Annotated in this window: 99 protein-coding genes, 1 tRNA gene and 1 pseudogene (1 of these 101 cut by a window edge); 69 read left to right on the top strand and 32 right to left on the bottom strand. The window is 62.0% G+C overall.

Translation table 11 applies throughout. From position 1 onward, the window contains the following. From SMD31_RS18280 to SMD31_RS18215, 14 genes are all read left to right on the top strand, one after another. Positions 1–1,776, top strand: partial view of a 2Fe-2S iron-sulfur cluster-binding protein gene (locus tag SMD31_RS18280; RefSeq protein ID WP_320502366.1) — the 3' portion only. 1,143 nt of this gene lie to the left of the window's left edge; only the last 1,776 of its 2,919 coding nucleotides appear in the window; the start codon falls outside the window, past its left edge; it ends in the stop codon at positions 1,774–1,776. Position 1,777: 1 nt separating this feature from the next. Continuing rightward, a complete protein-coding gene (locus SMD31_RS18275) occupies positions 1,778–2,512 on the top strand; it encodes a hypothetical protein (RefSeq protein WP_320502365.1) in 735 nt (244 codons plus the stop codon). After that, positions 2,509–3,501, top strand: coding sequence for a GlxA family transcriptional regulator (locus SMD31_RS18270; RefSeq protein WP_320502364.1), 993 nt, complete (start codon positions 2,509–2,511; stop codon positions 3,499–3,501). Before SMD31_RS18275 ends, SMD31_RS18270 begins: the two co-directional genes overlap by 4 nt. Positions 3,502–3,607: 106 nt before the next feature. Beyond that, positions 3,608–4,357 (top strand): helix-turn-helix domain-containing protein, encoded by a 750-nt coding sequence (locus tag SMD31_RS18265; protein WP_320502363.1) that lies wholly within the window; start codon positions 3,608–3,610, stop codon positions 4,355–4,357. Between the two features lie 242 nt (positions 4,358–4,599). Further along, positions 4,600–5,499 (top strand): class II glutamine amidotransferase, encoded by a 900-nt coding sequence (locus SMD31_RS18260; protein WP_320502362.1) that lies wholly within the window; start codon positions 4,600–4,602, stop codon positions 5,497–5,499. Positions 5,500–5,501: 2 nt separating this feature from the next. Then, positions 5,502–6,185: a GltB/FmdC/FwdC-like GXGXG domain-containing protein gene (locus tag SMD31_RS18255; RefSeq protein ID WP_320502361.1), complete on the top strand. Its 684-nt coding sequence runs from the start codon at positions 5,502–5,504 to the stop codon at positions 6,183–6,185. A gap of 17 nt (positions 6,186–6,202) precedes the next feature. Next, positions 6,203–7,534, top strand: coding sequence for an FMN-binding glutamate synthase family protein (locus SMD31_RS18250; RefSeq protein WP_320502360.1), 1,332 nt, complete (start codon positions 6,203–6,205; stop codon positions 7,532–7,534). Between the two features lie 99 nt (positions 7,535–7,633). After that, positions 7,634–8,941, top strand: coding sequence for a type III glutamate--ammonia ligase (glnT, locus tag SMD31_RS18245; protein ID WP_320502359.1), 1,308 nt, complete (start codon positions 7,634–7,636; stop codon positions 8,939–8,941). Positions 8,942–9,256: 315 nt separating this feature from the next. Beyond that, complete coding sequence (locus SMD31_RS18240; RefSeq protein WP_320502358.1) at positions 9,257–9,535, top strand: hypothetical protein; 279 nt, start codon at positions 9,257–9,259, stop codon at positions 9,533–9,535. A gap of 84 nt (positions 9,536–9,619) precedes the next feature. Beyond that, positions 9,620–10,099 carry a hypothetical protein gene (locus tag SMD31_RS18235; protein ID WP_320502357.1) on the top strand — a complete coding sequence of 160 codons (480 nt, stop codon included), beginning with the start codon at positions 9,620–9,622 and terminating at the stop codon, positions 10,097–10,099. A gap of 15 nt (positions 10,100–10,114) precedes the next feature. Further along, complete coding sequence (locus SMD31_RS18230; RefSeq protein ID WP_320502356.1) at positions 10,115–10,312, top strand: hypothetical protein; 198 nt, start codon at positions 10,115–10,117, stop codon at positions 10,310–10,312. Between the two features lie 11 nt (positions 10,313–10,323). Continuing rightward, positions 10,324–11,730, top strand: a complete 1,407-nt coding sequence (locus tag SMD31_RS18225) for an APC family permease (RefSeq protein WP_320502355.1) — start codon at positions 10,324–10,326, stop codon at positions 11,728–11,730. Between the two features lie 101 nt (positions 11,731–11,831). Next, positions 11,832–12,518, top strand: coding sequence for a hypothetical protein (locus SMD31_RS18220; protein ID WP_320502354.1), 687 nt, complete (start codon positions 11,832–11,834; stop codon positions 12,516–12,518). Continuing rightward, a complete protein-coding gene (locus tag SMD31_RS18215) occupies positions 12,515–12,805 on the top strand; it encodes a hypothetical protein (RefSeq protein WP_320502353.1) in 291 nt (96 codons plus the stop codon). The genes SMD31_RS18220 and SMD31_RS18215 overlap by 4 nt, the downstream gene beginning before the upstream one ends. Positions 12,806–12,809: 4 nt before the next feature. Here SMD31_RS18215 and SMD31_RS18210 read toward each other — a convergent pair whose 3' ends face one another. Together SMD31_RS18210 and SMD31_RS18205 are read right to left on the bottom strand one after the other, a co-directional pair. Then, entirely contained in the window at positions 12,810–13,442 is a 633-nt protein-coding gene (locus SMD31_RS18210; RefSeq protein WP_320502352.1) for an FkbM family methyltransferase, read from the bottom strand. Positions 13,443–13,451: 9 nt separating this feature from the next. Next, positions 13,452–15,527: an aminotransferase class III-fold pyridoxal phosphate-dependent enzyme gene (locus SMD31_RS18205; RefSeq protein WP_320502351.1), complete on the bottom strand. Its 2,076-nt coding sequence runs from the start codon at positions 15,525–15,527 to the stop codon at positions 13,452–13,454. A gap of 136 nt (positions 15,528–15,663) precedes the next feature. Between SMD31_RS18205 and SMD31_RS18200 the strand changes: the two genes are divergently transcribed. Continuing rightward, positions 15,664–16,515 carry an LOG family protein gene (locus SMD31_RS18200; RefSeq protein WP_320502350.1) on the top strand — a complete coding sequence of 284 codons (852 nt, stop codon included), beginning with the start codon at positions 15,664–15,666 and terminating at the stop codon, positions 16,513–16,515. A gap of 7 nt (positions 16,516–16,522) precedes the next feature. On the opposite strand, the gene infA is transcribed toward SMD31_RS18200, so the two are convergent. The 10 genes from infA to rimO form a co-directional block, all read right to left on the bottom strand. Then, positions 16,523–16,798 (bottom strand): translation initiation factor IF-1, encoded by a 276-nt coding sequence (gene infA, locus SMD31_RS18195; protein ID WP_320502349.1) that lies wholly within the window; start codon positions 16,796–16,798, stop codon positions 16,523–16,525. Between the two features lie 202 nt (positions 16,799–17,000). Further along, positions 17,001–17,771, bottom strand: a complete 771-nt coding sequence (locus SMD31_RS18190; protein ID WP_320502348.1) for an ABC transporter ATP-binding protein — start codon at positions 17,769–17,771, stop codon at positions 17,001–17,003. Continuing rightward, positions 17,768–18,625, bottom strand: coding sequence for an ABC transporter ATP-binding protein (locus SMD31_RS18185; protein WP_320502347.1), 858 nt, complete (start codon positions 18,623–18,625; stop codon positions 17,768–17,770). Before SMD31_RS18185 ends, SMD31_RS18190 begins: the two co-directional genes overlap by 4 nt. A gap of 9 nt (positions 18,626–18,634) precedes the next feature. After that, positions 18,635–19,537, bottom strand: coding sequence for an ABC transporter permease (locus tag SMD31_RS18180; protein ID WP_320502346.1), 903 nt, complete (start codon positions 19,535–19,537; stop codon positions 18,635–18,637). A 12-nt stretch (positions 19,538–19,549) separates the two neighbouring features. Continuing rightward, a complete protein-coding gene (locus SMD31_RS18175) occupies positions 19,550–20,572 on the bottom strand; it encodes an ABC transporter permease (protein ID WP_320502345.1) in 1,023 nt (340 codons plus the stop codon). Positions 20,573–20,663: 91 nt separating this feature from the next. Further along, a complete protein-coding gene (locus SMD31_RS18170) occupies positions 20,664–22,223 on the bottom strand; it encodes an ABC transporter substrate-binding protein (protein WP_320502344.1) in 1,560 nt (519 codons plus the stop codon). Between the two features lie 205 nt (positions 22,224–22,428). Beyond that, entirely contained in the window at positions 22,429–23,064 is a 636-nt protein-coding gene (locus SMD31_RS18165; protein ID WP_320502343.1) for a hypothetical protein, read from the bottom strand. A 38-nt stretch (positions 23,065–23,102) separates the two neighbouring features. Further along, a complete protein-coding gene (locus tag SMD31_RS18160) occupies positions 23,103–23,753 on the bottom strand; it encodes an alanyl-tRNA editing protein (RefSeq protein ID WP_320502342.1) in 651 nt (216 codons plus the stop codon). A gap of 114 nt (positions 23,754–23,867) precedes the next feature. Continuing rightward, positions 23,868–24,872, bottom strand: a complete 1,005-nt coding sequence (locus tag SMD31_RS18155; protein ID WP_320502341.1) for an arginase family protein — start codon at positions 24,870–24,872, stop codon at positions 23,868–23,870. Between the two features lie 213 nt (positions 24,873–25,085). Then, positions 25,086–26,414, bottom strand: coding sequence for a 30S ribosomal protein S12 methylthiotransferase RimO (rimO, locus tag SMD31_RS18150; RefSeq protein ID WP_320502340.1), 1,329 nt, complete (start codon positions 26,412–26,414; stop codon positions 25,086–25,088). A gap of 238 nt (positions 26,415–26,652) precedes the next feature. Here rimO and SMD31_RS18145 point away from each other — a divergent pair, with 238 nt between their 5' ends. After that, on the top strand, positions 26,653–26,913 hold the full coding sequence (locus tag SMD31_RS18145) for a YMGG-like glycine zipper-containing protein (protein ID WP_320502339.1): 261 nt from the start codon (positions 26,653–26,655) through the stop codon (positions 26,911–26,913). Positions 26,914–27,008: 95 nt separating this feature from the next. Here SMD31_RS18145 and SMD31_RS18140 read toward each other — a convergent pair whose 3' ends face one another. After that, positions 27,009–27,197: a hypothetical protein gene (locus SMD31_RS18140; protein ID WP_320502338.1), complete on the bottom strand. Its 189-nt coding sequence runs from the start codon at positions 27,195–27,197 to the stop codon at positions 27,009–27,011. A 459-nt stretch (positions 27,198–27,656) separates the two neighbouring features. Here SMD31_RS18140 and hisD point away from each other — a divergent pair, with 459 nt between their 5' ends. The 5 genes from hisD to SMD31_RS18115 are packed head-to-tail and all read left to right on the top strand — an operon-like array spanning position 27,657 to position 34,881. Then, positions 27,657–28,994 (top strand): histidinol dehydrogenase, encoded by a 1,338-nt coding sequence (gene hisD, locus SMD31_RS18135; protein ID WP_320502337.1) that lies wholly within the window; start codon positions 27,657–27,659, stop codon positions 28,992–28,994. A 5-nt stretch (positions 28,995–28,999) separates the two neighbouring features. Continuing rightward, positions 29,000–30,637, top strand: coding sequence for an alpha-D-glucose phosphate-specific phosphoglucomutase (locus tag SMD31_RS18130; protein WP_320502336.1), 1,638 nt, complete (start codon positions 29,000–29,002; stop codon positions 30,635–30,637). Beyond that, positions 30,634–32,280, top strand: a complete 1,647-nt coding sequence (pgi, locus tag SMD31_RS18125; protein ID WP_320502335.1) for a glucose-6-phosphate isomerase — start codon at positions 30,634–30,636, stop codon at positions 32,278–32,280. The genes SMD31_RS18130 and pgi overlap by 4 nt, the downstream gene beginning before the upstream one ends. Positions 32,281–32,328: 48 nt before the next feature. Further along, complete coding sequence (locus SMD31_RS18120) at positions 32,329–32,643, top strand: hypothetical protein (protein WP_320502334.1); 315 nt, start codon at positions 32,329–32,331, stop codon at positions 32,641–32,643. Between the two features lie 33 nt (positions 32,644–32,676). Continuing rightward, a complete protein-coding gene (locus SMD31_RS18115) occupies positions 32,677–34,881 on the top strand; it encodes a N,N-dimethylformamidase beta subunit family domain-containing protein (RefSeq protein WP_320502333.1) in 2,205 nt (734 codons plus the stop codon). A gap of 132 nt (positions 34,882–35,013) precedes the next feature. Here SMD31_RS18115 and SMD31_RS18110 read toward each other — a convergent pair whose 3' ends face one another. Then, positions 35,014–36,579, bottom strand: coding sequence for an alkaline phosphatase family protein (locus tag SMD31_RS18110; protein WP_320502332.1), 1,566 nt, complete (start codon positions 36,577–36,579; stop codon positions 35,014–35,016). Between the two features lie 225 nt (positions 36,580–36,804). On the opposite strand from SMD31_RS18110, the gene SMD31_RS18105 reads away from it, so the two are divergent. From SMD31_RS18105 to SMD31_RS18085, 5 genes are all read left to right on the top strand, one after another. Further along, entirely contained in the window at positions 36,805–37,917 is a 1,113-nt protein-coding gene (locus SMD31_RS18105) for an ABC transporter substrate-binding protein (protein ID WP_320502331.1), read from the top strand. 291 nt (positions 37,918–38,208) lie between these two features. Continuing rightward, positions 38,209–39,321 carry an ABC transporter substrate-binding protein gene (locus tag SMD31_RS18100; protein WP_320502330.1) on the top strand — a complete coding sequence of 371 codons (1,113 nt, stop codon included), beginning with the start codon at positions 38,209–38,211 and terminating at the stop codon, positions 39,319–39,321. A 133-nt stretch (positions 39,322–39,454) separates the two neighbouring features. Next, entirely contained in the window at positions 39,455–40,357 is a 903-nt protein-coding gene (locus SMD31_RS18095) for an ABC transporter permease (protein ID WP_320502329.1), read from the top strand. Positions 40,358–40,379: 22 nt separating this feature from the next. After that, on the top strand, positions 40,380–41,165 hold the full coding sequence (locus SMD31_RS18090; RefSeq protein ID WP_320502328.1) for an ABC transporter permease: 786 nt from the start codon (positions 40,380–40,382) through the stop codon (positions 41,163–41,165). Between the two features lie 45 nt (positions 41,166–41,210). After that, positions 41,211–42,299, top strand: a complete 1,089-nt coding sequence (locus SMD31_RS18085) for an ABC transporter ATP-binding protein (RefSeq protein ID WP_320502327.1) — start codon at positions 41,211–41,213, stop codon at positions 42,297–42,299. Positions 42,300–42,399: 100 nt separating this feature from the next. On the opposite strand, the gene SMD31_RS18080 is transcribed toward SMD31_RS18085, so the two are convergent. Continuing rightward, the gene (locus tag SMD31_RS18080; RefSeq protein WP_320502326.1) at positions 42,400–44,190 is read right to left on the bottom strand and encodes an acyl-CoA dehydrogenase; all 1,791 of its coding nucleotides are present in this window, start codon (positions 44,188–44,190) and stop codon (positions 42,400–42,402) included. Positions 44,191–44,246: 56 nt separating this feature from the next. On the opposite strand from SMD31_RS18080, the gene SMD31_RS18075 reads away from it, so the two are divergent. Then, positions 44,247–44,924 carry a hypothetical protein gene (locus tag SMD31_RS18075; protein WP_320502325.1) on the top strand — a complete coding sequence of 226 codons (678 nt, stop codon included), beginning with the start codon at positions 44,247–44,249 and terminating at the stop codon, positions 44,922–44,924. Here the strand turns inward: SMD31_RS18075 and SMD31_RS18070 are convergent. Both SMD31_RS18070 and SMD31_RS18065 read right to left on the bottom strand, forming a co-directional pair. Then, complete coding sequence (locus tag SMD31_RS18070; protein ID WP_320502324.1) at positions 44,902–46,311, bottom strand: FAD-binding oxidoreductase; 1,410 nt, start codon at positions 46,309–46,311, stop codon at positions 44,902–44,904. The genes SMD31_RS18075 and SMD31_RS18070 overlap by 23 nt on opposite strands. Next, positions 46,312–47,175: a peptidase gene (locus tag SMD31_RS18065; RefSeq protein ID WP_320502323.1), complete on the bottom strand. Its 864-nt coding sequence runs from the start codon at positions 47,173–47,175 to the stop codon at positions 46,312–46,314. 271 nt (positions 47,176–47,446) lie between these two features. Here SMD31_RS18065 and SMD31_RS18060 point away from each other — a divergent pair, with 271 nt between their 5' ends. Continuing rightward, on the top strand, positions 47,447–47,653 hold the full coding sequence (locus SMD31_RS18060; RefSeq protein WP_320502322.1) for a hypothetical protein: 207 nt from the start codon (positions 47,447–47,449) through the stop codon (positions 47,651–47,653). Here SMD31_RS18060 and SMD31_RS18055 read toward each other — a convergent pair. From SMD31_RS18055 to SMD31_RS18045, 3 genes are read right to left on the bottom strand one after another with little or no spacing between them, the layout of a single operon-like run. Continuing rightward, positions 47,650–48,540 (bottom strand): transglutaminase family protein, encoded by an 891-nt coding sequence (locus SMD31_RS18055; protein ID WP_320502321.1) that lies wholly within the window; start codon positions 48,538–48,540, stop codon positions 47,650–47,652. The genes SMD31_RS18060 and SMD31_RS18055 overlap by 4 nt on opposite strands. A 10-nt stretch (positions 48,541–48,550) precedes the next feature. Continuing rightward, a complete protein-coding gene (locus SMD31_RS18050; protein ID WP_320502320.1) occupies positions 48,551–49,492 on the bottom strand; it encodes an alpha-E domain-containing protein in 942 nt (313 codons plus the stop codon). A 1-nt stretch (position 49,493) separates the two neighbouring features. Then, positions 49,494–50,906 carry a circularly permuted type 2 ATP-grasp protein gene (locus tag SMD31_RS18045; protein WP_320502319.1) on the bottom strand — a complete coding sequence of 471 codons (1,413 nt, stop codon included), beginning with the start codon at positions 50,904–50,906 and terminating at the stop codon, positions 49,494–49,496. 424 nt (positions 50,907–51,330) lie between these two features. Here SMD31_RS18045 and SMD31_RS18040 point away from each other — a divergent pair, with 424 nt between their 5' ends. The 5 genes from SMD31_RS18040 (at position 51,331) to SMD31_RS18020 (ending at position 55,518) form a co-directional block, all read left to right on the top strand. Further along, a complete protein-coding gene (locus SMD31_RS18040) occupies positions 51,331–52,113 on the top strand; it encodes a metal ABC transporter ATP-binding protein (protein ID WP_320502318.1) in 783 nt (260 codons plus the stop codon). A gap of 8 nt (positions 52,114–52,121) precedes the next feature. Next, on the top strand, positions 52,122–52,991 hold the full coding sequence (locus tag SMD31_RS18035) for a metal ABC transporter permease (RefSeq protein WP_320502317.1): 870 nt from the start codon (positions 52,122–52,124) through the stop codon (positions 52,989–52,991). Between the two features lie 127 nt (positions 52,992–53,118). Further along, complete coding sequence (locus tag SMD31_RS18030) at positions 53,119–53,859, top strand: type 1 glutamine amidotransferase (protein ID WP_320502316.1); 741 nt, start codon at positions 53,119–53,121, stop codon at positions 53,857–53,859. An 80-nt stretch (positions 53,860–53,939) separates the two neighbouring features. Beyond that, on the top strand, positions 53,940–54,482 hold the full coding sequence (locus SMD31_RS18025; protein ID WP_320502315.1) for a hypothetical protein: 543 nt from the start codon (positions 53,940–53,942) through the stop codon (positions 54,480–54,482). A gap of 130 nt (positions 54,483–54,612) precedes the next feature. Beyond that, positions 54,613–55,518: a DMT family transporter gene (locus tag SMD31_RS18020; protein ID WP_320502314.1), complete on the top strand. Its 906-nt coding sequence runs from the start codon at positions 54,613–54,615 to the stop codon at positions 55,516–55,518. Here SMD31_RS18020 and SMD31_RS18015 read toward each other — a convergent pair. The 5 genes from SMD31_RS18015 to SMD31_RS17995 form a co-directional block, all read right to left on the bottom strand. Beyond that, a complete protein-coding gene (locus SMD31_RS18015) occupies positions 55,471–56,832 on the bottom strand; it encodes an RsmB/NOP family class I SAM-dependent RNA methyltransferase (RefSeq protein WP_320502313.1) in 1,362 nt (453 codons plus the stop codon). The genes SMD31_RS18020 and SMD31_RS18015 overlap by 48 nt on opposite strands. A 135-nt stretch (positions 56,833–56,967) precedes the next feature. After that, positions 56,968–58,431, bottom strand: coding sequence for an IMP dehydrogenase (gene guaB, locus SMD31_RS18010; protein WP_320502312.1), 1,464 nt, complete (start codon positions 58,429–58,431; stop codon positions 56,968–56,970). 150 nt (positions 58,432–58,581) lie between these two features. Then, the gene (locus SMD31_RS18005) at positions 58,582–59,499 is read right to left on the bottom strand and encodes a nucleoside hydrolase (protein WP_320502311.1); all 918 of its coding nucleotides are present in this window, start codon (positions 59,497–59,499) and stop codon (positions 58,582–58,584) included. Between the two features lie 23 nt (positions 59,500–59,522). Beyond that, positions 59,523–60,254 (bottom strand): RlmE family RNA methyltransferase, encoded by a 732-nt coding sequence (locus tag SMD31_RS18000; RefSeq protein ID WP_320502310.1) that lies wholly within the window; start codon positions 60,252–60,254, stop codon positions 59,523–59,525. Between the two features lie 17 nt (positions 60,255–60,271). Then, positions 60,272–61,321, bottom strand: a complete 1,050-nt coding sequence (locus tag SMD31_RS17995) for a Ppx/GppA phosphatase family protein (protein ID WP_320502309.1) — start codon at positions 61,319–61,321, stop codon at positions 60,272–60,274. A gap of 329 nt (positions 61,322–61,650) precedes the next feature. Here SMD31_RS17995 and SMD31_RS17990 point away from each other — a divergent pair, with 329 nt between their 5' ends. From SMD31_RS17990 to SMD31_RS17980, 3 genes are all read left to right on the top strand, one after another. Continuing rightward, a complete protein-coding gene (locus SMD31_RS17990; RefSeq protein ID WP_320502308.1) occupies positions 61,651–62,571 on the top strand; it encodes a dihydrodipicolinate synthase family protein in 921 nt (306 codons plus the stop codon). A 28-nt stretch (positions 62,572–62,599) separates the two neighbouring features. Beyond that, on the top strand, positions 62,600–63,265 hold the full coding sequence (locus tag SMD31_RS17985; protein ID WP_320502307.1) for a GntR family transcriptional regulator: 666 nt from the start codon (positions 62,600–62,602) through the stop codon (positions 63,263–63,265). Between the two features lie 195 nt (positions 63,266–63,460). Continuing rightward, positions 63,461–63,534 (top strand) — tRNA-Gln (locus SMD31_RS17980). Positions 63,535–64,295: 761 nt separating this feature from the next. On the opposite strand, the gene SMD31_RS17975 is transcribed toward SMD31_RS17980, so the two are convergent. Next, positions 64,296–64,997 (bottom strand): GntR family transcriptional regulator, encoded by a 702-nt coding sequence (locus SMD31_RS17975; RefSeq protein ID WP_320502306.1) that lies wholly within the window; start codon positions 64,995–64,997, stop codon positions 64,296–64,298. 503 nt (positions 64,998–65,500) lie between these two features. Here SMD31_RS17975 and SMD31_RS17970 point away from each other — a divergent pair. The 23 genes and pseudogenes from SMD31_RS17970 to SMD31_RS17860 all read left to right on the top strand — a co-directional run bounded on the left by SMD31_RS17970 (position 65,501) and on the right by SMD31_RS17860 (position 92,578). Next, positions 65,501–66,586, top strand: coding sequence for a sugar ABC transporter substrate-binding protein (locus SMD31_RS17970; protein ID WP_320502484.1), 1,086 nt, complete (start codon positions 65,501–65,503; stop codon positions 66,584–66,586). Positions 66,587–66,695: 109 nt separating this feature from the next. Beyond that, entirely contained in the window at positions 66,696–67,226 is a 531-nt protein-coding gene (locus SMD31_RS17965) for a cupin domain-containing protein (RefSeq protein ID WP_320502305.1), read from the top strand. A 92-nt stretch (positions 67,227–67,318) separates the two neighbouring features. Then, entirely contained in the window at positions 67,319–68,854 is a 1,536-nt protein-coding gene (locus tag SMD31_RS17960; protein ID WP_320502304.1) for a sugar ABC transporter ATP-binding protein, read from the top strand. Between the two features lie 128 nt (positions 68,855–68,982). After that, positions 68,983–70,908: an ABC transporter permease gene (locus SMD31_RS17955; RefSeq protein WP_320502303.1), complete on the top strand. Its 1,926-nt coding sequence runs from the start codon at positions 68,983–68,985 to the stop codon at positions 70,906–70,908. A 9-nt stretch (positions 70,909–70,917) separates the two neighbouring features. Beyond that, positions 70,918–71,718, top strand: coding sequence for an SDR family oxidoreductase (locus SMD31_RS17950; RefSeq protein ID WP_320502302.1), 801 nt, complete (start codon positions 70,918–70,920; stop codon positions 71,716–71,718). 11 nt (positions 71,719–71,729) lie between these two features. Further along, entirely contained in the window at positions 71,730–72,677 is a 948-nt protein-coding gene (locus SMD31_RS17945; protein ID WP_320502301.1) for a 3-hydroxyacyl-CoA dehydrogenase, read from the top strand. A 16-nt stretch (positions 72,678–72,693) separates the two neighbouring features. Beyond that, positions 72,694–73,626, top strand: coding sequence for a BKACE family enzyme (locus tag SMD31_RS17940; protein WP_320502300.1), 933 nt, complete (start codon positions 72,694–72,696; stop codon positions 73,624–73,626). 9 nt (positions 73,627–73,635) lie between these two features. After that, positions 73,636–74,508, top strand: coding sequence for an SMP-30/gluconolactonase/LRE family protein (locus SMD31_RS17935; RefSeq protein WP_320502299.1), 873 nt, complete (start codon positions 73,636–73,638; stop codon positions 74,506–74,508). Positions 74,509–74,526: 18 nt separating this feature from the next. After that, positions 74,527–75,405: pseudogene (locus SMD31_RS17930) on the top strand (SMP-30/gluconolactonase/LRE family protein). A gap of 736 nt (positions 75,406–76,141) precedes the next feature. Next, positions 76,142–76,363, top strand: coding sequence for a hypothetical protein (locus tag SMD31_RS17925; protein ID WP_320502298.1), 222 nt, complete (start codon positions 76,142–76,144; stop codon positions 76,361–76,363). Positions 76,364–76,518: 155 nt separating this feature from the next. Further along, a complete protein-coding gene (locus tag SMD31_RS17920; RefSeq protein ID WP_320502297.1) occupies positions 76,519–77,505 on the top strand; it encodes an ABC transporter permease in 987 nt (328 codons plus the stop codon). 52 nt (positions 77,506–77,557) lie between these two features. Further along, the gene (locus SMD31_RS17915; RefSeq protein ID WP_320502296.1) at positions 77,558–78,580 is read left to right on the top strand and encodes a sugar ABC transporter substrate-binding protein; all 1,023 of its coding nucleotides are present in this window, start codon (positions 77,558–77,560) and stop codon (positions 78,578–78,580) included. Positions 78,581–78,681: 101 nt separating this feature from the next. After that, positions 78,682–80,796, top strand: coding sequence for an ABC transporter permease (locus SMD31_RS17910; protein ID WP_320502295.1), 2,115 nt, complete (start codon positions 78,682–78,684; stop codon positions 80,794–80,796). Beyond that, positions 80,793–81,848, top strand: a complete 1,056-nt coding sequence (locus SMD31_RS17905) for an SMP-30/gluconolactonase/LRE family protein (RefSeq protein ID WP_320502294.1) — start codon at positions 80,793–80,795, stop codon at positions 81,846–81,848. The genes SMD31_RS17910 and SMD31_RS17905 overlap by 4 nt, the downstream gene beginning before the upstream one ends. Then, complete coding sequence (locus SMD31_RS17900; RefSeq protein WP_320502293.1) at positions 81,845–83,374, top strand: sugar ABC transporter ATP-binding protein; 1,530 nt, start codon at positions 81,845–81,847, stop codon at positions 83,372–83,374. Before SMD31_RS17905 ends, SMD31_RS17900 begins: the two co-directional genes overlap by 4 nt. A 25-nt stretch (positions 83,375–83,399) precedes the next feature. Then, a complete protein-coding gene (locus SMD31_RS17895) occupies positions 83,400–84,530 on the top strand; it encodes a zinc-dependent alcohol dehydrogenase family protein (protein WP_320502292.1) in 1,131 nt (376 codons plus the stop codon). A 5-nt stretch (positions 84,531–84,535) separates the two neighbouring features. Then, positions 84,536–86,035 (top strand): aldehyde dehydrogenase, encoded by a 1,500-nt coding sequence (locus SMD31_RS17890; protein ID WP_320502483.1) that lies wholly within the window; start codon positions 84,536–84,538, stop codon positions 86,033–86,035. A gap of 106 nt (positions 86,036–86,141) precedes the next feature. Then, positions 86,142–87,104 (top strand): LysR family transcriptional regulator, encoded by a 963-nt coding sequence (locus SMD31_RS17885; RefSeq protein WP_320502291.1) that lies wholly within the window; start codon positions 86,142–86,144, stop codon positions 87,102–87,104. A 142-nt stretch (positions 87,105–87,246) separates the two neighbouring features. After that, on the top strand, positions 87,247–88,389 hold the full coding sequence (locus SMD31_RS17880; protein WP_320502290.1) for a CaiB/BaiF CoA transferase family protein: 1,143 nt from the start codon (positions 87,247–87,249) through the stop codon (positions 88,387–88,389). A 22-nt stretch (positions 88,390–88,411) separates the two neighbouring features. Beyond that, entirely contained in the window at positions 88,412–89,719 is a 1,308-nt protein-coding gene (locus SMD31_RS17875) for an MmgE/PrpD family protein (protein WP_320502289.1), read from the top strand. A 39-nt stretch (positions 89,720–89,758) separates the two neighbouring features. Then, a complete protein-coding gene (locus SMD31_RS17870) occupies positions 89,759–90,919 on the top strand; it encodes an acyl-CoA dehydrogenase family protein (protein ID WP_320502288.1) in 1,161 nt (386 codons plus the stop codon). Between the two features lies 1 nt (position 90,920). Beyond that, positions 90,921–91,754, top strand: a complete 834-nt coding sequence (locus SMD31_RS17865; protein ID WP_320502287.1) for an FAS1-like dehydratase domain-containing protein — start codon at positions 90,921–90,923, stop codon at positions 91,752–91,754. Next, on the top strand, positions 91,748–92,578 hold the full coding sequence (locus tag SMD31_RS17860) for an HpcH/HpaI aldolase/citrate lyase family protein (protein ID WP_320502286.1): 831 nt from the start codon (positions 91,748–91,750) through the stop codon (positions 92,576–92,578). The genes SMD31_RS17865 and SMD31_RS17860 overlap by 7 nt, the downstream gene beginning before the upstream one ends. Here the strand turns inward: SMD31_RS17860 and SMD31_RS17855 are convergent. Continuing rightward, complete coding sequence (locus SMD31_RS17855; protein ID WP_320502285.1) at positions 92,575–93,420, bottom strand: DeoR/GlpR family DNA-binding transcription regulator; 846 nt, start codon at positions 93,418–93,420, stop codon at positions 92,575–92,577. The two genes, SMD31_RS17860 and SMD31_RS17855, sit on opposite strands and share 4 nt — an antisense overlap. 140 nt (positions 93,421–93,560) lie before the next feature. On the opposite strand from SMD31_RS17855, the gene SMD31_RS17850 reads away from it, so the two are divergent. The 7 genes from SMD31_RS17850 to SMD31_RS17820 are packed head-to-tail and all read left to right on the top strand — an operon-like array spanning position 93,561 to position 100,897. After that, a complete protein-coding gene (locus SMD31_RS17850; RefSeq protein ID WP_320502284.1) occupies positions 93,561–94,346 on the top strand; it encodes an SDR family NAD(P)-dependent oxidoreductase in 786 nt (261 codons plus the stop codon). Positions 94,347–94,356: 10 nt separating this feature from the next. Beyond that, entirely contained in the window at positions 94,357–95,169 is an 813-nt protein-coding gene (locus SMD31_RS17845; protein WP_320502283.1) for a carbohydrate ABC transporter permease, read from the top strand. A gap of 45 nt (positions 95,170–95,214) precedes the next feature. Further along, positions 95,215–96,492, top strand: a complete 1,278-nt coding sequence (locus SMD31_RS17840) for an ABC transporter substrate-binding protein (RefSeq protein ID WP_320502282.1) — start codon at positions 95,215–95,217, stop codon at positions 96,490–96,492. Between the two features lie 45 nt (positions 96,493–96,537). Then, a complete protein-coding gene (locus SMD31_RS17835) occupies positions 96,538–97,425 on the top strand; it encodes a carbohydrate ABC transporter permease (RefSeq protein ID WP_320502281.1) in 888 nt (295 codons plus the stop codon). A 7-nt stretch (positions 97,426–97,432) separates the two neighbouring features. Then, positions 97,433–98,554, top strand: coding sequence for an ABC transporter ATP-binding protein (locus SMD31_RS17830; RefSeq protein WP_320502280.1), 1,122 nt, complete (start codon positions 97,433–97,435; stop codon positions 98,552–98,554). A 30-nt stretch (positions 98,555–98,584) separates the two neighbouring features. Continuing rightward, the gene (locus SMD31_RS17825; protein ID WP_320502279.1) at positions 98,585–99,382 is read left to right on the top strand and encodes a BtpA/SgcQ family protein; all 798 of its coding nucleotides are present in this window, start codon (positions 98,585–98,587) and stop codon (positions 99,380–99,382) included. A 9-nt stretch (positions 99,383–99,391) separates the two neighbouring features. Beyond that, positions 99,392–100,897 (top strand): FGGY-family carbohydrate kinase, encoded by a 1,506-nt coding sequence (locus SMD31_RS17820; RefSeq protein WP_320502278.1) that lies wholly within the window; start codon positions 99,392–99,394, stop codon positions 100,895–100,897. 47 nt (positions 100,898–100,944) lie between these two features. On the opposite strand, the gene SMD31_RS17815 is transcribed toward SMD31_RS17820, so the two are convergent. The 3 genes from SMD31_RS17815 to SMD31_RS17805 all read right to left on the bottom strand — a co-directional run bounded on the left by SMD31_RS17815 (position 100,945) and on the right by SMD31_RS17805 (position 109,144). Beyond that, the gene (locus tag SMD31_RS17815; RefSeq protein ID WP_320502277.1) at positions 100,945–106,017 is read right to left on the bottom strand and encodes a calcium-binding protein; all 5,073 of its coding nucleotides are present in this window, start codon (positions 106,015–106,017) and stop codon (positions 100,945–100,947) included. A 366-nt stretch (positions 106,018–106,383) separates the two neighbouring features. Continuing rightward, positions 106,384–108,372 carry a hybrid sensor histidine kinase/response regulator gene (locus SMD31_RS17810; protein ID WP_320502276.1) on the bottom strand — a complete coding sequence of 663 codons (1,989 nt, stop codon included), beginning with the start codon at positions 108,370–108,372 and terminating at the stop codon, positions 106,384–106,386. Position 108,373: 1 nt separating this feature from the next. After that, a complete protein-coding gene (locus SMD31_RS17805) occupies positions 108,374–109,144 on the bottom strand; it encodes a response regulator (protein ID WP_320502275.1) in 771 nt (256 codons plus the stop codon). Positions 109,145–109,436: 292 nt separating this feature from the next. Between SMD31_RS17805 and SMD31_RS17800 the strand changes: the two genes are divergently transcribed. Together SMD31_RS17800 and pgmG are read left to right on the top strand one after the other, a co-directional pair. Next, the gene (locus SMD31_RS17800; RefSeq protein ID WP_320502274.1) at positions 109,437–110,963 is read left to right on the top strand and encodes a class I SAM-dependent methyltransferase; all 1,527 of its coding nucleotides are present in this window, start codon (positions 109,437–109,439) and stop codon (positions 110,961–110,963) included. Positions 110,964–111,014: 51 nt separating this feature from the next. Next, complete coding sequence (gene pgmG / locus SMD31_RS17795) at positions 111,015–112,379, top strand: phosphoglucomutase/phosphomannomutase PgmG (protein ID WP_320502273.1); 1,365 nt, start codon at positions 111,015–111,017, stop codon at positions 112,377–112,379. Here the strand turns inward: pgmG and fcl are convergent. Beyond that, complete coding sequence (gene fcl / locus SMD31_RS17790; protein ID WP_320502272.1) at positions 112,366–113,319, bottom strand: GDP-L-fucose synthase; 954 nt, start codon at positions 113,317–113,319, stop codon at positions 112,366–112,368. The two genes, pgmG and fcl, sit on opposite strands and share 14 nt — an antisense overlap. Next, positions 113,316–114,386, bottom strand: coding sequence for a GDP-mannose 4,6-dehydratase (gmd, locus tag SMD31_RS17785; protein WP_320502271.1), 1,071 nt, complete (start codon positions 114,384–114,386; stop codon positions 113,316–113,318). The genes fcl and gmd overlap by 4 nt, the downstream gene beginning before the upstream one ends. Before the next feature lie 379 nt (positions 114,387–114,765). Here gmd and SMD31_RS17780 point away from each other — a divergent pair. After that, on the top strand, positions 114,766–115,343 hold a 578-nt coding region (locus tag SMD31_RS17780), incomplete at its 3' end, for a hypothetical protein (protein WP_320502270.1).

The following is a 115,343-nucleotide window of genomic DNA, read 5'->3' as shown; positions in this document are numbered from 1 at the left end:
CTGGCACCGGTCACGGGTGAGGGCAGGCTGGGAACGGGCGGCAAGTCGGTTGCCTGCGATCTCATCCTGATGTCGGTGGGTTTCAGCCCGGCCGGGCAACTGCTGCATCATGCCGGCGCAAAATTCGGCTATTGCCGCCAATCCGACATGTTCCAGCCGGTCGACTTGCCGGCAAAGGTCCATGCGGCGGGTTCGGTCAACAATGTCTATGACTTGGGGTCCGTCATCGCCGATGGCAAGCGGGCGGGTCTCGCGGCCGCCCGCGATGCGGGCCTCACCGTCGCTGCGGTGCCGGCACCCATCGCCGAGAGGGGCAATGTCGGCCGCACCCATCCCTGGCCGATCTTTCCGCATGATCGCGGCTTCGACTTCGTCGATTTCGACGAGGACCTTAAATATCACGATCTCATCAACGGCATTGCTGACGGCTATGACAATGTCGAATTGCTGAAGCGCTATTCCACCGTCGGCATGGGGCCGAGCCAGGGCCGCCATTCGGCCGTGACCTCGGTGCGTATCGTCTCGCGCGAGACCGGCGTCGACATTGCCGGCATGAGTGTGACGACGCAGCGCCCGCCTTATACGCCGGAGAAGTTCGGTCACTTGGCCGGCCGCGTCTTCGACCCGGAACGGCGCACGGCGATGCATCACCGCCATCTGGAACTGGGCGCGCAGATGATGCCGGCCGGTGTCTGGTGGCGCCCTGCCTATTACGGCGGCAAAGCCGACCGCGCGCAGGCGATTGAGACGGAAGTGAAGGCGGTGCGCCAGAATGTCGGCCTCATCGATGTCTCGACCCTGGGCGGTCTCGATGTGCGGGGGCCCGATGCCGCCGAATTCCTCAACCGCATGTATACGTTCAGCTACACCAAGCAGCCGATTGGCCGCTCGCGCTATGTGCTGATGACCGACAATGCCGGCGTCATTACCGATGACGGTGTTGCCTGCCGGTTCCATGACGAGCATTTCTACGTGACGGCGACGACCAGTGGTGTCGATAGCGTTTATCGCCAGATGCTGTTCTGGAACGCGCAATGGCGGCTCGATGTCGATGTCGCCAATGTCACGGCAGCGCTTTGCGGCGTCAACATCGCCGGGCCCAAATCCCGCGCCGTGCTGCAGAAGGTCTGCACGGATATCGACCTGTCGCCGGAAGGCTTTCCCTATATGGGCGTCAAGATGGGCACGGTCGCCGGCATCCCCGCGCGCCTGATGCGCGTCGGCTTCGTCGGCGAGTTGGGTTACGAAATCCACGTCCCCGCGGGCTATGGCGAAGCCTTGTGGGACGCGCTGATGGAAGCGGGGAAGCCCGAAGGCATCCGCCCGTTCGGCGTCGAGGCGCAGCGCGTGCTGCGCTTGGAGAAGGGCCACATCATCGTCAGCCAGGATACCGACGGTCTTACCAATGTCTGGGAAGCCGACATGCCCTGGGCGTTGGCCAAGACCAAGCCGTTCTTCGTCGGTGGCAAGTCGACCGAGATCATGGGCAAGATGAAACTGGCGCGCAAACTCGTCGGCTTTACATTGAAGAACGATTCCGATCCCTGTCCCGAGGAGTGCCATCTGGTGCTCAAGGGTGAGGAGATCGTGGGTCGCGTCACCTCGGCGGTGAAATCGCCCAGCGTCGGCAAGGTGGTGGGCCTTGCTTATGTGCATGGCGATGACGGGGCACCCGGCACCGAATTCACCATCAAGGTCGAGGGTGGTCGGCGCATCACCGGTGTCGTGACGAAATATCCGTTCTACGACCCCGAGAACAAGCGGCAGGAGATGTGAGATGAACGCGATCAATCCCACGAGCTTCAAGCGCCGCAGCTTCATCTACCGTGAGCTGGTCAAACTCGGCGCCGAATTCGGCGAGGTGAATGGTGCCGCCGTGGCACTCAGTTTCGGTGCCGCGCGCGAGGCGGAACTGGCGAGCGCCCGGCGTCTGGCGCTGGCGGATCTCTCGGTGATGCCGCATGCTGGTTTCAAGGGCCGCGGCACGGCCGAATGGCTGACGGCTCAGGGCCTTAATATCGGCGCTGACAGCAATGTCGCCTATACCCAGCCGGGTGGGGAAATGGCAGCGCGGCTGGCGCCGACCGAAATCTTCCTCCTGGATTCGCTTGCCGGATCGGGCGCGCTGATGCAGCGCTTGAACGCGGCCTGGCAATGGGCGGCAGCCGCACCCCGGCCGCAGCAAGGCTATCCGCTGCCCCGACAGGACAGCCATGGCTGGTTCATGCTGGCCGGCGAATTCGCGCCGGAGATGTTCTCGAAAATGTGCGGCGTCGATTTGCGCCGCGACCGCTTTGCCGATGGCCAGATCGCCCAGACCTCGGTCGCCAAGATGAGTGCCATCATCATCCGCGCCGACCGCAAGGGCAAAGACGGCCGCGCCCATGCCGCCTATCACGTGCTGGCGGATATCGCCTCGGCGGAATATCTGTGGTCCTGCCTGATGGATGCCGGCCAGGAATTCGGCATCAAGCCAGTGGGTCTCACCGCCCTCCGCGACCTGGAGCAATGAGCGAGCGGGAAATCGCTGATTTTGCGGCGGCCCGCACCATCGGGTCGGCGCCGTTTCGTCTTGCCATCATCTCGGTCCCCGGCTTTGCGCTGATGTCGTTTGCCTCGGTCATCGAGCCGGCGCGCGCCGCCAACCGCATGTCGGGCCGCAAGCTCTATGAATGGAAGCTGTTCGGCACGACCCCGGGCGGCGTCGAATCGAATAGCGGGATCGAGGTGGCGAGTAACCCCGTTGCCGAGCTCGATCCGGCCGATTTCGACATGGCGATCGTCTGTGCCGCCACCCATGCCGAGACCAAGCGCTTCATGGCAGTCGAAGCGGCGATGCGGCGCCTGCATCGCGCTGGGCTCGCCATTGCCGCAGTCTCGACCGGCAGCTTCGTCCTGGCCCGTGCCGGGCTGCTCGCCGGCAAGCGCTGCACCGTGCATTGGGATTACGCCGATTCCTTCCGCGAGGCTTTTCCCGATGTCGACCTCCTCAACGACCTTTTTGTCGTCGACGGGCGCATTCTGACTTGTGCCGGTGCCACCGCTGCCCTCGACATGATGCTGGAACTCATTCAATGCCATCACGGGCGTGAGTTGGCGCGCCAGATCGCCGACCAGTTCCTGCATGGCGGCATCCGGGGGGCGACCGAAGGCCAGCGCCAGGTCTTGCTGGGTGCCGCCGTGCGCAATACGGTGGTGCAGAAAGCCGTGCAGCGCATGGAGGCGACGGTTGAAGAGCCGGTTTCGCCGGCCAAGCTTGCCGATGAGCTGGGCGTCAGCCAGCGCCAGCTGGAGCGCCTCTCCAAGCGCTATCTCGGTTGCACGCCGGCGAAGTTTCATGCCCAACTGCGCCTGCAGCGGGCGCGCCGGATGCTGCGCCAGACCGAGCTTTCTGTGGCTGAGATCGCCATTGCCTGTGGCTTCGTCTCCCTCTCGCACTTCGCCAAGGCCTATCGGCGGCAATTCTCGGTCAGTCCGCGACAGGACCGGCAAGCCGCTTGAGTCGGCACCGCGACGTTAGGAGGCATGACGGGGGCGTTTTCTGCCGCTATGCTCCGGCATCGACTCCTTAAGTCGATCCAAGGACAATATTCAGCGGGATGGGGCCATGGCGCGGGAGCGCAGCGAGCGGGATGCCAGCAGCAAGAAGGTGGCGAAAGGCGATGCCGCGCGGCGTGGAAAGTCGACCGTCTCCATCTCCGGCGCCCCGGAAAAGCTGACCCCCAAGCAGGTCAAGCAGGCGGCGGCGCTGCAACAGGACCCGCACCATGTCAGCGGCAAGGGACGCTCGCTGGAAGCGGCGATCGGCCGTGAAGTGCGCAATTTCCGCCACCAGCTCAACATGACCGTGGCGCAGCTGTCGCAAGCCTCCGGCATGTCGGCCGGCATGCTGTCCAAGATCGAAAACGGCCAGACCTCGCCCTCGCTCGCCACCTTGCATGAGCTTTCGAAGGCCCTGCAGGTCCCGGTGACCTCGTTCTTCCGCGGCTTTGAGGAAGAACGCTCGGCGACCTTCGTCCAGGCTGGGCAGGGTTTGCCGATCGAACGCCGGGGTACGCGCGCCGGGCACCAATACCAGCTGCTCGGCCACGGTTTCAGCCGCGGCATCTCGGTCGAGCCCTATCTGGTGACGCTTACCGAGAACTCCGACGTGTTCCCCATCTTCCAGCATGATGGGGTCGAGTTTCTCTATATTTTGCAAGGGGAAGTGGGCTATCGCCACGGCGACAAGCTCTATCACATGCGACCGGGCGACAGCCTCTATTTCGATTCGGACGTGCCGCATGGGCCGGAACAGCTGATCAAGCTGCCGATCCGGTTTCTCTCCATCATCACCTATGCCCGGGACAACGAGTGATCCGGCATTTGACCTTTCGTCATGCCCGGGCTTGACCCGGGCATCCAGTATTGCCTGCTGGAACTGGATCCCCGGGTCTGCGCCCGGGGATGACGAGAAAGCGGAAAAGATCTCCCAGGAATAGAGTTTCCTCACAGTAAAAAAAGTTTCATTATCCTTGACAGGGGCTGCCTGCCGGCTATCTTTAGGCCAGCGCGGCCCGGCCCGGCCGCTTCTCGCCCTCTGACAGGGAGACATGCGCCATGTGCGGCATCGTTGGTCTATTCCTCAAAAACCCGGCGCTGAAGCCGACGCTCGGCAAGCATCTGGAAACCATGCTGATCGGCATGACCGATCGCGGCCCGGACAGTGCCGGCATCGCCGTCTATCACAGCCCGGTCAGCGGCAAGCGCAGCAAGATCACGCTGTTCAACGCCAACGAAGCCTTCCCCTGGCGCAAGCTCGCCGGCGATATGGGTGCCGATCTCGGCGTCGAGGTGGATGTCGAGCTGCGTGGGAACCATGCGCTGGTGACGGCCGACACCACCGAGGCGGCTGTCGTCGCCTGGGTCAAGGCCAAGCAGCCGGATGTGCGCATCATGGGCTATGGCAAGCTCATGGAAGTCTACAAGGACATGGGCCTGCCGGCCGATGTCGCCAGGAAGTACGGCCTGGCCGGCATGCAGGGCAGCCACGCCATCGGCCATACCCGGATGGCCACGGAAAGCGCCGTGACGACCGAGCATTCGCATCCCTTCACGCCGGCCCCGGACATGTGCCTGGTCCATAACGGCTCGCTTTCCAACCACAACAATTTGCGCAAATGGCTTCGGAAGCAGGGCCAGGAATTCGACACCGACAACGATTCGGAAGTGGCGGCGCGCTATTTCGCCCATCGCCTCGGCGAGGGCGCCACGCTGAAGGAGGCGCTCGAAGCCGGCCTTTCCGATCTCGACGGCTTCTTCACCTTCACCATGGGCACCAAGGACGGCTTCGCAGTCCTGCGCGATGGTGTCGCCTGCAAGCCGGCGGTCCTTGCCGAGAACGACGATTGGGTGGCGATGGCGTCGGAATTCCGCAGCCTCGCCTATCTCCCCAATATCGAGAAGGCCAAGATCTGGGAACCGGCCCCCGCCACCGTCTATAGCTGGAGCCTGCACTGATCATGAATGCCTTCGACTTGACCAAGACGCCGCTCCGCGACGTCAACCAGAAGCTCCAGAGCCTGCCGGCCGATACCAATGAAAAGGTCTGGCATCTGAACAATCTCCACGGCGAGCATGCCTGCGCCGTGGGCCTGACCCAGCCGATCGAGGTTCATATCAACGGCCATATCGGTTATTACGCCGCCGGCATGAACCAGAAGGCGACAGTCGTCATCCATGGCCAGTGCGGTGTTGGTGTTGCCGAAAACATGATGTCCGGTGAAGTGCGCGTCAAAGGCACCGCAAGCTCCGCTGCCGGCGCCACGGCGCAAGGCGGTCTTCTGGTCATCGAGGGCGATGCGGGTACGCGTTGCGGCATCTCCATGAAGGGCGTCGATATCGTCGTCAAAGGCTCGGTCGGTGCGATGAGCGCCTTCATGGCCCAGAGCGGTGCGCTGGTCGTGTGCGGCGATGCGGGGGCGAGCCTTGGCGATTCGATCTATGAGGCGCGGCTATACGTGCAGGGCAAGGTCGAGAGCCTCGGCTCCGATTGCATCGAGAAGAAGATGACGCCGCATCACGTCGAAAAGCTGGGCCGCTTGCTCAAGAAGGCCGGCATCGATGCCGATCCAAGCAAGTTCAAGCGCTATGGCTCCAAGCGGAGCCTCTATAATTTCCATGTCGACAATGTCGACGCGTATTGAGGGGGATGAGTAGCATTATGAGTGACCACAGCCCCTTCTATACACCGCCGCGTTTCTCTTCGACCTTCGACCAGGACGCGATCGCCCAGATCCAGCGCGCGGCGGCGACCGGCATCTACGACATCCGCGGTGGTGGCGCCAAGCGCCGGGTGCCGCATTTTGATGATCTGCTGTTTCTTGGTGCCTCTATCTCGCGCTATCCGCTGGAAGGCTACCGCGAGAAATGCGGCACCGACGTCGTGCTCGGCACACGCTTTGCCAAGAAGCCGATCGAGCTCAAGATACCGGTGACCATTGCCGGCATGAGCTTTGGCGCATTGTCGGGCAATGCCAAGGAAGCCCTGGGTCGCGGTGCCTCCGCCATGGGGACCAGCACGACCACGGGCGACGGCGGCATGACGCCGGAAGAGCGCGGTCATTCATCGAAGCTGGTCTATCAGCTCCTCCCCTCGCGCTACGGGATGAATCCGGACGACCTCCGCAAGGCCGATGCCATTGAAGTCGTCGTCGGCCAAGGGGCGAAGCCCGGCGGCGGCGGCATGCTGCTGGGGCAAAAGATCACCGAACGCGTCGCCAAGATGCGCAACCTGCCGATCGGCATCGATCAACGCTCGGCCTGCCGGCATCCGGATTGGACCGGCCCTGATGATCTTGCCATCAAGATCACCGAGCTGCGCGAGATCACCAATTGGGAAAAGCCGATCTATGTGAAGGTTGGTGCCACCCGTCCCTATTACGACACGGCCTTGGCCGTGAAGTCCGGCGCCGATGTGGTCGTGCTCGACGGCATGCAGGGCGGTACGGCGGCGACGCAGGAAGTCTTCATCGAGCATGTCGGCCTGCCGATCCTCGCCGCCATCCGTCCGGCCGTGCAGGCGCTGCAGGATCTCGACATGCACCGTAAGGTGCAGCTCGTCGTCTCCGGCGGCATTCGCAATGGTGCCGACGTGGCGAAGTGCCTCGCCATGGGCGCCGATGCGGTTGCCATCGGCACTGCGGCGCTGATTGCGCTGGGTGACAATTCGCCGAGCCTCGAGGCCGAGTATAAGAAGCTCGGCACGACGGCCGGCGCCTATGACGATTGGCACGAAGGCAAGGATCCTGCCGGCATCACGACGCAGGATCCGGCCTTGGCGGCGCGGCTCGACCCGGTAAAGGCCGGTCATCGCCTCGCCAATTATCTCGCCGTGCTCACCATGGAAACGCAGATCATCGCGCGTGCCTGCGGCAAGAGCCATGTCCACAATCTGGAACCAGACGATCTGGTGGCGCTCACCGTGGAATCGGCGGCGATGGCGGGGGTGCCGCTGGCCGGCACCAACTGGATCCCGGGCAAGGACCGTTACTGAAGACGCAAGAATACCGGCGGCGGTCGATAGGGGTCGCCCGCCGGCATAAGAACAAGACGAAACAGGTAGTTTGAGGCTTTAACCGAGAGGGGAACTAGCATGGCAACCGACCTCGCCAAGGTGGCGAAGGACCGCAAGATCAAATACTTTCTGATCTCGTACACGGATCTCTTCGGCGCGCTGCGCGCCAAACTCGTGCCCGCCGCCGCGATCGCGGAGATGCAGAAGAACGGCGCTGGTTTCGCCGGTTTCGCGACCTGGCTGGACATGACGCCGGCCCATCCCGATCTCTTCGCCAAGCCCGACCCTGAGAGCCTCATCCAGCTGCCGTGGAAACCGGAAGTGGGTTGGCTCGCTTCCGATCTCTGGATGGACGGGAAGCCCGTTGCCGATTCACCGCGCAATTTGCTGAAGCGCAAGATCGCCGAAGCGGCCAAGAAGGGTTTGCGCGCCAAGGCCGGCGTCGAATGCGAATTCTTCCTCATCACGCCCGATGGCAAGCAGATCGCCGATGACGCCGATACGGCGGATAAGCCCTGCTATGACCAGCTGGCTCTGATGCGCCGCTATGACGTCATCACCGAGATCTGCGACGCCATGCTGACCTTGGGCTGGAAGCCTTATCAGAATGACCATGAGGACGCGAATGGCCAGTTCGAGATGAACTGGGAATATGACGACGTCCTCAAGACGGCTGATCGCCACGTCTTCTTCAAATACATGGCGAAGTCGATTGCCGAGAACCACGGCCTGCGCGCCACTTTCATGCCCAAGCCCTTCAGCACGCTGACCGGCAACGGCGCCCACGCCCATATCTCGTTCTGGGATGCGTCTGGCAAGAAGAACCTCTTCAGCGATCCGAAGGGCGAGTTGGGTCTTTCCAAGCTCGCTTATCAGGTCCTGGGCGGCATTCAGCACAATGCCGATGCGCTCTGCTCGTTCTTCAACCCGACGGTCAATTCTTATAAGCGCATCAACGCGCCGCGCACCGTTTCGGGTGCCACCTGGGCACCTAATACCATCACTTGGACCGGCAACAACCGCACGCATATGATCCGCGTGCCGGACGAAGGCCGTTTCGAATTGCGCCTCGCCGACGGCTCGGCCAATCCCTATCTGCTGCAGGCGGGCATCGTCGCCTCGGGTCTCGACGGCATCGACAACAAGCGCGATCCGGGCAAGCGCCTCGACATCAACATGTATACCGAAGGCCATACCGTGAAGGGCGGGCGCAAGCTGCCGCTCAATCTTCTCGACGCGCTGCGCCTCACCGACAGCAGCAAGGTGGTGCGCGAGCAATTCGGCGACAGCTTCGTCAACGCCTATGTGCGCATGAAGACCGAGGAATGGAACAGCTACACCAAGCACCTCACCGAGTGGGAGCGGCACAACACGCTCGATTGCTGATGACAGGCGAAACGCCCGGGTCCATGTGGTCCGGGCGTTTTTCTTCCCGGTTGCGATGTTTCCGCATAGGAAAATTCATTTAAGTCTAGTAAAGTCATACATGGCGTGTTAAAAATTAATAAGTGCCATGAATGACACGTCCGAATCGGCTTGAGGGCCGATAACGGATCCAAGTCGCTCCTCAAGGAAGGGAGCGCCACGAAGACCCCAAAGGGGCGCGTGCAATGGGAGTGCCGTCCCGAAAAAAGAACGGGACGTTTCAGTCAGGATGAAGCGGCCGCAAGGAAGTCGGTCGCCGTCTCAGGGGAGAGTGATATGGCGAACGACCTTCAGTCGCGCGTTGATTCCATGTTCAATAAAGATCGCTTATGGGCCTGGGCCTTTGTCGTGGTCCTGTGGGCGACACTGCTTTTCGTCTATTTCGCGGTCAGCGGTTACATCCAGGACGGCAGTGCCCGCATCCTGCTGGCGGTCGCCGGCCTCCTGGTCGGCATCTTCAATACCGCTTCCATCGCCGCAATGATCTCGCATTACGGCCATGACAAGAAGTTCATTTACGAACTCGACATCAAGCATCTGGACGCGAACCGTTAAGGCTGCCCGCGTGACGATAATCGCGGCCGCACCATAAGCGGCTGGGGCAGCGCTATCGGCCGAGCCGAGTAGGGGAGGAAGGCAATGGCAAAATATCAACCACCAAAGCAAAGCGGGTTCGGGCAGGCATTCGACGCCGTGTTCCTGCTGGTGCTCGTGTTCCTGGCACTGCTGGTGCCGCTGGAAATGGAATTGGCCGGTGCAGCGAAGGGCGATTGGCTGCCGGGGCAAATGACCGTCGAGACCGCGACCGACGGCACCACCGTGGTCAGCAACGACAAGGGCCTGATCAAGCGCACCGCGCCGGATGGCACGATCAGCTTCGAGAATCTCACCTGGGAAGCGCTGGAGCAGACCCCGGTGATGCAGGCGCAGTGGGGCAAGCTCGGGATGGATCTCGAAACTGCCGCCGCGGCGATCACGCTGCGCTACGACTATTCCTTCAGTTGGGGTGGCCTCATCGCGACGCTCGCCGCGATCGCTGGCTATTTCATCTTCCTGGTCTGGCAATCGGACCGCGAATATCGCCAGGTCATCGCCGAGAAGTTCGGCAACGGTTCTTAAGGGACGGGGGAAACCATGCTTGATTTTCTGCAATTCCGCGGGCCCTGGGACCTTATCCAGGCAGGCGCGTGGCTCGTTTCCATCCTGCTGCTGCTTTGGATGATCTGGGATGCGATCCGCGTCAGCCAGCAATACAGCGAAGACATCCTGACCAGTTCTCAGGAAGGCGTCGACGAGCTTGCCATGCAGCAAGACGGCCATAAGAGGGGTTGAGGGGCACCGCCATGACAGACATGACTGCGAACGGCGAAAAGCCATCCTCCATCAACCTCGTGAAGGTGCTGGGTCCGACCCATGTTTGGGCGTTGGGCGTCGGCATCGTGCTCGTCGGCGAGTTCATGGGTTGGAATTATTCGGTCGAGAAAGGCGGCGCGCTGGGTTCCATCATCGCCTGCTGGATTATCGGCCTGCTTTATACCTGCGTCGCCATGATCGATTCCGAAGTGACATCGACCGTGGCCGCCGCCGGTGGTCAATACACCCAGGCCAAGCACACCACTGGACCGCTGATGGCCTTCAATGTCGGCCTCTATCTGGTGCTGGCCTATACGATGCTGGAAGCTGCCGACATTTTCGTCTTCGGCGATCTCATCCGCATCGCGTCGGAAAGCCTGGGCGCAGAACCCGGCATGGTCGATGCACGACCTTTCGTGCTGCTGGCCGTCTCGGCCCTCGCCTTCCTCAATTACCGCGGCGTCTTCATGGCGCTGTCGGTCAACTTCCTGATCACGGCGGTGGCGTTCTTCTCCATCATCGTGCTGGTCGTGGCCTACCAGTTCGGTATCTTCACCGCCGAACCGCTGCAGCATGAAGGCCTCGGCATGGGCTCGCTGCCCTATGGCTGGATGGGCGTGCTGGCCGCCTTCCAATTCGGCATCTGGTATTACCTCGGCATCGAGGGTACCTGCCAGGCGGCCGAAGAAGTGCGCTCCTGCGGTCGGTCGCTGCCGCTGGGCACCATGACGGGCATGATCACGCTGCTCATTGCCGCGGCGCTTACCTGGTATGTCTGCGCCGGGTCGCTGCCCTGGGAATATCTCGGCACCGCCTTGGCACCGCTCTATGACTCGGCGCGTGTCTCGGGCAGCACCGTGCTCATCGTGCTGCTGTGGGTCGGCACCGTGTTCTCGGCGCTTGCCTCGGCCAATGGCTGCATCAACGATGCGGCGCGCGCCTGGTTCTCGATGGGCCGCGACCGCTATCTGCCGCAATTCTTCGCGGCGGTGCATCCCAAATACCGCACGCCTTACCGCGCGATCATCTTCCTCATTCCGATCGCGGCATCGTTCGGCTTCCTGCAGCTGCTGGCGCCGACGATCACTTTCTCGATCCTGTCGGGTCTGCTCGGCTATACCTTCATGCCGATCAACATGTTCCGCTTCCGCGGGAAATGGCCGCTCGACACGATCAAGCGGGGCTATATCCATCCGTTCCACCCGATTCCGTCGCTGGTGCTGCTGGCACTGTGCGCGGCCACTTACATCGCGGTGTTCCTCGGCTTCGGCACGCAGCTCCTCGCCATGATGGTGTTCTACATCGTCGCTTCCGTCTGGTTCGTCCTCTTCCGCTATAAATATGTGCGGCGCGGCGACCAGTTCACCATGGCCTGGCCGCGCCCCAAGGGTTACTAGGCTGAAGGGTTACTGATTTTCGAGAAGGTCCTCTATAAGATACCTCTCACACGACCGGCGGGCGTGCCCGCCGGTCGATTTGTTTTCATCAGATTGCGCCCATGCCGACGACCTCTTCCGCTTCCTTGTCTGTCCTGGTGCTGCTGATCGCGGCGGCCTTGGCCGTTCTGATCTTCTATTACCGGCGCGACCAGCAACGGCGCCGCGCCTTGCGTGCCGCGCTGTTTCAGCCGGCTTATGATCTGTTCCAATCCTACCGCGTGGTGCAGGAACGGGCCGATTTCCCGGTCCTCAGCGGGCGCTACCGCGACCATGATTTTGCGATCGATGCCATCATCGACACGCTGACCTTCCGCAAGATTCCCGTGCTGTGGCTGCGCGTCAGCTTGCTGCGTGCGCTCCCCGGCGTGGCGGCGACCGATATCCTGGTCCGGGTGCAGAACAACGAGTTCTATTCGCCGGCCAATGATCTGGCCTTTCAACTGCCGGTGCCTGGCCATTGGCCGCCCGGCGCGCAGGTGAAGACCGAGGACCCCGACCAGGCGCCGGCACTTGACCTTCTCGATCGCCATATCGATTTCTTCGGCGCGATCGAATCCAAGGAAATGCTGGTCACGGCCAAGGGCGTGCGGCTGGTCCGCATGATCCACCAGGGCGAACGGGCCGAATACATGGTGCTGCGTATTGCCGACTTTCGTGCCGTCGACCTGAAGCCTGAGATCCTGGCCGAGATGATGGACCGCTGCATCGCATTGGCCGATGATCTTGCCAAGGGAAGCGTGAAATGACCGACACAAAACTGAAAGCCCCGCTGCACCCCTTGCTGGTGCTCCTCATCGCCGTGGTCCTGCCGGGCATGGGTCAGATCGCCAACAACCAGCCGACACGCGGGCTGCTCTTTGCGTTCACGACGGTGGCGCTGGGCTATGTGACGTCCAAATACGCGGCACCCGATGCCAGCCTGGTCGGGCGCTATGCCGGCGGCTTCTTCATCTATGCGGTGGCCATCATGGATGCCTATCGCTGGGCCAAGGTGCGCTGGGAAATTTTCTACCACGCGCATCCCAAGGCATGAGCCATCAGCTCAGGCGATAGAGCGACGTGTAGTGAAGGTGTGAGACGAGGCGATAGCCGAGCGGGCGCAGGAAGCGGAAGATGCGGCTTTCGGTGACGCGCTCCAAATCAAGGTCAAGATCCTCGACCGCCAGCAGCTTCGGGTGAAAGCGCGCCCAGTCATTCGAGCGCAGCACGTTGAGATCGGCGCCCTCGCAATCGACATTCAAGAAATCGACCGCGCGGCCCGCAGGCACATGTCGCGCCAGGACATCAGCCAAGGTCCGGCGTTCGACCTCGATATCGCCCTGGTGCCGCTTCCTTGGGTTCTGCAGCGTCTTTTCATAGAGCGCCGTATCGACCGTGTTCATCGAGCGGTCGTTGAAGAGATGCAGGGTGACCTTGCCGGGCTTGGTTCCGATCGCCACCTGCAGGGCAATATCCTCCGGTCGCTCCTGCCCAAACGCCTTGATGGCATCGGGATCCGGATCGATGGCGATGCCGCGCCAGCCGCGCTGGTAAAGCGCGTAGGTATTGGAATAATCCTTCGGCGCATGGGCACCGACATCGACATAGAAGCCGGCGGGCAGCTTGGCGAGGAATTTCAGGATCAACCGATCCTCACCGAAGGAGGAATAGCTCTCGATCGGAAAGGTCATCGCAATCTCCTAGCGGCCGAGTTCGGTGAGGACGCGGTCCAGCAGCCCCAGGAAATGCGCGCATTCCTGTTCACTGATAACCATAGGCGGCTTGACCTTCAGCACATTATGGTGCGGCCCTTCGCTGGAGAGTAGCACGCCAGCATCCTTCATGCCTTCGATCACCGTCTTCAGCGCCGCAGCATCCGGCTGCAGCGTCGTGCGGTCCTGGACGAATTCGGCGCCGATGAAGAGGCCGAGGCCGCGGATATGGCCGATGGCCGGATGGCGACCGGCCAGTACCCGCAACCCATCCATCAACTGCATCCCCCGCGCCCGCGCATTGGCGAGCAGGCGCTCATCGCGGATGATGTCGAGCACGGCAAGGCCAATGGCCGCCGACACCGGGTTGCCGCCGAAGGTGTTGAAGTATTCCATGCCGCCGGCAAAGGCGGCGGCGATCTCCGGTCGCGTGGCGACGGCCGCCAACGGATGGCCGGCACCCATCGGCTTGCCCATGGTGACAATGTCCGGCGTCACGCCTTGCGTCTCGAACGCCCACCAATGCGTCCCCACGCGACCAAAGCCCGTCTGCACCTCGTCAGCGATGCAGACACCGCCCTCGCGCCGGATGTGGCGATAGGCGGCATCGAGATAGCCGGGCGGGAAGGGGATCTGCCCGCCGCAGCCCTGGATCGATTCGGCGATGAAGGCCATGGGCTTGCGGCCGAGGCCGATCATATCCATCAGCAGCGTGGCGACACTTTCGGCGTAGCCGGCGCCGATATCCTTTCCGCCATCGCGCAACCGTCCGCGATAGGTGTCCGGCATCTCGGCGACCCAGACATGGCTGGGGCGACCGCCGCCGCCGGGGCCGTCGAATTTATAGGGGCTGATGTCGATGAGGTTCGAGAGATGGCCGTGATAGGCATGGTCCACCACGACCACGTCCCGCGCCTGGGTGTGGGCTTGCGCGAGGCGCAGCGCGAGATCGTTGGCCTCGCTGCCGGAATTCACCAGATAGATGACCGACAGCTCGGGCGGCAGGATGTCTGCAAGGCGCTTGATATACCCGGCGAGATGGTCGTGGAGATAGCGGCTGTTGGTGTTGAGCGCCGCCATCTGCCGAGCCGATGCCTCGACCACGCGCGGATGGCTGTGGCCGACATGCGCGACATTGTTGACCATGTCGAGATAGGCGCGGCCGGTCTCGTCATAAAGGTGGCAGCCGGCCCCGCGTACGATCTTCAGCGGCTGGGCATAGGCAAGGCTCGCCGAGGGCGCGAAATGACGCCGCCGTTCCGCCACCAATTGCAAAGGGCTGCGGGCAACGGGTGCGGCGCAATTGGCGCCGATGCCAAGGATGATGTTGGGGTCCAGGCAGATCTCGCGCCACAGCTCCCATTGGCTCGCCCAGGAAATGCCGATGACGTCCAGCGCTTCCCAGCCCATCAGATGCGTCATCAGCTGGAAATGGAGATGGGGCGGCCAGTCGCCGTTCTCGGCCTCGCTTGCAAGCGTGCCGATGAGGGTGCCTTGCGCTACCACCTGACCGGGTTTCCAGCCAGCAAGACCCGCCGGGGCCAGATGGCCATAGAAGGTCCAGAACGGGACACCGGCATCGGTCTCATGCCGCAGAATCAGGATGCCGCCGAACCCGTGGCGTTCGGTATCATTGCCAATATCCGCGACCGTGCCGGGGTAGGGGCAGAGGACCTTGCTGCCAGCCGGCAGGAAGATGTCGATGGCATGGTGGATCTTGCGCGGATTGGCCTCACGCGGTGCCTCGGGGTGATCGTAGATGCCCCGATCTTCGGCATAGCGGCCGATGCCGATGCGGGGCGCGATGCGGGCCAACTGGGCGCGCCACCAGGCGGTCAGGTTCTCGCCGCCGTTTTGGCTGGGATGCGCAAGCCTCTCCGGCGCCAGGCTCGCATCGAGGATCGCCACGTGGTCGCGATCAAGCGGGGCGTCGACAACCGGCCCGAAGCGATGATTGTTGAAGTCCAGCCAGCGCCGCAGATGGGGCACGGTCTCATGTGCCGGTTGCCCGGCAAGGACTCGGCGCAGCATGTCGTCGATCAAGGCAGCCTGGGCGGGTCTCATGCACGTCTCGGAAGTCATGCGGTGGGTACGGATTTTAGCATCATCGGCGGTGCGCTCTCCCAGATAAATTGTGCTGAGACAAATCGGGCCGATGCGGGCATGATTCCCGAACCACGGCTGAGCGACGAGCATGACCATGAGCAATACCGAGCGCCCTGACAATTCCCAGCAACTTCATGCGCCGAGCTATCTGCTGCCGGTACAGGACACCGATTTCCTCGCCAACCGCGAAGAGTTGCGCGGCCTGCGCTTTGCCCTGGAATATTCCAAGGCGGATCTGGTCCTGCGCGATTGGGGGGTACGCTCGACGGTGATCGTATTCGGCTCCGCCCGCATCCCCTCCCCGGAACTGGCGGCGGAACGTATCGCCGCGGCACCCGCCGGACCAGCGCGCGCGCGGGCCGAGAAGCTCGGCGCCTGGTCGCGCTATTATCAGGAGGCACAGGCCTTTGCCAAACTGGTCTCGGAAGAAGGCGGTGCGCTCAAACCCGTCGAGGGCTGGCGCGACAATGTCATCGCGACGGGCGGGGGGCCTGGCATCATGGAGGCGGCCAATCGGGGTGCCCATGATGCCGGGGCGCCATCGATCGGCTTCAACATCACGCTGCCTGGCGAGCAGCAACCCAACGCCTATTCGACGCCCGACCTCACCTTTCGCTTCCATTACTTCGCGATGCGCAAGATGCATCTCGCCATGCGCGCCCGGGCTCTCGCCGTGTTTCCCGGCGGCTTCGGCACGATGGACGAATTGTTCGAGCTACTGACCCTGCAGCAGACGCAGAAGGCCAGCGTGACGCCGGTCGTCCTGGTGGGGAAGGCTTATTGGGAGAGCGTCATCAATTTCGACGCCATGATCGATAGCGGCCTCATCGAGGCCGACGATCTCAAAATCTTCGATATCGTCGATACCGGCGCCGAGGCCTGGGCGGCGCTTAAGGCGCGTGGGTTAAAGCCGGCCAGCCCGGTTCAGCGCCGGCCGGTACCCTGAGCTTGACTTAGTGGCGGCGCTTGAAGGGCTGCGGGCGCGGGGCACCGGCGCCGGCCGGACGCTCGTCCTTGAAGCGGAAGGTGATGCGACCCTTGGTGAGATCGTAGGGCGTCATTTCGACCGTGACGCGGTCGCCTTCCAGGATGCGGATGCGATTCTTGCGCATCTTGCCTGAGGTATAGGCGAGGGTCTGGTGGCCGTTGTCGAGCTGCACCACGTAACGCAGGTCCGGGAGCATCTCCGTGACGGTACCGTCAAAGGTGATGACGTCTTCTTTGGACATGGGTCTCTTTCATTTCCAGGCGGCTAGGCGGATTTATCCCGCCGGGCCAAAGGCCTGACGGGCGGATTCGGGTCCGATTTCGCCGCGAATGGCCGATGGAATAAAGCAGGTTGTGGGGGCATTCAAGCCCAATCCCCACAGAGCTGCCCTGCGCCCGTCCTGCGCAAATCTATCTTGCTGAAATTATTGACTTTATCCACCTTTACAGATCTGCAAAGGCGTCGATGACCGCGCGGTCATATCCCTTGGATGCCAGCAGCAGCTGGCGCGAATAGGCATGATCCAGTGTACCGGTTCCCAAATGCCGGCTCTCTGCCACCTCGACCACCTTCCCTTGCCGCATGACGGCAAAGCGCTGGCACATATGGGCGACGACGCCCAGATCATGGCTGACCATCAGATAGGTGACGCCCAGTTCGGTGCGGATGTCGTCGAGAAGGTTGAGCACCTCGGCCTGGATCGAGACGTCGAGGGCGGAGGTGGGCTCGTCAAGGAGGATGATCTGCGGGCGCAGGATCAGCGCCCGCGCGATGGCGATGCGCTGGCGTTGCCCACCCGACAATTGGTGCGGATAGCGGAAACGGAAAGAGGGGCCGAGTTGCACCTGATCCAGCACGGCGCGCACCTTGGCTTCGCGGTCCGGGACATCATGGACGATGAGCGGTTCGGTGAGGATGCGGTCGATCGTGTGCTTGGGGTGCAGCGATCCGAAGGGGTCCTGAAAGACCATCTGGACCTGCGCGTAGAAGTTCTTGTCGCGTTTCTTGCCCTGAGTCACGCCATTGATGGTGATGCGACCGGCGCTGTCCACCAGACCGGCGACGGCGCGCAGGATGGTCGATTTCCCGGAACCGGATTCACCCACCAGGCCGAAGCTCTCGCCGGCCGCGACATTGAGGCTGACGTTATCGACGGCGGTAACGCGGTTGTCGGCATCGCCGAAGACGACGGTCAGATTCTCGATCTCGATCATCGCGTGCTTCCCTGGTTCGCCTGCTGACCCTGCGCCCAGGCCGGATCGCGGGTGAGCGTCGCCAGGCGCTTGGTCGGCCGGTCGACTTCGGGCGCACAGGCCAGAAGCCCGCGCGTATAGGGATGCGTTGCGTTCATGAGGTCCTTGGCCGGCACTTCCTCGACCACGCGCCCGCCATACATGATGAGGACGCGGTCGGCAAAGGTGCGCACCAGATTGAGATCGTGGCTGATGAAGATGAGGCCCATATTGCGGGTCTTTACCAAATCATCGAGGATCGCCAGCACCTGCAGGCGCACGGTGACGTCGAGGGCCGAGGTGGGCTCATCGGCGATGAGGAGTTCTGGTTCGGCCATCAGCATCATCGCGATCATCGCCCGCTGGCCCATGCCGCCCGAAAGCTCGTGCGGCCAGGCATTGAAGACGCGTTGCGGGTCGCGGATCTTGACCGCCGCCAGCATTTCAAGGGCGCGCTTGTGTGCTCCAGCGGTGCCCAGCAGGCGCTTGCCGGCCTCGATCAGCTGGTCGCCGATGGTCATCACAGGGTTCAGCGAATATTTCGGGTCCTGCATCACCATGGCGATGCGCTTGCCGCGGATCTCGCGCCATTGGGCGGGGCTGAGCCCCAGCAGATTGGTGCCGTGGAAGGCCATCTTATCTGCGGTGATACGGCCTTGCGTCAGGCCCAGAATGGCGCGGCCGGTCTGCGTCTTGCCGGAGCCGGATTCGCCGACGATGGCGAGCTTCTCGCGCCCCATGGTGAAATTGACATCCTTCACGGCATGGAATTCGCCCTTGGGCGTGTCGAAGCGGACGTTGAGGTTGCGGACCTCGAGAACGGGTGCGTCGGTCATCGTGTTACCTCACTTGCCACGCGGGTCGAGGACGTCACGAAGGCCGTCGCCGATCAGGTTGAAGCCAAGGCTGACGATGCAGATGGCGATGCCGGGATAGGTGCAGACCCACCATTGTTCCAGGATCTGCGAGCGTCCTTCCGAGACCATCGAACCCCATTCCGGTTGCGGCGGGGCAACGCCCAACCCCAAGAAGCCGAGACCAGCGGCAATCAGGATGATGCCGGCCATGTCGAGCGAGACGCGCACGATGAGCGAGGGGATGCACATCGGCATGATATGGCCGAACAGAATCCGCCACGACCCGGCACCGGTCATGCGCGCCGCCGCCAGATAGTCGCTGCCGCGCACGGAAAGTGTTTCCGCGCGGGCGATGCGGGCGTAAGGCGGCCAGGCGGTCAGCGCAATGGCGAGCACCGCGTTCTCGAGGCCTGCCCCCAGGGCCGCTGCGAAAGCGAGCGCCAGGATCAGCTTCGGGAAAGCGAGGAAAGCATCGGTCAAGCGCATCAGGCCGGTTTCGACCCAGCCGCCGACATAGCCGGCGGTGGTGCCGATGAGGAGGCCGATGGGCGCTGCCGTCACGGCCACCAGGCCGATGATATAGAGCGTCGTGCGTGCGCCGAAGACGATGCGGCTGAAGATGTCGCGGCCGTTCTCGTCGGTGCCCAGCCAGAACTTCCCGGACGGTGGCAGCAGGCGGTCTTCGAGATTGCCGAATAGCGGGTCATGCGGCGAAATCCAGGCGGCAAAGACCGCCATCACCACCAGCACGACCAGGATGATGAGCCCCAGCATGGCGAGCGGATTCTTGGCGAAGGTCAGCCAGCCCAGATAAAAACGTCCGGCGCGCGCCTGCAACCGTGAATCCGGCGTGTCGGAGAGGAGCCAGGAGCGGAGGGAAGCAGAGATCACTTTGTCCCTCCCTTACTTTGCGCGCGGATCGAGCAGCCGGTAGGCCACGTCGGTCAGCATGTTGATGACGATGAAGATGGCACCCACCACGATGGTGCCGCCCATGACGGCCGGCATGTCCTGGCCGAAGATGGAATCGGTGATGTAGAGGCCAAGCCCGCGCCAGGCGAAAACGGTTTCGGTCAGCACGGAGCCTTCCAGCAGATTGCCATATGATAGGGCGATGACGGTGATGAGCGGCACCAGGATGTTGCCCATGGCGTGTTTCCAGATGATGCGCGCTTCGGAAACGCCTTTGACCCGCGCCGTCAGGATGTATTCCTGAGAGAGCTGGCCCAGCATCAGGGAGCGGGTCATGCGGCTGATATAAGCGAGGCTGAAATAGCCGAGCAGGCTTGCCGGCAGGATGAGGTGTCCCAGCGCGTTCTTGAAGAGGTCCATGTCGCCGGCGATCAGCGTGTCGACGGTCATCAGTCCGGTGACCGGCGTGATCATATCCTCATAGCCGAAATCGAGGCGCCCGGGCCCAGGCAGCCAGTCGAGCTTGGCGTAGAAGACAAGGAGGCCCATCAACCCCAGCCAGAAAATCGGTACCGAATAACCGACGAGGCCGAGGAAACGGACGACGTGATCGACCATGGTGTCCTTGCGCACAGCGGCAAGAACGCCCAAGGGAATCCCGAGAATGATGCCGATGATGGTGCCGAGTGTGGCCAGTTCCAGCGTCGCCGGGAAGACGTTCATCAATTCATGGGCGATGGGCTGGCTGGTGCGGATCGACTGGCCGAGATCGCCCTGGATGACATGGGTGAAATAGATCCAGAACTGGACCAGGATCGGCTTGTTGAGGCCGAGTTCCTCGCGTACGCGGGCGACATAGTCCTCGGTCGCGTGGTCGCCGACGATGGCAAGGACGGGATCGGCGGGCAGCATCCGGCTGATGATGAAGGTCACCAGCAGCAGCCCGAACAGGGTGGTGAGAACGGAAGCGAGCGTGCGCAGAAATCCGCGCAAGCGACGTGACTTGATCAGCATGTCTTAGGTCCGGGCATCGGCAACAACATCTCCACCCAAAATGAAAAAGGCCCTCTCCCGGTCAGGGGAGAGGGCTGTCGAACGAAGATCGTTATTCCTTCGTCACATTCGCATAGAGGTTGAGATCGAAGGTGGGGCCGAGGACGAAGCCCTTCACATTGTTCTGCACGGCCGCGGTTTCGACCTGCTGGAACATGATGACATAGGGGCTGGTCTCCAACGCCTGCTTCTGCAGGGTCATGTACATGGCGGCACGCTTGGTGCCGTCCTTCTCGTCGCGGGCGGCGAGAACGGCGGCCTCGTTTTCCGGCAGCTGCCACTGATTGCGCTTGGCAAGCGGCGCCATCAGATAGCCTTCGGCGTTGGAATGCGGGTCCTGATAATCCGAACCCCACTGGCCGATATAGATATCGTGCTGGCTGGCACGATACTTGGTCAGCGTCGTCTTGTTGTCGGCCAACTTGATGATGATGTTGATGCCGGCCTTGGACATCGTGTTCTGGATCGACGCCGAGAGGAGACGGGTCTCCGTCTTGTTGGTCGTGTCCATGGTGACGTTGAAGCCGTTGGGCAGGCCGGCCTTGGCCAGCAATTCCTTGGCCTTGGCGACGTCGAGCTTGAACGGCGTCTCGTTATCCGCACCCAGCTGGCCTTCCGGCAGGAAGGTCTGGTGCTTGATGCCGATGGCCTTGAACGATGTGTTGGCAAGGCCGTCATAGTCGACCAGGTACTTCATCGCCTGGCGCACTTCGGGCTTGGCCAGATATTCGTTCTTGGTGTTGAGGCCCATATACCACAGGGTCGCTTTGGGTGCCGCTGCGACATGCACGTTCTTGTCTCCGGCAATCGCCTTCAGCTGGTCGCCGGTGAGGTTGCGCGCCATATCGACGTCACCCTTCTGCAGCAGCAGCTGCTGGGTGGCGCTTTCGGTCACGTTCTTCGCGAGCACGCGCTTGATCTTCGGCGCGCCGCCCCAATAGTTCTCGTTGGCTTCAAGGACCAGCGATTCATTGGGCTTCCAGGCCTTCAGCACGAACGGGCCGGAACCGGCATAGTTGGTGCGCATCCAATCGTAGCCGAGATCGCCGTCCTTCTCATGCGACATCGCTTCCTTCTTGTCGACCACGGCCGAGGTGAAGGAGAGGCAGTTCAGGAAGAACGAGGGGGCATAGGAGGCGTCGAGTTCGACTTCGACAGTCGAAGCGTCCTTCACACGCACCATGTCCTTCACATTCTCGGGCTTCAAGCCAAACTGATTGAGAATGAAGGAGGGATTCTTGGCGAGCAGCACGTAGCGTTCGATGGAGAACTCGACGTCTTCTGCGGTCAGCTCGTTACCGGAAGCGAATTTGATGCCCGGACGGATCTTGAAGGTGAAGACCTTGCCGTCGTCCGAGACGGAATAGCTCTCGGCGGCTTGCAGCTTCACTTCGCCCGGCTTGTCCAGATCCTGGACCACGAGGCGGTCATAGGCATTGGCCATGTATTCCGAGCTGGAAAATTCGTAGATCTCGGCCGGGTCGAGCGAAATGATATCGTCGAACACCCAGGCCATGACCAGCGTGTCCTTGGGGGTCTTGGCCTCGGCGGCAAAGCCGCTTGCCACGACCAGGGCCAGACCGGCGACGCCGGCCTTCAGCAACATATTCATAGAAGCCTCCAGGTTGTGATCTGACTTGTTTCTTGCATCCCACAAGCGCGATCGGGCGCATACCCCAGCGCCCGTGCCGCCCGCTAGGCTATACTTCGATGACAATTCTGCAATGAAAATTTGACCGGAAGCCCAAGGGGATGGGCGATCCAAGGCCTGCGGCCGAATCGTCAGGCGCGGAAATATCGCGCCAAAGCTTCGTTGATCAGGACGGCAGCAGACGACGGGTTGCGTCTTTCATCACGTCCGCGAGCCGATGGCTGATGAGGCAGCGCAGCGTCGCGCGTTCGCGCTCCAGGCGCTGGCAAACCGCTTTTACACCGGCAGAGAGGCCAAGCCGGGCGGCGGCCTCGGTGATGTGGCACTCCCGGGCGTCGTTCCCGCATTCCTGCCAGACGGTCGCGGCAAAGCCATCGGCGGCCCGGCCTGGGCCGAATGGATAAGAATCCCGAGGCATGCCGGTAAGGATTGATGTCGGGTCCGGATCCCGCGCGAGGCGTCGAAGATCCAGTGTCAGGGCCATCTTGATGATACAGTCACTTTCGATGATGTACCCGCCATTCCAGCGGCAATAATCTGTGACCGTGGCGCCATCCGGTAGCGAGCGGCTAACCACATCAAGGCTGCATGCCGCGCGCGCATCGCTACCCCCATTGCTACAGCGCGCGACGACAAGAGACCAATGTTCCCGCGCCGCCTCGGTATAGGCCGGGTCGTCGGTGAGTTCGTAGCTCTGGAAAGTGGGGCTAGCGGGTGGCGTCCACTGTGACGCCGATTGGCAGCCGGTCACGACGGACAAAGCAATGATGCACATCGCGCGCAGGGAAAATGGGGTCAGCATGGTTCCGATCGCGTTGAGGAATGATGTTCGATACAACCCTAGCATGCATCCGCAGCGAACACTATTTCGATCCGCTCTTTGCCCTTGCCGATATTCCGGCGCTTGAGGGCAATAGGCCCCACTTCGCTGGTGCGTTTCAGATGTGTACCACCGCAGGGCACCGGGTCGAAGCCCGGCACCTGCCAAAAGCGGCGCCCCGCGGCTTCGTCACTGAAGGCGCTGGTAATCTGCAGATCGGCGGCAATGACGGCGTTGGCCCGCGCCGTGAGGCGGAGAAGCTCCTGGGTCACGGGCTGCTCCCGCGCGAAATCGATGCGTGCCTTGTCGGCCGCAATATGGGCGCCGATTTTCTCAATCGGGCCGAGGTCGCGGTAGACGAGCTCCAGCACGATCTCGGCTGCGAAATGGAGGCGCATCAGCCGATAGCGGCGCGCCCAATCGATGGTGGTTGCAACCTTTTGCCCAGGCATCAACCCGTGCCCGGGCGGCAGGGTATAGATGATGTCCTGGCCGGCCTTCCTCGCCTCCCGGACTTCGTGACCGGCGATCGTGCCCTGATCGCTCTCCTGCCCGCCGGAGACGGCATAGATGATGGTGGCGGCCAGCGTCACCGCATCGCCATCCACCGACGCCACCTCGGTATCGAGATGCGCGAGATAAGGGTCTTCCCAGAACACTTTCCGTAGCATGGCGTGCATTCTTGCGAGGTGCAGCCCATCCCGCAAGGACCGCCTTGAGGGAGTGGATGCCCGGCCAATCGGACCAACGCTTGGCCCGGGCCTGACTATTCGTTGAGGAGGGAACTACCGCCGCCCCTTGTCGATGTTGTCGGCAATCAGCGCCGCCATTTCGAACATGATCGCCATCGCGTTCATGGCGGTGATGTTGTTGGGGTTGTCCTTGGTGGGGATCATGCAGACGATGTCGCCGCCGATGATGTCGAGCCCGCGCAGGCCGTGGAAGATCTTGACGATTTGCGAGGCGCGGAGGCCCTCATGCAGCGGTTCCAGATTGGAGACGGCCGGCGCATCGGCCGGGTCCAGGCAGTCGAGATCGAAGGTGATGTAGAGCGGCATGTCACCGACACGCTCGCGGATGATCTCGATGGTCTTCTCGATGCCGATCTCGAAGAATTCATCGGCCGGGATCAGGCGATAGCCGAGCTTGCTGAAATTGAGGTCCTTGCGCGGGCGAATGGGGTTGCCGCGCATGCCGATCTGCACACTGCGTTCCGGGTCGACATGCTGCTCGGTCACGGTATAGGCGGCCCAATGTGCCGCTGATCGCTCGGCGCCCAGCCAATGCGGGATGTGTTCGTAATCGTCGCGATGGGCATCGAAATGAAGGAGGGCGCATTTGCGGCCCTTGGTCGTCTTGGCGTCCTTGCCGGCCAGCGCTTTGAGGATCGGCCCAGTGATCGAATGATCGCCGCCGATCGAGACGGGCCGGGCGCCGGCCGCATCGACGCGCTTATAGAAAGCCTCGATATCCTTGACGCAGATGTCGTTGACCATGGCATGGGGCAGCGGCACATCGCCGATGTCGTTGATGCGCGCCGATTCCCAGGGAACGATGCCGTAATGCTGATGGCCACGGCGATACCAGCCGGAAACATTGCGCACAGCGCGTGGTGCCAGGTGCTGGTCGCGCTCGGTCGAGCCGTTGCCGGAGGAATGCGGCACGCCCACCAACGCAATGTCGCAATTGGCCGGGTTCTCGTCGAACTTGCATTTAAAGAAGGTCTGGATGCCCCACCAATACCAGGGCTCCATCTCCGCCTTTTTGCGCTGGAACTCAGCCTCGTCCATTTTCATCCCCCGCTTTACGACGGGGCAAACCTAGCCGCCGCGCAGGTGGCTGACAACAATCGTCGGCAGTTTATGCTCGTCATGCCCGGGCCCAGCGTTGATCCCATTGGCCGGGCATCCACTTCCTCCAGGCAATCAGTGGATCCCCGGGTCCCGGCCGAGGCATGTCGGCATGCGCCGACAGGGCCCGGGGATGACGCTGGATTAGGTTCCTTAGCTGACGAGGTCGCCCCAGAGATCGTAATCCTCGGCGCGCTCGATCTTCACCTTCACCATGTCGCCGGCCTTGAGGCGCTTCTTGCCGAGATTGCCGACAAAGACCTGGCCGTCGATTTCCGGCGCATCCGCCGACGAGCGGCCAATCGCCTGCACCTTGTCGGCCTCGTCGATCAGCACGTCGAGCGTCTTGCCGACTTTCTTCTGCATGCGCTCTTCGCTGATCTGGCGTTGGGTTTCCATGAAACGGTCCCAGCGGTCATGCTTCTCGTCCTCATCCACCTGCTCAAGGCCGAGATCATTGGCCTTGGCGCCGTCCACGGGTTCGTATTTGAAGCAACCGACGCGGTCGAGCTGCGCTTCTTCCAGCCAGTCGAGCATGTAGTTGAAATCATCCTCGGTCTCGCCGGGGAAACCGACGATGAAGGTCGAGCGGATGGTGAGGTCGGGGCAGATCTCGCGCCACTTCTTGATGCGCTCCAGCACCTTCTCCTGGTTGCCGGGCCGCTTCATCGCCTTCAAGACCTTCGGGCTCGCATGCTGGAACGGAATATCGAGATAAGGGAGCACCAGGCCTTCCGCCATCAACGGAATGACATCGTCGACATGCGGATAGGGATAGACGTAATGGAGGCGCGTCCAGGCGCCGAGCTGGCCCAATTCGCGCGCCAGATCCAGGAACTTCGCCTTGACCATGCGGCCTTGATATTTGCTCTCGGCGTATTTGATATCGATTCCATAGGCCGAGGTATCCTGGCTGATGACCAGCAATTCCTTGACGCCGGATTTCACCAGATTCTCGGCTTCGATCAGCACTTCGCGCGCCGGGCGCGAGGCAAGATCGCCGCGCAGGGACGGAATGATGCAGAAGGTGCAGCGGTTGTTGCAGCCTTCCGAAATCTTCAAATAGGCATAATGGCGCGGCGTCAGTTTGAGACCGGCCGGCGGCACCAGATCCATGAAGGGGTCATGCTTGGGCGGCACGACGCCGTGAACCGCATTCACGACGGTCTCATATTGCTGCGGACCGGTGATGGCGAGGACGTTCGGATAATCGCCGCGGATGAGTTCGGGTGTCGCACCCAGGCAGCCGGTGACGATGACCTTGCCGTTCTCGTTAAGCGCCTCGCCGATCGCCTCCAAGCTTTCGGTGCGGGCGGAATCGAGGAAGCCGCAGGTGTTGACGATGACGACGTCGGCCCCGCTATAGGTATCGGAAATTTCATACCCCTCAGCGCGCAGCTGGGTGAGGATCCGTTCCGAATCGACGAGCGCCTTGGGGCAGCCCAGGCTGACGATGCCGACGCGCGGCTGGCTTTTGCTCATGATCTTGAAAATCCAAAAATTGCGGGCGCGCCCTACATCAACCGGCGGCGTCAGGCTCTCATGGAGCCCACCCATTTCAGCCGTGACCTATCCCGATTTTAACCGAGCGGCAAGATGGCTTCTAATATATTGAAATAATTCAGTATTTATCGCCTCACAGCGATGTGACGCCGCGTTCCTGGCACTGATCGCACCGGCCGCCGTTCATTTGGCGGCTAGAACGAGACAGGAGAGAGCCATGTCAGGGTCACCGATCCAACAGCCTGCCACCCACTCATTGACCCGCCCCGCCAAGATGCTCGCCGCGGCTGGTCTGCTGGCCGTCAGCCTCGGCGCCTGTTCGAACATGTCGTCAACCCAGCAGCGCACCCTGTCCGGCGGCGCCATCGGTGCCGCGGGTGGTGCGGCCATCGGCGCACTTTCTGGCGGATCGGCCGGTATGGGGGCGCTCATTGGCGGCGCCGCTGGCGCCGGCACTGGATATTTGCTCTCCCAGTAAAGGCGCCCGTTAAACACTTTTGGCGTGACCGCACAGATCGTGTGCGGTCACGCCCGCTGGACGCTAAAGTTTTGTCCTAAAATGCAAATCCAGGATCACAGCCTTGTCACGTCGGTCACCGGCTTGTCGGCAGCGAGGCCGCCCTCGGTCTCGTAGCTTGGTCTCACAAGATTTCCAAAGATGTCGGATCCATTTGGGTCGGCCGGATTGGCGCGGCCCGAATGCTTGGAGGAGAAAGCCATGATCGAGACGATTGTCGGGTTGGCATTGGTTACCTGGGTCATCGCCCTGGGCCTGACGCCGGGCTGGCTCGGCCCCGTGACAACACGCTCGCGCTTGCTTGAGCGGTCTCGCGAGGTCCTTCGCTCACGGTTGACGTATCGCTCGCGCATCTCCCTCGCCCGCTCGCGTCTGTCGTTCCTGGCCTGATCAACCCTCCCATCTTTCAGTTTCTCGCTTTGCCGGCCCCAACTGGTTGAACGTTGCTTGACTGGTCGGCCGATCTTGGTGACCCCAGCCGGACCTACCCCCCGAAAGGGAACCCCCGCCGAGATCGGCCCACGCGCCCAACCGCTTCCTCTTTGCGGTTGGGCGATCTTTTTTGGGCAAATAATGTGAGAACCCGCTGAAGCGCGAGGGTTTGCTGCACTGCATCGTTTTCGGGTGGCAAGGCGGGACCGGGCCCGGTTAAGCTGGGACCCGACTTTCCCTTCACCCGTTCTCGCCCGGACCTTTTCCCTGCCATGACCGACCGCTCGATCCGATTCTATGAACTCGCCCAATTGGACGAGGCAGCCCGCGCCCGCCTGCTGGTGCGCTCGGAGGAGAATCTCGACTCCTTCATCGAAGCAGTGAAACCGATCCTCAGTGCCGTCGAAAAAGAGGGCGATGCGGCGCTCATCCGCTGCGCGCAGCGCTTCGATGGGGCGCCGGCCGATTTCAAGGCGATCAAGACGCCGGCGGAAGATTTCGCCTGGGCGCGCAAAGCCGTTTCGGCCGAGGTCGTCGCAGCGTTGGAATTCGCCGCCGACAACATCCGCCGCTATCACCAGGCGCAGATGCCCGAGGAAATGTGGCTGAAGGAAATGCGGCCCGGCGTCTTTGCGGGTGAGCGCTGGTCGCCCTTGGATTCGGTTGCCTGCTACGTGCCGCGCGGCAAGGGATCTTTTCCCTCCGTGGCGTTGATGACGGCGATCCCGGCCGTCGTTGCCGGTGCGAGGCGCGTCGTGATGCTGACCCCGCCGGGTGCCGATGGCCGCGCCGATGCCGCGACCTTGATTGCGGCCGAACTTGCCGGTGTCACCGAAGTCTACCGCGTCGGCGGGGCGCAGGCCGTGGCGGCTGCGGCCTTTGGGACCGAAAGCGTGCCGCGCTGCCTCAAGATCGTGGGGCCGGGCTCGCCCTACCTCATCGCCGCCAAGAAGCTGCTCGCCGACCGGATCGATCCGGGCATGCTCGCCGGCCCTTCCGAGGCGCTGGTTCTGGCCGATGACACGGCGGATGGGCGTCTCGCCGCCCTCGATCTGCTGGTCGAGGTCGAACATGGACCGGATTCTTCCGGTTTCCTGGTGACGCCGTCGCGCGCTGTCGCCGAGGCGGCGCTGAAAGCCATTCCCGGTTTCTTCGGTCAAATGAGTGAAACACGGATCGACTACACCATGACCGTGTTGAGTTCCGACCGCGGCGGCATCGTGCTGACGCCGGATATCCAGAGCGCCTATGACTTCGTCAATGACTATGCGCCAGAGCATCTGATGATCCACGCCAAGGAACCCTATGTGCATCTGGGGCAGATCCGGAATGCCGGTGAGATCCTGCTCGGCGAGAACAGCTCCAACACGCTGGCGAATTTTGTGATTGGTCCCAACAACGTCTTGCCGACCAGCGGCTGGGCCAAGACCATGTCGCCGCTGTCGGTGTTCGATTACATGAAGCGCGCGACCGTGGCGCAGGTGACGCCGGCCGGTTATGCGGGCCTTGCGAAGGCCGCCGAGGTGCTTGCGCGCTATGAAGGTTTCGATGCCCATGCCAACGCCGTGTCGGAGACGCGGGCGAAGATCATGGCTGACAGAAAGGGATGAGTTTGATGGCGGCTGACGTTTTGCAGGTTTCCCATATCGATTGCCCGCCATTCATGGACCAGCGGCCCGGCACCTCGGGCCTGCGCAAGAAGGTGACGCGTTTCGCCGAGCCGCATTATCTCGCCATGTTCGTGCAGGCGATCTTCGACGGCGTGGGCGACCTCAAAGGCAGTACCATCGCGCTGGGCGGTGATGGGCGCTATTTCAACCGCGAGGCCAGCGCCATCATCCTGCGCATGGCGGCGGCCCATGGTATCGCCAAGGTCGTGGTGGGGAAGGGCGGCATCCTGTCGACGCCGGCCGTCAGCAACATCATTCGGCAGCGACAACTGAAGGGCGGCATCGTTCTTTCCGCCAGCCATAATCCGGGCGGGCCCGATGGCGATTTCGGCATCAAATACAATGTGGCGAATGGCGGCCCGGCGCCGGAGAGCGTGACCGAGGCGATCTTCGCCTTGTCGCAGCGCCTATCCGGCTACGACATTCTCGATGCCCAGGCGGGCACCATCGATCTCGACAAGATTGGCACGCAGCGCCTCGGCGCGCTCACGGTCGAGGTGATCGATCCGGTCGCCGACTATGCGGCGTTGATGGAGAAGCTGTTCGATTTTGCGCGCATGCGCAGCTGGATCAAGCAGAACGGCGTCCTCTTCGACGCCATGCATGCCGTGACCGGCCCCTATGCCGAGGAGATTTTCATCAAGCGTCTCGGCGCCCCGGCCGGATCGATCATGAACTTCGTGCCGAAGCCCGATTTCGGCAATCATCATCCTGACCCCAATCCCGCCCATGCCGAAGCCCTGATGGCGGCGATGTGGGCATCGGATGCGCCCGCCTTGGGTGCGGCATCCGACGGCGATGGCGATCGCAACATGATCGTGGGGCCAAAACTCGCGGTCACACCCAGCGACAGCCTTGCCGTACTGGCAGCCAATGCAAAACTCATCCCGGGTTATGCCAAGGGGATCAGTGGCGTCGCGCGGTCGATGCCGACCAGCCGGGCGGCCGATGTCGTGGCAGCAGAACTCGGCATCGAAAGCTTCGAGACGCCGACGGGGTGGAAGTTCTTCGGCAATCTGCTCGACGCCGGCCGCGTGACCTTGTGCGGTGAGGAAAGCTACGGCACCGGTTCCGACCATGTGCGCGAAAAGGACGGGCTGTGGGCCGTGTTGTTCTGGCTCGACCTGCTGGCCGCCACGGGCGAAACCGTGCCTGCCATCCTCGACGCGCATTGGCGCCGTTTCGGCCGGCACTATTATTCGCGCCACGATTACGAGGCGGTCGACAGCGCCAAGGCCAATGACATCATGAACGGTCTGCGCCAGCGCCTGCAGGATCTCAAAGGTCGCGGCGGCATCGAACTGGCCGACGATTTTCGCTATCAGGACCCGATCGATAATTCGATCAGCGAAAAACAGGGCGTGCGCCTGGTGTTCGGCAATGGCGGCCGTCTGGTCTTGCGCCTGTCCGGTACCGGCACGGAAGGTGCGACCTTGCGCCTCTATATTGAACGTTTCGAGCCCCGCACGGGCAATCTTCAGCTGGACGCGCAAGTGGCGCTGGCAGACCTGATCGCCCAAGCCGAAGACATTATCGGCATCAAGCGACTTTCTGGCCGTGCCCAACCGGATGTGGTGACATGACGAAACCGACCGAATTCTCTTCGTGGAAATCTCTCATCGAGCATCAGGCGAAGCTGAAAGGCACGACCCTCGCGTCGCTTTTTGCGGCCGACCCGGCGCGCTTCAAAAATTTTTCGGCCACGTTCGGCGATGTCGTTCTCGACTATTCGAAGAACGGCGTCAGCGATGTCACGATGGGACTGCTTTTCGATTTGGCGCGTGATGCGGGGCTTGAAGAGGCGCGCGCCAAGCTTTTCGGCGGCGCCCGCGTCAACAACACTGAAAACCGTCCGGCTTTGCACATGGCGCTGCGCGCACCTGCCGCCCATGCGGGCAATGGCCTCGCCTTCGCCATCGACGGCAAGGATGTGGCACCCCAGGTCGAGCGCGAGCTCGATCTGTTGTGCGATTTCGCTGATGAAGTGCGCATGGGCGCCTTCAAGGGGGCGACGGGTAAGCGCATCCGCCATATCGTCAATATCGGCATCGGCGGCTCCGATCTGGGACCGGCCCTCATCGTCGACGGCCTGCGCGCCGATATCGGCGGCAAGCTGCAGCTCGATTTCGTTTCCAATGTCGATGGGGCGCATCTTGATCTGGTGCTGAGCCGCGCCGTTCCGGAAAAGACGCTGTTCATCGTCGCCTCGAAGACCTTCACCACGGCCGAAACCATGGCGAATGCCAAAGCGGCGCGGAAATGGCTTGCCGGCAAGCTCGGCGAGGCCGCAGTCGATCGGCATTTTGTCGCGGTCTCGACCAATATCGAGGCGGTGACGGCCTTCGGCATCAACCCCGACCGCATGTTCCGCTTCTGGGACTGGGTCGGTGGGCGCTACTCCCTTTGGTCGGCGATCGGCCTTTCCATCATCCTTGCCGTCGGCCCTCATAAATTCCGCGACCTCCTTGCCGGTGCCGCTGCTGTCGATCGGCATTTTGCCGAGGCGCCGCTCACAGAGAATCTGCCCGTCATCATGGGGCTGCTGCAGGTGTGGCATCGCAATTTCTGCGGCTTCGGTTCGCAGGCCATTTTGCCTTACGCGCAGGATCTGTGGCGCCTTCCGGCCTATCTCCAGCAGCTGGAGATGGAGAGCAACGGCAAGCGCGTGACGCGCGAGGGCCAGCCGGTTACCTGGCAGACCTCGCCGGTGATCTGGGGCCAGGCGGGTACCAATGGGCAGCATGCCTTCCACCAGATGCTGCACCAGGGATCGGAGCCCGTGCCCTGCGACTTCATCCTCACCGCCCGCGACCGCTCGGCCTTCCCGGAACAGCACCAGATGCTGTTCGCCAATGGCCTTGCACAATCGGCGGCCCTTGCCTTCGGCAAATCCGCCGAGACGGTGAGTGCCGAGATGAAGGCCGCCGGAAAAGCAGCCGATGAGGTCGCGTTCCTGACGCCACACCGCACCTTCCCCGGCAATCGTCCGTCGACGACATTGCTGCTGCCGGTGCTCGACCCCTATCATCTGGGTGCGCTCATCGCGCTCTACGAGCATAAGGTCTTCGTCGCGGCAACCATCTGGAACATCAACCCCTTCGATCAATGGGGCGTCGAGCTCGGCAAGGAGATGGCGAACGCGCTTCTTGCCGGCAAAGGTGGCCCTGCCGATTCCTCGACAGCCGGCCTCATGGCCCTATATGATCGTTATACGCACAGAAAATAGCGTGCGTGGGCGGCGCGACGGGCGGGCCGCCGGAACAGGGGTGGCTACATGTTGAAAATCGATCCCGGCAGCGCCGAAAGCGCTGCCTTGGCGCGCCAATTCAAGGCGGCGCCATTTGGCCCCTACAGTGCCGATCTGCAGAAGATGCTGCAATTGCTGCGCTGGGGCTTTGCACGCGGGCGTACCATCATCGTCTGCACGGTGCCTTACAAGGAATGGCGATTGGGCCGCATGGGTCCGGTGCGCGGCATGAAGGTCGAGATCGACGAATCAGAAGCCTTCACCGATTACGGTAGCGCCGTCTGGGCCTGCTTCCGTGCCCGCTTCCAGGAAGTGACCGGCCAGTCTTGTCCAATTCAATAGGGGCCTGCCCCGTGCAATAAGAGTACCCAGATCATGAACGAACGTATTCTCGGCTATACCGACCGCCTGAGCGCCGTGCCCGGCGACGTGGTCGAATTCAAGATCAGCGCGCCGCTGCAGGGCAAGTTCAAGGCCCGCCTGGTGCGCCTCATCTGCGGCGATGATTCACCCGAAGGCCCGGGCCTCAAGCTCGAAAAGATCGACAGTGCCATCGACGGGGCCTACCCGGCGCGTCAGCAGCCGATCCTGGCCGGTTCCTATGTCTGGGTGACGGCGCGCCAGCCTTTCGACCTCCCAAATTTCACGGTCCAGGCCATGGTCTGGCCGACGCTCCCCGGCAATGGCAAGCCGCAGGCGATCCTCGGCAATTACGATGCCGCGACCGGGTCTGGCTATGCGCTTTTCATCGATGAAAACGGCTGCCTCGCCTTTCGCGCCGGCAAGAATGCGCCGGTTTCGACGGGTGTGAAGCTTCTCTCGCGGCACTGGTATGAAGTCTACGCCGTCTTCGATGCGGGCACCGGTCGCGTGACACTGGGCCACAACATGATGCTCAGCTATCACGGCATTCCCGCCAGCGTCAGCGAGACATTCACCCTCGCCGATCCGGTGGGTGAAGGCGGGCGCTTCCTGATTGCCGCCTGGAATGACGACAAGTTTGCAACCGCTCACTACAACGGCAAGATTGACGGCCCGCGTGTCTCGGCGCGGGCATTGAAGGCTGCCGAGATCGAGCGCTTGCGCGATCTGCCGCTGGATGTGGAACTGGCCCAGCATGTGGTGGCGGCGTGGGATTTTTCCCGCGGCATTTCCACGGTGAAAGTGTCGGACGTTTCAGGCAACCGCCATCACGGCCGCACGATCAATCTGCCGACCCGTGCCATGACCGGCTGGAACTGGGATTCCTCGGATTTCGACTTCCGCTCCAAGCCCGAGCATTACGGCGCCATCCATTTCCACGATGACGACCTTTATGATTGCGGCTGGCGCACCGACTTTTCCTTCGAAGTTCCGGAAGGTCTGAAATCCGGCATCTATTGCGCCCAGATCTGGCAGAAGGATGCGCAAGGCAACAAAACCGAGGATTTCGTCCCCTTCTTCGTGCGCCCGCCACGCGGCACGGCGACGGCACCCTTGGCGCTGCTGATCCCCACCGCCAGCTATCTTGCCTATGCCAATCACCAGATGATTTCATCCTGGTGGTTCGAGGAGCTGTCATCCTGCAAATTCGCCACGATGAGCGAGGTCGATCGCTACCTCGAGGAGCATGAGAGCTTCGGCCTCTCGGTCTATGACGAACACACCGATGGCAGCGGCGTATGTTATTCATCGCATCTGCGGCCCATCCTCAACATGCGACCGAAGACCGATCTGTGGCAGTTCAATGCCGACACGCATCTCACCGACTGGCTGGAGAAGTTGCGGCTGCCTTATGACGTCATCACCGATGACGATCTGCATGCCGAGGGCGTGGAATGCCTCCGACCCTATCGCTGCGTCATGACCGGCACGCATCCCGAATATTACACCAAGCAGATGCTGGACGCGCTGCAGACCTATACCAATGGCGGCGGGCGTCTCATGTATATGGGCGCCAACGGCTTCTACTGGCGCATCGCCTATCATGCCGGCCTGCCCGGCGTCATCGAGCATCGCCGCGCCGAAGATGGCATGCGCGCCTGGTTCTCGGAGGCGGGCGAGAATTTCATGAGCTTCACCGGCGAGATGTCGGGCCTGTGGGCACGCAACGGCCGCCCGCCCAACATGCTGGTCGGCAATGCCTTCGCGGCACAGGGCTTCGTCAATGCGGTCCCCTATCATCGCACCGAGGCCAGCCGTGACCCACGCGCGGCCTTCATGTTCGAAGGCATCGGCGACGAGCCGATCGGCGATTTCGGCACGGTCGGTGGTGGTGCCGCCGGCTGGGAGGTCGACCGCGCCGATACGCGCCTCGGCACCCCGCCGCACGCGCTTATCGTCGCAGCGGCAACCGATTTCCCGGACTCATATCACTGGGTCAATGAGGAAATGAACCACACCCACTCGGCGGTCAACGGCGACACCAACCCACGCGTCCGCTGCGACATGATGTTCTTTGAGACGCCCAATGGCGGTGCCGTCTTCTCGACGGGCTCCATCTCCTATGGCGGCTCGCTGGCGCATAGCGACTACAAGAACAATGTCAGCCGCTTGACCGAGAACGTCGTGAAACGCTTCGTCGATCCGACGCCGTTTTAAAACAGCCCCCTCTCCCTAACCCTCCCCCACGTTGGGGGGAGGGAACGCTAGCCAGCTTGAACGCGATCTGATTTGCGAACTCGATGGAACTCCCTCCCCCCAACGTGGGGGAGGGTGGGGGAGAGGGGGCTTCTACCCCCGCCGCCTTTTGCCCCAATCCTCCACGCCGTTCGGGCTGTTGTGGAGGTCGGTCAGGACATGTTCCTGATGGCGCAGGCGCCAGGAGAGCATCTTCTGCGCCATTTCCAGCATGATGCCGGCATGGCCCGGATCCTTGGAGAGATCGTTCATCTCGGCCGGATCGTTCTCAAGGTCGAACAGCAGCGGCGGCAGCGCCGCAAAATGCACATACTTCCAGCGCTTGCCGCGGATGATGGCCATCTGGCATTCGTGGCTGTCGATGCCGAAGGCGCGTTCGGCATCGATGCCGCCATAGGGGCCGGAGCGGAAATCGATTTCCATATGCGCTTCCTGGCGCCAACTGGCGGGCGGGGCGCCGGTGAGGAAGCCCATGAGCGAGCGGCCGTCAGCCTGGGCCGGAATCTCGGCACCCAGCCAGTCGAGGATGGTCGGCATGATGTCGACTGATTCCGTGAAGGCATCGACGATCGAACCGCGCGTCGCATCGGCGAGATGCCGCGGGTCGCGGATCATCAGCGGAATGGCGAAGCTCTGGTCGAAATAGGTTTCCTTGCCCCAGGTGTAATGGTCGCCACCCATCTCGCCATGATCGCAGGTGAAGATGATGAGCGTGTGGTCATATTCGCCGGTGGCCTTGAGGTGGGCGATGATGCGGCCGACCGCATCGTCGACCTCGTTCATCATGCCGTAATAGCAGGCCCGCATCTGCCGGAGTTCCAGGTCGGACATGGTGACGAGGTTGTTGGGGTTGTGCTCGTCATAGGAATTGGGTTTCGAGAGCTTCCCAATCATGGCCTTCAAATGCGGGTGCTGCTCAGCTTCTTCCTCCGGCGTTGCCTTGCGGTTGGGGAAGGGCACGTCCGTCGGGTCATATATCGCATTATAGGGTTCCGGCGTGATGACCGGCGGATGCGGGCGCAGGAATACGCAGTGCAGGAACCATTCTTCCTGTTTGCGATCGTCCAGCCAGTTGAGGATGCGATTGGCCATGAAGGTCGTGTCGCTGTCCTCATTCTTGAAGAAGGTCGGAATGAAGCGGTGGCCGCGATCCGCGGGCTTCTCGAAACCTGGCTTGGGCTTATAGACGTCGTGGCGGCCTTCGAAGTCATAGCCCTTGGCTTTGAGGTCGGCCATCCACTGCGCCATGTATTCCTGGAAGATCATGGTCGGCTTATAGCCGGGCAGCGGCCCTTCATAGGTCTTCAAGGCCGGGTCGTTGGGATGGCGTCCGCGCGGATCGGCGCTGGTATCGGTATAGCCAAGCAGCGTCGGGTCGAGGCCGATCTTGCGGGCCTCCAGCGCCACATTGGTGTGCCGCGCATCCAACGGCGTGCCGTTGCGACCCGAGCGGTGGTTCATCAGATAGAGCCCCGTATGGAGGCTGGCCCGCGCCGGCCCGCAGGGCGCCGTCACCGTGAAGTGGCGCTTGAACAGCACCGAATCCGCCGCCAGCGCATCGAGATGCGGCGTCTTCACCGTGGGATGGCCCAGGGCGGACAGGCATTCGGCACGCCATTGATCGGCCGAGATGAAAAGGATCTTGCGCAAGGCGGTCATGGAGCATTCCTGAAGGTGGTGCGGCAAAACGGCCGGCATCCTAGCTTTCCGCGCAGCCCTGCGCCAGCGGGCACGAAATACACCATCTGTAGCGAACCTGGATCAGCATCGGGAATCGCCAGAATGCCACGCGGCCTTCACCAAGGCGTCACTAAGCACATGGTCTAAGCCCCGTCGCCCTCGCGCAATCGGCGCCAGGCGAGATACCGTTTGGGGAGATATGAGATGACATCCATGAAACGCCTGGCAGCCCTTGGCCTTGCCACGCTGACGACGACGACAGCACTTTCGACCGGCTTTGCCGGGGCGGCACCCCTTGATGAACTGGTAAAGGCGGCGCAGGCCGAAGGCGAGCTGACCACCATCGCTTTGCCGCATGACTGGTGCGGCTATGGCGAGCTCATTGAGAACTTCAAAGCCAAATACGGCCTGAAGGTCAACGAGCTCAACCCCGATGGCGGCTCGGGCGACGAGATCGAGGCGATCAAGTCCAACAAGGACAACAAGGGTCCGCAGGCGCCGGATGTCATCGATGTCGGATTGGGCTTCGGCCCGTCGTCCAAGGCCGAGGGCCTGGTGCAGCCTTACAAGGTCGCAACCTGGGCAACGATCCCCGACAGCGCAAAGGATGCCGAGGGCTATTGGTATGGCGACTATTACGGCGTGCTCTCCTTCGAGGTGAACACCGACATCGTCAAGGATGTGCCGACGGATTTTGCCGATCTCTTGAAGCCTGAATACGCCAACATGGTCGCCCTCTCCGGCGATCCGCGCACCGGCAATGAAGGCATCATGTCGATCTATGCGGCGGGTCTGTCGACCGGCGCCAAGCCCGGCCACGATGCCGGCAAGGCGGGGCTCGATTTCTTCGCCAAGCTCAACAAGTCGGGTAACTTCGTGCCGGTGGGCGGCAAGGCCAACAGCCTGGCGCAAGGAACGACGCCGATCATCCTGCGCTGGGACTATCTGGCGCTCGCCGATCGCGACACGCTGAAGGGCAACCCGCCGGTCGAGGTCGTCGTGCCGGAGAGCACCGTGCTGGCTGGCGTCTACGTCCAGGCGATCAGCGCCTACGCGCCGCATCCCAATGCCGCGAAGCTGTGGATGGAGTATCTCTATTCCGACGAGGGTCAGCTCGGCTGGCTGAAGGGCTACTGCCACCCGATCCGCTTCAACGATCTGGTGAAGAACGGCAAGGTGCCGCAGGAGATGCTCGACAAGCTGCCGCCGGCCGCCGCCTATGAGAAGGCAAGCTTCCCGACGCTCGACGAACAGCACGGCGCCAAGGAATACATCACCACGAACTGGGACAAGGTGGTCGGCGCCGAGGTGAAGTAAGGGCCGTCATCCGATGCAAGAACGGGTGTCGGCCAATGCTTTGGCCGGCACCCTCTTCTCGCCACCAAATTTTCTGCCGCAATGCAAAATCGAAGATGGCTTCACGAAACTGTCATCGATCCCATGCTTTAAGCGCGCACCGCAGGTTTGGACTTTCGTTTCACTTTCGGGTCGCCTTGACAAACGAAGGTGGCGTGATCAATGTGAAACACTGTCAAGTGAAGTTTGCATGACACCACAACAATAAGCCTGCTTGGTAGATCACTCTTACCGGACCTTTGGGAGGTACCTATGAAATTCGTTACGCGCTCCGTTGCGCTCTCGCTCGCGACGTTGATGTCGACGACCGCGCTGATGACCAGCTTCGCCGCTGCCGATTCGATGGAAGACCTAGTGAAGGCCGCCAAGGCCGAAGGCGAACTCACCACGATCGCGCTGCCGCATGACTGGTGCGGCTATGGCGACCTCATCGAAGGCTTCAAGGCGAAGTACGGCCTCAAAGTCAACGAGCTCAACCCGGATGCGGGTTCGGGCGACGAGATCGAAGCCATCAAGGCGAACAAGGACAACAAGGGCCCGCAGGCGCCGGACGTGATCGACGTCGGTCTTGCCTTTGGTCCGTCTTCGAAGGCCGAGGGCCTCATTCAGCCGTACAAGGTCGCGACCTGGGATTCGATCCCGGAGAGTGCCAAGGATGCGGACGGCTATTGGTATGGCGATTACTACGGTGTGCTCTCCTTCGAAGTGAACACCGATATCGTCAAGAACGTGCCCAAGGATTGGGCCGATCTGCAGAAGCCGGAATACGCCAACTCCGTGGCGCTTGCCGGTGACCCGCGCGCCTCGAACGCCGCCATCATCGGCGTCCACGGTGCCGGCATGTCCACCGGCGCCAAGGCTGGCGCCGAAGCCGGCGAAGCTGGCCTGAAGTTCTTTGCCGACCTCAACAAGGCCGGCAATTTCGTGCCGGTGATCGGCAAGGCCGCGAGCCTCGCGCAGGGGTCGACCCCGATCATCATCCGCTGGGATTACCTGGCGCTGGCCGATCGCGACACCTTGAAGGGCAACCCGCCGGTGGAAGTCGTCGTGCCGACCAGCACCGTTCTGGCGGGCGTTTACGTGCAGGCGATCAGCGCCTATGCACCGCACCCGAATGCCGCCAAGCTGTGGATGGAATACCTTTATTCCGACGAAGGTCAGCTCGGCTGGCTGAAGGGCTACTGCCACCCGATCCGCTTCAACGATCTGGTGGCCAATGGCAAGGTGCCGCAGGAAATGCTCGACAAGCTGCCGCCGGCTGATGCCTACGCGAAGGCCTATTTCCCGACGCTCGAGGAGCAGGGTGCGGCCAAGGAAGTGATCACCAAGAAGTGGGACGAGGTGGTCGGCGCCAACGTGCAGTAACACTGCGCGGGGTAAGATGAGCCGCGCCAGCATTCGGGCATGCCCGGTGCTGGCGCGGTTTTCGTTTAAGTAGAGGCCGGATCGAGGGGCGTGCGGTGCGCGCCAGGTATTCGGCCGTTGGATCTTGGGGAAGATGTCGCAGCAGAACAGCAATCCGCCCGCGCCGGCCGGCGTCGCGCGCCTTCAATTCATGCAGGCCGCCTGGGCCTGGGTGGGGGTCGCCCCCTTCCTGGTCTTCGCCCTCATGTTCCTCATTCTGCCGACGCTCTATCTCATCATCGGCGGTTTCCAGGATCCGGACGGCAATTTCACGCTGCAGAATATCTTCGATCTGTTCCAGCCCTCGATCATGAGTGCCTATTGGATCAGCATCAAGGTGAGCGGCGCTTCTGCCATCGTCGGCGCGCTCATCGGTTTCGGTCTTGCCTATGCCGTTGTTCTCGGTGGCCTGCCCGGCTGGATCCGCCCGACATTGATGACCTTTTCAGGTGTTGCCTCCAATTTCGCCGGCCTGCCGCTTGCTTTCGCCTTTCTCGCAACCTTGGGGCGCACCGGCCTGGTGACCGTGATTCTGGTGAAATTCTTCGGCTTCAACATCTATGCGACCGGCTTCAACCTGCTCTCCTTCTGGGGCCTGACGCTCACCTATCTCTATTTCCAGATTCCGCTGATGGTCCTCATCCTGACGCCGGCCCTGGACGGGCTGAAGCGCGAATGGCGCGAAGCGTCGGAGATCCTGGGCGCCAGCGTCTTCCAATACTGGGTGCATGTCGCCTTCCCGATCCTGTGGCCCAGCATCCTGGGCTGCACTTTGCTGCTGTTCGCCAACGCCTTTGGTGCCATCGCCACGGCCTATGCGCTGACCGGCAGCTCGCTCAACATCATCACCATCCTGCTCTATGCGCAGATCCGCGGTGACGTGCTGCACAACCCCAATCTCGGCTATGCCCTGGCGCTTGGCATGATCTTCATCACCGGCTGCACCAACGGCGCCTATATCTGGCTGCGCGGTCGCAGCGAAAGATGGTTGCGATGACGCGGCGGGAAAGGTCCTCACGATGAAACAATCCCGTCTCGGTTCCTGGATCGCCCTTGTCATCGGCACGCTCTATTTCGTGGTGCCGTTGATCGGCACCTTTGAGTTCAGCTTGCGCATGCGTCGCGGCGAATACAGCTTTGACGCCTATCGCTCGGTCTTTGCCGATACGGCCTTCCAGGATTCCTTCCTCTATTCCTGCGGTATGGCCCTGGCCACAATCGTCATTGGCGTCCTCATCGTCGTACCGACGGCCTATTGGGTGCAGCTGCGCCTGCGCAAGCTGCGCCCGGTGATCGAATTCATCACCCTGCTGCCGCTGGTCATCCCGGCCATCGTCATCGTCTTCGGTTATCTTCGGCTCTACAACAGCTCGTCCATCCTTCCCTTGACGGCGCAGGTGTGGTCGACCGATCTGCTGCTGGCACTCTCCTATGTGACACTGGCGCTCCCTTACATGTACCGCGCCGTCGATACGGGTCTGCGGGCCATTGATGTGCGCACGCTGACCGAGGCTGCCGAAAATCTTGGTGCCGGCTGGACGACGATCCTCTTCAAGGTGATCCTGCCGAATGTGCGCAGCGCCATCCTATCCGGCGCGTTCCTCACCTTTGCCATCGTCATCGGCGAATTCACCATGGCGAGCCTGCTCAATCGGCCGGCTTTCGGTCCCTATCTGCAGCTTGTCGGCGCCAACCGCGCCTATGAACCATCGGCCCTGGCGGTCATGGCCTTCGTGCTCACCTGGGCATGCATGGGCCTGATCAATGTCTTCGGCCGCGCGAAACAGACCAAGCATGCGGGCTGATCCGGTCGCCCGGATCACCAGCATGTTTTGAACAGAGGTAGAGTCATGGCGTTTCTTGAACTGAAGGAAGTTCGCAAATCCTTCGCCCAGAACGTGGTCGTGCAGCATTTCGACCTTGCCATCGAGCGGGGCGAATTCGTCTCGTTCCTTGGGCCGTCCGGCTGCGGCAAGACCACGACATTGCGCATGGTCGCCGGGTTTGAATTGCCGAGTTCGGGTTCGATCACGATCGAAGGCAAGGACATCACGCATCTCAGACCCAACCAGCGCAATGTCGGCATGGTGTTCCAATCCTATGCCCTCTTCCCCAACATGACGGTGGCGCAGAACGTTGCCTTCGGCCTCAAGGTCGCGAAGTGGCAGGCGGCCGATATCGGACCGCGCGTCGACGAGATGCTGAACATCATCAAGCTGCCGCATCTTGCCGAACGCTATCCCTATCAGCTTTCCGGCGGCCAGCAGCAGCGCGTCGCCTTGGCACGCGCCATTGCGGTGAAGCCGCAGGTGCTGTTGCTCGACGAGCCTTTGTCGGCACTCGATGCCAAGATCCGCGTCTCGCTGCGCGAGGAAATTCGCTCGCTGCAGCGGAAACTGGGCATCACCACCATCTATGTGACCCATGACCAGGAAGAAGCGCTTTCCATGTCGGACCGGGTCGTGGTCATGAATGAGGGCCGGGTCGACCAGGTCGGCGTGCCGTTCGATATCTATAATCATCCCACGACCCGCTTCGTCGCCAATTTCGTCGGCACTTTGAGCGTGCTTAATGGCAAGGTCGTCGATGCCGGCACGGTCGACATCGCTGGCCAGCGCGTGAGTGTCGGCCGCGGCCTTGGCAGTGCCGCCGCAGGGGCCGACTGCGCCATCGCCCTTCGGCCCGAAGTGGCGACGCTGGAAGGCTTCGGCGGCCAGGGTGCCACAATGAACACCGCGGACCTAGCGACGCGCAACCGTCTCACTGGTGCGATCGAGGACGTGGCCTTTCTGGGGTCCGTCGTCCGCATCAAGGTGCGTATCGGCACCGATCTCCTCTCGCTCGACACCTTCAACAATCCAGGCGTGACACCCCCCGAACGCGGTACCGCCGCTGTCGTGACCTTCTCGCCGGCCGACGTGCTGGTGTTGGGGAAATAAGACGATCAAAAAATGCCGTCATGCCCGGGCTTGACCCAGGCATCCACTCTCTCAACTGCACCAGTGGATCCCCGGGTCAAGCCCGGGGATGACGAAGGAGTCACAAACTCTCCGGGTCGATCCGCAGCAGGCTCTCGGCACCACCATGGATTTGCGCCAGATGTCCGGCGCTTTCGGCCAGGATGTTATCGGCATAAAAGCGGGCCATCGCGATCCGCCCTTTGAGGAAGGCGGCGTCGCCATCGCCGGCGGCAAGGCGCTTGGCAGCGGCAAGGGCTTCTTTGGCCAGCAGCCAGCCGGCAATGATTGTGCCGCAGAGATTAAGATAAGGCTGCGCCACGGCCAGGCCCAGATTGGGGTCTTTCTTCCCTGCCATCAGGATGTAATCGGTACCGGAACCTAAGCGCTGGACGGCCGGCATCAGCCGGTCATGGAGCGCCGGCAAGTCGTCGCCCTGGACACCGAACCCTGCAAGATCGACAGTCATGTGGTCGATCAGCCCCCGCATCGTGCGGCCGTCGTCACGCTGGATCTTGCGCCCGACCAAGTCGATCGCCTGGATGCCGTTGGTCCCTTCATAGATCGCAAAGATGCGGGCGTCGCGATAATGCTGTGCCGCCCCCGTCTCCTCGATGAAGCCGGCGCCGCCATGAACCTGGACGCCGAGCGACGAGGTGCGGATGCCGTTGTCGGTGCTCCACGCCTTGACGATCGGGATCATGAGATCGACCAGCGCCTGGTTCTGCGCGGCGATCTGCTTGTCGGGATGGTTCTTGGCGCGGTCGAGGGCGCCTGCGGTGAACAGCGCCAGCGCCCGCGACCCTTGCGTCAGCGCCCGCATGGTGGCGAGGTTCCGCCGCACGTCGGCATGATACAGGATAGGAAGACTGCTTCCCGCCGGTGCGCCGACCACGGCGGATTGCACGCGCGCCCGCGCATAGGCCGCGGCATGTTGCGTCGCGCGCTCGGCGATGCCGATGCCCTGCACGCCGACGGTAAGGCGCGCGTTGTTCATCATGGTGAACATATGCGGCAGGCCCTGCAACGCTTCGCCGACGAGTTCGGCCTGCGCGCCGCCCTTCTCGCCATAGGCCATGACGCAGGTGGGCGATCCATGCAGGCCCAATTTGTGTTCGATGGACACGCATGTCACGTCGTTGCGTGCGCCAAGCGTTCCGTCATCATTCACCAGGAACTTCGGCGCCACATAGAGCGACAGGCCCTTATGCCCGGCCGGCCCACCCGGATGGCGCGCCAGCACCATGTGGATGATGTTGGGCACGAAATCATGCTCGCCATGGGTGATGAAGATCTTCTGGCCTTTGAGCAGATACCCGCCCTTGCCGTCGTCTTCCGCGCGCGTGCGAATAGCGCCAAGATCGGTACCGGCCTGCGGCTCGGTCAAATTCATCGTGCCGGTCCACTCGCCGCTCACCAGTTTGGGCAGATATTTCTGCTTCTGCGCCTCGGTGCCGTGGTGATAGAGCGCCTCGACCGCGGCTTGGGTCAGCATCGGGCAGGCGGCAAAGGCAACACTGCCGCCGTTCCAGATCTCCTGCAGTGCCGTGACGATGGCCCAGGGCATGCCTTGGCCGCCATAGGCCGGGTCGAAGCCGACCGCGTTCCAGCCATCGGCGACGAAACGCTGATAGGCGTCGCGATAGCCGGCGGGTGTCGTGACTTGGCCGTCCTTGAAGACGCAGCCCTTGTCGCCGTTTTTGTTGATGGGCGCCAAAATCTCGCCGGCAAAGACGCCAGCCGCCTCAAAAATCGCCGCCACGGTTTCGGGCGCTGCTTCCTCATAACCCGGCAGTGTCGCGATCTCAGGGAGACCCGCGATCTCTTCCAGCGTGAACAGGATTTCCTTCAGCGGCGCTTCATAGGCACTCATGGACGTCCCCTGACCGAGTGTTCCTAGCTTAACGAGCTTTAAAATATAGGATAGGCTTGGTTAACGAATTCTTCCAAGGGCTTCCTGCCGATATGCTATCTGCCCCGGACGACCAGTTAATGCCACCTGACCGGCTGCTGCCGTTACCGGTTCTGCTGCTGCCCCTTCACAATGCCGAGGCTGCTGAGCAAAGCGCTCTTCTTCTTTTCGCCGGCGTTGCCACTGTCATGATGTTCATGAGTGTCGCGATTGTATGGCAATTCTCTGAAAGGGCTGGCATTCCGATTTTCGTCATCGCTACCCTCATTTCCGGTATTGGCGTGACTCTCTATGTCAAACGAGGCAAGGACGCCGATCGCAGTTTGATCATCGCCCATGATTCTCTATGGCTGGGTGACGAGGAAATTGCGTGGGCTCGTATTTCGTCACTGGCTATTGAGGAGGTCGAGCAGGAGACCGGGCCGTCGGAATACCGGGTCACCTTTTGCGTTCCGGGCAAGAATACGTTCGGCGAATGGCATTCGCTAAATCCCAGGGTTTACGTGCGCCATCTTTCACCTAAGTCACGCGCGAGCACGCTCTTTCGCTGCCTAAATGAGGCGCAACGGCGATTTCTTGCCAAAGAGTTCGCGGTGCCAGAAGCGGTCACGCCGGTGAGTCCGCACTTTCAGACATCGATCGACGACATCGGCTCTATACCTCTGGGAGAGGTTAAAGAACCTTACCAGGGTTAAAACGCCCGTCCGGGTCGAGGGCGGCTTTGAGCGCCCGCATCACGCCCAGCGCCACCGGGCTTTTCAGGCGCTGAAGTTCGCCCCGGCGCAATTGGCCGATGCCGTGTTCGGCGCTGATCGAGCCCTTATGCGCTGCAACATGATCGTGGACCAGGCGGTTGATCGCTGGGGCTAGCCCCAAGAATGCTGCTGGATCGCCGCCTTTGGGCTGCAGCAGGTTGAAATGCAAATTGCCGTCGCCGACATGGCCGAAGCAGAGCAGGCGCGCCGTGGGGAAGTCTCTCGCCAGTGCGGCACTGGCTTCCGTCACGAAGGCCGGGATGCTGGCGACCGGCACGGCGATATCGTGCTTGATGCTGGCGCCTTCCTTGGGCTGGGCGTTGACGATGCCCTCACGCAAGCCCCACAGCGCCTGGCGTTGGGCGTCGGATTCCGCCATCAACCCGTCGACGATCTCGTCTGCCTCCAACGCCTCGCCCAATGCCCGTTCCAAAGCGAGGGCGATGTCGAAATCGGCCGAGGGTGTCGCCGCCTCGATCAGCAATACCCAATCGGGTGCGATGTCCAAAGGCTGGCGCAGGTTGAAATTCTTCTGCGCGAGGTCGAGGCCGAAACGCGGCAGCAATTCGAAACTCACCAACTGGTCCGCGGTGGCGGCCCGCAGCCGCGCCAGCACCGGAATGGCGGCCTCGAGCGAAGCCAACCCGGCAAAGGCCGTGGCGCGTGCCCGGAAGGCCGGAAAGAGCTTCAAGGACGCGGCGGTGATGAGGCCCAGTGTGCCTTCCGCGCCGATGAAAAGCTGTTTGAGGTCGTAACCGGTATTGTCCTTGTGCAGGGTGGTGAGGGCATCCAGCACCGATCCGTCCGGCAGAACCACTTCCAACCCCAGGGTGAGGGCGCGGGCATTGCCGTATTTCAGCACGTTGATGCCGCCGGCATTGGTCGCGAGGTTGCCCCCGATCTGGCACGAGCCTTCGGCGGTGAGGCTCAAGGGGAAGAAGCGGTCAGCCGCCGCCGCTGCTTCCTGGATCTGCTGCAGGATGCAGCCCGCCTCGACGATGATCGTGTCATTGGCGGTATCGAGCGCGCGGATACTGTTCATGCGCTTCATGTTGACGATGAGCGTCTGCCCGCTCTGATCCGGGGTCGCAGCACCCGAGAGGCCGGTATTGCCGCCCTGCGGTACGACCGGAACATTGTATTGCGCTGTCAATTTGATCAGTGCCGCAGCCTCGTCCGTACTGGCGGGGAGGGCCAGCCCGCAGGCCTTGCCATGATAAAGCTTGCGCCAATCGGTGAGATGCGGGGCGAGATCGTCTGCCGCCGTGATGAAGCCCTTGGGCCCCAGCAGCGCCAGGGCGGCCTGTTGGAAGGCCGCGATATCCATCTACTTCTTTTTCGCCTTCTGCTTGGCCTTTGTGGCCTTGGCGAGTTTGCTCGTGCCGACGGCACCGGCGATGGCTGCCGCACCGGTGACGCCCTTGTAAGGCGGCTGCGCGATCGCCTGGTGGCTGGCGCGCAGGGCTTCCGACCATTTGCGGCTCAGCTCCTCGAAATAGTGATCGCCGTGATGGATGCGATGCACCAGTTCCGGTGCACAGGCGTCGATCGGCTGAACCATGATATCGAGCGGCAAGCCTACGGCAAGGTTCGAGCGCATGGTCGAATCCATCGACAGCAACCCCAGCTTCAACCCTTCATAGAGATCCGTCTCATAGGTGACGGCACGGTCCAGAATCGGCTTGCCATATTTGTGCTCGCCGATCTGCAGATAGGGCGTGTCGCCGGTTGCCTCGATGAAGTTGCCGGCGGAATAGAGCATGAAGAGGCGCATGCGCCGCCCCTTGATCTGGCCGCCCAGCAACAGCGAGACGTCGAAACCGGCCTGATGCTGTTCCAGGCTGGGACCGTCGGTGCGATAGACCTCGCGCACGGCCTCGCCCACCAATTGCGCTGCCTTGAACATCGACGGCACGTTGAGGAGGGTGCGCTTTTCGTCGGAATCCGGGTCTGGCAGCCCTTCGGTCAGCAGGCTGATGACCGATTGGGTGACGGAGAGATTGCCCGAAGATGCCAGTGCCATCGAACGTTCGCCTGGAACGCCGAAGAGATGCAGCTTGCGAAAGCACGAAATATTGTCGATCCCGGCATTGGTCCGGGTATCGCAGATCATCACCAAGCCGCCGCGCAGCTTTAATCCAACGCAATAGGTCATGTTTTGGTTCGGGTCGTTGTCTTTGTCGAGACTCAAAGGCGCCCTCCCGGGGCAGGTTCCCTTATACCGCCGCTGCTGCGCCCTGCCAATCGGCGGCGCCCATTCAATTTGATCGACCCACGGTTGCAAAGACGTTAGAATTCACTCGGCTTCCAAGGTAAAGACACCGGAGAGTTCTTACATGTTTGCCTCAGTTGCCATTGGTCTCGGTGTTGCTGCGATCTTCCTATCGGCAGTTTTCGACGCGCGACGCCGGACTGGGAATAGTGCCCGCCGTCGGCGTCGGCGGGTGGATGATAGCACGTACGTGCCGGTTTATTCTGATACCAATACTTATGCGAGTTGGAACAGCTATGGCAGCGACGCTCAAGGCTCTGACAACAGAGCGAATGAAGTGACGCATGACGACAACGCCTGTGTCGTCGAGGACAATCAGCCCGGCTATGACACTGGTAGTGATTCCTGCACCAGCGATTCCGGCAGCGGTGGCGATTCCGGCGGCAGCTCGAACTAGGCCTGGAACTGTTGGCTGGCCTGCTGGATGGCATCGATCGGTTTGGCCCAATGCAGTTGCTGCGCGAGCTCCTGGGGATAGGAATCTGCGACCGTCACCTGCACCTCCATGCGTTCGGCGAGGCCCCCCAGCCTCGCCCCGCGGATGGGTGAGGCGCCGAGATAGTCGAGGCCGGCCGCGACCCGGATATGGGCTTCCGTCGGGCAGATGCCGTTGGCGGGATCGAAGCCCACCCAGCCGAGACCTTCGATATAAGCCTCGCACCAGGCGTGGCCGGCTTCCTGATGGATGTTGTCATCCGAGCGCATCAGATAGCCCCCCACATAGCGCGCTGGGATGCCGAGATGCCGCGCGGCGGCGATGAAGACGTGGCTGAGGTCCTGGCAGACACCTTGCTTCATGCGGAAGGCGTCGGCGGCCGTGGTGGCGGTGTCCGTCTGCTGGGTGTCGAAAACGATGTCGGCATGGATGGCGCCCAGAAGCCCGTGCAGGATTTTCAGCTTGTTGCTGCCGGCCTTGCCGGCGATGCCTTCCGCGAACTCGACAATGGCTGCGTCGGCCTGGGTCAGCGGCGTCTCGCGCAAATAGAGTTCGGCTGGAAATTTTTCGAGGGCGCCGCGCACGATGCCGTTGGTGTCCAGCATCTCGACCTCGCCCTCGACGGTGATGCAAAGGCTCGACAAGGGGCCGTCGAGGGAGAGCATATGAAGGACGTTGCCGAAGGAATCCTCGCCCGGCCGCAACGTGCCGTCCTGGTCGAGATCGATCTGCCAGCGCCGCACATATTGCCCTTCGTGATTGCGTGGGCTGAGGCGCAGGGCCTGGATCATCGACTGTACCGGACGATCGTAGGTATAGCGCGTACGGTGGCGAACATGGATCAGCATTTCGTCCCTTCTAGCTCAGGTATTGCGCCGCGACGGCGCCGCCCAAGCGATTGTTGTTGGCGATGAAACCGGTGACGAATTCATGAAGGCCGGATTGGAAAATCTGTTCGATGCGGTTGTTCTCCAGCTGCACCAGGATCGACCGGGCGAGACGTTGCGATTCCCCGTGCCTTCCATAGGCGCTGGAGAGCCGTTCGAGATTGGCGGCGATGGCGCCATAGCAGGACGCCAGCGATCGCGGCATCTGCTGGTTGAGGATGAGAAGATCGGCAATGAGCCAGGGCTGCAGCCCCTGTCGATAGACCCAGTGATAGGAGGTGAGGGCGGAGACCGCGCGCAGGATGGCGGCCCATTGCGAATAGTCGATACCGCCGCCCACCGCCGCATGTTCGGGCAGCAGGACGTGGTATTTGACGTCGAGGATACGCGCGGTGTTGTCGGCCCGCTCGATGAAGATGCCGAGGCGCGCGAACCAGTAGGCGTCGTTGCGCAGCATCGTCCGATAGCCAGATCCATCGAAGCGCAGCGAGATTTCCTTCACCCAGTCGAGGAAATCCATCAGGCTGTCGGGGTCGGTGGCCTTTGCCGCCATCTGCGGCAGTTCCAGCCAGGCGCCGTTGATCGTTTGCCACATTTCCGTTGTGATCGCGGTGCGCACAGCGCGGGCGTTGGTGCGGGCGACTTCCAGGCACGATTTGATCGACGAGGGGTTGTCGTCAGAGAAGGCCAGGAAGTGGATGACATTGGCTGCGTCCGGCGTTTCGTAGAATTGGTGAAAGAGGTCGGTGCAGCTGGCCGTGGCCACAGCGCTTTCCCATTCGTTGGTGCCACTGCCATAGGCCTTGGGCAAGGCGGAGAGGCGTGCGGCGGCTTCGAGAACACGGGCCAGGTAATCGGCGCGTTCCACGTAACGCGACAACCAGAAGAGCGAATCGGCAGTGCGGCTCAACATGTCAGCTCTCCACGACCCAGGTATCTTTTGTGCCGCCGCCCTGGCTGGAATTCACCACCAGTGACCCAGCCCGCAAGGCAACGCGCGTGAGGCCGCCGGGTACGATGCGGATGCCATCGGCACCGGTCAGAATGAAGGGCCTGAGATCGACATGGCGCGGCGCTATCCCCATCTCCACAAAGGACGGGCAGGTCGACAGTGCCAGCGTGGGCTGTGCCACGTAGTTGGTGGGATCGGCCTTCAATTTGTCGCGGAAGAGGGCGATGTCGGCACCGGTTGCGTGCGGCCCCACCAGCATGCCGTAGCCGCCAGAGCCATGCACCTCCTTCACCACCAATTCAGAGAGATGGTCGAGGACATAGGCGAGGTCTTCGGGATCGCGGCAGCGCCAGGTCGGCACGTTCTTCAACAGCGGTTCTTCGCCCAGATAGAAGCGCACCATGTCGGGGACGTAGGAATAGACGACCTTGTCGTCAACGGCGCCGGTGCCGACGGCATTGGCGAGCGTCACGTTGCCGGCGGCATAGGCCGCAAAGAGGCCAGGAACGCCCAGCATGGAATGCGGATCGAAGACCAGCGGATCGATGAAGGCGTCGTCGAGCCGGCGATAGATGATGTCGACCCGCTTCGGTCCTTCGGTCGTGCGCATGAAGACGACGCTGTCGCGCACAAAGAGGTCGGAGCCTTCGACCAGTTCGATCCCCATCTTGTCGGCGAGGAACGAGTGTTCGTAATAGGCCGAATTGAATTGGCCAGGGGTCAGCAGCACCGCCGTCACATCCTTGGTCGCGTTGCGTGGTGCGGCCGATTGCAGGGTAGCGAGGAGTTCATTGGGATAGTTTTCGACCGGAGCGACGCGGTGGGCGCCGTACAGCTCCGGCATCAGGCGGATCGAAATCTCGCGCCCACCCAGCATGTAGGAAACGCCGGAAGGTGTCCGCGCATTGTCTTCCAGCACATAGAAATCGTCGCCATCGACACGCACGATGTCGATGCCGGCGATATGGATGTAGATTCCGTGCGGCACCGTGAGCCCCGCCATCTCGGGGCGGTAGGCGGGATTGCGCCAGACCAGATCGGCAGGGACAATCCCGGCTTTCAGGATTTCGCGCGACCCGTAGATGTCGGCGAGATAGGCGTTCAAGGCCTTGATGCGCTGCTCGAGCCCGGCCTTGAGCTTGGCCCATTCCTGGGCGGCGAGGATGCGCGGGATGATGTCATAGGGGATGATGCGCTCTTCGCCCTGGGCGTCGCCATAAACGGCGAAGGTGATGCCGCCGCGGCGGTAAAAGAGCTCCGCCTCGGCGCGGCGGCGTTCCAGCTGGGCGGAGGTGACACCCTCCAGCCATTTCGCCACCTCGAGATAGGGCGCGCGGACCGAGCCGTCTTTCAGCCGCATCTCGTCAAAAGGCATACGAAGTCCCCCGGGGTAATCTGTTTCCGGCCGGACGTTTGGGCCGCCAGCGGTTGGAGATAAAACAGCAAGGGCTGTGCCATGTTCCGCCCCTTGGATTCTTTGCAGAAAGGCAGAGCCGGCCGCGCTCTTTGCTCAGATATTAGGCAGTGCCGCCGTTTGCGGCGGCGCCACGATACCATCTTGGCGCAGATGCGTTCCTGAAATGTTTCACGTGAAACATCTAGAGAGACGTTTTTTGTGTTAAAGATTCACCCCCCCCCTATGAGTCCGCTGGTCCCATTGTTGCGTTATGTTATAACGATCCGGCGAGAGCGATTTCGGGAGCGATCATGGCATTCGGCATGAGCATGGCGGGGCGGTTGGCGGTGGCGGCGGGACTTGGTGTCGCCCTGCTCATCCTGCTGCGCTGGGCGCTGGCCTGATGGACCATATCCAGGCCCATGAGCATGGGGTTCATTTCCATGGACCCCAAAGTGTCGATCCAGCCATCCGCCTGGAAAACGTCACCGTCGCCTATCAGCGGCATCCGGCGATCCATCATTTGAGCGGCAGTTTCGCCAAGGGCAGCCTCACCGCCCTGGTCGGCCCCAATGGCGCCGGCAAGAGCACCCTGCTGAAAGCCATCGTCGGTCTGCTGCCCTTGAACGGCGGCGAAATCTCGATTGCGGCGCGCGACAAGCTGGCTTTCCTGCCGCAGGTGACGGATGTGGATCGCAGTTTCCCCATGTCGGTGCGCGAGGTGGTCGATCTCGGTCATTGGCGCAAGATCGGCGCCTTTGGCCGGCTGACGCCAGCGATGCGCGCGGCCTCCTCGGCGGCACTCGCCCAAGTGGGGCTCGCCGGTTTCGATGCGCGGCCGATTGCCAGCCTTTCGGTCGGGCAGTTTCAGCGTGTGCTGTTTGCGCGGCTGATCGCTGCCGACGCGGCGCTCATCCTGCTCGATGAGCCGTTCAATGCTGTCGACCAGCGCACCATCGCCGATCTGATGGCGCTCATCGAGAGCTGGCACCGCGACGGCCGCACGGTGATCGCAGCACTTCATGACCTCGACTTCGTGCGCCGGCACTTTCCGCATTGCCTGTTGCTGGCGCGGGAGCCGGTGGCTTGGGGCGAGACGCCGGCCGTGTTGAGCCCCGACAATCTGGCTAAGGCACGCATCGCCGCCGAAAGCTGGGTGATGCCGGCCGAAATCTGCGCCGCCTGACGCCGACCATGCTGACCGAACTTCTCCTGACGCCGTTTGTCGACTTCGCCTTCATGCGCCGCGCGCTGGTGGCGGTCATTGCCGTGTCGCTGGTGGCCGGGCCTTTGGGCGTCTTCCTGCAGTTGCGCCGCATGAGCCTGATGGGCGACGCGCTGGCCCATGCCATTTTGCCAGGCGTCGCCATCGGCTTCTTCCTGTTCGGGCTGGATCTCTGGGCAATGAGTGTCGGCGGGCTGGTGGCTTGCCTGGCCGTGGCGCTGCTTTCCGGCGCCATCGCGCGTCTCACCGCGCTGAAGGAAGACACCAGTCTCGCGGCACTCTATCTCGTCTCTCTCGCAAGCGGCGTGCTGATCGTTTCCTTGCGCGGCAACACACGGGATCTGCTGCACATCCTGTTCGGCTCGCTGCTGTCGATCGGTGGCGATGCGCTGGTCCTGGTCGTGGTGGTCGCGGTGCTGTCGCTGGTCGTCTTTGCCGTCATCTACCGCACGCTGGTCGTTGAATGCTTCGACCCCATGTTCCTGCGCGCCGTGGGCGGGCGGGGTGCCGCCGCGCATATGGCCTTCCTTGTCCTCATCGCCGTCAACCTGGTGGCGGCCATCCAGGCGCTCGGCACCTTGATGGCCGTGGGCCTCATGATCCTGCCCGCTGCCGCCGCGCGTTTCTGGGCGGGATCGGTCGCCGGCATGATCGCGCTTTCAAGCGGCATCGCGCTGGTCGCGGGCGTTGTCGGCCTGCTTGGCTCCTACCATGCCGATCTGCCGCCCGGACCAGCCATCGTGCTGGTGGCCGGACTGGTCTATCTCGCCTCAGTCATCTTCGGCCGCATCGGCGGGCTGGCGCGGCGCCTCTTCCCGGGTGCGCATCTGCAGCATTAAGTACGCCGCCTGAACGTGCTGCATGGGCGGGGCCGTCATGCGCGTGGCGCATTGCCCTTCGCTTGTCACAGGTCCTGCGAGACCGCATGATCCGCTCCATGATTTGGCCAAGAGGAGTTCCTGCCGCATGCGCGTCCTGGTGATCCAGAATGAACCGACCTCCCATGTCTCGCTGCTGGGCGAACATCTCAGGGCCAACGGCGCGGAATTGGTGACGGTGCAGCCACATCATGGCGTGGATCTGCCGGAAACGCCGGCGGGCTATGATGGTGCCGTGATCCTGGGTGGGCCACAGCATGCCCATAACGACAAGGACTACCCGGCCTTCGTGCCGACCTGCGCGCTGTTGCAGGCCTTCCATGACGAAGGCAAGCCGCTGCTGGGGCTGTGCCTGGGTGGCCAGTTGCTGGCCCGCAGCTTCGGGGCCAAGGTGCGGGTCAACGACTTCTTCGAATACGGCTATCTGCCGATCGACATCACGGCAGAGGGGAAAAGCGATCCGCTGCTGGCCGGCATCGGCACGCGCCATCACATCATGCAATGGCATGAAGACACCTTCGGTCTGCCCGAAGGTGCCGTGCGCCTGATGACGGGCGCCACCACCGCGAACCAGGCATTCCGCTATGGCGACACGACCTATGGCTTCCAATGCCATTTCGAGGTCTCCCTCGACCACGCCACGAGCTGGATCGAGGATTTCAACCACGTCATCATCGGGAAGCTGGGCGAGGAAGAGGGCAGACGCGCCATCGACCGCGCGCGGAGTGAGTTCAAGACCCATGCCCGCGATGCCAATGAGTTCTGCCGCGTCGTCGGCGGCCGCTGGGCGGAACTGGTGAAGGCACGGCGGCAAGCGCGCGCGGCCTGACACTAACCCCGGAGGGACCTGTGCACACTGTTTTGCGATGCTCTCGTGCGAACACACCACGTGGCATGCGCAACACACTTATGACGCTGTTTGCCTTGCTGTTTGTTTCTGCTCTGCCGAGGAGCGGGATCGCTCAGGAATGGGAGAAAGCGGATTGCGCCCGCCTGGCGATCCAGTTTGATCCGGGTGGTACGCTTTCCGCCCAAGGTGCCGATTGCTGGCAACTGAAATCGGTCAAAGGCCGACTCGAAATGATCAATGCGAGAGCGGCGAGTTCTATGTTCATTACGACGCTTTATCATGTCGAGAGTCTCGACGCAGAGATTGTTCGCTCAGACATCAAGGACTTTGTCGGCGCCATCGGCATGTTCACTGGAACATCGGCCTGGTCCGCGCCGCTACCGGTGAGCGGCTACCAGGTTTGGAAGTTTCAGGGGGCGTTGAAGATCGACCCGTTTTGGGACACGCGCTGCATTGCATTCTCACGATATGGCGGCGGTGACGGCGACAGATTTCGCCACCAAGTTTCTGGCTTCTCCTGCATCGACCCTAGCGTGTCTGCGAGGGGAATGACTGATGCAGAGGCGAGCGATCTCTTGGGGCGAATTTCCCAAGTCCACTAGCAACGTCACCAGGTCACCGCCGGGGGTCAGGGGCGGTGCAAGAACTGACGGCTCTCATAAGCAATTCCCGGATAGCGCGTTCTCCCTCGGTCGGGCATAGCTGACCGTCATCACGAGGGAGAGACCGATCATGACCGCGCCCCGCATGGCGGCCCAGGATTGGGCGCTGTTGATCCTTCTTTCGTTGATCTGGGGCGGTGGGTTCATCTGCGCCAAGATCGCCGTCGGCGCCGTGCCGCCGCTGACTGTCGCTTTGTGCCGTGTCGTGCTGGCGGCCCTTGCTTTGCATCTGGTGCGGCTGGCCCTGCAGATCGCGGCACCGCGCGATGTCGGTTTCTGGCGCGACGCGCTGATCATGGGTCTGCTCAACAACGCGATCCCGTTCAGCCTCATCTTCTGGGGGCAGAAGGAGATCGGCGCCGGCCTCGCTTCGATTCTCAACGCGACGACACCGCTCTTTACGGTGATCGTGGCGCATGTCTTCACGGCGGATGAGCGCGCGGGGCCGCTGAAAGTTGCTGGCGTGCTGGCCGGCATGGTCGGCGTCGCCGTGATGATCGGCAGCGATGTCGTGGCCGGTTTTGGTGGGCATTTCTGGGCCGAGATGGCCGTGCTGGGGGCGGCTTTCTCCTACGGCTTTGCCGGCGTCTTTGGTCGGCGCTTCCGTGACCGGCCACCGCTGGTGGTGGCGAGCGGCCAGCTCACCGGGTCGTCGGTGCTGCTGCTGTTGCCGGTGCTGTTTCGCGATCGTCCCTGGGACCTGTCGCTGCCGGGCTGGCCGCCGATGGCCGCCATTCTCGCCTTGGCGCTGTTCTCGACGGCCCTGGCCTATGTGATCTTCTTCCGCATCCTGAAGCGTGCCGGGTCGACCAATCTCTCTTTGGTGACGCTGCTCATTCCACCCAGCGCATTGATGCTCAGCGTCCTTTTCCTTGGCGAGGAACTCTCGCGCCATCACCTTATCGGCATGGCGCTGATCGGCTTCGGCCTACTCCTGCTCGACGGCCGGCTCTTCCGTCTGCGCCGCACCGCCTGAAGCCTTGCGCGTCATCACCGCGACGAAGAAGCCGTCGGTGCCATGACGCATGGGGGTGAGCGATAGTGTCGGGCCGTCGGCCGGGCAATCGGTGCCGATGACGTCACGCCACACATCGGCGATGGGCAAGCGCTCGAAATCGGGATGGCTCGCAAGGAATGCATCGATCTGGTGATCATTCTCTTCCGCCAGCAGCGAGCAGGTCGCGTAGACGAGGCGCCCGCCCGGCTTCACCAGGCGCTGGGCTGAATCCAGAATGCTTGCCTGCAATTTGGCCAGGCGCGGCAGATCGTCGGGCTGCAGGTTCCATTTGGCGTCCGGGTTGCGGCGCCAGGTGCCGGTGCCGGAACAGGGCGCATCGACCAGCACGCGGTCGAAGCTCCCTGCATGGCGCTTCACCCAAGGGTCACGCTCGCTCTCCAGCCCGCGCCGCTCGACATTGAAGACGCCAGCGCGCTTCAACCGATCGCCGGCGCGCTCGACGCGGCCTTTGAGCGTATCGCAGGCGACGATCTTGCCCTTGTTCTTCATGGCGGCGGCGATGGCCAGCGTCTTGCCGCCGGCACCAGCACAGAAATCGACCACGCGTTGGCCGGGCCTCGCATCCACCAGCAAGGCCGCCAGCTGCGAACCTTCGTCCTGCACCTCGATGAGGCCGTCCTGGAAACATTTCAAGGCGCCCATCGGCGGGCGGCCGTCGAGACGCAAGCCCAGCGGCGAGAGATGCGTTGCCGTCGCCGTCACATTTTCAGCCGCCAATGCGGCGATAGCTTCCTCGCGCGTCGCCTTCAAGGCATTGGCACGAATGTCGGTCGCGGCTTCGTCGATCTGCGCCGCCATTTCCTGCTCGTAGCCGGGGCCGAAGCGCTTGACGAGGCTCTTCTCGATCCATTCGGGATATTCGAAGCGCACCCATTTCGGCTGCGCGCCATTGCGGATGTCGGCCCCTTCCAGCGAGAGGGCGAAGGATCGTTCGGTGCGGTTCATCTGCTTGGGCCGGTAATCGCCGCCATCGAAGCTGCCGGCGACCTTGTCCGCCGTCCAACCGTCGATGAGGATCAGCTTGGCAATGATGCGCGCGCGCTCGAGATGCGGCAGGCCTTGTTCCGAGACGAATTCGCCGATCCACCAATCGAGCTTGGCCATCTGGCGCAGGACCGCATAGGCATGGTCGAGGATCGCGCGCCGGTCCGAGCCGCCGATATAGCGGCGGTTGCGGAAGAAGGCCGCCGCAGACCGGTCGGCAGGCGCCGTGCCGGTATGCATGTCGGTCAAAAGATCAATGGCCGCCTGAAGGCGCGCGCCGGGAGTCATGGGTCCAGATCCTAACAACACCGTCATCCTCGGCGAAGGCCGAGGATCCACGAGTTTTGTTCATAAGTTTCGGTCAAACTCGTGGATGGTCGGCCTTCGCCGACCATGACGAATCAAGTAAGAGCGAGGCCTTGCTTACATATTCTGCCGGTAGTTCGGCGCCTCGCGGGTGATCTGCACGTCGTGGACGTGGCTTTCCTGGAGGCCCGCATTGGTGATGCGCACGAAACGGCATTTGGTCTGCATGTCGGGGATCGTGGCGTTGCCGGTATAGCCCATCGAGGCTTTCAGACCGCCGACCAGCTGATGGATCACCGTGCCGGCCGGACCCTTATAGGCGACGCGGCCTTCGATGCCTTCCGGCACCAGCTTCAGATTGTCCGAGACTTCTTCCTGGAAATAGCGGTCGGCGGAGCCCCGTGCCATGGCGCCCAGCGAGCCCATGCCGCGATAGGATTTGTAGGAGCGACCGTTGAGCAGGAACACCTCGCCCGGCGCCTCGTCGGTACCGGCGAGGAGCGAGCCCACCATGCAGCAATCGGCACCGGCGGCGATCGCCTTCGCGACATCGCCCGAATATTTGATGCCGCCATCGGCGATGATGGGGATGCCGGATTTATGTGCGCGCTCGGCCGCATCGGAAATGGCGGTGAGCTGCGGCACGCCGACGCCGGCGACAATGCGCGTGGTGCAGATCGAGCCCGGGCCGATGCCGATCTTGATGGCATCCGCACCGGCATCGATGAGCGCCTGGGCGCCGTCGGCCGTCGCTACGTTGCCGGCGATGACCTGGGCGCCGTTCGAAAGACGCTTCACCGCGCTGACGGCTGACAGCACGCCAGCGGAATGGCCATGGGCGGTATCGACAACGACGACATCGACACCTGCCTCGAGCAGCGCTTCGGCGCGGCGGATGCCGTCCTCGCCGACACCCGTCGCGGCGGCGACGCGCAGACGCCCGTTCTCGTCCTTGCTGGCATGGGGATAGGCCTGGGACTTTTCCATGTCCTTGACGGTAATAAGGCCGATGCAGCGGTAATTCTCGTCCACGACCAGCAGCTTTTCGATGCGGTATTGATGGAGGAGCTTGCGGGCCTCGTCGCTGCTGACCCCGGGTTTCACGGTGATCAGCTCATCCTTGGTCATGAGATTGGCGACGGATTCATCCATCTTGGTGGCAAAGCGCACGTCGCGGTTGGTGAGGATGCCGGCGAGCTTGCCGGTGTTGCGCTCGACCACTGGAATGCCGGAAATCGAATGCGCTTCCATCAGCCTGAAGGCATCGGCCAGGGTCTCGTCGGGGTGGATGGTAAGCGGGTTGACGACCATGCCGCTCTCGAACCGCTTCACGCGGCGGACTTCTTCGGCCTGTCTGGCGATATCGAGGTTCTTGTGGATGACGCCCATGCCGCCGTTCTGCGCCATGCAGATCGCCATCTTGGCCTCGGTGACCGTGTCCATGGCCGAGGAGAGCAGGGGGATATGGAGGTTGATGCGGCTGGTCAGCCGTGTGGCCGTATTGGCCTGAGCCGGCAGCACCTGGGAATGCGCGGGTTCGAGAAGAACGTCGTCGAATGTGAAAGCGTCGCGGATCTGCATCGCACCAACCTTACGGATATGAAAAACCGCCCTCTTTGCGAAGGGGCGGTCTGGGTTGGCGCCTCATCATACAGATCGGCCGGATTCCCACAAGTCTTTGGGGTCTGCGTTATGCGCTGGGCCGGGATGCGCCGCTGAGAAAGCCGCTTTTTATGGGAGATTCCGATAGCGATCGCTCAGGAAGTCGAAAATCACATCGGGATCAGGGGCTTGCAGGAGCGTATGCGCGGTCGGATCGGAGCTGGGTGCGACGATCAGCCGGCCGAGTTCGGCATTGTTCCCCGCCACCACGCGGAAATGGCCGTGCCGCTTCTTAAAGAAGCCAGGCTGCAGGAGATAGGCGATCACCAGCGGATCGAACAGGGCATCGGCTTTGGATTCGTGGACATAGGCGCGCAACAGATCGGCGACGGCGCGGGCGATGGTCGTGTTTGCCGCCTCGATCCGGGCGATCCTGGCCGGGGTGGCGCTCACGGGGCGTGCCGTCTCGATCGTCACCAGCGTGATGGGGACACCGCTTGCGCAGACAATCTCGGCGGCATGGGGATCGAGCCAGAAATTGTATTCGGCATGGGGTGTCGCATTGCCGCCATTCTCGGCCGCAGCACCACCCATGACGATCATTTCCTTGATGCCACGTCGCGCGGTCGGATGATCTTGCAGCAGGCGGGCAATATTGGTGAGCGGGCCGATCGGCGCCAGGGTGATGCTGTGCGGTGCGGCCTTACTCAGTAGCTTGGCCATCCAGGCGACCGCATTGGTGCCGTCCGGTTTGCGCGAGGCGGTGGGCAGGCCGATACCACCCAGGCCGTCGGCACCATGAACGCCCCAGCCGGCGCGGGCATAGCTGCGCTGCAAGGGCTGATCGGCGCCGACATGGACGGGGATATGGCTCTTTCCAGCCGCATCAAGGATGCGGATGGCATTCTCGGCACAAGGTGCTGCATGGCCGTTGCCGAAAACGACACTGAGACCCAGGAGGTCGATCTCAGGTGCCGCAAGGGCCAGCCAGATGGCGATGGCGTCGTCCACGCCGGGATCGGTGTCGATGATGAGGGGAAGAGCCATGACGCTGTGCCCGTGATCAATACTTAGCGACGGAAACCCTGGGCCACGACATAGATCTCGGCCGAATCCTTGCGGCTGGCATCGGGCTTCACATGCTTCACGCTGGAAAAATGCTTCTTCAGCTGCGCCAGCAGTTCATTGGTGGCGCCACCCTGCAACACCTTGGCGATGAAGGTACCGCCGGGTGTCAGAACTTCGATGGCGAAGGCCAAGGCCGTCTCGGCCAGATCGATGATCTTCAAGTGATCGGTCTGGGCGTGGCCGGTGGAGGAGGCCGCCATGTCGGAGAGCACGACATCGGCCTCGCCTTCGAGCAGGGCCTTCAGCTTGTCGGGCGCCGACGGATCCATGAAGTCGAGCTGGATGATGGTGGCGCCGGGCATGGGCTCCACTTCCTGCAGATCGATGCCGATCACCTTGCCGCGGCCGTCGGCCGAATGTACGCGGTCGACGGCAACCTGGGTCCAGCCACCGGGCGCGGCGCCGAGATCGACGATACGCCCGCCGATCTTGAAGAAGCGGAACTTCTCGTCGAGTTGCAGGATCTTGAACGCCGCGCGCGAGCGATAGCCGCGCTTCTTGGCTTCGGCGACATAAGGATCGTTGAGCTGCCGGTCGAGCCAGCGCGCCGAGGAGAGCGATCGCTTGGCTGCGGTCTTCACGCGGGTCTTGATGCCGCGGCCGGTGAGGGCGCTTTCCTCTCGCGCGCCACCACGCTGGCCGCCGCGGCCGCCCGATCCCCGGTTGTTACGCATGTTGAAACTCCAAAAAATCAAAAGTCGCTGGCGGTGACGAGGTCTGAGGCCAAGCCAGCTGAATGCAAGGCCGGCGCGGCCGGCTCGTCGAAATCGCCATAGACATTGTCCGGCGCCGTGCCGGTCATGAGGCTCATGAGGATGCCTTCGCGCACGCCGCGATCGGCGACACGCAATGTGCCCACCGGCCACAGCCGGCAGATGGCCGAAAGAATGGCGCAGCCGGAGAGGACAAGATCGGCACGCTCGACACCGATGCAGGGAAGCGTCGCGCGGCCGCGGCAATCGCGCCGGGCAAGATCGCTGCTGATGCGCTCGACATCGCCGAAGTTCAGATAAGACCCGTCGACCAGGCTGCGCTCATAGCGCGCGAGGCCCAACTGGATGCCAGCCAGGGTCGTCACCGTGCCGGAGGTGCCCAGCATCTGCACCGCACCCTCGTTGATCAGACGACCGGCGCCGATGGCGCGGCGGAAGGGATCGAGCTCGTTTGCGACCTTGTCGACCATGCGGCGATAGAAGGCCGTCGGATTCTCGCCGCCCGCGGCCTCGGCCCCGAATTCCTCGGTGAGGCTGACGACACCGAAGGGCATGGAATGCCAGGCGACCATCTGCGGCGGCTTGCCCGGCTTGAGGCGCAGCCAGCCGAGTTCGGTCGAGCCCCCGCCGATATCGAAGACGATGGCATGGGCCGTGTTGCGGTCGAGGAGCGGCGTGCAGCCCTTGAAGGCAAGATCCGCTTCTTCGCCGGAGGTAATGATGTCGAGGGCGATGCCGGCTTCTTCACGGGCGCGGTCGACGAAGCTCACGCAATTGTCGGCCCGGCGGCAAGCCTCTGTGGCGACGGCGCGGGCAAGGCTCACGCCGCGGCGCTCCATCTTGGCGGCGCAGATCTTGAGCGCCTCGATGGTGCGGTCCATGGCCTCGGGCGACAGGCGACCACTCTGCGACACGCCTTCGCCCAACCGCACGATGCGCGAAAAGGCGTCGATCACCTGATAGCCGCCGCTTCCCTGCCGAGCGATCAGCAGACGGCAGTTATTGGTGCCAAGGTCCAAGGCGGCCATGATCTGACCGGGCTTAGCCGCACGCGTACGCCAAAGCGCAGGTGCCGGCGACCCGGATAATGCACCGTTCACGCGTAAATGCTCCTCTGCCCCGAGGGTCAACCCATTGAAACAGCGCGGAAAATGTGTACCGCCGCCATTCCGGGCGACCCCTGCCGGGTATCGTCGTCACATATCCTACATGGATCGGACGGCGAGATAAAGTTGCGGGGGGGCGGGGCCGGGGCCGAGGGACCGCCAAGGCCGTTGATGTCCGTTGTTCGGATATTGTAGATTGGATCCAATCTTACAAAGATGAATCTTCCAGAATGCAAGGCGAGGCAGAGATCATGGTGCGATGGACCGGGGTCTTCCCCGCAGTGACGACGAAGCTCAACCAGGACGGCACGATCAATTTCGAGGCGACCCAAAGCAGCATCGAGCGATTGGTCGCTTCGGGCGTGTCCGGGGTGATCGTCCTGCCGATGCTGGGGGAGAATGCCTCCCTGTCGCAGGACGAAAAGGAAAAGGTCATCCGCGCCGCCAAGGAAGTGGTGCGCGGGCGGGTGCCGTTGCTGTCGGGCCTTGCCGAAATCACCACCGAGACCGCTGCCGCGACGGCCCGGAAATTCCAGGGCTATGGCGCCGAAGGGCTGATGGTGTTCCCCAGCATCGGCTATAAGACCGATCCGCGTGAGACGGCCGATTGGTACCGCCGCATCGCGCATGCGAGCGACCTGCCGATCATGATCTATAACAACCCGATCGCCTATGGTGTCGACGTGACGCCGGCGATCCTCAAGGAACTTGCCGACCTGCCGACGATTGTCGCGGTGAAGGAAGAGACCGGCGATGTCCGCCGTGTCACCGACATGTATGTCGAACTCGGGAGCCGCTACCAGATCTTCTGCGGCGTCGATGACCAGATCGTCGAGAGCATGTCACTGGGCGCTGTCGGCTGGGTGTCGGGCATGACCAATGCATGGCCCCAGGCATGCGTCGAGATCTTCGAACTGTGCCGCGACGGCCGCTATGCCGAGGCGCGCGAGATTTATCACATCATGACGCCGTCCTTCCATCTCGATACCCATGTGAAGCTGGTCCAGTACATCAAATTCGCCGAACACATGGTCTATGGCGCGCCGGAATGGTGCCGGGCGCCGCGCCTGCCCCTGGTGGGCGAAGAACGTGCGCGGGTCACCGCCATCCTGCAGAAGGCGATCGAGGATCTGGCGGCACGCCAGAGCAGGAACAAGCGCGCGGGTCGATAAAATGGCCAGGCCGATTGTGGAACCTGGCGTGAAACGAGACACCGTCACGTCGTCGGTTGCCGGCAGCATTCGGCAGCGCATCATTTCCGGCGCATTTCCGGGCGGGCACCAGATCAGGCAGGAGGCGATCGCGGCCGAACTGGGCGTCAGCCGCATCCCCGTCCGCGAGGCGCTGGTGCAGCTCGAATCCGAAGGGTTGGTCGTCATTCACACCCATCGCGGGGCGGTCGTCGCCGAACTGACGATCGAGGACGCCATCGATATCTTTGACTCAAGACTGTTGCTGGAACCCTTCATCATCAAATGCGCGATCGAGAAGGCAACAGAGGACGATGTGGCGGATGTCCGCTCGGCGCTGGCCGCCTATCGTCAGGGTATCAAGGCGGGGGCCAGCCCGGCCGAACTCAGCCGTCTCAACTGGGCGCTGCACACAGCGATGTCGCGGCCGGCGCAACGGCCGCGCACGCTGGCCGTGCTGCAGTCCCTCTATAACTCCGCCGATCGCTACCTGCGCCTGCAGATCGACGAGAAGACCGCCCAGCTGCGGGCGATCGACGATCACGATGCGTTGACGGAGGCCTTTGCCGCGCGCGATGCCGGAAGTGCCGCGCGGCTCCTCAGGAACCACATCGCCGAGGCACGCAACGACGTCATCGCCGGCCTCAAACAGAAATCATGGCGGACGAACGCCTAGCCTGGTTGGGGCGGTCGAACGCCGATAAAAAACCCGTTTGCACGATGCCAGGCCATTAAAGCGATGACATTGACGGCGCCCTCCATATCGACTAGAAGAACGCCGAAACCACGCTGGAAACAGAACGCGAACGCCCTGGTGGTGTCTTCAAGCGACCTTGCCCGGCAAATAGCTGGTTTCTTCAAGCGCCGCGCTTGGGGGATCGTCTAACGGTAGGACAGCGGACTCTGACTCCGCCAGTCTAGGTTCGAATCCTAGTCCCCCAGCCAAAAACCCACCTAAGTCATTGATTCTTCGAGCAGAAATCAGCATGTCTGACGCCAGTCGGCGCAGGCCATGGCCACCCGGCTGGTCCACCTTCTGGGAGTCAGTCCGCTTTTTGATGGCTCGAAGAAAAAGCTAAGTCATTGAAATGAGTTGGGCTGGAATCTGTCTGGGAGTCCTAGTCGGGCTCATGCTTTGGACCCGCCGCCAGATCCCGAAGCCTCGTGCGCAGTGTCGTGTTGCGGGTCGCGCCCCACGGTAGCAGAACGAGGAATGGTCTGCCGACAGGACCGAACGCACCAGCTTGTTCTGATCCTCAATGAGGCAGGGCTTCCGGAATCACGTGGCAAATCGAAACTATATGAGAGCAGATTTGCGATCCTGAACGAAGGCACGTTCCTTTCGTTCAGAACCAGGCAAGCGCGATATGCTTCATATCGATATCCAGGAACAATTCCGAACCATATTGCGGTTGTCGTACATTCGCATGAGAACCTTGGCCGACTTCGGATCTGGCCGATGGAGATCTGGCCCCGCCGTTGAAGGTGGTGGATCACCTTATGCACCGCTTGATGCGCCGCGCGTTGGTTGGTCAGCCTGAACTCTGAATGCCACATTGACTAGCGAGCGGGTCCTTGCCGCCTAGGCTCCTTTCCAGATCGCCAGGGTTCCAGCCCGTGACAGCGAAATCCGTTCTGGTGATCGCCGCTGATCAAGTCAGCAAGCGCTGTTGATGATGCCCATACCGATCAGGCGCCAGCAACGCCTAGGAAGAGGGCTTGCCGCCAAGGGTCGTTTCGAACCGATAATGGCGACGAAACCAAGCGGCGGCCGCGCGAATGTCGAGAGCAAGTGCAAATCGGGCGCTTGCGGCGTCGCGCCGCTCCATCGCGGCAATGACCCGTTCGTGGACTAGGACGCCGCGGTCGAACATGATCTTGGAACCGGGCAGCCGACGCACGAAGGCCAGGATTGGCCCGAAACGCAGCCATAGTGATTCGATGATATTCAGGAGTTCGTCGGCCTCGGCCGCTCGGTAGACAGCGAAATGAAAGTGCTGGTTTCCTTCCAGCATCCCAGTTGCGTCCTCAGCCTCCACCGCTGCGTGAAAACGCTCGTTGATCGTTCGCAATTCTGCGCAGAGACCCGCCGTGGCGCGCAGGGCCGCGCGCTGGGCGGCGTATCCTTCGACTTCCACGCGGATTCTGGTCCACTGTTCGAAATTGCCGGCGGTGAGTTCCGCGACCCGCGTGGTGCGATTGGGCATCTGAACAAGTGCCTTCTCGCTGACAAGGCGTTGAATGGCTTCGCGGACAGGCATCGGGCTGGTGCCCAGAGCGACCGCGAGCGACCGCAGGGTCAGCACTTCGCCTGGCATGAAGCGCCCCTGATAGAGCGCATTCCGGAGCTCCTGGTAGACCCGCTCCTGCATGGTGCTGATATCGATCGGTCTGACTCTATCGTCCATACTTGTGTCCTTGCACGTACTCAGCCGAACCCCGGCGGGACTGTTTACATGTCGGCCGTCCTGACTGCCGTCGCCCCGGGGTCTCTAGGAAAGTCGATCATGGAAGACCCGCGCCGCGCCGACAGCTGACAGAGCGGGCAATGCCTTGCAGCGCGCCGGCGATAGGCCAAGCCATGCCATGATCGAGTTTCCCTTTGTAACCCGGCTCTTGGTCACATAGCGATCAAGACCCAGCAAGAACAATTTCGTATATCACACCGATGGTATCTGTGATCACAGATAATTTATACGTAATATTGACTCGTTTCGACTTCTCGCGGATATTGATTCCAGGGGGGTCATGAGGGCCCTCCCAAAAAATTCGTTCCGCGATGGCCGCAAGGCGCATTTCGAGACGGGTTGGCTGCTGGCACGCCGGTTAACGCGCGGTCAGAACGAGATAATCCTGGGAGGAGCAAACGATGTTTCGACTGAATCGCAGAGTGAAGACCGCCTTGGCCGCCGTGGCGGTGAGTTGCAGCCTGCTCGCAGGCCCGGCGGACGCGGACGACAAGTTCAAGATCTTCCTCAGCATGAGCTATATCGGCAATGATTGGCAGGCTGAAGCAGCCAATATGGTCAAGGCGATGGCGGCCAGTTCCACTTATCGGGACAAGGTCGACTTGCAGGTCCAGGTCGCCGGACCCAACGCGCAGCGACAGATCCAGCAGATCAACGCCATGGTGCAGGCGGGGGCCCAGGCGATCATCGTGTATCCGATTTCGCCGACAGCGCTGAATCAGGCCGTCAAAAACGCGTGTGACAAGGGCGTCATCGTCATCGCGTATGATTCAATCATCTCCGAACCATGTGCCTACAACGTGCATATCGACCAGAAGGCTTGGGGCGTTAAATCGGCCGAATGGTTGGTTGAGAAGCTCGGTGGAAAAGGTGATGTCGTGATGGTCACGGGCGTGCCGGGTACGACCGTCGACACATTGCGGAATGAAGGTGCCAAGGAAGTATTCGCCAAGCACCCCGGCATCCGTGTTGTCGCCGAGGCCAACGGCATGTGGAGCCAAGCAGTCGCTCGGACGGAGCTTTCCAAGATATTGGCGACACAATCCTGGGACAAGATCGATGGCTTGTGGATGCAGGCTGGCTGCTACACGGCGAACTCCATGCAAAGCGAAGCAGGTATCGCCGATGACAAGCTGCTGCCTTGCGCCGGCGAGGCTTCGAACGGTGGCCGAATCCAGATGCTGCCGGTCGGAACGGAAGCCGAAGGCGCCAGCGGAACCTATCGACCGATGGGCGCGCCGAGATGGTCCTCGGGTTCGCAGAACTTCACCGGGGCTCTGGCACTTAGGCTTGCCGTCGACAAACTCGAAGGCAAAGATATTCCCGCTCTAACCGATGTGCCGCAGAACATCGTCACCAACGAGACCATCAAGCTTTGCAGCGAAGGCACCTGGGCTGAGATGAAGGCCGGCTGCAACGTGTTCCAACCCGCTATCATTGCCAATCCAGGCTGGTTTGCTTCGATCTACTCTGCCGACACGCCGGAAGTTGGACTTAACGCCGCGCTCGTCGGCCAACCCGAAGAATAAAAGGCTAAATCGCGGGCGCGGCAATGGTCGTGCCCGCGACGACAAAAAATCCGCTGCGCCATCGGGAACATTCCCCCGGGACGCAAGAACGAGATTCTGGGAGGTCTAAATGGGGCTAAGGCCGATACGTCGGATTGTCACGACAAACGACAAGACGGGGCGGTCGCGTATCCTGAAGGATGGCTATGCGACCAATACATTTTCAGTCCTGACGGAACTCTGGACCACCGATCGATCGCCGGCGAGCAACGAAGGTGACCTCGACAATGCCGAATTGTCGGCGTGCCTGGAGCCGCCTGCCGGCGGTACATTGTTCCGTTACTTCGAGATCGAACCAGAATCGAAAACGGCGCATCTTTCCAAGCAAGAGCGATACGAAGCCGCTGCGGCGTGGTTTGCGGAGATGAAGGGATCGCACCTCATGGTCGATACGTCGCGCGATCCGGGCATGCACAAGACGCCGACGACTGATTACATCATCCTGCTCTCCGGGGAGATCACCCTGGTGCTGGACGAAGGTGAAGTCGATTTGAAGCCCTTCGACGCCGTCGTGCAGCGCGGCACCAACCATGCGTGGGTCAATCGCGGTCAGGAGACGGCGCTTCTGATGGCGGTCCTGGTCAGCGCCAGCCCGTCGTGAAGAGATTGGCGACAGAAGGCGCCAAATTCCTATCACCCAGATTCGACGGCTTCGGGCTGTTCGCTTTTATCGCATTCTGAGGGCGCCGCTAGGTGACTGTGCAAGACAATTTGGCCATCGAAGCCGACCATGTCCGTAAAGCTTTCGGGGCGACGATCGCCGTCGACGATGTGTCGTTCCAGGTGCGGGCCGGCCGCGTCCACGCTCTGCTCGGCGAAAATGGCGCTGGCAAATCGACCATCGTCAAGCTGCTAAGTGGGTTGGTGATGCCCGATACCGGCTCGTTCCGCATCTTTGGAACGGAAGCCGCGCTGGCGTCGCCGCGCGCAGCGCATGCGCTGGGCATCCAGACCGCCTTCCAGGAAATGACGCTGGTGCGGGATCTGACCGTGCTGGAATCCGTGCTGATGCCCTATGCGCCGGTCAACGGGCTGGGCCTAATCCGCCGCCGCGCTGCCGAAGAGGGCGTGCGGGCGCATTTCGTGACGCTGGGCCTGCAGGATATCGACCTTCAGGACGAGGTCTCCAATCTGGACCTCGCCATAAAGCAGAAGATCGAGATCGCACGCGCCCTCTATCGCAAGCCAAAGCTGCTGCTCCTTGACGAGCCTACGTCGTCGCTGACCGGGCGCGATGTCGACTGGCTGGGCGAAATCATTGCCCACGAGAAAGCCAAGGGCGTCACCATTATCTTCATTTCGCACCGGCTGAAGGAAGTGCGCGATTTCTGCGATACTCTCTCCGTTCTGCGCAACGGCCAACACATTGCCAGCGGCGACGTGGCGGAGTTCGACGATGAGGAGGTGATCCGCATGATCGTCGGCCGGTCGATCGGCCAGGCGTTTCCGGCGCGTCCCGTCCGCACCCATCAATCAGGGCCCGAAGTGCTGCGCGCCGAGGATCTTGCCACCGACGGTAAGCTGGTCAACGCCTCGTTCAGCCTGCACAAGGGCGAAATCCTGGGTGTCGCCGGGCTCCAGGGCATGGGACAGCTCGACCTCTTCGTCTCCTGCTTCGGTATGGCGGAAATCACCAAGGGCCAGCTCTATGTCGATGGCAAGCCTGTGATGATCGCCTCGCCTGCCGATGCGGTGCGGGCCGATATCGGCATCAGCCTGGTACCGGAGGATCGCAAGACCGAGGCGCTCTTCCTGAAACTGTCCGGCACTGAAAATGCCTCCATCCCGTCCATAGAGCGCTTTTCCCGTTATGGTCTCATCGACGTGGATGCCGAGCGGCAGGCAGTGGCCGATGTGTTCCAGCGCGTCGAGATCGCCGATCGCGCGCTGTGGACCAGGGCCGGCGCTTTCTCCGGCGGGAACCAACAGAAGATCGCGATTGCCAAATGGCTGCTGGCGGAGAGCCGCGTGCTGCTGCTCTATGATCCCACACGCGGCATCGATGTCGGCACCAAGCACGAACTCTATCGCCTGATGCGGCAATATGTGGAGGCGGGTGGCGCCATCCTCCTCTATTCCACCGAAATTCCCGAACTGGTCCATCTCGCTGACCGCGCCATTGTCCTCTATCAGGGGCAGATCGTGCGCGAGATCGCGATGGCGGATCTCAATGAAGACAATATCGTCCGCGCCGCCCTGGGTAGCGACATTTCCGTGCGAGCCGCGTGATGAAAGCGACAGCCGACCATTCGTTCCGGCCCCGTTCATTCAGACTTGGCCGTTATCGCGGCCTGATCATCGCACTCACAGTGTTTGCCCTGCTGCTCCTGCTCAACAATCTGATGAGCCCGGGGTCGATGAGTTATTTCGAATTCAGCTTCATGTCGACCGGTGGGGCGACGCTTGCCATCGCCGCAACCGGGCAGACGCTGGTCATCCTGACCGGTGGGTTCGATCTTTCGGCGGGCGCCGTGATCTCGCTGGTGAACGTGCTGCTCGCCACCAACATGCCGGACACGCCCATGGGGATCTTCCTTTGGTCGCTAGCTGGCATCGGAATCGGAATGGCGATCGGTGCGTTCAACGGCCTGTTCATCGCCTTCTTCCGTCTGCAGCCGATCGTCGTGACACTGTCCACCATGTTCATCACGCAGGGCCTCACGCTCCTGGTGCTCGACAAGCCAGGCGGCATGGTGCCGGCGGGCCTCAGCGAAGCGCTGGTCTACGATGCGATCCCGAATGTCCTGCCCATGCCTGTGGTCGTGCTGGGCATCCTCATTATGCTGTGGCTGTGGCTGAAGAACACGCGTTTCGGCATTTCAGTCTATGCCATCGGCAGCGATATGGATGCGGCGCGCGCCCAGGGCATCCGCGTGCGCTGGGTGCAGTTCATGGTCTATGTGCTGGCGGGCGGCTGCTATGGCTTTGCCGGGGTGTTCATCTCGGCGCAGACCGGTGCCGGCGATCCGCTGGTTGGAAACTCGATGCTCCTGCAGGTGTTCGGCGCCGTCGTCGTCGGCGGTACGGTGCTGGGGGGTGGGCGTGGTGGTGCGGTGGGCTCGATCGTCGGTGCCTATATCCTGATGATCGTCGTCAATATCCTGCTCGTGCTCAATGTCTCCGCCTATTATTCCACCGTTACCGAAGGCTGCATCCTGATCCTCGCCGTGATGGCGGGAGCGCTGGGGCGTAATGCGCCGGCAGCGCGCGGGTTACGCCGGTTCTTCGCCCGTCTGAAGGCCCGCCATGCGGGCATGCTGCCTGGGCAGAGCAACCGTCCGCCGCAACGACTGGTATTGCCGGGCATCGGTGGCGGCAGAGTGGCTGGTGCCTTGCCGTCCTTCAAGGTGCGACATGCCGAGGTGATCCGCTATGCCCTGCCTGCCTATGTCTGCTTTGTGCTCGTCGTGCTGATGACGCAGTTCGTTACGGGCAATGCGCTGTTCCACGGTGGATACTATAACTCGCTGCTGGTGCTGTCCTCCTTCCTCCTGGTGCTGGCCCTCGGCCAAGGCACCGTGATCCTCACCGGTGGTCTCGATCTCTCCGTGCCATGGACCATTGCGCTGTGCGGCATCCTGCTGGCCGGCATCGTCAACGGACAGAACGGACCGCTGATTTATGCTCTGCCGCTGGTTCTGGCGATCGGCTGCGTCATCGGGCTGATGAATGGCTTCGGCATCACGATGCTGGGAATCTCGCCCATTGTCATGACGCTGGCGATGAATGGCATCCTGCAGGGCGTGGCGCTCCTTTATTCGCAAGGGACGCCAGCCGGTTTCTCCGCGCCGCTGATGCGCTGGTTCATGACCTCGAAGGAGGAACTCGTGACGCCCGTCGTGATCTTCATCCTGCTGTTCGTGGTAGCTGCCGTGGTACTGCACAAGCGTACTCCTTTCGGCCGGCGGGTCTATGCGCTAGGCAATGGCGAGCGGGTATCGGCACTGTCCGGCATCAATGTCAACCGCACCACCATGCTGGTCTATATGCTGTCCGGCTTCTGCTCGGCATTGGTTGGTTGCATGCTGACCGGATTCTCTGGCCAGGCAAGCCTCGGTATGGGTGACGACTATCTGCTGCCGTCAATCGCAGTGGTGGTAGTCGGTGGCACGTTGATCAGCGGTGGGCGCGGCAGCTATGTCGGCATGGTCGGCGGCGTGCTGCTGCTCACCGCGCTGCAGACGTTGTTGGCCGGAACCATGCTGCCCTATGCGACCCGTATCATCATTTTCGGGCTGGTTGTCCTGGCGGCAGTCGTGACCCTGCGCGAACGAGAAGGTTAGGAGAAGAACATGGCGACACCCACTGGTCGCAAGATCATCGACGGCATCAAGCCAGGCCTGCGCGTGTTCATCTCGGCTGGCGCCTCGGGTATCGGGCGCGCCATTGCCGATATGCTGATACTGCATGGCGCCAAAGTATTCATCTGCGACGTCGCGCAAGGTCCGCTCAACGATTTCCAGAAGGAGTATCCCGGTCACAGCGCTGTGTTGGCCGATGTCTCAAGCGAAGGCGACATGGCACGAGTCTTTGCCGACGCCAAGGCGGTGCTCGGCGGGCTCGATGGGTTGATCAACAATGCCGGCGTTGCCGGCCCCACCGGCGCCGTCGAGGAAATCGCTATTGCCGATTGGCGGCGTTGTATCGACGTGTGCCTGACCGGGCAGTTCCTATGTGCTCATTTCGCCGCGCCGATGCTGAAGGAAGCTGGCGGCGGCGCCATCGTCAACATGTCCTCTGTTGCGGGACGACATGGTTACGCCTTTCGGACACCCTACGCCGCAGCCAAGTTCGGCGTCATCGGGCTCACCCAGAGCCTCGCCAAGGAACTCGGACCGCACAACATCCGCGTCAACGCGATCCTACCGGGCATCGTCGAAGGTCCACGTATGGAAGCTGTCATCCGTGCGCGCGCGGAACAGCTTGGTCTGCCCTATGACGAGATGGCGGAGCGCTACCTGGAAAAAGTCTCACTGCGCCGCATGGTGACACCGCATGACGTTGCCGCCATGGTCACCTTCCTCCTGTCGCCGATGGGGGACAATCTGTCCGGCCAGTCTTTGGGCGTCGATGGCAATGTCGAGACACTTTAGGAGAAGTTGACATGGCAGTGATCGCAATCATCGGCGCCGGCCTCATTGGTAGGGCCTGGGCCATCACTTTTGCCCGCGCCGGCCATGAGGTACGCATCTACGATGCGTTCGCCGGTGCTGCCGACAAGGCAAAGGCATTTGCGATCGAGGCGCTGTCGCCCTTGGCGGTGGAAGATCTGCTCGATGGCCAGTCAGTTGAAGAGGTCGCGGTGCGATTAAAGTCGGTTCCGACATTGGCGGCGGCTCTGGCCGGTGCAGCCTATGTGCAGGAGAACACGCCAGAGGACCTTGCCAGCAAGAAGCTGGTGTTTGCGCAGCTGGATGCTGCAGCGGCCCCCGATACGATACTGGCAAGCTCAACCTCGGCGCTGTTGCCATCTCATTTCACCGCGGACCTGGTCGGTCGCGCCCGTTGCCTTGTCGTCCATCCGATCAACCCTCCTTACCTCATCCCAGCGGCGGAAATCGTGCCGGCGCCGTGGACTGCGCCCGAGGTCATCGACCACACGCGCCGCTTGCTCGCAGCCGTCGGTCAGTCGCCCATTGTCATGAAGCGCGAGATCGACGGGTTCGTCATGAACCGTCTGCAGGGTGCGTTGTTGGAGGAAGCCTTTCGCCTGGTGGCGGACGGCTATGCCTCGGTTGAAGATGTCGATATCGGTATCCGCGAAGGCCTCGCCCTGCGCTGGTCTTTCATGGGGCCGTTCGAAACTATCGACCTCAACGCGCCGGGCGGTGTGCGGGATTACGTGGCACGCTATCAGAAAATTTACGAGCGTCTGTTCCCCTCCATGCAGCGTCGCATCGATTGGGCGGGTCCTGTACTTGGCGCCGTCGAAGACGAACGTCGCGCGCGACTGCCGGAAGCCGGTCTGCAGAAGCGGCAGGCATGGCGCGACCGGCGACTGATGGCGCTGGCGGCTCATAAGCGCAAGGCTGCAGGCGAAATCGGCTCTTAAGAAAGAAGAAAAAGTCATGGCGAAGAATCGCAAGGTCATCATTACCTGTGCTGTCACAGGCGCGATCCACACACCCTCGATGTCGCCTTACCTGCCCGTGAGTGCGGAAGAAATCGCCGATGCAGCGGTGGGTGCCGCGGAAGCCGGTGCTGCCATCGTCCATCTTCATGCGCGCAACCCAGAGGACGGCCGGCCGGACCAGACGCCGCAGGCCTTTGAGCCGTTCCTGAAGGTGATCAAGCAGCGCTCGAACTGTGTCGTGAACCTCACCTCAGGCGGCGCGCCCTGGATGAAGATCGAGGAGCGCATCATGCCCTCGGTGACCTTCCAGCCGGAAGTGGCGTCGCTCAACATGGGGTCGATGAATTTCGGCCTCTATCCGATGCTGGGGCGGTTCAAGGAATTCAAGCACGCCTGGGAGCGGGAGGCGCTGGAGAATTCGCGCGACCTCATCTTCCGCAATACTTTCAAGGATATCGAGTACGCCCTCAATACATTGAACGGTACCGGGATCCGCTTCGAGTTCGAATGCTACGATGTGGGGCATCTCTACAATCTCCATCACTTTCTGGAGCGCGGGCTCGTGAAGTCGCCGCTCTTTATACAGACAGTGTTCGGCATTCTGGGCGGCATCGGCCCGCACCCGGAAGACGTCATGCACATGAAGCGCACGGCCGACCGGCTGTTCGGCGATGCCTATCAGTGGTCGGTGCTGGGCGCCGGGCGCAACCAGATGCCGATTGCGGCGATGTCGGTCGCGATGGGCGGCAATGTGCGCGTGGGGTTGGAGGATTCGCTTTGGGCGGGTCCGGGGCGTCTTGCCAAATCGAATGCAGAACAGGTGACGGCCGCGCGCAAATTGATTGAAGGGTTGGGATTCGACATCGCGACGCCCGATGAGGCGCGCGCGATGTTGAACCTCAAGGGTGCTGAAAAAGTCAAGTTCTAGGAGGGTGCCATGCTGCGTATCGAGATATTCAGTGACCGCAAGGAATCCCTTGGCGAGGGGCCGTTATGGGACGTCAAGGAGGAGCGGCTCTATTGGATCGATTCCTACGGGCCGACCGTTCACCGCGCCGATCTCAAAGGCGGTGATCGCCGGAGCTGGACGATGCCGGAGCCAATCGGGTCATTGGCCTTGCGCGAGAAGGGAGGTGCTGTCCTTGCCTTGCGCAGCGGGTTTCATTTTCTCGATTTCGACAGCGGCAAGGTCACGCGCATCAATGAAACGCAGCCCGGCGAATTGCGGCCGCGCCTCAACGACGGGAAGGTCGATCGGCAGGGGCGCTTCGTCGCAGGATCGATGGACTATTGCGAAAGCGATCCGGTGGGCAAACTGTTCCGGCTGGACCCCGATCTGAAGGTGAGCGAACTCGATTCCGGGATCATCTGCTCGAACGGTCCCTGCTTCAGCCCCGACGGCAAGACACTCTATTTCACCGACAGCTTTACCAAGATTATCTTTGCCTATGATTACGACACCGCGACCGGCGATGTGCGCTCAAAGCGCGCCTTCGGCAGTTTTGCGGAGCTGCAAGGTTACCCGGACGGGGCCACGGTTGATTCCGAGGGCTATGTCTGGAGCGTCGAGGTCTATGCCGGGCGGCTGGTACGCTTCAATCCGGATGGCGTCATCGACCGGGTGGTTGGGCTGCCGGTCTTCTCCTCGACCAGCATCAGTTTCGGGGGACCCAATCTTGATATTGCGTTCGTCACCTCCATGGCGCGGCCATTCAAGGGCAGGTATCACCGGGAACACGAAGCCGGTATGACGGTGGCGGTTCATGGCTTGGGCGTGCGCGGAATCGCAGAACCACGGTTCAAAGGCTAATAGCAGGAGGTTCAGCCAATGCAGTTCGAGGTGTTGGTGGATGTAAAGACGATCCTCGGCGAAGGGCCGCTTTGGGATGTCGACCAGCAGCGCCTCTATTGGATCGACAGTTTCGGCGGCAACGTGTTCCGCTGCACAGCCGATGGCCGTGAAATCCGCGCCTGGGACGTGCCCGGCAAGATCGGCTCCATGGCGCTGCGCAAGGACGGCAACGGCGCCATCTGCTCACTACAGGATGGCTTTTATGCGCTGGACTTCAAGACCGGCGACAGCACGCTGATCAACAACCCGATCGGCAAAAATCCGGCGATCCGCCTCAATGACGGCAAGGTTGATCGACGCCCCCGCTTGATTGCGGGATCGATGGACAAGATGGAATCCGGGCCGAACGGGGAACTCTATCGTCTCGATCCCGACTTCATGGTGACCAAGCTGGATAGCGGCGTCATCGTTTCGAATGGGCCGTGCTAGAGTCCGGATGACAAGATCCTCTACTTCGCCGATTCACGGTCTGGCGAGATATGGGCCTATGATTGCGATATCAACACCTGCCGTGCTTTCAACCGTCGCACCTACACCAAGGTCGATAGCAGCCGCGGGGGTGCCGCCGACGGTTCGACGGTCGATGCCGAAGGGTATCTGTGGAACGCCCAAGTCTATGACGCCAAGCTTGTGCGCTAAGCGCCGGACGGCAAGGTGGACCGCATCATCAATATACCGGTGAAGAAGGTGGCTAGCGTCAATTTCGGCGGGCCGAACATGGGCATTCTCTTCGTCACCTCAGTGGCGAAACCGCCGCTGCCGCGCTTTCCGTCCGATGGGGTCCTACGCGGTAGCCTGTTCGCGATTCAAGGTCTGGGCGTTCGCGGCATGCCGGAGCCAAGAGTCGGCGCTTAGGTTCAGACACTTTCTTCCGCTGGAGGTGGGAGGTGACGCCTTCTTCAATTGTCGATGAGTGCCCACCCTTGACTGGTCCACCACACTGGTCCACCTTCCGTGAGTTAGCTCGCCATTTGATGACTCGAAGTGACTGCTAAGTCATTGACATAACTGAGTGAATGTCTCGCTGTGAGTCCTAGTTCCCCAGCCAAAATTCCTTCTCGGTCGCGGGCGCTGATCATTTTGCCTTGGTGCTCGCTCTGACGCGTCTCGGGCGGTGGGCCCTGGTTGAACCCATGCGATCCGGCTGATCGTCGATCGGCATGTTCCCTGTACCGGCTGATCCGCAATGCTCACCTTGTCGCCAGGGTGCCTTGGTATCTTGGCATCCCCAAGCCACATGGAGCGTAATCATGAAATTCTTAGAACGCAGCGGCTGGGATGCCTGGCGTCCTGGCATGGTCCGTTCCGCATGACTGGGCCGCATGGTCCGTTCCGCATGACTTGGGCCGCATGACTTGGGCCGCACGACTTGGACCGAGGGTGGCGACGCGCAGGTTGAGTTCGGGCAGCGGAACCAACGACATGCCGATCGGCATGCGTCGCAGCGGGCAGACTGCGACCCAATCCTCGCTGTCGATCGTGTGCCGCGGCGCCCGGCTGCCATGTGTTCGTGGGTTACACAAAGGCCGCCACCGTCTTCCCGCCCTCAATCGCCGCCTTACGTTTGGCTTCGTCCTTCAGCTGGAACATCATGGGGCTCGTTTTCCCGATCGATCGTCGCTCTCTGGCGCGCTGGCTCGGACTGACGGTCGACAATCTGTGGCCCGCCATCACGCAACCGAAAGCGCTGGGCGTCGAGGTCAGCGCCCGCCATGCGCGCGTCGCCGATGTCGGGACGCTGCGCGCCTTGAACGCCGACGCCGACCGGCGCTGGTGCGGCGATATAACAAAAGACAATAGGCCGGATAGTTAATTAATAATTCCGCAGCTTTTGGGCTGTTGCTAGCTTCGCCTGGAAATGGGCCAGAACGGCCCGCGTACCTTACGCCGCCCGAATGGGTGGGTTTCTCACAGCGGGGAACGGTACATTGGATCCGGCATGCGATCCGGGCGGGGAGAGCACGAAGAATGAAGGGTTCCGGCATCGCGCGTCATCTCAACCAGGAGCGAATCGTGCTCCTGTTGACGGTGGTGCTGTTTGCGGTCTTCGCTCTCATTCTGCCGAAATTCGTGTCGGCGGAGAACATGCTGTCCCTGCTGCGCTCGGTCTCTGTGCTGGGCATATTGGGGATCGGCATGCTGGTTGTGGTGCTGGGGCGGGGCATCGACCTATCCATGATCGCCAATATGGCGATCTCGGTCGCCTGGGCGCTGCAATTGGCGGCGACCGGCACGTCGCTCACCGAGGCGCTCGGTCTCGGTTTTGGCCTTGCGCTTCTGATGAGCCTCATCAGCGGTCTCCTCATCGCCTATGGCGAAATTCCCCCGCTTTTCACGACCCTCGCCATGGGCACCTTCATCTATGGCTTCGGCCGTGCCCATCTCATCACCGGTACCGACGTCGTCTACATGCCCAACGATATCGGCTGGATCAAGGAACTGGGCCAGGGTTCGGTGCTGGGCATTCCGGTCCCGGTGATCGTCGCCTTCGTCGTCGCCATGACATTCTGGGCTTTTCTGCGCTTCACCAAGCCCGGCCGCTTCATCTATGCGATCGGCGATAACGCCTTGGCCGCGCGCATCTCCGGCCTGCCGGTCAGGCCGATGCTGGTTGCGCAATATGTCATTTCGGGCGCCATTTCCTTCATCGCGGGCATCATCACGGCAACCTCGGTGGCGGCCATGAACACCCGCGTCGTCAATTCGAACATGATCTATGACGTGATTCTGGTCGTCGTCCTCGGTGGTGTCGGCCTGTCCGGCGGCCGTGGCAACGTCCGCAATGTCGTGGTGGGCACGCTCCTCATCGGCGTGCTGATGAACGGCATGACGATCATGGACATCCAGTTCACCCTTCAGAACGTCATCAAGAGCCTCATCCTGCTTCTCGCCATCGTGGCCGACAGCATTCTCAATCCCCGCGACGAACAGACGGGGCAACAGGGCGACATCTAACGAAGCGTCCATCGCGTTTCATTGCTGAAACAACATTGTCAGGGAGAACAACATGAACCTATTGCGTAAATTCGGCCTTGCAGCCGTCACGGTCGCGGCCTTGGCTGCCGCCGGCACCTCGATGGCGCAAGAGATCAACGATCCGTTCCGCGATCCGGCGCTGGAATCGCTGAAAGGCAAAAAGATCGCCTATCTGCCGATCTCGATCGGCTTTGACTTGGCGCAGGCCTGGGGCGGCGTCGTCAAGCAGCAATCGGCCGTCTATGGCATGGAATTCACCTCGCAGGATCCCAACTGGAACACGGACGCGATGGCGCAGGGCTTCACCGCGCTGCTCGCTGAGCATCCGGACGTCATCGTGACGCAGAACCCGGATATGCAATCCCTGGCGCGCCTCATGAAGCAGGCCAATGCCGAAGGCATCGTCGTCATCCAGCTGAACATGGCCGGCGCGGTGCAAACCGACGCCGTGGTCGCCCCCGATTTCATCGGCATGGGTGAGCAGATTGCCAACAAGGTGCTCGACCGTTGCGGCAAGGACAGCAACACCTCGCACAAGGTCTCGATCGTGCAGGGTGTGTTGACCGGCGGTGTCAGCTTCTATCAGGTTCAGGGCATCAACAAGGTGTTCGCCGAGCATCCGGAAATCCAGGTTGTCTCCAGCCAGGCGGCGGATTGGGACGCCACCAAGGCCCGCGCGATTACCGAAACCGTCCTGCAGCAACATCCCGACATCTGCGCGGTGATCGACGTCTGGGACGGCCAGGGCGTCGGCACGGGTGCAGCGATCCAGCAGGCCGGCCTGTCGGACAAGGTGTTCTTCATCACCTCGGGCGGTGGCGCCCAGTCGATGTGCGACAAGCTGAAGGACGGCACCTTCTCGGCCGTCTACAATTATGATGCCGTCGGTATGGGCCGCGATGCCTGGACCGCCATCATGGTGGCGTTGCAGAACAAGCAGGGCGGTGGGGCGATCAAGACCCAGATTTATTCGCCCTATCGCTACATGACCAAGGACGACGTCCGCGACGGCACCTGCTTCAATCCTGAAGAATACGCCAAGATCCTGCGCTAACTGCCAACGACCAGGCGCCGCCCGCGGGGCGGCGCCTGCTGCTTGCCGGTTGCGGGTCCGACTGACCCGCGGCCGGTCATTCCAACTTCAAGAGGTCGATCGTGGCGCAAGCCGGCACCCTCACCAAGCTGCGGTATCGTTTCATTCCAGATCACGTGCTCGGCGAGATTCTGTCGAAAAAATGGATCGACAACACCATTCCGTTCCTGGTTCTGGTCGCGGTAATTATCGTTTTCGGCTCCCTTATCCCAAATTTCTTCACGGCTGGTAATCTCTCCATCACGGCACGCCAACTCGGTGAATTCGCGCTGCTGTGCATTGCCATGATGGCTGTGATCGTGGTCGGCGGGATCGATCTTTCGGTCGGCTCGAACTTCGCGCTGGGTAACTTCACGGCGCTGGCGCTACTCAACCTTGCCGGCTGGCCGGTCTGGGCGACCATCCCGGCGGTCATCCTGATCTGCGGCGCCGTCGGCTTCATCAACGGCGTCCTCATCGGTTATCTCAGGTTGCGCGCCTTCATGACGACGCTGGTGACCCTGATCATCGTGCGCGCCGTCGTCGATATGCTGCTGCTCAAATACGCGCAGGCCATGTCCTTGAGCTTCGTCGACAGTGCCGCCTGGGACCGGATCGGCATGGGCAATGTTCTTGGCCTGCCGTTCTCCTTTGCCGTGTTGGTCGTGGTGGCGCTGGTCGGCCATATCCTCATCACCCGCTCACGCCCAGGCTGGCGGGCGATGGCCATTGGCGGTTCGCGTCGCTCGGCGCACAATATCGGCCTGCCTGTCCGGGGCATCATCTGTTCCGCCTATACCATCTCCGGCATGCTGTGCGGCCTCGCAGGCCTCCTGTATGCGGCCCGTCTTTCGGGCGCTGGATCGGACACCGGCATGGGCATGGAGATCATGGCGCTGACAGCCGCAGTGCTCGGCGGCAATTCACTGGGCGGCGGCCGTGGCTCGATCGTCAAGGCATTGATCGGCGCGGTCATCGTGCTGGTGATGACCAATGGGATCCTGCGCCTTGGCCTCAATTCCGGCTCGGGGCCGATGGTGCTTGGCCTGCTGCTCATCTTCGCCGTTTTCATCGACGTGCGCTGGAACAAGAACCGGGACAAGCTGCTCAACAAGGTCTATGTCTCGCCGACCTTGATTGAAATGCCACAGCCGCGCTCCACATCCGAGGGCGCTTTTGCCCTCAACGATCGGCTGGCGGACGTCGAGATCATCGGGCTCGGCGCCGTCGAGAGCCCGGAGGACGTGATCCTGGACGAGGACGATGTGCTCTATTGCGGCACGCGCCATGGCGATATCGTTCGATTTTTCCCGCCGGACTATCAGCGGCACGAGGTCTTTGCCCATATCGGCGGCGCCCCCCTCGGCATGAGCTTCGATAAGGATCGCAATCTTATCGTCTGCGTCGGCGGCATGGGCCTCTACCAGATCTCGCCTGCCGGAGCCGTGGCAAAGCTCACCGATGAAACCAGCCGCTCGACATTCTCGATCGTCGACGACAGCCGGCTGCGCCTCGCCGATGATTGCGACATCGCGCCCGACGGCAAGATCTATTTCTCCGAGGCCACGATCCGCTACGAAATGCATGACTGGCCAGTCGACGCCCTGGAAAGCCGCGGCAACGGCCGCATCATCAGCTACGACCCGGCAACGGGCAAGACGCGTACCGAGGTGCGAAAGCTGATCTTCCCGAATGGCGTCTGCACCGCCCGCGATGGCCAGTCGATCCTCTTTGCCGAAAGCTGGGCCTGTCGCATCAGCCGCTATTGGATTGCCGGACCGAAAGCTGGCCAGGTCGAGGTGGTGGTCGACCGGCTGCCTGGCTATCCCGATAACATCAACCGTGCATCGGATGGGACGTATTGGTGTGCGATCATGGGCATGCGCTCACCGGCCCTTGACGTCGCCTTGCGCATGCCGGCTTTCCGCCGCCGCATGTCGCGCCGGATTGCGCCGGATCAATGGCTATACCCCAATCTCAATATCGGCTGCGTGGTCCGCTTCAATGATGCGGGTGAGGTGTTGGAATCGTTGTGGGATCAAGGCGCCAAGAACCACCCGATGATCACCTCGATGCGCGAGCACAAGGGCTGGCTCTATCTTGGCGGCATCACCAACAATCGCATTGGCCGCATCCGTCTCTCCGACGCCAACCCGACTTGGTCCGCCTGGAGCGACTACTGGGGAGGCAAGGCATGATTGGCGCCTTGAAAAATCTCTCCGATCGTTTGCTTGGCCGCGGCGCCGCCGCGCTGACCGTGCCGCCGCTGGACGGCGCACTGAAACCCAATAATCGATTGGAAAATGCGCCGCTTGGCATCGCCGCCGAAATGCCGGATTGCCTGGTGCAGCTGGGTGGCCGGCTGCTCTGGGCGGAAGGGCGGCGCGTGATGAGCGAAGCCGGACAGGTGGCCTCAGCGGGTGGAGAGATCACGGCCCTTGCGGCATCGCCTTCCGGCCGCCTGGCGATCGCCGCGCTGGGCAAGGGAATCGCCATCGACGGTGTCGCTGTGACATCTCTTGCTGGACTTGTCTGCGTCACGGGACTGTCTTTTGAAAGCGAAGAGGTGCTGTGGATCGCGATTGGCTCCTCGGTCAACGCTTATGCCGATTGGTCGCGCGACTTCCTGGAATTGCGCCGGACCGGCCAGGTGTGGCGCTATGACATTGCCAATGAGAGCCTGGTGCGCGTCGCCGACAGGCTCGGCCATCCCAAGGGCATCCTGGCAAGGGGGGATGGTGTCATTGTCAGCGAAGCCTGGAAGCAGCGCCTGATCCGAATCGATGCCGCAGGCCGAATCACGCAGCTGATGGAAGATCTGCCGGGCTATCCGGCTGGGATCTCGGCACGCGAGGCCGGCGGCTACTGGCTGGCGCTGTTCGCACCTCGCGGGCCACTGCTGGAACTGGTCCTGCGGGAACCGGCCTATCGTCTGGCCATGATGGCCGAGGTCGAGCCTGAATTCTGGATCGCCCCCGCCCTGCGCTCCGGCCATTCATTCCGCGAACCGATGCAGGGCGGCGCCCTGAAACAGATGGGGATCCTGAAACCCTGGGCGCCGACACGTTCCTATGGACTGGTTGTCGAGCTGGATGCCGATTTCACGCCCGTTCAAAGCCTGCATTCCCGCGCCGGTGGCCGTCGGCACGGCATGACGTCGGTCGTCGAGGTCGGTGGCGTGCTCTGGGCGACGTCGAAGGGCGGCGACGAAGTACTCAAGATCGACCTGGCGCAAGGGGGGCGCGCATGAATCAAATTTCCCCAGCGCAACTGAACGGAGCGGCAAGTCCGATTATCGAGCTGCGCGGTGTCACCAAGGCATTTCATGGTGTCCCCGCGTTGAAGGATGTCAACTTCACCTTGATGCCCGGCGAGATACACGCCCTCCTTGGCGAGAACGGCGCCGGCAAATCTACCCTCACCAAGGTCATCGCCGGCGTTCACGCGCCGACCCAGGGTGAGGTGTTGTTGCGGGGCGAGAAGCTCGCCTTTGCGCGCCCGGCCGACGCGCTTCATAACGGCATCGCCATGGTCTTCCAGGAAACCTCGCTGGTGCCGTCCTTGACCGTCGCGCAGAATATCTATCTGGGGAATGAGAAATTCCTCAATCGCCTGCGCGGCATCTACATCGCCGCCCAGCAATTCCTGCAATCGCTGAACTTCAACGTCGACCCGACCATGTATGTGAGCCAGCTGGGTGCGGCGCAGAAGCAGATGGTCGAGATTGCCCGCGCCGTCCACCACAAGGCGCGCGTGATCATCTTTGACGAACCCACCGCCACACTGACGCCCGAGGAAAAGCATCATTTCTTCGAGCTGGTGAACCGGCTGAAGGCCGATGGAGTGTCGATCATCTTCATCAGCCATGCGCTGGAAGAGGCACTGGCCATCTCCGACCGCATCACCATCCTGCGCGACGGGCAGCATGTCATCACCGATCAGGCGGCGGCCTTCGATCGCGACAAGATCATCGGCCATATGGTCGGTCGGACGCTGACGGAGGAAATCTATGCCAAGGGGGCTCGCAAGGCGCGTCCTTATGGCCGCAAGATCCTGTCGGTGCAGAACCTGTCGATGGGCCGCATGGTGCGCAATACCTCGTTCTCGATCTATACCGGACAGGTCACTGGCATCTTCGGCCTGATTGGATCGGGGCGTACGGAAACGGCAAAGATCATCGCTGGCGTCATCAAGCGCGACTTCCTCCATGGCGGGGAGATTCGCATCGAGGGGCGCTCCGTCCGCTATCGCACGCCGCGTCCGGCGGTCGGGGACGGCATCGTCTATGTGACCGAGGACCGCAAACTCGAAGGCTTTTTCGAAACCAAGTCGATTGCCGAGAACATCTATCTGGGGCTGCTCGGGGCCGATCTCAACCGCATGCCGGTCGTCTCCTATGCCGAAATGATCACGCTCTCAAAGACCTGGACAAAGCAACTCGGCGTCCGTGCGATCGATGACAACGCCAAGGTCATCGAGCTTTCCGGTGGCAATCAGCAAAAGATCGTCATTGCCAAGGCGCTGGTGCAAAAGCCCAAGATCATCATCTTCGATGAGCCGACGCGTGGTGTCGACGTCGGTGCCATTGCCGAAATCCACGCAGCGATCAATGCGTTGGCGGAGGCTGGCCTCGCGGTTGTTGTGATATCGTCCTATTTGCCCGAGGTGATGAATCTTGCCGACCGTGTCCTGGTGGCGCGCCAGGGTCGCGTCGTCGAGGAGTTCGGCATCGAGGAAGCGACCGAAGAAAAGATCATGTATGCGGCGGTTCATTGAAGCCGACGCCAGGGAGTAACGAGTCATGAAGATCAGAGCTGCCGTCCTCGAAGAAATCGGACGCGCCGGCCCCTATGCCGAAACCAAGCCATTGACTGTGTGCGAGGTCGACCTGGCGCCGCCCCGTGCCGGCGAGGTACTGGTCAAGATCGCTGCGGCCGGCCTCTGCCATTCCGATCTCTCCGTCATCAATGGCGACCGGCCGCGACCGGTACCGATGGTCCTAGGGCATGAAGGTGCGGGCGTCGTCGAGACTGTGGGGGAGGGGGTTGCCGATTTGGTGCCCGGCGACCATGTCGTCTTCGTCTTTGTCCCCTCCTGTGGCCATTGCGGGCCGTGCGGCACTGGCAGGCCGGCATTGTGCGAACCGGGTGCCGCGTCGAACGGCAAGGGTGAAATGCTGGCGGGCGGCACGCGGCTCAGCCGCAACGGCAAGCCCATCCATCACATGACTGGGGTGGCGAGCTATGCGACGCACGCCGTCATTTCTCGCCGCAGCCTGGTGAAAATCGACCGCGAACTGCCGATGAATGTCGCGGCGCTGATGGGTTGTGCCGTGCTCACTGGGGCGGGTGCCGTCTTCAACATGGGTGCGGTGCAGCCGGGTGGGCGGACGGCGGTTGTGGGCTTGGGCGGTGTCGGTCTTGCGGCGGTTCTCGGCGCTGTCGCGGCAGGTGCCGAGACCATTGTCGCGATCGACACGCTGGAATCGAAACTCAGCCTCGCCCGCGAACTTGGCGCCACGCACACTTTCCTTGCGACCGATCAGGACCTGGTTGCCAAGGTCAAGGAGGCGACGTCGGGCGGGGTCGATGCGGCCCTTGAATTCGCCGGCTCAGCCCGCGCCCTGGAAGGCGCCTATGCCATGACGCGTCGTGGCGGCACGACCATCACGGCTGGGCTGCCCAATCCATCGGCCGTTCTCAACATCTCACCCCTCTCGCTGGTGGCGGAAGAGCGAACCCTACGCGGTTCCTATCTTGGATCCGGCGTGCCCGCGCGCGACATCCCGCGATTCCTCGGGTTGCATCGCCGTGGCCGGTTGCCGGTCGAAAAGCTGATGACGCACCGGATCAGATTGGACGACATCAACGAAGGCTTCGACCGCCTGCATCGCGGCGACGCCATCCGTCAGGTTATTGAGTTTGAGGCGTGACTGATATGCGGCAGCGTGACGACCAGATTCACGATTTCCAAGTCTTCATTGACGGTAAATGGACCCCGTCGGCATCGGGGCAGACATTCGAGAGCCAGGATCCCTTTACCGCCAAGACCTGGGCGCGCATCCCCCGTTGTGGCGCGGAGGATGTCGACCGTGCCGTGACGGCCGCACGCACGGCATTGGAATCAGGCCCGTGGGCCGCCATGCACCCGACGCAGCGTGGGTTGCTGCTGCGCCGCCTGGCCGATCTCATCGCGCGCGATGCGGATCATCTGGCGTTCACCGAGGTGCGCGACAACGGCAAGCTCTGGGCCGAGATGCGCGGCCAATGCGGCTATATCCCGCAATGGTTCCATTATTTCGGTGGCCTCGCCGACAAGGTCGAAGGCGCCGTGCTGCCGATCGACAAGCCGGACATGTTCACCTACACCCGGCACGAACCGGTGGGCGTGGTCGCGGCGATCACGCCCTGGAACTCACCCTTGCTGCTGCTCACCTGGAAGATGGCGCCGGCACTGGCTGCCGGCTGCACCATGGTCATCAAGCCGTCGGAGTTCACCTCGGCCTCGACATTGGAACTGATGCGTCTGGTGGAGGAAGCGGGCTTCCCTTCAGGTGTCATCAATGTGGTGACCGGGTTCGGCGCGGAAGTCGGTGCCGCCCTGGTGTCGCATCCCGGCGTCGACAAGATCGCCTTCACCGGTGGCGAAGGTTCGGGGCGCGCCATTGCCAAGACGGCGGCCGATACTTTCAAGCGCCTCACCCTGGAGCTTGGCGGAAAATCTGCCCAGGTCATCTTCCCTGACGCCAAGCTGGAAAGCGCCGTGCGCGGTGTCGTCTCCGGCATTTTTGCGGCCTCTGGCCAGACCTGCATCGCCGGCTCCCGCGTCATCGTCCATGAATCGGTGCACGATCAGTTCGTCGAAGAATTCAAGAAACTCGCCTCGACCGCGCGCATGGGCGATCCACTGGATACCGCGACACAGGTCGGTCCGGTGACGACGCCGCCCCAGTTCCAGCGTATTCTCGATTGCATCGATATGGCACGCACGGGCGGTGCCACCTGCGTCATGGGCGGCGGGCGTGCGACGCGGCCGGAATGCGGCGACGGCTGGTTCATCGAGCCCACGGTCTTCACCGGAGTCACCGGCGATATGGCGATCGCCAAGACCGAAGTCTTTGGTCCGGTATTGTCGATCATGACCTTTAGCGAGGAAGAGGAAGCCTGGCGTCTTGCCAACGATACGCCCTATGGCCTGGCGGCCGGCGTCTGGACGCAGGACCAGAAGCGCATGTTCACCGCTGCCAAGAAATTGCGCGCCGGCATGATCTGGACGAATTGCTACCGCACGGTCAGCTACATGTCCCCATTTGGTGGCTTCAAGGCGTCTGGCCAGGGGCGCGAAAGCGGGCAGGAGGCCATTCGCGAGTATCTGGAGACGAAAGCTGTCTGGATCGATTACGGCGCCGAGCAGGCCAATCCCTTCGTGCTGAGGTGACAAACGCCCCGGCCGGCTACCCTTGCATGCGGGTGGAATATCGCAGATAAAGTTCGCGAGTTCCAAATTGTGCCGCGATGCAAGGCGTCTGGGCCGGGAGACGTGAATGGATTTGCGCCAGCTGCGCTATTTCGTGGCAATTGTCGAACATGGCTCGTTTTCAAAGGCGGCCAACCAACTGCGTGTCGCACAGCCCGCCTTGAGCCAGCATCTCCGCCATATGGAGGAGGAACTCGGCATCACTCTGCTTCATCGCGGGACACGCGGCGTCCTGCCGACCGAAGCCGGCGAAAGGCTGCTGCAGCGCGCCAAGACGATCCTCACCGAATTCGGCGAACTGCGCGACAGTGTGCGCGGCGAGAAGAGCGCGCCGGTCGGCGAAGTGCGCTTCGGCATTCCAGGTACGGTCAGCGAATTGCTGAGCGTACCCTTGATCGAGGCGGCGCAGGCGCGTTACCCCACCGTACGCATCCGCATAGCCGAGGCCATGAGCGGCTATATCCTCGACTGGCTGCGGCGTGGCGAGATCGATCTTGCCATGATCTACAGCGCTGCCAACCCCAGCGGCCTCGCCGTCCATCACGTGCTGACCGAGGAGCTGTGCCTGTTCGGGTCGCCGCAGCTTTCGGCCTGCAAGGTCCCGCCCGGCCAACCGGTGACACTGACCGAGGCGGCGAAGCTTGATCTCATCCTGCCTGGCCCGTCACATGGCCTGCGCGATCTTATTGAAGAAGCGGCACTTTCAGTGAATGCGCCGATTTGGCCCGCGGTCGAGATCGATTCCTATGGGCAGATCAAGCGCCTGGTCCAGCATGGGCGGGGCTATGGCATCCTGCCGCGGACCGCGGTGACGCGCGAAGAGCAGGATGGATCGGTGAAAATCTGGCCGCTGACGGCGCCGCAGCTGACGCGCCGGGTCTTCCTTGCCTATTCGACCGAACGCCCGCAATCGGCTGCTGTGCGCGCCATTGGCCAGCTGGCCTGGGAATCCTTGCGCGGGCTGGTGGATGACGGCATCTGGGCCGCGACCCTCGCCGATGAAAGCAATCGCCCGTCGCTTTACTTGTAAGAGTCCCTCTGTTTGTAAGAGTTGAATGCCGCATCGCGAAAGCGACCGGACTAACCTTTCCATATACGAATTATCGCGAAATCATATTTGACTTAATGACGGGATCGGCGAGTTTCAGCAGTATCAAAACTGCGGATCCGACATGCCTCACGCCCTCAAAGACGTCCTTGTCGTTGCACTCGAACAGGCCGTCGCTGCGCCGATAGCGACGTCTCGTTTGGCCGACGCCGGCGCGCGCGTCATCAAGCTGGAACGACCCGAGGGCGACTTCGCGCGCGGCTATGACGATTATGCGCTCGGCCAGTCGTCGTACTTTGTATGGATGAATCGCGGCAAGGAATCCTGCCGTGTCGATCTCAACAAGGCGGAGGATCGCGCGCTGGTCGAGGCGATGATCGCCAAGGCCGATATTTTTATTCAGAACCTGGCGCCCGGTGCCACGGATCGTCTGGGGCTCGGCAGCAAGGATCTGCGCAACAGATTCCCGCGGCTCATCGTCTGCGATGTCAGTGGCTACGCACCCGGCACGGCAAACTATTTCCGCAAGGCCTATGATCTCCTCATTCAGGCGGAGGTCGGCCTGGCCTACATCACCGGCACCGACCTCTCTGGCCCCAGCCGTGTCGGCATTTCGATCTGCGATATCACGACCGGGCAGGCCGCTTACGGTGCGATCCTCGAAGCGCTCATTCGGCGCGATCGAACCGGCGAAGGCTCGCATCTGCAGGTTTCGCTGTTCGACACCATCGCGGATTACATGAATGTGCCCTATTTGACGCGGCGCTACGGCGGCAAGGAACCATCGCGCCTCGGGCTCGCCCACCCCTCGATCGCGCCCTATGGCAGCTTCCGGCTCAAGGACGGTGCCATCCTGATCGCGGTGCAGAGTGAGCGGGAGTGGCAGATTCTCTGCCGCGACGTCCTCCATGACCCGGCACTTGCGGCAGACGATCGCTTCGAAAGCAACGTCAAGCGCGTGCGCAACCGTGCGGCGGTCGACGCATGCATTCAAATGATTCTGGCAACCAAGACGGCCGAGGTGGTGACGCGGGAATTGACGGATGCCAAAATTGCCTTTGGCATGGTGTCGACGATGAACGATCTTTTGCAGCATGAAAGTGCTGCCGTGCTGCCGGTTGAAACCGCCAATGGCACGGTGGAAGTTCTGGCCCCGCCCGTGATCATCGACGGCAAGCGACCGACGCTCGGCCATGTTCCGACACTGGGCCAGCATGACGAAGCGCTGCGCCGTGAATTCGCACCGGCGCCGGCGCCGGCGCCCTGATTGCGTGAGAATGGAACTGTCGATGGCACAGCAGACATTGACCGAGGGCCTCAACGCGCTGATCCGGCAGAAGCCGGTGGCGCAGAGTGATCTGGAAAGCGCTGCCCTGTTCGTGCTGGACACCTTGGCTTGCGCCATCGGGGCCAGACAGACCCGTCCCGCGCAGATCCTCGCAAAGATTTCGCCGCCCAAGGTCGATGACGTCGACAAGGCCGCTTTCTATGTCGGTGGCGTCTCGCATATCCTGGAGATGGACGACCTGCACCGCGCCTCCGTGACACATCCGGGCAGCGTCGTTATCCCGGCGGCCTGGGCCTTTGCGCATCTTTGCGATTTGCGCGGCAAGGCATTCTTGCACGCCGTTCTTGCCGGCTATGAGGCCTGCACGCGTGTGGGCATGGCGGTGGGCAAGGAGCATTATCGCGTCTGGCACAATACGGCGACCTGCGGCCCGTTCGGCTCCGCCATGGCGGTCGCTTTGCTCGACAAGCTTGATGACACGCAGACGGTCTGGGCGCTGGGCAATGCCGGCACCCAATCGGCGGGCTTGTGGGAATTCCTCTCTGCCGGGGCCATGAGCAAGCATCTTCACACGGCGCGTGGTGCCCAGGCCGGGTTGATGGCGGCACGATTGGCCAAGGAAGGTTTCACCGGCCCGGCGCGCATTCTCGAAGGCGAAAAGGGCTTCTTCAAAGGGCTGTGTCCTGATCCAGATTCTTCCGCTGTCTTGCGCGATGCCGATGCGACCTGGCAACTCGTGCAGACATCCATCAAACCCTGGCCCTGCTGCCGCCATACGCATCCGACGATCGATGCCGCCATCGAGCTGCATCAGCTTCTGAGTGGCGCCGAAATCGCCAAGGTCGAGGTTGGTACCTATCAGGCGGCGATCGATGTTTGCGATCGACCGGATCCGACGGAGCCCTATGGAGCGCGCTTTTCATTGCAGCACTGCGTGGCGGCCGCCCTGGCAACTGGCAAGGTGATCGCTGAGTCCTTCGAAAGCGAGGCGCGCGCGAGGTTCGCGGATCTGCGCCGACGCGTCACGTTGGGCGTCGATCTGCAGGTCGATGCCGGCTATCCCGATGCCTGGGGCACCGTCGTCACAGTGGAAACCACCGATGGTCGTCGCCTGCGGACGCAACGACGAGAATGCAAGGGCGATCCCGGCAACCCAGTGACCCCGGGCGACCTTAGGGCAAAGGCTCAGGAATTGATCGGGACCGCCGGAATTTCCAACTCGGAGGCGGCGCGCTTTATCGAGGCGGTCTTTGCGCTGCTGGATGATGCGCCGGTGCGCGATCTGCGCCTTGAGGAACTGGTCGTCTAGGCCGCAAAGCAAAAGAAGACAATTGGAAGGATGCCGAGGGTGGCGCAAGACGACTCGAGTTACGCTGATATCAGGGCTTCGGTCAGGAAGCTCTGCGAGCAATTTCCGGGTGAATACTGGCGCAAGCTCGATCGCGAAGCGGCCTATCCGCAGGCCTTCATCGATGCCCTGACCGAATCCGGCTTCCTGGCGGCCCTCATCCCCGAGGATTTCGGCGGCGCCGGCCTGCCGCTATCGGCGGCTGCGGCCATCCTCGAGGAAATCCAGCACGCCGGCTGCAACGGTGCCACCTGCCACGCGCAGATGTACATCATGGGCACGGTCCTGCGGCATGGCTCACCGGAGCAGAAGGCAACCTATCTGCCGCAGATCGCCAGCGGTCAATTGCGCTTGCAAGCCTTCGGCGTAACAGAACCGACCAGCGGCACCGACACCGGATCGCTGCGTACGACGGCCGTGCGCGATGGCGACGAATACGTCATCAACGGACAGAAGATCTGGACCAGTCGCGCCGAATATTCCGATCTCATGCTGCTGCTGGCCCGCACAACACCGAAGGACCAGGTCGTCAAGCGCACGGATGGACTGTCCGTCTTCATCCTCGACATGCGCGCAGCGCGGCAGGCCGGGCTCACCATCCGCCCGATCCGCACCATGATGAATCACTCCACGACGGAGGTGTTCTTCGACAATGTGCGCATCCCGGCCAAGAACCTGGTGGGCGAGGAGGGGAAGGGCTTTCGCTATATCCTCTCCGGCATGAATGCCGAACGGCTGCTGATCGCCGCCGAATGCGTCGGTGACGCGAAGTGGTTTCTAGACAAGGCGACGGCCTATGCCAAGGACCGCGTGCTGTTCGGCCGGCCCATCGGGCAGAACCAGGGCGTTCAGTTTCCGCTTGCCCGTGCCTATGCCAACATGCGGGCGGCTGAACTGATGGTGCGTGAAGGCATCCGTCTTTATGAAACGGGTGCCAATTGCGGTGCCGAGGCCAATATGGCCAAGATGCTGGCGGCAGACGCCTCGTTCGAAGCAGCCAATGCCTGCGTTCAGACCTTCGGCGGCTTTGGTTTTGCCGAGGAATACGACGTCGAACGCAAGTTCCGCGAGACCCGCCTCTATCAGGTGGCGCCGATTTCGACCAATCTCATCCTCTCCTACATCTCGGAGCATGTGCTCCAATTGCCGAGATCGTTCTGACATGTCGCGCGCGGGTGACGATTTCTCAGCCTGGATCGGCCGCTCGGTGGAGGAGGTCGATATCGTGACGCCTCGGCTGATGGCAGAGTATCGCGTCACCCTTGATCCCTATCTGGCAGCCGTCGACGAAGGCGAGGTACCCTTGGGGTTTCATTGGTGCCTGTCGCCGTTCCTGGCGCCGATGCAGGAACTGGGGCCGGATGGGCACCCGCAGAAAGGCGGGTTCCTACCGCCGATTCCCTTGCCGCGACGCATGTGGGCCGGTGGCCATATCGACTATTTTGCAGCCATCCGCATCGGTGATGATGTGCGCCGCCGCTCGACGATCACCAGTGTCGAGGGAAAGCAGGGAAGAACGGGACCGCTGTGGTTTGTCGGCGTGCAGCACGATTATGCGACGTCTCGCGGTGTCGCAATCTCCGAACGCCACAACATCGTCTATCGCGAGGCGGCAGTACCTGGCGCTCGACCGGCACCCGCAACCGGCGGCGAAGATCCGGGCTTGCCGGCGGCGACATGGCAAGTCACCCCGACCCCGACTTTGTTGTTCCGCTACTCCGCTCTCACCTTCAACGGGCATCGGATCCATTACGACCGGCCTTATGCGACGGGTGTTGAGGGCTATGACGATCTCGTCGTTCACGGCCCGCTGCAGGCGATCCTGATGCTCAACCTCGCGGCGGCGACGCGCAATGCGGTGCCAAAGAAATTCTCTTATCGCGGATTGTCACCACTCACCAGCGGCGCTGCCTTCGGTGTGGCCGTCCGCGAAAACACTTGCTGGACGCAAAGACCCGGCGGACCCGTCAATATGCAGGGAGAGCTCACATGGTAACGGGTTTCCAGCCGCCGATCGTGCCGCTCTTCGTGCCGGGCGACCGGCCAGAGCGCTTTGCCAAGGCGGCGCAAAGCGGTGCCGACGCCATTATCATCGACCTTGAAGACGCCGTTTCCCCCGACAACAAGGCGCTCGCGCGCAAGCATCTGACGACGCATGACGTGCGTGGCATGCCTGTCATCGTCCGCATCAATGCCTGCGAATCCCCCTGCTTCGACGATGATCTTGCCGCCATCAACCAGGCGCATTTCAGCGCCATCATGCTGCCAAAGACGAGCAATGCGGCCGATATCCGCGCCGTGCATGAGGGCCTCGGTCGCATCGTTCCGATCATTCCCCTCATCGAGACGGCATTGGGCATTACTGCCTTGCCCGAGATCATGGGCGCGTCTGGCGTCGGTGTCGTGGCATTCGGCGCATTGGATTATGCGATGGATCTGGGCTGCAACCCGAGCTGGGATGCGATGCTGGCCGCGCGCAGCGAGATCGTCTTTCGCGCGCGCCTCGCGGGGATTGCGGCGCCAATCGATGGCGTCACAACGGTCCTCGATGACGCCGATCAGGTACAGGCGGATACGGAACGGGCGGTGTCATTGGGCTTCGGCGGCAAGTTGATGATCCATCCGCGCCAGATCGCCCCGGCCCTGCGCGCCTTTCTGCCGAGCGATGAAACGCTCGCCTGGGCGCGACAGGTGATCGATCTGTCCGACGGCGGTGGCGCCGTGCAGCTCAATGGCGCCATGATCGACCGCCCGGTCCTGGAGCGGGCAAGGCGCATCATCGCCTTGTCCGGCAGTTACGCCGGCGGACCGGCAGTCTAGGTGGGGAGGGCGCTTTCCGCGCCGTCCCCGCGCGCCACGATGATCTTTACCTCGGCACGTTCCAGTGCCTCGCGCAGGAAATCGGGCGGCGCGGCGTCGGTGATGAGCGTGTCAACTTCCTCCAGCGTGCCCACCCGCGCCATGGAGAGGCGGCCGAATTTCGATGAGTCGCACAGCGCCACGATCTGCGCCGCGCGCTCGATATAGACGCGCTTGATCTCCGTATCCTCCAGGGAATAATCGAAGAGGCCCTGATCGGTGAGGCCGGAAAAGCCGATGAAGGCCAAATCAAACCAATAGTGTCGCAGCTGCGCGACCGCGATCGAGCCGTGGACGGAAAGCTCTTTCGAGCGCAACTGCCCGCCGGGCAGATAGACCGGGGCCGGCCCTTCCGACAGCAGGGTGGCCGCGCGCACGCTGTTGGTGAAGATCTTGATGTCGTCGCGTGTGGTGAGTTGGCGGGCGAGCTCCAACGCCGTCGTGCCGACATCGATGCCGATCGTGGCGCCGGGGCGGATGAGTGCCGCAGCCGCCACGCCGATAAGGGTCTTTGCCTCGGCATTGCGCCGCCGCCGGGCTTCGAAACTTGGCTCGTCGCTGTCAAAGGATTCGGTGCTGGAGAGCTTGCCGGCCAGCGCCCCGCCATGGGTGCGCACCAGCAGCCCTTGCGATTCAAGCCGCGTGAGGTCCCGGCGTATGGTGATCTCGGAGACGCCGAGTTCGGCCGCGATCTCGCTCACCGCAGCAAAACCGCGGCGCTCGACAAAGTCGCGCAACTGGCTGTCGCGCACCGTCACCGGGGTCCGGGTGGTGGTCATCTGCTTGGCTAGGGGATCGCGCATGCGGCTTCTGCAACTAGAATGATCATTTTCGATCATACTAGCGGCATCCCTGCAAAAATCCAGCCGCAATGGCTTGCCAGCCGCCAATTCACCCGCTATGAATGATCGAAATCGATCTTAAATGATCGAAAACGAAAGGCATGACAGGGATGCTGAAGGATCTTGCGGGCAAGCGCGCCATCGTCACCGGTGGCGCGACGGGCATCGGGTTATCGATCGCGCGCCACTTTCATGAAGCCGGCATGCGCGTCGCAATTGCCGATCTCGATGAAGCGGGCGCTATCGCTGCTGCAAGCAAGCTCGGCGACCAGCATACCGGCCTCAAGATCGACGTCCGCGACCGCGCCAGCGTCACCGCCGCTTTTGCAACCATCGTCGAGCGCTTTGGCGGTTACGACGTTCTCGCTGCCAATGCCGGCGTCTCGTCCATGAAACTCGTCGTCGATCTCACCGACGAGGATTGGGACTTCAATTTCGACGTCAACGCCCGCGGCATTTTTCTGACCAACCAGGCGGCGGTGCGCTATTTCCTGAAAGAGAAGCGCCAGGGCGTCATCGTCAACACGGCATCGCTCGCCGGCAAATGGGGCGCGCCGTGGCTTGCGCACTATTCGGCCAGCAAATTCGCCGTCGTCGGCTTCACTCAGGCCTTGGCGCGCGAAATGGCGCCGCATGGCATTCGCGTCAATTGCGTCTGCCCGGGCTTTGTGAAGACCGGCATGCAATCCCGCGAAGTGGAGTGGGAAGCCAAGCTGCGCGAAATGTCACCCCAGGCCGTGATCGACGACTACATCAACCAGACGCCCATGGGGCGCCTCGAAGAACCGGATGACGTCGCCAAGACGGTGCTGTTCCTGGCCAGCGATCTCGCCGGCTTCGTCACCGGTGAGGCGCTCAACGTCACCGGCGGCGTCAGGATGGATTGAGGGCAATCCGATGCGAACGACTTGGCGAAACATCATCCCCCATATCGTTCTCTCGGCATTCTCGCTGGCGATTTTGCTGCCGCTGATCTGGGTGCTGCGCGTCAGTCTCACCGACAAGCTCACCGCCTACAAGATTCCGCCCGAAATCGGCCATGTCGGGCTGGAAAACTATATCGAGATCTTCCAGGCCTATCCGTTCGAACGCTGGTTCTTCAACAGCCTGATCGTGGCGCTCGTCTCGACGGCGATCGCCTTGCCGCTGGCAACCGCCATGGCCTATGCCTTTGCGCGCTTCAACACCGGCGGGGCTTTCCTGCGCCTTGGCGTGTTGGCGAGCCAGATGCTGCCGCCCATCATTCTCGTTCTGCCGCTCTTCACGCTCTTCTTCAGCACGGGGCTGATGCAGACGCGCATGGGTCTCATTCTCGCCCATCTCACCATCAGCCTGCCGTTCCTCGCCTGGATGTTGGTCTCCTTCTTCGAAGGTGACTCGGCCAGCCTCGAAGAAGCCGCGCGCATCGATGGCGCGACGCGCTGGCAGGCCTTCATCAAGATCGCGGTACCCGTGGCAGCACCCGGCATACTTGCCGCCGGCCTCCTTGGCTTCATCCTCAGCTGGAATGAATTTCTCTTCGCCCTGGTGCTCTCGGGGGCCGACAGCCAGACGCTGCCCATTGGCCTGGCCAGCATGGAAACCCATGCCGGCGTCGAGATCGCACCGCTGGCCGCTGCCACCGTTGTTTCACTTCTGCCTGTCTTCGCTCTTCTGCCGTTCCTGCGCAAATACCTGATCAAAGGCTTGTCATTGGGCGCCCTGAAATGACCGGCACACGCGCATTCGTCTGGGGCTAATAAGGGAGGTTGGATCATGCTCAAGAAACTGCTTCTGGGCTCCGTCATGGCCCTGGGCTTTGCCGGTTCCGCGTCTGCCGAAACCGTCAGCATCCTGATGGAAGGCGTGCCCGATACCGAATATGTGAAGGCGCTGGTGCCGGAATTCACCAAGGAAACCGGCATCGAGGTCAATCTTGAAGTCGTCAACTATGCCGAAATGCACACCAAGCTGGTGCCGCAGCTGGTGGCGCCCAAGGGCAGCTATTCGGCGATCGTCGTCGATTTCTACTGGGTCGGCGAATTCGCCAAGGCCGGCTGGATGCAGCCGCTCGACGAGCGGATCAAGGCCGACAATTTCGACACCTCGGCCTATATCCCGGCGCTGATGGATCTGGTCGGCAAGGTCGACGGCACCACCTATATGCTGCCGTTCTACAACTATGCGATGGGCCTCACCTATCGCACGGACCTGTTGGCAGACGCCAAGAACCAGGCGGATTTCAAGGCCAAGTACAATATGGACCTGCGCGTCCCGCAGACTTGGGACGAATATCTGAAGCAGGTCGAATTCTTCACCAAGGACGGGTTCTACGGCGTCGTCAATCAGGGCTTGCGCCCGGATCCGATCGCCATGGAATGGTCCAATTACCTCTTTGCCAATGGCGGCGAGTATCACGACGCCAATTGGAAGCCAACGCTCAATACCGAAGCCGGTGTGAAGGCGATCGAGCAGTATTCGGCCAACGTCAACAAATACGGCCCCGTGGGCTCGGCGAGCTTTGGCTTCGATGAAGCCTTCAACGTGATGGCGCAGGGCAAGGCCTATAGCTACATCACCTACAACTTCTTCCGCACCGCTTATGACGACCCGAAGAAGTCCGCCGTTGTGGGCAAGGTCGAGATCATGCCGGTACCGGGGCCGACGGCCGACAAGGGTGGCAGCCTCAACGGTGCCTGGGGTTGGGCCATTCCGAAGTCCAGCCCCAATCCCGACGCCGCCTGGACCTTCCTGAAATGGGTCGAATCCAAAGAAATCGCCAAGAAGCGCGCGCTGGCCGGTGGTTCGCCGACCCGCACCGACGTCTTCGACGATCCGGATGTACTGGCGAAGTATCCCTACTACCCGGCGCTCAAGAAACTGCTGCTCACCAGCCACAACTTCGCGGTCTTCACCTACACGCCACAGCTTGTGGAAGTGCTGGGCCGTGAGTTGAGCTTGGCGGTGGCCGGGGAGAAGAGCCCGCAGGATGCGCTGGCCGCGATCGAGGTCGAGTTCACCGAACTCGCCAGGAAAGACGGCAAGTTGCAGTAACGACAAGCCTTCAGAGGACGGGGAAGTATTCAGATGATGGTCAGGATGGGACAGCCGAGCAATGCAGCCGATCGGCGCGATCGCCGCTTCGGCTACGCGCTGGCGGCACCCAGCCTGACCGTGCTTTTTCTGATCATCCTCTTCCCCGTTCTCTCGGCGCTTTTTACCAGCCTCCATGAATACACACTGATCGCCCCGAATTTCGACACCTTCACCGGGTTTGCCAATTTCAAGGCGGCTTTGGGTGATGCCGAATTCCGGCATTCCGCCGGGTTGACGTTGCGCTTCGTCATCGGTGTGGTGCTGCTGGAATTCGTCATTGGCTTCGGCGTTGCCTTGATGCTGAACAAGGTCGAGCGCTTCAAGCCAGTCTATTACGCCATTCTCTTATGCCCCTTGCTGATGAACCCGGTCATCGTCGGCCTCATCTGGCGCATGTTTCTGCATCCCAATCTCGGCATCGTGAACTATTTGCTGAGCACTGTGGGCATCTCACCGGTCAACTGGCTGGGCGATACCAAGGTCGCGATCTGGACCGTCATCCTGGTCGATATCTGGCACCAGGTCTCCTTCATGATCGTCCTGCTCCTGGCCGGCCTCTCCTCGCTGCCCAAAGAACCCTATGAGGCGGCGCGCGTCGATGGGGCCAATGCCTTCCAGTGCTTTGTTCACATCACGCTGCCGATGATGCGCACCGTCATCATCGTGACCCTGCTGATCCGTTTCATCTTTGCTGTGAAGACCTACGACCTCATCTACATCATGACCCGCGGTGGGCCTGGCGTATCCACCGATCTCGTCAGCTATTTCATCTACCGCACCGCTTTTGTCAGCCTGAACATCGGCGAGGCGTCGGCCATGTCGATCCTGCTGCTGACCGCCATCCTGGCGCTCACCGCCTATCTTTACCGCTATATGCGCTCGTTGAACTGAGGAACCCATGGCCGGCATTGAGTTAAGGAATATCAGCAAGGTCTATGGCGGTTCGGTCGTCGCCGTCGACGATATCAGCCTGGAGATCAAGGACGGCGAGTTCATGATCTTCCTCGGCCCGTCCGGCTGCGGTAAGTCGACCACCCTGCGCATGATCGGCGGCCTCGAATCGATCTCGAAAGGCGACCTCCTCATCGGCGGCAAGCGCATGAACGATGTCGATCCGGCCGATCGCGATATCGCCATCGTCTTTCAGAACTACGCGCTCTATCCGCATATGACGGTGGCCGGCAATCTCGGCTTCGGCCTCAAGTTGCGCGGTGTCGATCGGGCTGAGATCGAGCGCCGCATCAAGGCGATCTCCAACATGATGGGCATCGAGGCGCTGCTGGAGCGCAAGCCAGCCCAGCTTTCCGGCGGCCAGCGCCAGCGCGTGGCGCTGGGCCGTGCCCTGGTGCGGGAGCCGCAGGCCTTCCTGCTCGACGAGCCGCTCTCGAATCTCGACGCGAAACTGCGTGCGGCGATGCGGACCGAACTCATCAAGCTCCATCACAAGGTCGGCACCACGATCATTCATGTGACGCATGACCAGATCGAAGCCATGACCATGGGGCAGCGCATCTGCATCATGAAGGACGGGCATATCGTTCAAGTGGGCGCGCCGCTCGACGTCTACCGCAACCCGGCCAATACCTTCGTTGCTGGCTTCCTCGCCAGCCCGCCGATGAATCTGCTGGCTGGGCGTCTCGAAGGCATCGGCGGCGGCGATCTTCATGCCCTTGCGGGGGCCGCGCGCCTGCCCATTCCCGATGCCTTCCGCGCCGGCTATGCCAGCCATGCCGGGACCACCATCACAGTCGGGCTGCGGCCTGAGGACTTTCATCTGGCGCCCCTCGCTGGTCGGTCAACACCGGTCGCGGTGCGGACCGTCGCCATTGAGTTGCTGGGGCCGGAGGTCATCCTGGTTGCAGAACTTGGTGGCGCCGGTGGCCCGGAAATCCAGGCACGCATGCCGCGCGATTTCCTGGCGCGGCCCGGCGCCGAGCTCACCCTTCATTACGATTTGACCCAGATCCACCTTTTCGACGGGCAGAGCGGCAACGTGCTGGCACGCCCGCAAATCGCCTGACGCATTCTTTGAGAAAGTAGAGAGCCTGACATGATCAAGACAACCTTCGGCAGCCACAAACCCATCATCGCCATGATCCATTTCGGGCCGCTTCCGGGCTCGCCGCTCTATGACAAGGATGGCGGGATGCAGAAGCTGATCGACCTCGCCGCCGCCGATATCACGGCGCTGCAGAATGGCGGCGTCGATGCGGTCATGTTCGGCAATGAGGGCGACCGCCCGTATCTGCTGAAAGCCTCACCGCAATCGCTGGCCGCGATGTCCTTCGCGGTGGGCGAGCTGAAGCGGATGATCAAGATCCCCTTCGGCGTCAATTACCTTTGGGATCCGGTGGCGAGTGTTGCCCTGGGGGTCGCCAGCGGCGCCCGTTTCGTGCGCGAGATCTTCACCGGCGTCTATGATTCGGATATGGGCCTGTGGGCGCCGGATGCCGCCAGCGCGGTGCGCCTGCGCGCCGACTGCAACCGCTCCGATCTCAAGCTGATGTATAACATCAACGCCGAATTCGCCTCGCCAATCGGGGACCGGTCGATCGCCGCGCGAGCCAAGAGCGCCGTGTTCTCGTCGCTGGCCGATGTCGTGCTGGTCTCCGGCCCGATGACCGGTGAGGCGGTCGAGACCGGCAATCTCACGGTGGTGAAGAACGTCCTCCCTGATACCCCCGTCTTCGCCAATACCGGCGTCAACATCAATAACGTCGCGGATATCCTTGGCATCGCCGATGGTGCTGTCATCGGCACGCATTTCAAGGTCGATGGCGATACCTGGAAGGCGGTCGATCAGGCCCGGGTCAGCCGCTTCATGGACAAGGTCGGCAAGATCCGCTGATAATCGTTCATGGCCTATCTTCTCGGGTTAGACATCGGCACCACGTCGACCATCGGTATCCTGATCGATACCGATGGCGGTTCTCTGGGTGTCGAAAGCCGTCCGGTGACACTTCACTCCGACCATGCCAATTGGTCGGAGGAAGATCCGGCCCAATGGTGGTCGAATGTCGGCGCCATCTGCCAGGCTTTGCTGAAGACGACCGGCATCGCCGCAAAGGATATCGCGGCGGTCGGCGTCACGGGCATGCTGCCCACGGTCATTCTTCTCAACGCAAAGGGCCAACCGCTGCGTCGTTCCATCCAGCAGAACGATGCCCGGGCGACCAAACAACTCGATGTTTTCCGCCAGGGCATGGAGGAGGCGCGCTTCCTCAAACTGTCCGGCACTGGTTACAGCCAGCAACTGGTTGGGCCGAAGTTGATGTGGTTGCGGGAAAACGAGCCGCAGAACTTCGCCGCGGCGAAGCATGTCGTGGGGGCGTCCGATTACATCACCAGCCGCCTCACTGGCACGATCCAGGTCGAGCATAATTGGGCGCTGGAGTCCGGCTTCGTCGGTCTCGCAAGCGGCAACTATGATCCCCAACTGGTCGCCCTGGCCGGCATCGATCCAGCGTTGCTGGCACCGATCCGCAAGAGTCACGAAATCGTCGGCCAGGTGACAGCGGAGGCCGCGACCGCAACGGGCCTTGCTGTCGGGACGCCGGTCGTTGCCGGCTGCGCCGATCACGTCGCCTCTGCCTTCATCTGCGGCGCCGCGCGCAATGGCGATCTGGTGCTGAAATTCGGTGGTGCCGGCGACATTCTGCTCTCCTCCGACAAGCCGGTCGCAGACCGCCGCCTCTTTCTCGACTACCACATCGTGCCGGGGCTCTTCTTTCCCAATGGATGCATGGCGTCGAGCGGCAGCTTTCTCAATTGGATCGTCGCCAATTGGGGTGGCGGTGCCAAGGAACAAGCACAAGCGGCCGGCATCTCGACCCATCAATGGCTCGATCAACAGGCGGTGAGCGTGTCACCGGAGAGCGGCGTGCTGTTCCTGCCCTATTTCTTGGGCGAAAAGACGCCGCTCAACGATCCCCATGCCCGCGGCACTCTGATCGGGCTCGGCCTCAATCACGACATTCGCCACGTCTGGCGTGCGGCACTTGAAGGCGTCGTCTTCGGCTTTCGCCATCATGTCGAAACCTTCCGCGAATGCGGCCTCAGCGTTCAGCGCGTCTTTGCCGCCGATGGTGGCGCCGCCAGCGATCTGTGGCTGCAGATATCGGCCGACGCGCTGGGCCTGCCGGTGACGCGGATCGACCGGCACCCTGGTTCCTCCCTGGGTGCGGCCTTTGTCGCTGGTTTCGGCATCGATGCATTCAAGGATTGGCACGACATCGCCGATTATGTGGCGCCAGGTCGTGTCTTTGAACCAGAAGCCCGGGCTCACCAAGCGCTCGATCGCAAATACGCACTCTGGCGCGACACCTATACCCGACTGCAGAGTCTCTATCCTGCTCTTGGATAGTGACCGGCGCCCGCTGGAGGGGACAGCGAGCGCCGGCATCGTGGGGATCAATGCGAGATGACGAGATGGTCCCCGAGAATGGTCGCCAGATCCTGCATGCCATTCACCTGGCCGCCGGTCCAGCCGCTGACGGCGATCTGCGAGGCGCCGTCATTCCAAGAAATCGTCAGCGTGCTGCCGCTCGACGTCGCTTCATAACCGGCATCCAGCAGATCCTGCAAATCGCCGCCGGCGCCATTGAAGATATCGCCGAACTCCAAGCGGTCTTCGCCAAACTTGAAGTCGGTGATTTTGTCCAAACCGGTGTCGGCATGATTGAACAGGAAGCTGTCTGTATCTTTGCCGCCGGTCAAAGTGTCGTTGCCGGCGCCACCATAGAGCGCGTCCTGTCCATCGCCACCGAGCAACGTGTCGTTGCCATCATAGCCGAGCAGCGTGTCGTCGCCGACACCGCCATCCAGCTTGTCGTCGCCGGAACCGCCATTCAGCTCGTCCTTGCCAATGCCGCCCGTTATGGTGTCGTTGTCAGCACCGCCGTCCAGATTGTCATCGCCAGCACCGCCATCGAGAATGTCGTTGCCGGCCTCGCCCATCAGGACGTCGCCATCGTCCTCGCCCTTCAGCGTATCGTTGCCGGTGCCACCCCAGATATTGTCCGTACCGATGCCGCCATAGATCGTGTCATTGTCTTCGTCGCCATAGAGTTTGTCGTTGCCACCATCGCCCCAGATCTGGTCGGCGCCCTTGCCGCCATGGACCTCGTCAATGTCGGCGCCGCCATAGGCCTTGTCGTTGCCGGTGCCGGCCCAGATCGTGTCATTGCCGTCGCCACCATAGAGCGTGTCGCTCCAGTCACCCGCGGTCAGAGTGTCGTTACCGATGCCGCCGTCGAGCAGATTATTGCCGTAGATGTCCCAGAGGCTATCATTGCCGGCTCCGCCATAAAGCTTGTCACCGCCTTCACCGCCATCGAGCGAGTCGTCGCCGCCACGCCCATCCAGGACATCGTCGCCGAGACTGCCATAAAATTCATTGGCATTGTTGTCGCCGTAAAACTTGTCGGCAAACTTGGAGCCAAAGAACTTCTCGATATTGACGTAAGTATCACCAGCCGCGAAGCCGGTGTTCAAGTTGCTGGAGGCCAGATCAACCGTCACGCCTGCCGTGGCATTGACGAACGTCATATAGTCATAGTCACCACCACCATCAATCGTGTCGGCGCCGAGATCGGCGTAGATATGATCTTCGCCTTTGCCGCCCTTCAAGGTGTCGTTGCCGGCGCCGCCATAAAGATGATCCGCGTCATCACCGCCATCGATGATGTCATTGCCATCCTCGCCGTAGAGATAGTCATTGCCGGCCCCGCCGGTCATGGTGTCATTGCCGGCCCCACCCTTGAAGCTAGTGTTGTTGGCGTTACCGATCAGTGTGTCGTCATATTGGCCGGTGGCGATGATCAGGCTGCCCTGATACTTGTCGTTCTGGGCCCAGCCCGTGCTTTTCGAGGTATTCGTGAGGTCGATAGTCATCGCGGCGCCGAAATCGACATAGCTGACCACATCGTCAGAACTGAAGTCGTTGTTGATATAGGTGTCGTCGCCCTCGCCACCATAGAGGACGTCATTGCCCTCCCCACCATCGATGATGTCGTTGCCCTTGCCGCCATAGAGCTTGTCGTTGCCGGCGCCGCCGGCCAGGACATCATTGCCCTCGCCGCCGTCCAGGATATCATCGCCGCCGAAGCCGACGAGCCAGTTATCGGCATTGTCGCCGATCATCTTGTCACCAAAGCTCGACCCGACGATCTCTTCGATATTGACGAACTTATCGCCGGCTGCGTCACCGCCGGTATTTACGCCGGTCAGCAGATTGATCGTCACTGCTGCGGTCGAGTTGGCATAGCTTGCGATGTCTAGGCCGGTTTGGGTGCCGCCATCCAGCAGGTCGGCACCAGCGCCACCTTCCAGGATATCATCGCCGGCATTGCCATAGAGCTTGTCGTTGCCGCCCTTGCCGTAGATATCGTTATTGTTTCCGTCACCGCTGATGTCGTCGGCATAATTCGACCCGACCACATTCTCCACATCCTTGTAGGTATCGCCGCTGGCGTCACCAGCCGTGCCGAAGCCAAGCAACAGACTGACCGTGACGCCGGCCGTGGCGGTGCGATAGGTGACGGTGTCTTCGTCGGTGCCACCGTCGAACTTGTCACCGCCGGCACCGCCATCAAGCAAATCCTCGCCCGCGCCGCCGAAAATCTGGTCGTTGCCGGCTTCACCCAGCAGCTCGTCATCGCCAGCATCGCCGTAAAGCTTGTCGTTATCGGCGCCGCCAGAGAGGTAATCGAAAACATCGCCGCCGGACAGAGTGTCTTCACCGGCCTCACCATAGAGCTTGTCGACGCCTTGACCGCCGCCCAGGTAATCATTGCCGGCGCCACCCTTCATGGTGTCGTCGCCGACCTGGCCATACATGTCATCCGAGCCGACGCCGCCTTCGAGGCTGTCGTTGCCATCGCCGCCATCCAGGGTGTCGTCGCCGATGCCGCCGATCAGCTTGTCGTTCTGCGCGCCACCTTCGAGGGTGTCGTTGCCGTCACCGCCATCAAGCGTGTCGTTGCCGTCTTCGCCTTTCAGGGTGTCGTTGTCGGCCCCGCCCAAGAGCTTGTCGTCGCCCGTCCCGCCCAGCAATGTGTCTTTGCCGGCGCCACCATCGAGCGTGTCGTTGTCCTCGTCGCCATGGAGTTCGTCATCGCCAAGGCCGCCGAGCAGGCTGTCGTTGCCGACGCCGCCTGAGATCGCGTCATTGTCGGCGCCGCCATCCAGGACGTCATTGCCGACTTCACCGTAGAGCGTGTCCTTGCCGAGACCGCCCAGCAGCTTGTCGTTGCCGATCCCGCCCCACAGGGTGTCTTCACCCTCGCCACCATCCAGCGTGTCGTTGTCCTCATTGCCGTAGAGCTGATCATCGCCAGCTTCGCCCAGAATGGTATCCAGGCCCAGGCCACCACTGACCACGTCGGCGCCGCCACCGGCATTCACCTTGTCGTTGCCGTCGAGCATAAAGAATTGATTGTCGCTCAGGTCGCCGACAAATGTGTCGCCGAATTTCGAGCCATAGAAGTACTCGATGCCTGAAAAAGCGTCGCCCTTGGCGTCACCGGCGCTGAGATTGGCGTTGGCCAAGTTGAGCGTCACGCCGGCGAGGGCGCTGCCATAGGAAGCCGAATCCGTGCCATTGCCACCGACAAACTGGTCGGCACCGGCGCCGCCGTCCAGCCAGTCATCGTTATCGCCGCCCTCCAAATAGTCGTTGCCGGCGCCACCATAGAGGAAATCGACGTTGGACCCGCCCAGAATGCTGTCGTTGCCGCCTTCGCCCCAGGCATCGCCGCCGCCGTCCATGGTGAAGATGCCATCGTTGCCATCACCGCCATAGATCTTGCTGGCACTGGTGTTGCTGCCGACCAGGCTATCGGCGAACTTCGATCCGATCAGCCCCTCGATGCTGGTAAAGGTGTCGCCGATTGCTTCGCCGACAGGCGCATTGGGGTCCATGGGATTCAGGCTTGCGTACACGGCCTCGGTGGCATAGCGATAGCTGGCATAGTCGAAACCGGTGCCGCCATTGAGCTTGTCACTGCCATTGCCGCCGATCAGCTCGTCATTGTCGCCGCCGCCAAAGAGTTCGTCATCGCCCCAACCGCCGAGGACGGTGTCATTGCCGTCGTCGCCATAGACCTTGTCCTGATTGTCGCCGCCATCGACGATGTCGTCACCAGAATCGCCGTAGACATAATCGTCGCCGCTTTGGCCCGACAGTTTGTCATTGCCGATGCCGCCATAGAGATAGTCGTCTCCGTCACCGCCGTTGACCGTATCGTTATCGGCGCCGCCATAGAGTTTGTCCTTGCCCCAGCCGCCGTCGATTGTGTCGTTGCCGCTATCGCCATAAAGGTTGTCTTCACCGCTCAGGCCAATGATCGTGTCATTGCCGTTTGCGCCGCTAATCTTGTTGCCAAGCTCGCTGGCGGTCATCTTGTCGTTGAAGTTCGAGCCCTCGAATTCCTCGATGCCGCTGAACTTGTCGCCCGCCGCATCGCCGGCATGGACCTTGGTCTGGAGGTTGAGGGTAATGCCGGCCGTCGCACTTGCATAAGTCGCGACATCGTAGCCAGCACCGCCTTCGATGTTGTCGGCGCCGGCGCCGCCATCCAGCAAATCGTCATCTTCGCCGCCGTCGAGTTCGTCGGCCCCAGCGCCGCCGAGAAGCTGGTCGAAGCCCTTGCCGCCATAGAGCTTGTCCGCGCCACCGCCACCATTGAGAACGTTGTCGATCTTGTTGCCGGTCAGAATGTCGTTATAGCCACTGCCAGTGAGGTTTTCGATGCTGACATAGATGTCCCCCGCGGCATCGGTGCCGGCGCCATTCTGCGACGCATCGGCAAGGTTCGCCGTGACGCCCTTGGTCGATTTGGCATAGGAGGCCGTATCGCTGTCAGCGCCGCCTTCCAGCTTGTCGGCGCCGGCGCCACCCTCCAGCACGTCGTCGCCCTGGTTGCCCTGCAGCCAGTCATTGCCGGCGCCGCCAGCGAACTGGTCGCTGTTCATGCCGCCGACAATCTTGTCGCTGCCCGCGCCACCATCGACCAGGCCCGTCAAAGCTTTGGCGTCGATATAGTCGTCATAGGCCGTGCCGACATGGGTCTTGGTGGCGGCGTTATAGAGCGGGGTGGTGTCAGGCAGATAGTTGATGGTCAGCGTCGCAGTGTCTGTGGCGCCTTTGCCGTCCTCGATCTGGTAGGTAAAGACGTCCGATGCCGAGAGCCCGCTCGCATTGACATCCCAGATGTCAGCGGTGGTGTTGCCACTAACGTTGCGTTGATAGGTGTAGCTGCCATCGGCTTTGATCGTCAGCTGACCCCAGGCGGTGAAGAGTTGCACGCCATCGGCATCGACATTGAACGTGTTGTTGTTGAAGGTGACCATGGTCACCTTGCTCGGCGCCGCCCCGATGTCCTTGCCCGCAATGCCGGTCAGCGTGTTGAGGCCTGTCAAGACGTTGCCGGCGGCTGCGCCATCGGTGGTCCGGTCAAAATCATTGAGGGCGATGTCGGTCATAGCTCTTCTCTCTCGCTTTGGTTTGCATCTGGCCCACGGTCGTCCAGCACCTCTTCTTCGAGATGAGTCGACGCGGGCCCAGGCTTGGACGTTTTGGTGGTTATTCGCGTTCGGTGACGCGGGTCACATAAAGTCGTATTTGAAAGTAGACTTATGGCAACACCGCTCACCCCGGCGCATGGCGAGACTTTGGCGTGCTTCTGTTTCTGCCGAATTTCGCCGCGCCCGGATTTGTGTTTCTATTGTTTCAAACGGGCAGTTTTTGTGGAAATTATGACCGGACCGCAGATGACAGCCCTGTCATTGACGGTTTCTGTGCGCCGGATGTGGATTTGGCCGCCGCCCATGTGGAAACGCGCAGGGGAATCAGGCGGTGAGGGCGAGACCCGCCAGAACGGCTGCCACATGCTGGCGTATGTCTTTGGGGGTAAAGGGCTTTTCGATCACGGGCCGATCGATTTCGGCCAGGAAGCGGCTGCTGGCCGGCCCCAAGGTGTCACCCGTCACCAGAATCACGCGGCTGGCGAGGGAAGGCTGATTTGCCGCCAGCCAGCGGTAAAAACGCATGCCGTCTTCGTCAGGCATACGCAGATCGCACAAGACCACGTCGAAGGCTGGGGCCTGCCCTTGCTCCAGCAACTGACGCGCAGCCTTGCCGGTGGGGGCGAGGGCGCTGTCGAAACCGTCATGGCGCAGAATTTCCGCCAGCATCGCGGCAATTTCCGGTTCGTCATCCACGATCAGCGCGCGACGGCGGACAGGTGTTGCCTGTTTCGGGTTGACCTTGGCACCAGCTGGGGCAGCAGTTTCCGGGAGCTCCCCCTTGGCGACCGGCAGCAGAATTTCGAAGGTGGCGCCACCGCCATTCCCGGGCAGCAAGGTCAAGGAACCGCCATGCCCCTCAATCATGCCGCGCGACACGGCAAGGCCAATACCGGTGCCGATGCCGACGGGTTTGGTGGTGAAGAAGGGATCGAAGATCCGGGAGCGGATGTCATCGGGGACACCCGGACCTGTATCGCTGACCTGGATCACCACGGATGCGCGGACTGGGTCAGGGTAGGCACGAACCGTGACGCGCTTTTCGCCGCTGCTCGACTCCAATGCCTGTTGCGCATTGAGGATCAGGTTGACGATGACCTGGTGCAACTGATCGGCATCGCCAAGCAGGGCCGGCAGGCCGGGGTCGATATGCGGCTCGACGGTGACACTGCTGGTCTTGAGCGTATAGCCCAGCAAATCGATGGCGGCAGTGACGAGATCCGAAACCAGGATTCGACGCCGTTCCGCCTTGCGCTGCCGGGCGATTGCCAGGAACGAGCGCACGATCTTTGCGCAGCGCTCGGCCGCCACCTCGATCTGGCGCGCGCGATTGGCCAAGGCCACGGCATCCTTGCCCGCAACGCCATCCGAGAGATCCTCGCCCAGCATCAAGGCCTGACCGATGACGATGGAAAGCGGATTATTAAGCTCGTGGGCGACCCCGGCCAGCAAGGAGCCCAGCGCTGCCAGCTTTTCGTTCTGATAGAGCGTTTCGCGCTGCCGCTCGATCTCGGCCGCGGCGTTTCGTGCCGGCGTCAGGTCGCGCAGATAGGCCGTGAACAAGCGCCGTCCCGGCAGGCTGACCTCGGTGATCGCCAGTTCGACCGGAATGATGGAATGGTCGGCGCGCATCGCCTCGACCTCAACGCGCCGGCCGATGACATTGCCGTTCCCGGTCTTCAGATAGCGCTCGAACCCGGCGCTGTGCTGGCTGCGCAGATGCGGCGGCACGATCAATTCGCTGATCGGCCGGCCGATGACGTCCGCCTGGCGGTAACCGAAGGTCTGTTCGGCCATGGGATTGAAGCTGACCACCCGCGCCTCTGCGTCGATGACGACGACGCAATCAAGTGCGGACGCAACGACGGCGGCATTGACGGCTTCGGCACCGCGCAGGGCCGAGCGCTGCGCTTCCAATTCCTCCTCACGCAATGTCAGATCCGTGAGGTCATGGATCACCACATAGTAACCGTCCGTTTCGCCGCTGGCGGAGACGAGCGGCACATAGGTGCGCTGCAGGTAGCAGCGATGGCCGTCGTCATGCGTTTCCCACGCCTCGAAACGCGCTTCATGGCCGCTGGCCGCGCGCTCTGCATGGGGTGCCAGCTGGCTCCAGATCTCGGCCCCGAGAATTTCGGCGACACGATGGCCGACGACCTGCCCGGCAGATTTGCCCATCAACGCCAGATAGCGCCGGTTCGCATAGCGGCAATTGTGTTCCCTGTCGAACAACGCGACCGGTGTCGGCATGGCATCAAGAATTGACTTCAGGTCGCGGTCGTCTTCCGCCTTGCGCGTGGCGAGCTCGGTCACGTCAATAGCCTCCCTCGCGGCCTTCAGATACCCGCCGGCCGGGTGTCACAAAGATATAGCCGACGCCACGTTCCGTCTTGATGATCTGCGGTTTCGCCGGATCGCGTTCGATCTTGCGGCGCAGCCTTGTAATTCGGATGTCGATGCTGCGGTCGAACGGCTCCATCTCGCGGTTATGGGCGAGGTCGAGCAGGCGGTCCCGGCTCAGCACCTGGTTGGGATGGCGGGCGAAGGCCTGCAGCAAATCGAACTCCATCGCCGTCAGGCGATCTTCCCGCCCATCCGGGTGCAGCAGCCGGCGCCCCTTGAGGTCAAGCACCACATCGCCGAACGCCACGGACTCGTCCCCCGCCGTGCCGGCTTGCCCGTTGCCGCCACTGGCGCTGCCAGCCCGGCGCATGACCGCCTGTATACGCGCACGCAGTTCGCGAAGGTCGAAGGGTTTGGTGACGTAATCATCGGCCCCCGACTCCAATCCGACCACGCGGTCGACGACTTCATCCAAGGCCGTCAGCATGATGATCGGCAGCGTCGGGTGCGCCGCGCGCAAGCGGCGGGCGATTGAGAACCCGTCCTCTTCGGGCATGGTGACATCGAGCAGGACCAGATCCGGCTGCCCGCTGGCGAAATGCTGGTCCAGTTCACGTCCGCCACCGGCGCTGGCCACGGCAAAACCATGGCGTGCAAGATACTCCGCCACCATCTGGCGCAGGTCCGGCTCGTCATCAACCACTAGAACCCGCTTGGCTGCGGCGATACTCGGCTTATCCATGCAGTCGGTCATGTTCGGGGAATGCGACGCTTAGTTGTCCGATACCGCAGCGCCAGGGTCAAGCATCGATCTTTCGCAGGCGGTGACCGACCGCGACGCACCGCGCACCGGCTGCAATAATATAACATTGACCAAAGAGGCGCCTTTGGGCCCGGATGGCCAAGGCTCATTGGCGCCCCAATGTCCGGTCCCAGTTCGGCAAAGAACGTGGCCGGCAAAGAGAGTTGCTGGCGTTTCCCAGGAAATGCCACTAATAGGCAATGGGATCTAACACGTGGGGGAGAGAGCGTTCATGACGGCGGATTGGACACAAGGATATGTCACGGAGACCCTCTATACCGACGGGTTCTTCCGGGAGCTGTCGCCGGCTTGGCTGAACTATGTAGCCGCCCTGAAAGGCTGTTTGCCCATCCCGCTCGACCGACCCTTCACCTATCTCGAACTCGGTTGCGGCCTGGGCCGCAGCGCCACCGTCTTTGCCGGCGCCTTTCCACAGGCCCGCTTCATCGGCGTCGATTTCAACCCTGCCCATATCGCCCTGGCGCGCCGCTACGCCGAAGCGATCGGCGTCGACAATATTTCGTTTCTTGAGCGGGGCTTTGCCGATCTCCAGTCGTCGGAACTGCCGGAATGCGACTTCATCGTGCTGCACGGCGTCTATACCTGGGTGAATGCCACCGCCCGGGCCGAGATCCGGCGCATCATCCGCGAGAACCTGAAGCCGGGTGGACTGGTCTATGTCAGCTACAACTCTCTCCCGGGCTGGGCGGCGGCATCGCCCTTGCGCAAGCTGATGGTCGAAATCGCCGCCGACACGCATGGCGACCGGGCCGAAGCCGTCGGGCCGGCCCTCGATCTGATGGAAGAACTGAATGGCGTTAACTTCGCCTATCTCAAAACCAATCCGTCGACGGCCCAGACGCTGAAGACCCTCAAGGCGCGCGGCAAGAATTATCTGGCGCACGAGTTCCTGAACTCGGAATGGAAGCTTTTCTACAGTGTCGATATCGCGGACGAAATGGCCGACGCCAAGTTGACCTATCTGGGGTCCGCGACCCTCGCTGAAAATCACGTGGAATACCTGGTCGACAAGGGAACGGCCGAGAAGATCAATACCCAGCGCTCGCCAAGGCTGCGCCAATTGCTTCTCGATTATGCGATCAACCAGCGTTTCCGCCGCGATGTCTTCGTCCGCGGGCACCAGCGTCTGGACGGGATTGAACGTGAAGTGGCCCTGGGGGCGATCCCGCTGGGCTCGCTCATTCCCGAAAGCCAGTTCACGGCCAAGGCCAAGGTCGGCAACCGTGAGGTCACTTTCGCCGAGAAGCTGTTTCCGCTCATCAAGGATGCGGTCAAGGAGCGCCCCAGAACGATCGCCGATCTGCGGCGCATCTGCAGCGCGGCCGCGGATCGGCCGGCCAATGTCGATCACTTGCTGGCGACACTCACGGCTGCCGGCCATCTGACGCCGTTTGCGCGCCTTTCCTCGGCCGATGGGAATCGCCTGGCGAGCGTCAACAAATCGGTTCTCGACCTCGCCGTGGCGACCAAATCCCGGCAGCAGATGATTTCTGCCTTGGCCGGCACCGGCATTGCCGTCGACGCGGTCGAGGCAATTCTCTATGAGGCGTATCTGGCCGGCGCAAAGACCGCCAAAGCCCTTGAGAAGCGGCTGCTGCAACGGCTTCATGAAGTGGGCCTGTCGCTCAGCAAACGCGGCCAACCGACAAAGACGGTCGAGGAGCAGCAGGCAATTGCCGGCGAGATTGTCGTGCGTTTCCTGGCCGAGAAATCCGCCATCCTGGCGCAGCTGGGGTGATGACCAGATGCGCCGATTGGTGGTGACGGCGTTCAAGTGAGGATGCAAGGCATGTTGTCGTCGATCTTCCGTGAATACGACATTCGCGGAATTGTTGGGGATACCCTGACCGTGGAAATCGCCCAAGGCATCGGCCGGGCCTTTGGCAGCATGATTGCCGACACGGGCCTCGCTGCGCCGCGCATCTGCATCGGTTGCGATGGTCGGCTGAGTTCACCCGCCTTGAAAGCGGCGGTCGTGGCGGGGCTGACGGCAAGCGGCGCCGAGGTGATCGACGTCGGCTTGGGCCCAACCCCTATGCTCTATTTCGCGGTCAATCATCTTGTGGCTGATGCCGGCATCATGATCACCGGCTCGCATAACCCGCCCAGCCACAATGGCTTCAAGATGATGATCGGCCGCAAGCCGTTCTATGGCGCACAGATTCAAGAGCTCGGGCAGCGGATTGCCAGCGGCAAGCTGGGCCAAGGCCGCGGTTCGGCGCGGACCCTGGACGTGATGGATACCTATGTGTCGCGGCTGCTGGCCGATGCCGGTGACTTCAGCGGCATGGCCATCGGGTGGGACGCCGGCAACGGCGCGGCGGGCGACGCCATGAAGGCGTTGACGGCCAGGCTCGGCGGTCGCCATGTGCTTCTGAATGAGCGGATCGACGGCACCTTCCCGGCCCACCATCCGGACCCGACCGAGCCGCATAATCTCGTCCAATTGCAGCAAGCCGTGATCGATCAGAAGCTGGATCTCGGCATTGCCTTCGACGGTGACGGGGACCGGATCGGCGCCATCGACGCCAGGGGGCGGATCGTTTCCGGCGATCAGTTGCTTGCCATTCTGGCCAAGGAGGTCTTGTCCGACCGGCCCGGTGCCACCATCATCGCCGATGTGAAAGCCAGCCAGACCTTGTTTGACGAAGTGGCGCGTCTGGGTGGCAAGCCCTTGATGTGGCGCACCGGCCATTCGCTGATCAAGACCAAGATGGCCGAAACCAATTGTCCGCTGGCCGGCGAGATGAGCGGGCACATCTTCTTTGCCGATCGTTATTTCGGCTATGACGATGCGCTCTACGCGGCCGTTCGCTTGCTGGGTGCCATCAAGCGCAGCGGGGGCAGCTTGGCTGCCTTGCGCGACGCCTTGCCAGCGGCCGTCAACACGCCAGAGATCCGCATCGATTGCCCGGAAGAGCGCAAATTCGCCGTGGTGGCCGAGGTGCGCGATCGGCTGCAAGCGCGCGGTGCCTCGTTCAACGACATCGACGGCGTGCGCGTGCAGAACGGGAGCGGCTGGTGGCTCCTGCGCGCATCGAACACGCAAGCGATCCTGGTCGGCCGGGCAGAGGCGGCGGACGCCAAGGCCCTTGCCGCGCAGATGGCGGAATTGCGCAGCGAGCTCGCCTTAAGCGGCGTTACGCTGCCCTAGCATTGGCAAGATACCAGTCATAAGTCGCGGCAATGCCGGACCGTAGATCGGTTTTTGCCTGCCAGCCCAGCGCGCTCAGGCGCGAGACATCGAGGAGCTTGCGCGGTGTCCCATCCGGCTTGGAGCGGTCGAAGGCAAAGCGCCCGCGATAGCCGACGATGTCCGCGATCGTGCCGGCCAGTTCGGCGATGGTGACATCGCTGCCGGTACCGACATTGAGCGGAATCTCACCCTCATAATGCTGAATCAGGAACACACAGGCGTCGGCCAGATCGTCGACATGCAGAAACTCGCGCCGCGGTTCACCGCTGCCCCAGATGGGCACTTCCGCGGCGCCGCTCACCTTGGCTTCGTGGATCTTGCGCAACAAGGCGGGCAATACGTGGCTCGATTGCAAATCGAAGTTATCGTTGGGGCCGTAAAGATTGGTCGGCATGCAGCTGATGAAATTGCTGCCATACTGGCGGCGATAGGCCTGGCACAGCTTCAGCCCGGCGATCTTGGCAATCGCGTACCATTCGTTGGTTGGCTCCAGCGGGCCGGTCAGCAGGGATTCCTCTTGAATCGGCTGCGGCGCCATTTTCGGGTAGACGCAGGACGAACCCAGGAACAGCAGCTTGCGCACCCCGATCTCATGGGCAGCGGCGATGATGCTGTTTTCAATGGCCAGATTGTCGAGCAGGAATTCGGCGGGGCGAATGCTGTTCTCCAGGATGCCGCCAACCTTGGCAGCCGCCACGAAAACGATGTCCGGTTTCTGCGCCTTCATCCAGCGCAGGGTGGCATGCGGGTCGCGAAGATCGGCCTCGGCACGGGCGACCGTGAGGACGCTGCAATCTTCGCGCGCGAGGCGCCGCTGGATCGCCGAGCCAACCATGCCGCGATGGCCCGCCACCCAGATGCGGGCACCGCGCAACTCCGTGGCTGGTACGGCGCTCACACCAGATATCCTTTGAAGTCGGGTTCGGATCGCAGCAGCTTCAAATCGGCCGTAACCATTTCCTGGACCAGATCGCCGAACTTCACCTGCGGCTCCCAGCCGAGCAGGCGCTTGGCCTTGGCAGCATCGCCCAGCAGCAATTCGACCTCGGTCGGGCGGAAATAGCGCGGATCGATGGCCACGACCTGGCGGCCAGACTTACGGTCGATACCGGTCTCATCGACGCCCTTGCCGCGCCAGTCGACCTCGATGCCGACATGGGAAAAGGCCAGTTCGACGAATTCACGCACCGAATACATCTTGCCCGTGGCGAGGACGAAATCCTCCGGCGCGTCGTGCTGCAGCATGCGCCACATGCCATCGACATAATCCCGTGCATGACCCCAGTCGCGCTTGGCGTCGAGATTGCCCAAATAGAGGCATTCCTCGCGTCCCAGGCTGATATTGGCGACGGCGCGGGTGATCTTGCGGGTCACGAAGGTTTCGCCGCGGATCGGGCTCTCATGGTTGAAGAGGATGCCGTTGACCGCGAACATGCCATAGGCCTCGCGGTAATTGACGGTGATCCAGTAGGCATAGAGCTTGGCTGCGGCATAGGGGCTGCGCGGATAAAAGGGGGTCGTCTCGCGCTGCGGCGTCTCCTGCACCTTGCCGAACAGCTCCGAGGTCGAGGCCTGGTAGAACCGCGTCTTGCGTTCCAGGCCCAGAATGCGGATGGCCTCCAGCAGGCGCAAGGTACCGATGCCGTCGGCATTGGCGGTGTATTCCGGGGTCTCGAAACTGACCTGAACGTGGCTCTGGGCCGCCAGATTGTAGATCTCGTCGGGCTGCGTCTCCTGAACGATGCGGATCAGGTTGGTGGCATCCGTCATGTCACCATAATGCAGGTGGAACGGCTCACCTTCCACATGGGGGTCATGATAGAGGTGGTCGATGCGGGCGGTGTTGAAGGACGACGATCGCCGCTTAACCCCGTGAACGATGTAGCCTTTTTCGAGCAGGTGGCGTGCGAGAAAGGCGCCGTCCTGGCCGGTGATGCCGGTAATCAATGCCACTTTCTGGGTCATCGCGAGCCGTTCCAATCGAATAAGCCGTGTGCAAGGCGCTCACGTTTATCTGGGGGGTGCGGCAAACACAATATTCTCTCGCCGCTTACCCCACTGAAGCGCCGCCCTGCCGCCTTATATATTTCAAGACGAGTCCCGGCTGCTGGTGTGAGTCACCGGGCAAGACAACTACCTTGCAATTTTTCGATAGCAGCCCTGCTATACGGCCGGAAAATAGGACCAGTGTCATATTTCGCAGGAAATTCGGGGAAATAAAACGCCATTGAGTACACATTCCCGCCCCATCTTAGGGGTCTGTTAGTTAATACCGTATACGCATTTGGGTGGTTTAGACCGATTTTGCGCGGCCGGACGCCGTGCAAACCGACAGGAGCTGTAAATGTCGCTTGTTACCGGTACCGCCTCGAATGACACCCAGAACTTCAATCCGGGCGACGATTACAATCTAAGCGCGGGAACCGACACGCTCGTTTTCAATCAAACGGATGCGGACCTCACGTCGACCGCTCTGACCAGTGTCGAAGTCCTGAAGGCAGGCGTCAGCACCGCGACGACCTTTACCGTGGATGCGAACGACCTGGCGTCGGGAGGTTCCGTCGTCGGTAGCAGCGGCAGCGACACGCTGATCATCGACAGCACAGCCTTCGATCTCACCAGCACCACCCTGACCAGCATCGAACAGTTGGTCGCCGGACAGAACACGGACACGACCTTTACGGTCGATGCGGCCGATTTGGCCGCGGGCGGCAGTGTCATCGGCAGCAGCGGCAACGACACGCTGATCATCAAGGGTACCGCGTTCAATCTGACCAGCACCACGCTGACCGACGTCGAGATTCTGCAGGCTGGCTCCACGGCCGCCACGACCTTCACCGTCGATCAGGCGGACCTTGCCGTCGGCGGATCGGTGCTTGGCAATGGCAGCGCCGTCGCGGACACGCTGATCGTCAAATCGGC

Origin of the sequence: Dongia rigui, from assembly GCF_034044635.1 — a bacterium.
Classification (GTDB): Bacteria; Pseudomonadota; Alphaproteobacteria; order Dongiales; family Dongiaceae; genus Dongia; species Dongia rigui.
This window is presented reverse-complemented; position numbering and strand designations above follow the sequence as displayed.

Coding starts and splice junctions, on each gene's coding strand:
- SMD31_RS18275 (WP_320502365.1), top strand. CDS start 1,778: ATGAACGCGATCAATCCCACGAGCTTCAAGCGCCGCAGCTTCATCTAC.
- SMD31_RS18270 (WP_320502364.1), top strand. CDS start 2,509: ATGAGCGAGCGGGAAATCGCTGATTTTGCGGCGGCCCGCACCATCGGG.
- SMD31_RS18265 (WP_320502363.1), top strand. CDS start 3,608: ATGGCGCGGGAGCGCAGCGAGCGGGATGCCAGCAGCAAGAAGGTGGCG.
- SMD31_RS18260 (WP_320502362.1), top strand. CDS start 4,600: ATGTGCGGCATCGTTGGTCTATTCCTCAAAAACCCGGCGCTGAAGCCG.
- SMD31_RS18255 (WP_320502361.1), top strand. CDS start 5,502: ATGAATGCCTTCGACTTGACCAAGACGCCGCTCCGCGACGTCAACCAG.
- SMD31_RS18250 (WP_320502360.1), top strand. CDS start 6,203: ATGAGTGACCACAGCCCCTTCTATACACCGCCGCGTTTCTCTTCGACC.
- glnT (WP_320502359.1), top strand. CDS start 7,634: ATGGCAACCGACCTCGCCAAGGTGGCGAAGGACCGCAAGATCAAATAC.
- SMD31_RS18240 (WP_320502358.1), top strand. CDS start 9,257: ATGGCGAACGACCTTCAGTCGCGCGTTGATTCCATGTTCAATAAAGAT.
- SMD31_RS18235 (WP_320502357.1), top strand. CDS start 9,620: ATGGCAAAATATCAACCACCAAAGCAAAGCGGGTTCGGGCAGGCATTC.
- SMD31_RS18230 (WP_320502356.1), top strand. CDS start 10,115: ATGCTTGATTTTCTGCAATTCCGCGGGCCCTGGGACCTTATCCAGGCA.
- SMD31_RS18225 (WP_320502355.1), top strand. CDS start 10,324: ATGACAGACATGACTGCGAACGGCGAAAAGCCATCCTCCATCAACCTC.
- SMD31_RS18220 (WP_320502354.1), top strand. CDS start 11,832: ATGCCGACGACCTCTTCCGCTTCCTTGTCTGTCCTGGTGCTGCTGATC.
- SMD31_RS18215 (WP_320502353.1), top strand. CDS start 12,515: ATGACCGACACAAAACTGAAAGCCCCGCTGCACCCCTTGCTGGTGCTC.
- SMD31_RS18210 (WP_320502352.1), bottom strand. CDS start 13,442: ATGACCTTTCCGATCGAGAGCTATTCCTCCTTCGGTGAGGATCGGTTG.
- SMD31_RS18205 (WP_320502351.1), bottom strand. CDS start 15,527: ATGAGACCCGCCCAGGCTGCCTTGATCGACGACATGCTGCGCCGAGTC.
- SMD31_RS18200 (WP_320502350.1), top strand. CDS start 15,664: ATGAGCAATACCGAGCGCCCTGACAATTCCCAGCAACTTCATGCGCCG.
- infA (WP_320502349.1), bottom strand. CDS start 16,798: ATGTCCAAAGAAGACGTCATCACCTTTGACGGTACCGTCACGGAGATG.
- SMD31_RS18190 (WP_320502348.1), bottom strand. CDS start 17,771: ATGATCGAGATCGAGAATCTGACCGTCGTCTTCGGCGATGCCGACAAC.
- SMD31_RS18185 (WP_320502347.1), bottom strand. CDS start 18,625: ATGACCGACGCACCCGTTCTCGAGGTCCGCAACCTCAACGTCCGCTTC.
- SMD31_RS18175 (WP_320502345.1), bottom strand. CDS start 20,572: ATGCTGATCAAGTCACGTCGCTTGCGCGGATTTCTGCGCACGCTCGCT.
- SMD31_RS18170 (WP_320502344.1), bottom strand. CDS start 22,223: ATGAATATGTTGCTGAAGGCCGGCGTCGCCGGTCTGGCCCTGGTCGTG.
- SMD31_RS18165 (WP_320502343.1), bottom strand. CDS start 23,064: ATGCTGACCCCATTTTCCCTGCGCGCGATGTGCATCATTGCTTTGTCC.
- SMD31_RS18160 (WP_320502342.1), bottom strand. CDS start 23,753: ATGCTACGGAAAGTGTTCTGGGAAGACCCTTATCTCGCGCATCTCGAT.
- SMD31_RS18155 (WP_320502341.1), bottom strand. CDS start 24,872: ATGGACGAGGCTGAGTTCCAGCGCAAAAAGGCGGAGATGGAGCCCTGG.
- rimO (WP_320502340.1), bottom strand. CDS start 26,414: ATGAGCAAAAGCCAGCCGCGCGTCGGCATCGTCAGCCTGGGCTGCCCC.
- SMD31_RS18145 (WP_320502339.1), top strand. CDS start 26,653: ATGTCAGGGTCACCGATCCAACAGCCTGCCACCCACTCATTGACCCGC.
- SMD31_RS18140 (WP_320502338.1), bottom strand. CDS start 27,197: ATGACCCAGGTAACCAATGCCAACCCGACAATCGTCTCGATCATGGCT.
- hisD (WP_320502337.1), top strand. CDS start 27,657: ATGACCGACCGCTCGATCCGATTCTATGAACTCGCCCAATTGGACGAG.
- SMD31_RS18130 (WP_320502336.1), top strand. CDS start 29,000: ATGGCGGCTGACGTTTTGCAGGTTTCCCATATCGATTGCCCGCCATTC.
- pgi (WP_320502335.1), top strand. CDS start 30,634: ATGACGAAACCGACCGAATTCTCTTCGTGGAAATCTCTCATCGAGCAT.
- SMD31_RS18120 (WP_320502334.1), top strand. CDS start 32,329: ATGTTGAAAATCGATCCCGGCAGCGCCGAAAGCGCTGCCTTGGCGCGC.
- SMD31_RS18115 (WP_320502333.1), top strand. CDS start 32,677: ATGAACGAACGTATTCTCGGCTATACCGACCGCCTGAGCGCCGTGCCC.
- SMD31_RS18110 (WP_320502332.1), bottom strand. CDS start 36,579: ATGACCGCCTTGCGCAAGATCCTTTTCATCTCGGCCGATCAATGGCGT.
- SMD31_RS18105 (WP_320502331.1), top strand. CDS start 36,805: ATGACATCCATGAAACGCCTGGCAGCCCTTGGCCTTGCCACGCTGACG.
- SMD31_RS18100 (WP_320502330.1), top strand. CDS start 38,209: ATGAAATTCGTTACGCGCTCCGTTGCGCTCTCGCTCGCGACGTTGATG.
- SMD31_RS18095 (WP_320502329.1), top strand. CDS start 39,455: ATGTCGCAGCAGAACAGCAATCCGCCCGCGCCGGCCGGCGTCGCGCGC.
- SMD31_RS18090 (WP_320502328.1), top strand. CDS start 40,380: ATGAAACAATCCCGTCTCGGTTCCTGGATCGCCCTTGTCATCGGCACG.
- SMD31_RS18085 (WP_320502327.1), top strand. CDS start 41,211: ATGGCGTTTCTTGAACTGAAGGAAGTTCGCAAATCCTTCGCCCAGAAC.
- SMD31_RS18080 (WP_320502326.1), bottom strand. CDS start 44,190: ATGAGTGCCTATGAAGCGCCGCTGAAGGAAATCCTGTTCACGCTGGAA.
- SMD31_RS18070 (WP_320502324.1), bottom strand. CDS start 46,311: ATGGATATCGCGGCCTTCCAACAGGCCGCCCTGGCGCTGCTGGGGCCC.
- SMD31_RS18055 (WP_320502321.1), bottom strand. CDS start 48,540: ATGCTGATCCATGTTCGCCACCGTACGCGCTATACCTACGATCGTCCG.
- SMD31_RS18050 (WP_320502320.1), bottom strand. CDS start 49,492: ATGTTGAGCCGCACTGCCGATTCGCTCTTCTGGTTGTCGCGTTACGTG.
- SMD31_RS18045 (WP_320502319.1), bottom strand. CDS start 50,906: ATGCCTTTTGACGAGATGCGGCTGAAAGACGGCTCGGTCCGCGCGCCC.
- SMD31_RS18040 (WP_320502318.1), top strand. CDS start 51,331: ATGGACCATATCCAGGCCCATGAGCATGGGGTTCATTTCCATGGACCC.
- SMD31_RS18035 (WP_320502317.1), top strand. CDS start 52,122: ATGCTGACCGAACTTCTCCTGACGCCGTTTGTCGACTTCGCCTTCATG.
- SMD31_RS18030 (WP_320502316.1), top strand. CDS start 53,119: ATGCGCGTCCTGGTGATCCAGAATGAACCGACCTCCCATGTCTCGCTG.
- SMD31_RS18025 (WP_320502315.1), top strand. CDS start 53,940: ATGACGCTGTTTGCCTTGCTGTTTGTTTCTGCTCTGCCGAGGAGCGGG.
- SMD31_RS18020 (WP_320502314.1), top strand. CDS start 54,613: ATGACCGCGCCCCGCATGGCGGCCCAGGATTGGGCGCTGTTGATCCTT.
- SMD31_RS18015 (WP_320502313.1), bottom strand. CDS start 56,832: ATGACTCCCGGCGCGCGCCTTCAGGCGGCCATTGATCTTTTGACCGAC.
- guaB (WP_320502312.1), bottom strand. CDS start 58,431: ATGCAGATCCGCGACGCTTTCACATTCGACGACGTTCTTCTCGAACCC.
- SMD31_RS18005 (WP_320502311.1), bottom strand. CDS start 59,499: ATGGCTCTTCCCCTCATCATCGACACCGATCCCGGCGTGGACGACGCC.
- SMD31_RS18000 (WP_320502310.1), bottom strand. CDS start 60,254: ATGCGTAACAACCGGGGATCGGGCGGCCGCGGCGGCCAGCGTGGTGGC.
- SMD31_RS17995 (WP_320502309.1), bottom strand. CDS start 61,321: ATGGCCGCCTTGGACCTTGGCACCAATAACTGCCGTCTGCTGATCGCT.
- SMD31_RS17990 (WP_320502308.1), top strand. CDS start 61,651: ATGGTGCGATGGACCGGGGTCTTCCCCGCAGTGACGACGAAGCTCAAC.
- SMD31_RS17975 (WP_320502306.1), bottom strand. CDS start 64,997: ATGGACGATAGAGTCAGACCGATCGATATCAGCACCATGCAGGAGCGG.
- SMD31_RS17965 (WP_320502305.1), top strand. CDS start 66,696: ATGGGGCTAAGGCCGATACGTCGGATTGTCACGACAAACGACAAGACG.
- SMD31_RS17955 (WP_320502303.1), top strand. CDS start 68,983: ATGAGTTATTTCGAATTCAGCTTCATGTCGACCGGTGGGGCGACGCTT.
- SMD31_RS17950 (WP_320502302.1), top strand. CDS start 70,918: ATGGCGACACCCACTGGTCGCAAGATCATCGACGGCATCAAGCCAGGC.
- SMD31_RS17945 (WP_320502301.1), top strand. CDS start 71,730: ATGGCAGTGATCGCAATCATCGGCGCCGGCCTCATTGGTAGGGCCTGG.
- SMD31_RS17940 (WP_320502300.1), top strand. CDS start 72,694: ATGGCGAAGAATCGCAAGGTCATCATTACCTGTGCTGTCACAGGCGCG.
- SMD31_RS17935 (WP_320502299.1), top strand. CDS start 73,636: ATGCTGCGTATCGAGATATTCAGTGACCGCAAGGAATCCCTTGGCGAG.
- SMD31_RS17925 (WP_320502298.1), top strand. CDS start 76,142: ATGGGGCTCGTTTTCCCGATCGATCGTCGCTCTCTGGCGCGCTGGCTC.
- SMD31_RS17920 (WP_320502297.1), top strand. CDS start 76,519: ATGAAGGGTTCCGGCATCGCGCGTCATCTCAACCAGGAGCGAATCGTG.
- SMD31_RS17915 (WP_320502296.1), top strand. CDS start 77,558: ATGAACCTATTGCGTAAATTCGGCCTTGCAGCCGTCACGGTCGCGGCC.
- SMD31_RS17905 (WP_320502294.1), top strand. CDS start 80,793: ATGATTGGCGCCTTGAAAAATCTCTCCGATCGTTTGCTTGGCCGCGGC.
- SMD31_RS17900 (WP_320502293.1), top strand. CDS start 81,845: ATGAATCAAATTTCCCCAGCGCAACTGAACGGAGCGGCAAGTCCGATT.
- SMD31_RS17895 (WP_320502292.1), top strand. CDS start 83,400: ATGAAGATCAGAGCTGCCGTCCTCGAAGAAATCGGACGCGCCGGCCCC.
- SMD31_RS17890 (WP_320502483.1), top strand. CDS start 84,536: ATGCGGCAGCGTGACGACCAGATTCACGATTTCCAAGTCTTCATTGAC.
- SMD31_RS17885 (WP_320502291.1), top strand. CDS start 86,142: ATGGATTTGCGCCAGCTGCGCTATTTCGTGGCAATTGTCGAACATGGC.
- SMD31_RS17880 (WP_320502290.1), top strand. CDS start 87,247: ATGCCTCACGCCCTCAAAGACGTCCTTGTCGTTGCACTCGAACAGGCC.
- SMD31_RS17875 (WP_320502289.1), top strand. CDS start 88,412: ATGGCACAGCAGACATTGACCGAGGGCCTCAACGCGCTGATCCGGCAG.
- SMD31_RS17865 (WP_320502287.1), top strand. CDS start 90,921: ATGTCGCGCGCGGGTGACGATTTCTCAGCCTGGATCGGCCGCTCGGTG.
- SMD31_RS17860 (WP_320502286.1), top strand. CDS start 91,748: ATGGTAACGGGTTTCCAGCCGCCGATCGTGCCGCTCTTCGTGCCGGGC.
- SMD31_RS17855 (WP_320502285.1), bottom strand. CDS start 93,420: ATGCGCGATCCCCTAGCCAAGCAGATGACCACCACCCGGACCCCGGTG.
- SMD31_RS17850 (WP_320502284.1), top strand. CDS start 93,561: ATGACAGGGATGCTGAAGGATCTTGCGGGCAAGCGCGCCATCGTCACC.
- SMD31_RS17845 (WP_320502283.1), top strand. CDS start 94,357: ATGCGAACGACTTGGCGAAACATCATCCCCCATATCGTTCTCTCGGCA.
- SMD31_RS17840 (WP_320502282.1), top strand. CDS start 95,215: ATGCTCAAGAAACTGCTTCTGGGCTCCGTCATGGCCCTGGGCTTTGCC.
- SMD31_RS17835 (WP_320502281.1), top strand. CDS start 96,538: ATGGGACAGCCGAGCAATGCAGCCGATCGGCGCGATCGCCGCTTCGGC.
- SMD31_RS17830 (WP_320502280.1), top strand. CDS start 97,433: ATGGCCGGCATTGAGTTAAGGAATATCAGCAAGGTCTATGGCGGTTCG.
- SMD31_RS17825 (WP_320502279.1), top strand. CDS start 98,585: ATGATCAAGACAACCTTCGGCAGCCACAAACCCATCATCGCCATGATC.
- SMD31_RS17820 (WP_320502278.1), top strand. CDS start 99,392: ATGGCCTATCTTCTCGGGTTAGACATCGGCACCACGTCGACCATCGGT.
- SMD31_RS17815 (WP_320502277.1), bottom strand. CDS start 106,017: ATGACCGACATCGCCCTCAATGATTTTGACCGGACCACCGATGGCGCA.
- SMD31_RS17805 (WP_320502275.1), bottom strand. CDS start 109,144: ATGGATAAGCCGAGTATCGCCGCAGCCAAGCGGGTTCTAGTGGTTGAT.
- SMD31_RS17800 (WP_320502274.1), top strand. CDS start 109,437: ATGACGGCGGATTGGACACAAGGATATGTCACGGAGACCCTCTATACC.
- pgmG (WP_320502273.1), top strand. CDS start 111,015: ATGTTGTCGTCGATCTTCCGTGAATACGACATTCGCGGAATTGTTGGG.
- gmd (WP_320502271.1), bottom strand. CDS start 114,386: ATGACCCAGAAAGTGGCATTGATTACCGGCATCACCGGCCAGGACGGC.